Origin of the sequence: Streptomyces sp. NPDC048659, assembly GCF_040650575.1 — a bacterium.
Classification (GTDB): Bacteria; Actinomycetota; Actinomycetes; order Streptomycetales; family Streptomycetaceae; genus Streptomyces.
The window spans coordinates 55,394-155,097 of record NZ_JBEZHM010000013.1 but is presented as its reverse complement, the minus strand read 5'-3'; the positions used below and the strand labels follow the sequence as shown (position 1 = coordinate 155,097).

Annotated in this window: 94 protein-coding genes, 1 pseudogene and 3 riboswitches (1 of these 98 cut by a window edge); of the genes and pseudogenes, 55 read left to right on the top strand and 40 right to left on the bottom strand. The window is 73.2% G+C overall.

Annotation, left to right across the window (positions count from 1 at the left end; translation table 11 throughout):
* Positions 1 to 155 precede the first annotated feature (155 nt).
* The 4 genes from AB0C99_RS13470 (at position 156) to AB0C99_RS13455 (ending at position 6,387) form a co-directional block, all read left to right on the top strand.
* Positions 156 to 995, top strand: coding sequence for a sugar ABC transporter permease (locus tag AB0C99_RS13470; protein WP_362473965.1), 840 nt, complete (start codon positions 156 to 158; stop codon positions 993 to 995).
* The gene (locus AB0C99_RS13465) at positions 995 to 1,930 is read left to right on the top strand and encodes a carbohydrate ABC transporter permease (protein WP_362473954.1); all 936 of its coding nucleotides are present in this window, start codon (positions 995 to 997) and stop codon (positions 1,928 to 1,930) included. Before AB0C99_RS13470 ends, AB0C99_RS13465 begins: the two co-directional genes overlap by 1 nt.
* A 51-nt stretch (positions 1,931 to 1,981) precedes the next feature.
* The gene (locus tag AB0C99_RS13460) at positions 1,982 to 3,235 is read left to right on the top strand and encodes a glycosyl hydrolase (protein ID WP_362473952.1); all 1,254 of its coding nucleotides are present in this window, start codon (positions 1,982 to 1,984) and stop codon (positions 3,233 to 3,235) included.
* Positions 3,236 to 3,342: 107 nt separating this feature from the next.
* Entirely contained in the window at positions 3,343 to 6,387 is a 3,045-nt protein-coding gene (locus tag AB0C99_RS13455; protein ID WP_362473950.1) for a glycoside hydrolase family 38 C-terminal domain-containing protein, read from the top strand.
* A 147-nt stretch (positions 6,388 to 6,534) separates the two neighbouring features.
* Here the strand turns inward: AB0C99_RS13455 and AB0C99_RS13450 are convergent, their stop codons facing one another.
* The 3 genes from AB0C99_RS13450 to AB0C99_RS13440 are packed head-to-tail and all read right to left on the bottom strand — an operon-like array spanning position 6,535 to position 9,418.
* Positions 6,535 to 7,338, bottom strand: a complete 804-nt coding sequence (locus AB0C99_RS13450) for an ABC transporter ATP-binding protein (RefSeq protein ID WP_362473947.1) — start codon at positions 7,336 to 7,338, stop codon at positions 6,535 to 6,537.
* A complete protein-coding gene (locus tag AB0C99_RS13445; protein WP_362473945.1) occupies positions 7,335 to 8,336 on the bottom strand; it encodes an iron chelate uptake ABC transporter family permease subunit in 1,002 nt (333 codons plus the stop codon). The genes AB0C99_RS13450 and AB0C99_RS13445 overlap by 4 nt, the downstream gene beginning before the upstream one ends.
* A 26-nt stretch (positions 8,337 to 8,362) precedes the next feature.
* Positions 8,363 to 9,418 (bottom strand): ABC transporter substrate-binding protein, encoded by a 1,056-nt coding sequence (locus tag AB0C99_RS13440; RefSeq protein ID WP_362473942.1) that lies wholly within the window; start codon positions 9,416 to 9,418, stop codon positions 8,363 to 8,365.
* A 151-nt stretch (positions 9,419 to 9,569) separates the two neighbouring features.
* A riboswitch (cobalamin riboswitch) is annotated at positions 9,570 to 9,693 on the bottom strand.
* Between the two features lie 173 nt (positions 9,694 to 9,866).
* Between AB0C99_RS13440 and AB0C99_RS13435 the strand changes: the two genes are divergently transcribed.
* Positions 9,867 to 10,394, top strand: coding sequence for a GNAT family N-acetyltransferase (locus AB0C99_RS13435; RefSeq protein WP_362473940.1), 528 nt, complete (start codon positions 9,867 to 9,869; stop codon positions 10,392 to 10,394).
* Positions 10,395 to 10,403: 9 nt separating this feature from the next.
* Here the strand turns inward: AB0C99_RS13435 and AB0C99_RS13430 are convergent, their stop codons facing one another.
* From AB0C99_RS13430 to AB0C99_RS13410, 5 genes are all read right to left on the bottom strand, one after another.
* Entirely contained in the window at positions 10,404 to 11,198 is a 795-nt protein-coding gene (locus tag AB0C99_RS13430) for a response regulator transcription factor (RefSeq protein WP_362473937.1), read from the bottom strand.
* Positions 11,195 to 12,391 carry a histidine kinase gene (locus AB0C99_RS13425; RefSeq protein WP_362473934.1) on the bottom strand — a complete coding sequence of 399 codons (1,197 nt, stop codon included), beginning with the start codon at positions 12,389 to 12,391 and terminating at the stop codon, positions 11,195 to 11,197. The genes AB0C99_RS13430 and AB0C99_RS13425 overlap by 4 nt, the downstream gene beginning before the upstream one ends.
* A gap of 20 nt (positions 12,392 to 12,411) precedes the next feature.
* Positions 12,412 to 12,948, bottom strand: coding sequence for a hypothetical protein (locus AB0C99_RS13420; RefSeq protein ID WP_362473931.1), 537 nt, complete (start codon positions 12,946 to 12,948; stop codon positions 12,412 to 12,414).
* A 120-nt stretch (positions 12,949 to 13,068) separates the two neighbouring features.
* Positions 13,069 to 14,313, bottom strand: coding sequence for an ATP-binding protein (locus AB0C99_RS13415; protein WP_362473928.1), 1,245 nt, complete (start codon positions 14,311 to 14,313; stop codon positions 13,069 to 13,071).
* Entirely contained in the window at positions 14,310 to 14,969 is a 660-nt protein-coding gene (locus AB0C99_RS13410) for a response regulator transcription factor (protein WP_362473925.1), read from the bottom strand. Before AB0C99_RS13410 ends, AB0C99_RS13415 begins: the two co-directional genes overlap by 4 nt.
* An 89-nt stretch (positions 14,970 to 15,058) precedes the next feature.
* Between AB0C99_RS13410 and AB0C99_RS13405 the strand changes: the two genes are divergently transcribed.
* From AB0C99_RS13405 to AB0C99_RS13385, 5 genes are all read left to right on the top strand, one after another.
* On the top strand, positions 15,059 to 15,646 hold the full coding sequence (locus AB0C99_RS13405; RefSeq protein WP_362473922.1) for a hypothetical protein: 588 nt from the start codon (positions 15,059 to 15,061) through the stop codon (positions 15,644 to 15,646).
* Positions 15,643 to 16,932 carry a peptidoglycan-binding protein gene (locus tag AB0C99_RS13400; protein WP_362473919.1) on the top strand — a complete coding sequence of 430 codons (1,290 nt, stop codon included), beginning with the start codon at positions 15,643 to 15,645 and terminating at the stop codon, positions 16,930 to 16,932. The genes AB0C99_RS13405 and AB0C99_RS13400 overlap by 4 nt, the downstream gene beginning before the upstream one ends.
* A gap of 176 nt (positions 16,933 to 17,108) precedes the next feature.
* Positions 17,109 to 17,843: an ABC transporter ATP-binding protein gene (locus tag AB0C99_RS13395; RefSeq protein ID WP_362473917.1), complete on the top strand. Its 735-nt coding sequence runs from the start codon at positions 17,109 to 17,111 to the stop codon at positions 17,841 to 17,843.
* Positions 17,840 to 19,087, top strand: coding sequence for an ABC transporter permease (locus AB0C99_RS13390; protein ID WP_362473914.1), 1,248 nt, complete (start codon positions 17,840 to 17,842; stop codon positions 19,085 to 19,087). Before AB0C99_RS13395 ends, AB0C99_RS13390 begins: the two co-directional genes overlap by 4 nt.
* Positions 19,088 to 19,372: 285 nt before the next feature.
* On the top strand, positions 19,373 to 21,331 hold the full coding sequence (locus AB0C99_RS13385; RefSeq protein WP_362473911.1) for a S53 family peptidase: 1,959 nt from the start codon (positions 19,373 to 19,375) through the stop codon (positions 21,329 to 21,331).
* Between the two features lie 92 nt (positions 21,332 to 21,423).
* On the opposite strand, the gene AB0C99_RS13380 is transcribed toward AB0C99_RS13385, so the two are convergent.
* Together AB0C99_RS13380 and AB0C99_RS13375 are read right to left on the bottom strand one after the other, a co-directional pair.
* Positions 21,424 to 21,954 carry an AAA family ATPase gene (locus AB0C99_RS13380; protein WP_362473908.1) on the bottom strand — a complete coding sequence of 177 codons (531 nt, stop codon included), beginning with the start codon at positions 21,952 to 21,954 and terminating at the stop codon, positions 21,424 to 21,426.
* 24 nt (positions 21,955 to 21,978) lie between these two features.
* Positions 21,979 to 22,686, bottom strand: a complete 708-nt coding sequence (locus AB0C99_RS13375) for an AAA family ATPase (RefSeq protein WP_362473905.1) — start codon at positions 22,684 to 22,686, stop codon at positions 21,979 to 21,981.
* Positions 22,687 to 22,969: 283 nt separating this feature from the next.
* On the opposite strand from AB0C99_RS13375, the gene AB0C99_RS13370 reads away from it, so the two are divergent.
* Entirely contained in the window at positions 22,970 to 23,200 is a 231-nt protein-coding gene (locus tag AB0C99_RS13370) for a hypothetical protein (protein ID WP_362473902.1), read from the top strand.
* Between the two features lie 18 nt (positions 23,201 to 23,218).
* Here the strand turns inward: AB0C99_RS13370 and AB0C99_RS13365 are convergent, their stop codons facing one another.
* On the bottom strand, positions 23,219 to 24,115 hold the full coding sequence (locus AB0C99_RS13365; RefSeq protein WP_362473899.1) for a hypothetical protein: 897 nt from the start codon (positions 24,113 to 24,115) through the stop codon (positions 23,219 to 23,221).
* Positions 24,116 to 24,352: 237 nt separating this feature from the next.
* Between AB0C99_RS13365 and AB0C99_RS13360 the strand changes: the two genes are divergently transcribed.
* The gene (locus AB0C99_RS13360; RefSeq protein ID WP_362473896.1) at positions 24,353 to 25,255 is read left to right on the top strand and encodes an arginase family protein; all 903 of its coding nucleotides are present in this window, start codon (positions 24,353 to 24,355) and stop codon (positions 25,253 to 25,255) included.
* A 78-nt stretch (positions 25,256 to 25,333) separates the two neighbouring features.
* Here AB0C99_RS13360 and AB0C99_RS13355 read toward each other — a convergent pair whose 3' ends face one another.
* Complete coding sequence (locus tag AB0C99_RS13355) at positions 25,334 to 26,257, bottom strand: hypothetical protein (RefSeq protein WP_362473893.1); 924 nt, start codon at positions 26,255 to 26,257, stop codon at positions 25,334 to 25,336.
* A gap of 316 nt (positions 26,258 to 26,573) precedes the next feature.
* On the opposite strand from AB0C99_RS13355, the gene AB0C99_RS13350 reads away from it, so the two are divergent.
* Complete coding sequence (locus AB0C99_RS13350) at positions 26,574 to 26,744, top strand: hypothetical protein (protein ID WP_362473891.1); 171 nt, start codon at positions 26,574 to 26,576, stop codon at positions 26,742 to 26,744.
* A gap of 236 nt (positions 26,745 to 26,980) precedes the next feature.
* The gene (locus AB0C99_RS13345; protein WP_362473888.1) at positions 26,981 to 28,039 is read left to right on the top strand and encodes a DUF4073 domain-containing protein; all 1,059 of its coding nucleotides are present in this window, start codon (positions 26,981 to 26,983) and stop codon (positions 28,037 to 28,039) included.
* 252 nt (positions 28,040 to 28,291) lie between these two features.
* Here the strand turns inward: AB0C99_RS13345 and AB0C99_RS13340 are convergent, their stop codons facing one another.
* From AB0C99_RS13340 to AB0C99_RS13330, 3 genes are all read right to left on the bottom strand, one after another.
* Positions 28,292 to 28,573 (bottom strand): hypothetical protein, encoded by a 282-nt coding sequence (locus tag AB0C99_RS13340; protein ID WP_362473886.1) that lies wholly within the window; start codon positions 28,571 to 28,573, stop codon positions 28,292 to 28,294.
* A gap of 90 nt (positions 28,574 to 28,663) precedes the next feature.
* Positions 28,664 to 29,383, bottom strand: coding sequence for a hypothetical protein (locus AB0C99_RS13335; RefSeq protein ID WP_362473883.1), 720 nt, complete (start codon positions 29,381 to 29,383; stop codon positions 28,664 to 28,666).
* Positions 29,384 to 29,738: 355 nt separating this feature from the next.
* On the bottom strand, positions 29,739 to 30,599 hold the full coding sequence (locus tag AB0C99_RS13330; protein ID WP_362473881.1) for a hypothetical protein: 861 nt from the start codon (positions 30,597 to 30,599) through the stop codon (positions 29,739 to 29,741).
* A gap of 363 nt (positions 30,600 to 30,962) precedes the next feature.
* Positions 30,963 to 31,061: riboswitch (cobalamin riboswitch) on the top strand.
* 60 nt (positions 31,062 to 31,121) lie between these two features.
* On the opposite strand from AB0C99_RS13330, the gene AB0C99_RS13325 reads away from it, so the two are divergent.
* From AB0C99_RS13325 to AB0C99_RS13315, 3 genes are read left to right on the top strand one after another with little or no spacing between them, the layout of a single operon-like run.
* A complete protein-coding gene (locus AB0C99_RS13325) occupies positions 31,122 to 32,912 on the top strand; it encodes a ribonucleoside triphosphate reductase (protein ID WP_362473878.1) in 1,791 nt (596 codons plus the stop codon).
* Complete coding sequence (locus AB0C99_RS13320) at positions 32,909 to 33,514, top strand: anaerobic ribonucleoside-triphosphate reductase activating protein (RefSeq protein ID WP_362473875.1); 606 nt, start codon at positions 32,909 to 32,911, stop codon at positions 33,512 to 33,514. Before AB0C99_RS13325 ends, AB0C99_RS13320 begins: the two co-directional genes overlap by 4 nt.
* 28 nt (positions 33,515 to 33,542) lie before the next feature.
* Positions 33,543 to 34,700, top strand: a complete 1,158-nt coding sequence (locus AB0C99_RS13315) for a hypothetical protein (RefSeq protein WP_362473872.1) — start codon at positions 33,543 to 33,545, stop codon at positions 34,698 to 34,700.
* Between the two features lie 63 nt (positions 34,701 to 34,763).
* Here AB0C99_RS13315 and AB0C99_RS13310 read toward each other — a convergent pair whose 3' ends face one another.
* The 4 genes from AB0C99_RS13310 to AB0C99_RS13295 form a co-directional block, all read right to left on the bottom strand.
* Positions 34,764 to 35,174, bottom strand: a complete 411-nt coding sequence (locus AB0C99_RS13310; RefSeq protein WP_362473870.1) for a hypothetical protein — start codon at positions 35,172 to 35,174, stop codon at positions 34,764 to 34,766.
* Between the two features lie 538 nt (positions 35,175 to 35,712).
* Entirely contained in the window at positions 35,713 to 36,948 is a 1,236-nt protein-coding gene (locus AB0C99_RS13305) for an MFS transporter (RefSeq protein WP_362473867.1), read from the bottom strand.
* A 276-nt stretch (positions 36,949 to 37,224) separates the two neighbouring features.
* Positions 37,225 to 37,806 carry a hypothetical protein gene (locus tag AB0C99_RS13300; protein ID WP_362473864.1) on the bottom strand — a complete coding sequence of 194 codons (582 nt, stop codon included), beginning with the start codon at positions 37,804 to 37,806 and terminating at the stop codon, positions 37,225 to 37,227.
* Between the two features lie 254 nt (positions 37,807 to 38,060).
* Positions 38,061 to 39,188: an NADH:flavin oxidoreductase gene (locus AB0C99_RS13295; RefSeq protein WP_362473861.1), complete on the bottom strand. Its 1,128-nt coding sequence runs from the start codon at positions 39,186 to 39,188 to the stop codon at positions 38,061 to 38,063.
* Positions 39,189 to 39,311: 123 nt separating this feature from the next.
* Here AB0C99_RS13295 and AB0C99_RS13290 point away from each other — a divergent pair, with 123 nt between their 5' ends.
* Positions 39,312 to 39,764 (top strand): MarR family transcriptional regulator, encoded by a 453-nt coding sequence (locus tag AB0C99_RS13290; RefSeq protein WP_362473859.1) that lies wholly within the window; start codon positions 39,312 to 39,314, stop codon positions 39,762 to 39,764.
* Positions 39,765 to 39,825: 61 nt separating this feature from the next.
* Here AB0C99_RS13290 and AB0C99_RS13285 read toward each other — a convergent pair whose 3' ends face one another.
* Positions 39,826 to 40,674 carry a hypothetical protein gene (locus AB0C99_RS13285; protein ID WP_362473856.1) on the bottom strand — a complete coding sequence of 283 codons (849 nt, stop codon included), beginning with the start codon at positions 40,672 to 40,674 and terminating at the stop codon, positions 39,826 to 39,828.
* A 522-nt stretch (positions 40,675 to 41,196) separates the two neighbouring features.
* Complete coding sequence (locus AB0C99_RS13280) at positions 41,197 to 41,697, bottom strand: YfbM family protein (RefSeq protein WP_362473853.1); 501 nt, start codon at positions 41,695 to 41,697, stop codon at positions 41,197 to 41,199.
* Between AB0C99_RS13280 and AB0C99_RS13275 the strand changes: the two genes are divergently transcribed.
* From AB0C99_RS13275 to AB0C99_RS13240, 8 genes are all read left to right on the top strand, one after another.
* Positions 41,690 to 42,253: a DUF5958 family protein gene (locus tag AB0C99_RS13275; RefSeq protein ID WP_362473851.1), complete on the top strand. Its 564-nt coding sequence runs from the start codon at positions 41,690 to 41,692 to the stop codon at positions 42,251 to 42,253. The genes AB0C99_RS13280 and AB0C99_RS13275 overlap by 8 nt on opposite strands.
* A gap of 204 nt (positions 42,254 to 42,457) precedes the next feature.
* Positions 42,458 to 43,240 carry a hypothetical protein gene (locus AB0C99_RS13270; RefSeq protein WP_362473848.1) on the top strand — a complete coding sequence of 261 codons (783 nt, stop codon included), beginning with the start codon at positions 42,458 to 42,460 and terminating at the stop codon, positions 43,238 to 43,240.
* A 111-nt stretch (positions 43,241 to 43,351) separates the two neighbouring features.
* Positions 43,352 to 44,422 (top strand): helix-turn-helix domain-containing protein, encoded by a 1,071-nt coding sequence (locus AB0C99_RS13265; RefSeq protein ID WP_362473846.1) that lies wholly within the window; start codon positions 43,352 to 43,354, stop codon positions 44,420 to 44,422.
* 386 nt (positions 44,423 to 44,808) lie between these two features.
* Positions 44,809 to 45,507: a hypothetical protein gene (locus AB0C99_RS13260; RefSeq protein ID WP_362473843.1), complete on the top strand. Its 699-nt coding sequence runs from the start codon at positions 44,809 to 44,811 to the stop codon at positions 45,505 to 45,507.
* A gap of 32 nt (positions 45,508 to 45,539) precedes the next feature.
* On the top strand, positions 45,540 to 45,824 hold the full coding sequence (locus tag AB0C99_RS13255) for a hypothetical protein (RefSeq protein WP_362473840.1): 285 nt from the start codon (positions 45,540 to 45,542) through the stop codon (positions 45,822 to 45,824).
* Positions 45,825 to 45,905: 81 nt separating this feature from the next.
* Positions 45,906 to 46,775 (top strand): alpha/beta hydrolase, encoded by an 870-nt coding sequence (locus AB0C99_RS13250; RefSeq protein ID WP_362473837.1) that lies wholly within the window; start codon positions 45,906 to 45,908, stop codon positions 46,773 to 46,775.
* Positions 46,776 to 47,056: 281 nt separating this feature from the next.
* Positions 47,057 to 48,406 (top strand): anaerobic C4-dicarboxylate transporter family protein, encoded by a 1,350-nt coding sequence (locus tag AB0C99_RS13245; protein WP_362473835.1) that lies wholly within the window; start codon positions 47,057 to 47,059, stop codon positions 48,404 to 48,406.
* A gap of 111 nt (positions 48,407 to 48,517) precedes the next feature.
* The gene (locus AB0C99_RS13240) at positions 48,518 to 49,900 is read left to right on the top strand and encodes a M20/M25/M40 family metallo-hydrolase (RefSeq protein ID WP_362473833.1); all 1,383 of its coding nucleotides are present in this window, start codon (positions 48,518 to 48,520) and stop codon (positions 49,898 to 49,900) included.
* 128 nt (positions 49,901 to 50,028) lie between these two features.
* Here AB0C99_RS13240 and AB0C99_RS13235 read toward each other — a convergent pair whose 3' ends face one another.
* Entirely contained in the window at positions 50,029 to 50,598 is a 570-nt protein-coding gene (locus AB0C99_RS13235; protein ID WP_362473830.1) for an XRE family transcriptional regulator, read from the bottom strand.
* Positions 50,599 to 50,986: 388 nt separating this feature from the next.
* Here AB0C99_RS13235 and AB0C99_RS13230 point away from each other — a divergent pair, with 388 nt between their 5' ends.
* From AB0C99_RS13230 to AB0C99_RS13160, 15 genes and pseudogenes are all read left to right on the top strand, one after another.
* Positions 50,987 to 51,856 (top strand): aldolase, encoded by an 870-nt coding sequence (locus AB0C99_RS13230; protein ID WP_362473827.1) that lies wholly within the window; start codon positions 50,987 to 50,989, stop codon positions 51,854 to 51,856.
* Positions 51,857 to 51,859: 3 nt separating this feature from the next.
* Complete coding sequence (locus AB0C99_RS13225) at positions 51,860 to 52,768, top strand: dihydrodipicolinate synthase family protein (RefSeq protein ID WP_362473824.1); 909 nt, start codon at positions 51,860 to 51,862, stop codon at positions 52,766 to 52,768.
* 259 nt (positions 52,769 to 53,027) lie between these two features.
* Positions 53,028 to 53,579, top strand: coding sequence for a YetF domain-containing protein (locus AB0C99_RS13220; RefSeq protein WP_362473821.1), 552 nt, complete (start codon positions 53,028 to 53,030; stop codon positions 53,577 to 53,579).
* A gap of 146 nt (positions 53,580 to 53,725) precedes the next feature.
* Complete coding sequence (locus AB0C99_RS13215) at positions 53,726 to 54,238, top strand: methylated-DNA--[protein]-cysteine S-methyltransferase (protein ID WP_362473818.1); 513 nt, start codon at positions 53,726 to 53,728, stop codon at positions 54,236 to 54,238.
* Between the two features lie 67 nt (positions 54,239 to 54,305).
* Positions 54,306 to 54,797, top strand: coding sequence for a sigma-70 family RNA polymerase sigma factor (locus tag AB0C99_RS13210; protein ID WP_362473816.1), 492 nt, complete (start codon positions 54,306 to 54,308; stop codon positions 54,795 to 54,797).
* Entirely contained in the window at positions 54,794 to 55,534 is a 741-nt protein-coding gene (locus AB0C99_RS13205; RefSeq protein ID WP_362473813.1) for a methylated-DNA--[protein]-cysteine S-methyltransferase, read from the top strand. The genes AB0C99_RS13210 and AB0C99_RS13205 overlap by 4 nt, the downstream gene beginning before the upstream one ends.
* Positions 55,531 to 56,271 carry a 2OG-Fe(II) oxygenase gene (locus AB0C99_RS13200; RefSeq protein WP_362473811.1) on the top strand — a complete coding sequence of 247 codons (741 nt, stop codon included), beginning with the start codon at positions 55,531 to 55,533 and terminating at the stop codon, positions 56,269 to 56,271. The genes AB0C99_RS13205 and AB0C99_RS13200 overlap by 4 nt, the downstream gene beginning before the upstream one ends.
* Positions 56,268 to 56,552 carry a metal-binding protein gene (locus tag AB0C99_RS13195; protein ID WP_362473808.1) on the top strand — a complete coding sequence of 95 codons (285 nt, stop codon included), beginning with the start codon at positions 56,268 to 56,270 and terminating at the stop codon, positions 56,550 to 56,552. The genes AB0C99_RS13200 and AB0C99_RS13195 overlap by 4 nt, the downstream gene beginning before the upstream one ends.
* Before the next feature lie 98 nt (positions 56,553 to 56,650).
* On the top strand, positions 56,651 to 57,103 hold the full coding sequence (locus tag AB0C99_RS13190; protein ID WP_362473805.1) for a hypothetical protein: 453 nt from the start codon (positions 56,651 to 56,653) through the stop codon (positions 57,101 to 57,103).
* Complete coding sequence (locus AB0C99_RS13185) at positions 57,100 to 57,732, top strand: DNA-3-methyladenine glycosylase I (protein ID WP_362473803.1); 633 nt, start codon at positions 57,100 to 57,102, stop codon at positions 57,730 to 57,732. The genes AB0C99_RS13190 and AB0C99_RS13185 overlap by 4 nt, the downstream gene beginning before the upstream one ends.
* 82 nt (positions 57,733 to 57,814) lie before the next feature.
* On the top strand, positions 57,815 to 58,327 hold the full coding sequence (locus AB0C99_RS13180) for a methylated-DNA--[protein]-cysteine S-methyltransferase (protein WP_362473800.1): 513 nt from the start codon (positions 57,815 to 57,817) through the stop codon (positions 58,325 to 58,327).
* 68 nt (positions 58,328 to 58,395) lie between these two features.
* Positions 58,396 to 58,902, top strand: a complete 507-nt coding sequence (locus AB0C99_RS13175) for a GNAT family N-acetyltransferase (protein ID WP_362473797.1) — start codon at positions 58,396 to 58,398, stop codon at positions 58,900 to 58,902.
* A 126-nt stretch (positions 58,903 to 59,028) separates the two neighbouring features.
* Positions 59,029 to 59,891, top strand: a pseudogene (locus AB0C99_RS13170) (isocitrate lyase/phosphoenolpyruvate mutase family protein).
* Positions 59,892 to 59,982: 91 nt separating this feature from the next.
* Positions 59,983 to 60,159 (top strand): hypothetical protein, encoded by a 177-nt coding sequence (locus AB0C99_RS13165; protein WP_362473794.1) that lies wholly within the window; start codon positions 59,983 to 59,985, stop codon positions 60,157 to 60,159.
* Positions 60,160 to 60,419: 260 nt separating this feature from the next.
* Positions 60,420 to 60,845 carry a hypothetical protein gene (locus AB0C99_RS13160; protein WP_362473792.1) on the top strand — a complete coding sequence of 142 codons (426 nt, stop codon included), beginning with the start codon at positions 60,420 to 60,422 and terminating at the stop codon, positions 60,843 to 60,845.
* Between the two features lie 118 nt (positions 60,846 to 60,963).
* On the opposite strand, the gene AB0C99_RS13155 is transcribed toward AB0C99_RS13160, so the two are convergent.
* On the bottom strand, positions 60,964 to 61,308 hold the full coding sequence (locus AB0C99_RS13155; RefSeq protein ID WP_362473789.1) for a hypothetical protein: 345 nt from the start codon (positions 61,306 to 61,308) through the stop codon (positions 60,964 to 60,966).
* Between the two features lie 235 nt (positions 61,309 to 61,543).
* On the opposite strand from AB0C99_RS13155, the gene AB0C99_RS13150 reads away from it, so the two are divergent.
* Positions 61,544 to 62,278 carry a CDGSH iron-sulfur domain-containing protein gene (locus tag AB0C99_RS13150; RefSeq protein ID WP_362473787.1) on the top strand — a complete coding sequence of 245 codons (735 nt, stop codon included), beginning with the start codon at positions 61,544 to 61,546 and terminating at the stop codon, positions 62,276 to 62,278.
* A gap of 43 nt (positions 62,279 to 62,321) precedes the next feature.
* On the opposite strand, the gene AB0C99_RS13145 is transcribed toward AB0C99_RS13150, so the two are convergent.
* The 3 genes from AB0C99_RS13145 to AB0C99_RS13135 form a co-directional block, all read right to left on the bottom strand.
* Positions 62,322 to 63,767, bottom strand: a complete 1,446-nt coding sequence (locus AB0C99_RS13145; protein WP_362473784.1) for a tetratricopeptide repeat protein — start codon at positions 63,765 to 63,767, stop codon at positions 62,322 to 62,324.
* 163 nt (positions 63,768 to 63,930) lie between these two features.
* Entirely contained in the window at positions 63,931 to 64,353 is a 423-nt protein-coding gene (locus AB0C99_RS13140; protein WP_362473781.1) for a hypothetical protein, read from the bottom strand.
* Between the two features lie 130 nt (positions 64,354 to 64,483).
* Complete coding sequence (locus AB0C99_RS13135; RefSeq protein WP_362473778.1) at positions 64,484 to 65,017, bottom strand: AAA family ATPase; 534 nt, start codon at positions 65,015 to 65,017, stop codon at positions 64,484 to 64,486.
* Positions 65,018 to 65,175: 158 nt separating this feature from the next.
* Between AB0C99_RS13135 and AB0C99_RS13130 the strand changes: the two genes are divergently transcribed.
* The 5 genes from AB0C99_RS13130 to AB0C99_RS13110 all read left to right on the top strand — a co-directional run bounded on the left by AB0C99_RS13130 (position 65,176) and on the right by AB0C99_RS13110 (position 72,093).
* On the top strand, positions 65,176 to 66,903 hold the full coding sequence (locus AB0C99_RS13130) for a DUF11 domain-containing protein (RefSeq protein WP_362473775.1): 1,728 nt from the start codon (positions 65,176 to 65,178) through the stop codon (positions 66,901 to 66,903).
* 65 nt (positions 66,904 to 66,968) lie between these two features.
* Positions 66,969 to 67,886: a hypothetical protein gene (locus AB0C99_RS13125; RefSeq protein WP_362473772.1), complete on the top strand. Its 918-nt coding sequence runs from the start codon at positions 66,969 to 66,971 to the stop codon at positions 67,884 to 67,886.
* Positions 67,876 to 68,442 carry a hypothetical protein gene (locus AB0C99_RS13120; RefSeq protein WP_362473770.1) on the top strand — a complete coding sequence of 189 codons (567 nt, stop codon included), beginning with the start codon at positions 67,876 to 67,878 and terminating at the stop codon, positions 68,440 to 68,442. Before AB0C99_RS13125 ends, AB0C99_RS13120 begins: the two co-directional genes overlap by 11 nt.
* A 191-nt stretch (positions 68,443 to 68,633) precedes the next feature.
* Positions 68,634 to 71,474, top strand: a complete 2,841-nt coding sequence (locus AB0C99_RS13115; RefSeq protein WP_362473767.1) for a TIM-barrel domain-containing protein — start codon at positions 68,634 to 68,636, stop codon at positions 71,472 to 71,474.
* 127 nt (positions 71,475 to 71,601) lie between these two features.
* Positions 71,602 to 72,093, top strand: a complete 492-nt coding sequence (locus AB0C99_RS13110) for an RICIN domain-containing protein (RefSeq protein ID WP_362473765.1) — start codon at positions 71,602 to 71,604, stop codon at positions 72,091 to 72,093.
* 36 nt (positions 72,094 to 72,129) lie between these two features.
* On the opposite strand, the gene xdhC is transcribed toward AB0C99_RS13110, so the two are convergent.
* From xdhC to AB0C99_RS13070, 8 genes are all read right to left on the bottom strand, one after another.
* Positions 72,130 to 72,924, bottom strand: coding sequence for a xanthine dehydrogenase accessory protein XdhC (gene xdhC, locus AB0C99_RS13105; protein ID WP_362473762.1), 795 nt, complete (start codon positions 72,922 to 72,924; stop codon positions 72,130 to 72,132).
* 1 nt (position 72,925) lies between these two features.
* Complete coding sequence (gene xdhB / locus AB0C99_RS13100) at positions 72,926 to 75,313, bottom strand: xanthine dehydrogenase molybdopterin binding subunit (RefSeq protein WP_362473759.1); 2,388 nt, start codon at positions 75,311 to 75,313, stop codon at positions 72,926 to 72,928.
* Entirely contained in the window at positions 75,310 to 76,797 is a 1,488-nt protein-coding gene (locus AB0C99_RS13095) for an FAD binding domain-containing protein (protein ID WP_362473756.1), read from the bottom strand. Before AB0C99_RS13095 ends, xdhB begins: the two co-directional genes overlap by 4 nt.
* Positions 76,798 to 76,984: 187 nt before the next feature.
* On the bottom strand, positions 76,985 to 77,128 hold the full coding sequence (locus AB0C99_RS13090) for a hypothetical protein (RefSeq protein WP_362473753.1): 144 nt from the start codon (positions 77,126 to 77,128) through the stop codon (positions 76,985 to 76,987).
* 4 nt (positions 77,129 to 77,132) lie between these two features.
* Positions 77,133 to 79,991 (bottom strand): type 2 lanthipeptide synthetase LanM family protein, encoded by a 2,859-nt coding sequence (locus tag AB0C99_RS13085; protein WP_362473750.1) that lies wholly within the window; start codon positions 79,989 to 79,991, stop codon positions 77,133 to 77,135.
* 96 nt (positions 79,992 to 80,087) lie between these two features.
* Positions 80,088 to 80,282 (bottom strand): DUF6229 family protein, encoded by a 195-nt coding sequence (locus tag AB0C99_RS13080; RefSeq protein ID WP_362473747.1) that lies wholly within the window; start codon positions 80,280 to 80,282, stop codon positions 80,088 to 80,090.
* Between the two features lie 288 nt (positions 80,283 to 80,570).
* The gene (locus AB0C99_RS13075) at positions 80,571 to 81,386 is read right to left on the bottom strand and encodes a DUF817 domain-containing protein (protein WP_362473744.1); all 816 of its coding nucleotides are present in this window, start codon (positions 81,384 to 81,386) and stop codon (positions 80,571 to 80,573) included.
* Between the two features lie 97 nt (positions 81,387 to 81,483).
* Positions 81,484 to 83,286, bottom strand: coding sequence for a hypothetical protein (locus AB0C99_RS13070; protein ID WP_362473742.1), 1,803 nt, complete (start codon positions 83,284 to 83,286; stop codon positions 81,484 to 81,486).
* Positions 83,287 to 83,475: 189 nt separating this feature from the next.
* Here AB0C99_RS13070 and AB0C99_RS13065 point away from each other — a divergent pair, with 189 nt between their 5' ends.
* On the top strand, positions 83,476 to 84,375 hold the full coding sequence (locus tag AB0C99_RS13065) for a hypothetical protein (RefSeq protein WP_362473739.1): 900 nt from the start codon (positions 83,476 to 83,478) through the stop codon (positions 84,373 to 84,375).
* Here AB0C99_RS13065 and AB0C99_RS13060 read toward each other — a convergent pair.
* Positions 84,344 to 85,729: a nucleobase:cation symporter-2 family protein gene (locus AB0C99_RS13060; protein ID WP_362473736.1), complete on the bottom strand. Its 1,386-nt coding sequence runs from the start codon at positions 85,727 to 85,729 to the stop codon at positions 84,344 to 84,346. The genes AB0C99_RS13065 and AB0C99_RS13060 overlap by 32 nt on opposite strands.
* Positions 85,730 to 86,115: 386 nt before the next feature.
* On the bottom strand, positions 86,116 to 86,832 hold the full coding sequence (locus AB0C99_RS13055; RefSeq protein WP_362473734.1) for a helix-turn-helix transcriptional regulator: 717 nt from the start codon (positions 86,830 to 86,832) through the stop codon (positions 86,116 to 86,118).
* 540 nt (positions 86,833 to 87,372) lie between these two features.
* On the opposite strand from AB0C99_RS13055, the gene AB0C99_RS13050 reads away from it, so the two are divergent.
* The 3 genes from AB0C99_RS13050 to AB0C99_RS13040 all read left to right on the top strand — a co-directional run bounded on the left by AB0C99_RS13050 (position 87,373) and on the right by AB0C99_RS13040 (position 89,844).
* Positions 87,373 to 88,338 carry a solute carrier family 23 protein gene (locus tag AB0C99_RS13050; protein ID WP_362473731.1) on the top strand — a complete coding sequence of 322 codons (966 nt, stop codon included), beginning with the start codon at positions 87,373 to 87,375 and terminating at the stop codon, positions 88,336 to 88,338.
* 73 nt (positions 88,339 to 88,411) lie between these two features.
* Complete coding sequence (locus AB0C99_RS13045) at positions 88,412 to 89,083, top strand: SAM-dependent methyltransferase (RefSeq protein ID WP_362473729.1); 672 nt, start codon at positions 88,412 to 88,414, stop codon at positions 89,081 to 89,083.
* 53 nt (positions 89,084 to 89,136) lie between these two features.
* The gene (locus tag AB0C99_RS13040; protein WP_362473726.1) at positions 89,137 to 89,844 is read left to right on the top strand and encodes a DUF2470 domain-containing protein; all 708 of its coding nucleotides are present in this window, start codon (positions 89,137 to 89,139) and stop codon (positions 89,842 to 89,844) included.
* Positions 89,845 to 89,892: 48 nt separating this feature from the next.
* Here AB0C99_RS13040 and AB0C99_RS13035 read toward each other — a convergent pair whose 3' ends face one another.
* Positions 89,893 to 90,477: a TetR/AcrR family transcriptional regulator gene (locus tag AB0C99_RS13035; RefSeq protein ID WP_362473723.1), complete on the bottom strand. Its 585-nt coding sequence runs from the start codon at positions 90,475 to 90,477 to the stop codon at positions 89,893 to 89,895.
* A gap of 105 nt (positions 90,478 to 90,582) precedes the next feature.
* On the opposite strand from AB0C99_RS13035, the gene AB0C99_RS13030 reads away from it, so the two are divergent.
* The 3 genes from AB0C99_RS13030 to AB0C99_RS13020 all read left to right on the top strand — a co-directional run bounded on the left by AB0C99_RS13030 (position 90,583) and on the right by AB0C99_RS13020 (position 93,297).
* Complete coding sequence (locus tag AB0C99_RS13030) at positions 90,583 to 91,044, top strand: VOC family protein (protein WP_362473720.1); 462 nt, start codon at positions 90,583 to 90,585, stop codon at positions 91,042 to 91,044.
* Positions 91,045 to 91,201: 157 nt separating this feature from the next.
* The gene (locus AB0C99_RS13025) at positions 91,202 to 92,722 is read left to right on the top strand and encodes an MFS transporter (RefSeq protein ID WP_362473717.1); all 1,521 of its coding nucleotides are present in this window, start codon (positions 91,202 to 91,204) and stop codon (positions 92,720 to 92,722) included.
* Positions 92,719 to 93,297, top strand: coding sequence for a TetR family transcriptional regulator (locus AB0C99_RS13020; protein WP_362473715.1), 579 nt, complete (start codon positions 92,719 to 92,721; stop codon positions 93,295 to 93,297). Before AB0C99_RS13025 ends, AB0C99_RS13020 begins: the two co-directional genes overlap by 4 nt.
* Positions 93,298 to 93,315: 18 nt before the next feature.
* Here AB0C99_RS13020 and arr read toward each other — a convergent pair whose 3' ends face one another.
* The gene (gene arr / locus AB0C99_RS13015; protein ID WP_362473712.1) at positions 93,316 to 93,744 is read right to left on the bottom strand and encodes an NAD(+)--rifampin ADP-ribosyltransferase; all 429 of its coding nucleotides are present in this window, start codon (positions 93,742 to 93,744) and stop codon (positions 93,316 to 93,318) included.
* Between the two features lie 36 nt (positions 93,745 to 93,780).
* Positions 93,781 to 96,084 carry an FUSC family protein gene (locus AB0C99_RS13010; protein WP_362473709.1) on the bottom strand — a complete coding sequence of 768 codons (2,304 nt, stop codon included), beginning with the start codon at positions 96,082 to 96,084 and terminating at the stop codon, positions 93,781 to 93,783.
* Positions 96,085 to 96,172: 88 nt separating this feature from the next.
* Between AB0C99_RS13010 and AB0C99_RS13005 the strand changes: the two genes are divergently transcribed.
* A complete protein-coding gene (locus AB0C99_RS13005; RefSeq protein WP_362473706.1) occupies positions 96,173 to 96,685 on the top strand; it encodes a GNAT family protein in 513 nt (170 codons plus the stop codon).
* A 511-nt stretch (positions 96,686 to 97,196) separates the two neighbouring features.
* Here AB0C99_RS13005 and metE read toward each other — a convergent pair.
* Entirely contained in the window at positions 97,197 to 99,521 is a 2,325-nt protein-coding gene (gene metE / locus AB0C99_RS13000) for a 5-methyltetrahydropteroyltriglutamate--homocysteine S-methyltransferase (protein ID WP_362473703.1), read from the bottom strand.
* Between the two features lie 170 nt (positions 99,522 to 99,691).
* Positions 99,692 to 99,704: riboswitch (cobalamin riboswitch) on the bottom strand (it continues 215 nt past the right edge of the window).

Genomic DNA, 99,704 nt, shown 5'->3' with positions numbered 1-99,704 from the left:
GCCGTGTCCACGCCCCACTGCCGGAAGTACGGATCCCGGGGAGGCGGCGGCGGGGGCCCAGTACTTCGGCATCTCGGAGCGGGACACCCTCAAGTCCTGGACGGTCCTCGAATCGGTGCTGTCCCTGGCCGGGTTCGTGGCCCCTCAGCCCCTGGCTGTTCCTGGCGCCCGGGCTGCTGATCACCCTGGCGTTCAACCTCTACCCCTTCTTCTCGACGGTGTGGAAGTCCCTCACCGACGCCCGCACCCTCACCGAGGGCCAGTTCGTCGGCTTCGACAACTTCACCGCCCTCTTCAGCGACGAGCAGTTCTGGATCGCGCTCCGCAACAGCGCCCTGTACGTCGTCGTCGTGGTCCCCCTGCTGGTCCTGCTGCCGCTGCTGCTGGCGCTGCTCGTGCAGAAGCAGATCCCCGGCATCGCGTTCTTCCGCTCGGCCTACTACACGCCCGTCGTGGCCTCCGTGGTGGTCGTCGCCCTGATGTGGGTGTGGATGCTGGACGACCGCGGCCTCATCAACGGGGTCCTGGAGATGCTCGGCGTCGACCCCGTGCCGTTCCTCTCCAACCAGTGGCTGCTGCTGCTGTGCTCGATGCTGCTGACGGTCTGGAAGGGCCTCGGCTACTACATGATCATCTACCTGGCGGCGCTGGCCAACGTGCCCCGGGAGCTCCACGAGGCCGCCGAGGTCGACGGAGCCGGCGCGATCCGCCGCTTCTGGTCCATCACCGTGCCCGCCGTCCGCTCGACCATGGTCCTCGTGGGCGCCCTCTCCGCCGTCTCCGCCTTCAAGGTCTTCTCCGAGGTCTTCATGATCGCCGGACCGACCGGCGGCCCCGGCGGCCAGGACACCACGCTCGTGATGCTGATCCAGCGCGTCGGCACCGGACTCCAGGGCCGCACCGGCTACGCGTCGGCGATCTCGATCACCCTGTTCGTCCTGACGCTGATCCTCATGCTCTTCGTGCTGCGGGCCGACCGGAAGGACAAGGACTGATGACCACCACCAGCGACATCCCGGCCCCGGCACCGTCCCCGGCCCCCGGGCCCGCCAGGGCCACCCGCTCCGCCCCGGCGCCCAAGCCCCGGCGCCGCCGCAAGGGGCGCCGCACCCCCCGCTGGCTCCTCGTGGTCCGGTACGCCGCGCTCCTCCTCGTACTGCTGATCATGATCGGCCCGTTCCTGTGGCAGCTCTCCACCTCGCTCAAGGGCGCCACCGAGGACATCTTCACCTCGCCGCCCCAGCTGCTGCCCGAGCACCCGACCTGGGACAACTACAAGGGCGTCGCCGACATCATCCCGGTGTGGGACTACATCCTGAACTCCCTCAAGGTCGCCGTCACCAACGTCCTCACCAACGTGATCGGCGCCGCCATGGCCGGTTACGCGCTCGCCCGGCTCCGCTTCAAGGGACGCGCCGCCGCCTCGCTCGTCTTCGTCCTGGCGCTGCTGGTCCCGATGGAAGCGATCATGATCGCCCAGTTCGCGACCATGCGCAGCCTCGACATCAACGACACCCTCGTCGCCGTGGTGCTGCCCGGCTGCATCGGCGCCATGAACGTGCTGCTGATGCGCAACGCCTTCAGCAACATCCCCTTCGAGGTCGAGGAAGCCGCCGTCGTCGACGGCGCCAACGTCTGGCAGCGCTTCGTCAAGGTCGCCCTCCCCGCCGTCAAGGGCACCCTCGCCGTCGTCGCGATCTTCGCCTTCATGGGCGCCTGGGACGACTTCCTCTGGCCGCTGATCGTCCTCTCCGACTCCGACAACTTCACGCTCACCGTCGGACTCAACTTCCTCAACGGCACCTTCGCCAACAACCAGAGGGTCATCGCCGCCGGCACCATCATCGCCGTCGCGCCGCTGATCGTGATGTTCGCCTGCCTCCAGCGCTTCTTCTTCAAGGGCGTCGGCGAAGGCGCCGTCAAGGGCTGAGCCGCCCGTCCCCGCCCGCCGGCCTCCGCATCCCCCTCCGGGAGACCCCCCATGACCACCCCCCGCTTCGGCGTCAACTACACCCCCAGCCAGGGCTGGTTCCACCACTGGCTCGACTACGACCCCGGCGCCGTCCGCGCCGACCTGGAGTCCATCGCCGCCCTCGGCCTCGACCACATCCGGGTCTTCCCGCTCTGGCCGTACTTCCAGCCCAACCGCTCCCTGATCCGCCCCAGCGCCGTCGACCAGCTCCTCGACCTCGTCGACACGGCCGGCGAACTCGGGCTCGACGTCAACGTGGACGGCCTCCAGGGCCACCTGTCCAGCTTCGACTTCCTGCCCGCCTGGACCCGGACCTGGCACCGCCGCAACCTCTTCACCGACCCGGACGTCGTCGACGGCCAGGCCGACTACCTGCGCACCCTCGCCCGGGAGCTGGCCGGCCGGCCGCACTTCCTCGGGATGACCGTCGGCAACGAGATCAACCAGTTCTCCGCCGACCCCCACCCCGACCCGGACCGCGCCACCCCCGAGCAGATCGACACCTGGCTCACCCGGATGCTCGCCGCCTGCGAGGAGGGCGCCCCCGGCCGCACCCACCTGCACGCCGAGTACGACGCCACCTGGTACCAGGACGACATGCCGTTCACCCCCGAGCACGCCGCCCGGCACGGCGCCATGACCGCCGTCCACTCCTGGGTCTTCAACGGCACCGCCCAGCTCCACGGCCGCGTCTCGGCCCCCACCGAGCACCACGCCGCCTACCTAGTCGAACTCTCCAAGGCATGGGCCCGCGACCCGCGCCGCCCGGTCTGGCTCCAGGAGGTCGGCGCCCCCGCCCCCCTCGTACCCGCCGAACACGCCGCCGACTTCACCGAGGCCACCCTGCGCAACGCGCTGGACTGCCCCGACCTGTGGGGCGTCACCTGGTGGTGCTCCCACGACGTCTCCCGCGAGCTCGCCGACTTCCCCGAGCTGGAGTACGGGCTGGGGCTGCTCACCAACGACCGGGAGCCCAAGGACACCGCGCGCGTCCTGGAGCGCTGGGCCCGCCGGTACGCGGCGGGCGAGGGCCTGCCCGCCCCCGCGCCCCGCACCACCGCCCTCGTCGTGGACGCCGGGGAGGGGCCGAACATGCCCGCCCGGTCCGTCTGCGCCCCCGGCGGCGCCTTCTACGAGGCGTACTTCCGGCTCGTCGCCGACGGCGTCCGCCCCACGGCCGTCCTCGCCCCGCTCGCGGACGACCCCGCCCACCTGGCCGCCCGGGGCATCACGGAGGTGGTCGGCGTCGAGCAGGTCCACTGACGGGCGGGCCCCGGACACCGCCCGGCGGCCCACCGCCCCCACCCCGCACCCGTACCTCCCTCGCACCCACCGCCCCTCCCGCACCACCCGTTTTGAAGGAGACCCTCATGCACGACGACCGCGGACTCGTCGAGGCCCGCCTCAAGCGCGTCCTGGACGAGCGCATCCGGCCCGCCGTCCACCCCGTATCGGTGCCCATGGAGATAGGCGTCTGGGAGGCTCCCGGCGAGCCCGTCCCCGTCGCCGAGGGCCTCGCCGCCGAGCCGCGGCCCATCGCGGCGGGCGACCCGTGGGGCAAGCCGTGGGGCACCAGCTGGTTCACCGTCACCGGCACCGTCCCCGCCGAGTGGGCCGGCCGGACCGTCGAGGCGATCATGGACATCGGCTTCGACGAGAACATGACCGGCTTCCAGTGCGAGGGCCTCGTCTACAACCCCGACGGCACCCCCGTGAAGGGCCTCAACCCCCGCAACCAGTGGGTCCGCGTCGCCGCCCCCGCAGCCGGCGGCGAGCGCGTCGAGTACCGCGTCGAGGCCGCGTCCAACCCCGTCCTGCTCGACTACCACCCCTTTCTGCCCACGCAGCTCGGTGACATCGAGACCTCCCACACCGACCCGCTGTACCGGATCGCCCGCATGGACCTCGCCGTCTTCGACGAGACCGTCTGGCAGCTCGTCATGGACCTGGAGGTGCTCGGCGAGCTGATGGCCGAGCTCCCCGTGGACTCCACCCGCCGCTACGAGATCGTCCGGGCGGTCGACCGGGCCCTGGACGCCGTCGACCTCCAGGACGTGGGCGGCACGGCGGGCGCGGCCCGCGAGCGCCTCGAAGCGGTGCTGGCCTCCCCGGCGGAGCCCTCCGCCCACCGCGTCTCGGCCGTCGGCCACGCGCACATCGACTCCGCGTGGCTCTGGCCGCTGCGCGAGACCGTCCGCAAGGTCGCCCGTACCACCTCCAACATGACGGCGCTCCTGGAGGAGCAGCCGGACTTCGTCTTCGCCATGTCGCAGGCGCAGCAGTGGGCGTGGATCAAGGAGCACCGGCCCGAGGTCTGGGTGAAGGTCGTCGCCGCCGTCGAGGAGGGCCGCTTCGTGCCCACCGGCGGCATGTGGGTCGAGGCCGACACCAACATGCCCGGCTCCGAGGCGATGGCCCGTCAGTTCGTCCACGGCAAGCGCTTCTTCATGGACGAGTTCGGCGTCGAGAACGACGAGGCGTGGCTGCCGGACACCTTCGGCTTCGCCGCCGGTCTCCCGCAGATCATCAAGGCCGCGGGCGCCAAGTGGCTGCTGACCCAGAAGATCTCGTGGTCGCAGGTGAACAAGTTCCCGCACCACACCTTCAACTGGGAGGGCATCGACGGCACCCGGATCTTCACCCACTTCCCGCCCGTCGACACGTACAACTGCGCGATGAAGGGCAGCGAGATCGCGCACGCGGCCAAGAACTTCAAGGACAAGGGCGTCGCCCGGCACTCCCTCGCCCCGACCGGCTGGGGCGACGGCGGCGGCGGCACCACCCGAGAGATGGTCGCCAAGGCCGCCCGCCTGCGCGACCTGGAGGGCTCGCCCCGGGTCGCCTGGGAGACGCCCGCCGAGTTCTTCGAGAAGGCCGAGGCCGAGTACCCGGAACCGCCGGTGTGGGTCGGCGAGCTCTACCTGGAGCTGCACCGCGCGACCCTCACCAGCCAGGCCGGCACCAAGCAGGGCAACCGGCGCAGCGAGCACCTGCTGCGCGAGGCCGAGCTGTGGGCCGCCACGGCCGCCGTCCGGGCCGGGGCCCCTTACCCGTACGAGGAACTGGACCGGATCTGGAAGACGGTGCTGCTGCACCAGTTCCACGACATCCTGCCCGGCTCCTCCATCGCCTGGGTGCACCGCGAGGCCGAGGCTACCTACCGGCGGATCGCCGGCGAGCTCACCGCCCTGATCGAGACGGCCCAGCGGGCGCTCGCGGGCGAGGGCGGCACCCCGCTGCTCTTCAACGCGAACCCGCACGCCTGGGACGGCGTCCCCGCCGGCGGCGCGGCGGTCCCCGCCGCCCCCGCCGACGAGGCCCGCCTCACCGAGTCCGGCGACGGCACGTACATCCTCGACAACGGGCTGCTGCGCATCACCGTCGACCCCCGCGGCCTCGTCGTCTCCGCGTACGACCTGGCGGCCGGCCGCGAGACCGTGCCGCCCGGCGCCGCCGCCAACCTCCTCCAGATCCACCCCGACTTCCCCAACATGTGGGACGCCTGGGATGTCGACGCCTTCTACCGCAACACCGTCACCGACCTCACCGACGCCGACGAGGTCGGCCCGGACACCGAGGTCGGCAAGGACGGCACCGCCGCGCTGCGGATCTCCCGCTCCTTCGGCGCCTCGACCGTCGTGCAGGTCCTGTCGCTGCGCCCCGGTGCCCGGCGGCTCGACATCTTCACCGAGGTGGACTGGCACGAGACGGAGAAGTTCCTCAAGCTGGCCTTCCCGCTGGACGTGCACGCTGAGCGGTACGCCTCGGAGACCCAGTTCGGGCACTTCTACCGCGCCACCCACACCAACACCTCGTGGGAGGCCGCCAAGTTCGAGGCGTGCAACCACCGCTTCGTGCACATGGAGGAGCCCGGCTGGGGCGTCGCCCTCGTCACCGACTCCACGTACGGCCACGACGTGACCCGCCAGGTCCGCGCGGCGTCCGACGGCGGCGACGGCGGTACGACCACGACCCTGCGCGCCTCGCTGCTGCGGGCGCCCCGCTTCCCCGACCCGGAGACCGACCAGGGCGTCCACCGCTTCCGGCACGCGCTGGTGCCGGGCGCCACGATCGAGGACGCGGTGCGCGAGGGCTACCGCATCAACCTCCCGGCGCGCGGCCTCACCGGCGCCGGAGAGGTCGCCCCGCTGGTCACCGTGGCCGACGACGCGGTCGTCGTGACGGCGGTCAAGCTGGCCGACGACGGCAGCGGCGACGTCGTGGTGCGCTTCCACGAGGCGCGCGGCGGCCGGGCGGCCACGACGCTGACGGCCGGCTTCGAGGCGGCGGACGTCGTCGAGACCGACCTGCTCGAACGCCCGCTGGAGGGCGCGGTCCCGCGCCCGGAGGCCGGCGAACTGCCCGTGGTGCTCCGCCCGTTCGAGCTGCGCACGCTGCGCTTCCGCCGCGCCTGACGGGGGAGCGGGACAGGAGCGAGGGGGCCGCCCCGACGCCGTGCGCGTCGGGGCGGCCCCCTTTCGGCGGTGCGGTGCGGTCGCGCGTCGCATGTGCCGCATGTGCTGCACGCGCCGCATGCGCCGTCTGCCGTCTGCCGTCTGCCGTCAGCCGCGTCCGCCCCTCGTGCCGAGGAAGCGGATGTACGGGCGGCCCTCCGGGCCCGGCCGGGTGACGGCGGCGCGGACGCCGTAGACCTCCGCGATCAGGCCCTCGGTCAGCACCTCCGCCGCCGGTCCCGCGACCACCACCCGCCCCTCGCGCAGCACCACCAGGTGGTCGCAGTACATCGCCGCGAGGTTCAGGTCGTGCAGGGCCATCACGCAGGTGAGCCGCAGGTCCGCGACGAGCGCCAGGAGGTCGAGCTGGTGCTGGATGTCGAGGTGGTTCGTCGGCTCGTCCAGCAGCAGCTCGCGCGGCTCCTGGGCCAGCGCGCGGGCGATCTGCACGCGCTGCCGCTCGCCGCCGGACAGCGTGCGCCAGGCCCGGTGGGCCCGGTCGGCCAGCCCGGTGCGGGCGAGCGCGGAGCGGACGGCCGCCTCGTCCGCCGCCGTCGACAGGGCCCAGGCCCTGCGGTGCGGGACGCGGCCCAGGCGTACGGCGTCGGCCACCGTCAGGTCCACCTGCGTGGCGGCGTGCTGCTCGACGACGGCGACCCGGCGGGCCAGCGCCCGGCGGGGCACCGCGGCCAGCGGCTCGCCGTCCAGGGTCACCACCCCGGCCTCCGGCCCGAGCACCCCGGCCAGGACCCGCAACAGGGTCGACTTCCCCGAGCCGTTCGGCCCGATCAGCCCCGTGAGGACGCCGGGCCGCGGCGCGAGCGTCACGCCGTCGAGCACCAGGGCGCCGCCCGCCGTGCGCGAGACCCCCTCGGCCCGCAGGCCCGTGCCCCGGGCCGGGCCGCCGGTCATCGCGCGCTCCTGGTGCGGTAGAGGACGAGGACGAAGGCGGGGACGCCGATGAGCGAGGTGACCACGCCGACCGGCACCTCCTGCGGGTCGAGGACCGTGCGGGCCAGCGTGTCGGCCCACACCAGGAACACCGCCCCGGCCAGCGCGCTCAGCGGCAGCAGCCGGGCGTGCCCCGGGCCGGCCAGGGCGCGCACGGCATGCGGCAGGACCAGGCCGACGAAGCCGATGGCGCCCGCTGAGGAGACCAGGACGGCGGTCAGCAGCGCGGTCGCCGAGAGCAGCACCAGGCGCGTCCGCGCCACGGAGACGCCGAGGGTCGCCGCCGCCTCCTCGCCGAACGCGAAGGCGTCCAGCGTCCGCGCGTACCCGCCGCACACCACGAGCACCACGGCCAGGACCGCCGCGCACACCCCCACGTCCGCCCAGCCCGCGCCGGAGAGCGAGCCCAGCAGCCAGAACAGCACGCCCCGGGTCGTCTCCGCGTCGGCGGCGGTCATCACGACGAACGAGGTCAGCGCCGAGAACAGCTGCATCGCGGCGACCCCCGACAGGACCACCCGGTCCGTCGAACCGCCCAGCGTGTGGCTCAGCACCAGGACCAGCGCGAAGGAGCAGAGCGCGCCCAGGAACGCGCCCCCGGCGACGGACAGCAGCCCGCCGCCCACCCCGAGGACGACGACCGCGACCGCGCCCGCCGACGCGCCGGAGGAGACGCCCAACACGAACGGATCGGCCAGCGGATTGCGCAGCAGCGACTGCAGCACCGCGCCGCAGACGGCGAGCCCCGCCCCGCACACGGCCGCCAGGAGGGTACGGGGCAGCCGCAGCTCCCAGACGATGCCGTCCCGGATCGCGCTGACGCCGCTGGGGGCGCCGCCGAGGTGCGAGACGAGCACGGACCAGGTGTCCGAGACCCGTATGTCGGCCGGGCCGATCGTCACGGCGAGCGCGAGGGACACGAGCAGCAGCACGCCGCCGGCCGCCGTGGCCGCGGGCACCAACAGGGGTGACGCAACCGGCCGGTTCACTTGGCGAGCCCGTACGCGCGCAGGGCGGCGGCCAGCTTCTCGATGCCCTCGACGGTGCGGATGGTCGGGTTCATCGCCTGCCCGCTGAGGACCACGTACCGCTTCTTCCGCACCGCCGTCATGTTCCGCGTGACCGGGTGGGACTCCAGGAACTCGATCTTCTTCGCGGCGCTCTCGGCCGACTGCGCCCTGCGGGTCAGGTCGGCGATCACCAGCACGTCGGGGTCGCGTTCGGCGACGGTCTCCCAGTTGATCTGCGGCCACTCCTCCTTGGTGTCGTCGAAGACGTTCCGCACGCCGAGCGTCCCGCTGACGACGCCGGGCGCGCCGCAGCACCCGGCCATGTACGGGCCCCGCGCGTCGGAGAACCAGTACAGCACCGAGGCGTCCCCGAAGCCCGGCCCGGCGGTGGCCTTCGCGACCCGGGTGCGGAGCTCGCCCACCAGCTTCTCGCCGCGCTCCGGGACCCCGAACACCCGGGCCAGGTCGCGGATCTCGCCGTACACCGTGTCCATGGTCAGCGGCCGGGTGCGTATCCCGTCGCCGTCGCCGCTGTTGTCCTTGTCCACGCAGTCGGTGGGGGAGAGGTACGTCGGCACGCCGAGCCCGGCGAAGCGCTCCCGGGGCGCCACCCCGCCCTTGCCGAGGGTGTAGAGGAAGGAGGCGCTGACGAAGTCGGGCTCGGCGGCCAGGACCTTCTCGAACGACGGGTAGCGGTCCGCCAGCCGTGGCACCTTCGCGTTCTCGTCCTCCAGCCCCTTCAGGACCGGGTCCGTCCACGTGGCGGTGCCCACCATGCGGTCGGCGAGACCGAGCGAGAGCAGGATCTCGGCCGAACCCTGGTCCAGGGCGACGGCACGGCGGGGCGGGCGCTCGACCTCGACGCGCAGGCCGCAGTTGTCGAGCACGACGGCGCGCGCCGCGTCCGTGGCCTTCGCGCCGGGCGCGGCGGCCGGAGCGCCGGGGCCGCAGCCGGTGACGAGTGCGGCGCCGGTGAAGGCGCCGACGGCGAGCAGCGCGGCGGAACGGGGGATGTGGGGCGCGCGGGGCACGCGGGAAACACGGGGAACGCGCGGCGCGCGGGAAACGCGGAGAAGGCGGGGCAGGGGCACGTGGGGGTCCTCTGGCGTCACGGCTCGGGCGCGGAGCCTGTCGTACGGAGCTCCCCGGACGCGGCCGTACGCCGCCGCCGGGGCCGCCAGCAGGTCTTCGGACTCGGGGTCACCCGGACGGAACGCCTTCCCGGGCCCCTCGGGACCCAGTGGCCGATGTTCCGCCCGTCACCCTCACCGCTGCGCGTCAGCTCCGGATTCCCACCGGATTCCCTGCCCCCATGCGTATCGGCCGGCTGCCGGATACGTACAGGGGTGCGACTGGCTCGGGCAAATTACCACAGGGCGATCTTGATCCAGGGAGTCGGGCATTTCGCCCGGACAGTGTGAGATGCCGCCATACCTCCATGCCGGGATGATCCGGGTGATCCCTGGCATGATCGCCGATATGAACGAAAGCGCAGTCGAGATCGTCCCGTTGGAGCTCGTCCACCTGCACGCCGTGCTCGACCTCGGCCACCGGGTCTACGACGTCAAGTCGATGCCCTACACCTCCTGGTCGCTGTCCTCCGTGGCCGCGCACTGGGACGCCCAGCCCGACGCCTGCTGGGTCGCCCGGGACGAGGAGGGCCTGCTCGGCTTCGTCCTCGGCTCCCTCTCGTACGACGAACGCGAGGACTGGGGCTACCTCGAATGGATCGCCCTGGAGGAGCGGGCCCGAGGCCGCGGCGTCGCCAGCGCGCTCGTCGAGCACTGCTGCGACGCCCTCTTCGCGGCGGGCGCCTCGCGGATCATCACCGACGTGGAGAGCAGCAACGAGGCATCCGCCGCGATGATGCGGCGCAACGGCTTCACCGAGGGCGTCTCCGTCACCCTCTTCGTCCGCCGCGCCCCGCAGGACCAGCCGCCCCCGCCGCACCGCCCCGCCCAGGACCCGGCGCGCGCCCGGCTGCGCCGCGCCGCCCGGACGAGCTGAGGCCCCCGCTCAGGCCAGACCGGCGGCGATGGCCCGCCGCACGGCGTCGGCGCGGTCCCGGATCCGGGCCTTGGCGAACAGGTTGTTGATGTGCGTCTTGACCGTGGCCTCGCTGATGAACAGCCGCTCGGCGATCGCCCGGTTCGGGAGCCCCTGCCCGATCAGACCCAGCACTTCGCGCTCCCGAGGGGTCAGGTCCTCGGGCAGGTCGTCACCCGGGGCCGAGGCGGCCTTGGAGCCCGCCTCGGAGTCCACACCGGAACCAGTCCCGGAGTCCGCTCCGGGCCGGGCCTCCGCGCGGGGCGTCGCCATCACGGCGGCCAGCAGCCGGTCCCGTACCTCCTGGTCCATCACCGACTGCCCGGCCGCGGCGGCGCGGATCGCGCGGGCGATGTCCTCGCGGCCCGCGTTCTTCGTCAGATAGCCGCGGGCGCCCGCCGACAGCGCTGCCATGATCGACTCGTCGTCGGCGAAGGTCGTCAGGACCACGACGGCCACCTCCGGATGGGCCTCGCTCAGCAGCCGGGTCGCCTCGGTGCCGTCCATCACGGGCATCCGCAGGTCCATAAGCACGACGTCGACGGGTTCGGCGGCGACGGCGTCCAGCACCTCGCGCCCGTTCGCGGCGGTCGCGACCACGCCGATGTCCCCGGCGAGCGCGAGCACCATGGCGAGCGGCTCGCGCACGGCGGCCTGGTCGTCGGCGATGACGACCCTGATGGGGCCGGAGGGGCGGGAAGGGCTGGAGGGGCTGGAGGGGCCGGAGGAGGGCGGCGGGAGGGCGGGCTCCGAGGTCTCGCTCATGCCGGAATCACCACTTCGACCTTCCAGCCGCCGCGCTCGGGCCCGGCTGTCTCGGGCCCGCCCGTGACGGGACCGGCGGTGACCGTCCCGTTCAGCAGGGCCACACGCTCGCGGATCCCGATCAGCCCCATCCCGCTCCCCGTACCCGGGGAGACGGGCAGGGTCCCCGGCCCGTTCACGATGCTCAAGACGGTCGCCTTCTCCTCGTACGCCATGGTCACCCGCACCACGCCCCCGGGCGCGTGGCGCGTCGCGTTGGTCAGCGCCTCCTGCGCGATCCGCAGGAGGTCGTGCGCGGTCCGCGTGGGCAGCTCGCGCACGGTACCGGTCACCGTGAGGGCGTCGTGGTGACCGGACGATTCGAGCATGGCGGCGAGGCTCTCCAACAGGGGCAGGGCCTCCTCGCGCAGCGCGCGGACCGTCCACTGGGCCTGCTTCAGGCTCTCCCGGACCAGGCTCTGCGCCCGGCCGGTCGCCTCCCGCGCCTTCTCCGCCTCGCCGACCTCCAGCAGCGCGTCCGCGAGCTCCAGCTGCATGTTGATCCCGGCCAGCGAGTGCGCGAGGACGTCGTGGACGTCCCGGGCGACCTTGGCGCGCTCCGTCAGCACCAGGGTCCGGGCCTCCGCGCGGGCCGCCCGCTCCGCCGAGGCGGCGGCCTCGATCGCGGCCTCCACGGCCTGGGCCCGGCTCCGCGCCGACATCCCGGCCAGCACCAGCGCGCCGGTCGACAGCCCCGTCATGAGCAGCAGCGCCCGGTCGCCGGGATCGGCCCGGAAGGCCAGCGCCGCGCCGCACAGCAGGCTCAGCAGCACGGCGAGGACGGTGGCAGGCCGGGCGCTCAGGCGGTGGCCGAGGTAGGCGGCGAGGAAGTACGCGAAGATCACCGAGGTCCCGGTGTCCGCGACGGCCGCGAGGGCCGCCGCCGCGAGGACGGCCGCCGTCATCGCGGGCAGGAGCACGCGCTCGGGGAGCGGCCGGCCGGGGACGAGCCGCAGGGCGAAGAAGCCGAAGTTGACGCCGAACAGCAGCGTGACCGCCAGCCCGCGCCCGCTCAGGCCCATGGGCCGCAGGCTGAGGGCCTGGGCGACGAACAGGACCGTCGCCCACCCCCACGCGGAGAACCGGCCGCGGTCCGGGAGCCCGGTTCCGGGCTCCCGGCCGCGGCCGGGAGAGCTCGCGTCGCTCGGTGACATGCGGCGACGATACGTCATGATCAGCGCAGCCGGCCGGTGAGGGACGGGCTCGCCGCCACGGGCCGCGTCGTCCTGGTCACCGTACGGCTCCGCAGGTAGATCGTGCCGAGCCGCGAGACGACCTCGGCGACCGCCATCAGGAGCAGCGCGGTCACCCAGACCTGGGCGCCGGTGATCTGGTGCTCGACGCTGAACCGTCCGACGTCCGCCGCGCCGCCGTGGTCGACCCACAGCTGGAACGCCAGCCGAGCGCCCATGCCGAGCACCCACAGGATCGCCGAGACGGCCCCGGCCTTGATCAGCAGCTCGCCGTCGAGCGCCCGGATCCGCGTGTACACGCCGCCGGCCACGCCGAGGGCCGTGCCGATGGCGACGGTGGTGCCGATGAGCACCAGGTCGTTGCCGCCGGTGGGGATGCCGTCCAGGTACTGGAAGGCGAAGAACGACACGATCCCGAGCGGGATCAGATAGGACTTGGGCCCCAGCCGTCCTTCCCGCAGCTGCCGGAAGACGACGAGGATGAGTGCGATGTCTACGAGCCAGTCGGTGAGAGTCATGGCTTCAGCATCGGGAAAACGCCCCCAGGACACCTGCACCCACGGGTGGAGGTCCGGGTGGAGAAGCGGCTGACGGGGGTCTTCCACCCCTTTCCCATGCCTCCGTCGCCCGGCGCGTCGTCACCCTAGGCCGGGGAACCGTACGCGGACCGTCAGGCCGCCCCCTCGGGGGTTCGCCGTCACCGTCGCCTTCGCGCCGTGGGCGCGGGCGATCGCGTCGACGATGGACAGGCCGAGGCCGGCGCCCTCGCCCGGTGCGTGGGTGCGGGCCGTCGAGCGGCGGAAGGGTTCGAAGAGGAGGGGGACCGTTTCCGGGGGGACGACGGGGCCCGTGTTCGTGACCGTGACGCCGTCCGGACCCGTGCGGACCTCCACCCGCCCGGCCTCGGGGACGTTGTGCCGGATGCCGTTCGCGACCAGGTTGTGCAGCAGGCGCTCCAGCAGGACCGGATCGCCCTCCACGGTCAGCGGACCGGGCCGTACGACGAGCTCCACGCCCCGCTCGGCCGCCTCGCCCGCCAGGGCCGCGGCCGTCTCCCGCGCGACCTCGTCCACCGCGACCCGCCGCCGCTCCCGCAGCCCCTCCTCCGAGGCGGCGAGCAGCAGCAGGCCCTCGATGATCCGCTCGCTGTCGTCGGCGACCTCGACGAGCTTGGCGCGGATCCGCGCCACCCGCTCCGGCGACGGCTCCCCGGCGAGACCGATCTCCGCCGCCGCGCGCTGCACGGCGAGCGGGGTGCGCAGCTCGTGGGCCGCGTTCGCCGCGAACCGTTGCTGCGCCGACACCAGCTGCTCCATCCGCCCCAGCATCCCGTCGAAGGTGTCGGCCAGCCGCTTCAGCTCCCCGGGCGGCGCGTCGAGCGCGATCCGCTCGTGGAGGTTGGCGCCCGAGAGGCGGCGGGCCGTGTCCGTGATGACGGCGATCGGCCGCAGCACCCGCCCGGCCGCCCACCAGGCCACCGCCACCGACAGGATCGCGTAACAGGCCAGGACCGACACCGAGACCGTGAGCAGCCGGTCCAGGGCCGCGGACTCGGCCGCGTCGCTCACCGTCCGGGTGATCGCCAGGCTCTGCCCCGGGACCGGGCCCGAGCTCGGCAACGGCAGCGGGCTCGCCAGGGCCGCGCTCGGCGGCGGGGTGACGGGCAGCGCGCTCTGCCACGAGTCCGGCAGGTGTTCCAGCCGCTGGGCCGGTACGGCGGTGGTGACGGCCATGCTGATCGACGAGTACAGGCCCTCCTGTACGAGCACGTACACCACCCCGGTCAGCACCGCGCCCGCGAGGACGAGCAGCCCCGCGTACAGGGCGGTGAGCCGGGTTCGTTCCCCTCCGAGCGGAATACGCCTCGACAGCGGGCGCCTCATGAGGCGATCCGGTAACCGGCGCCGGGCACCGTCTCCACCACCGGCGGCTCGCCCAGCTTGGCCCGCAGCTTGCTCAGCGTCACCCGCACGGCGTTCGTGCGGTAGCTCGTGTGCTCCTCCCAGACCTGCTCGATCAGGTCCTCGCCGCTCACCACCGCGCCCTCCGCCCGCAGCAGCGACTCCAGCACGCCGAACTCCTTGCGCGACAGGTGCAGGTGCCGGCCGTCCCGGCTGGCCTGCCGGCGGGCGGTGTCGAGGACGATCCCGCGTCGTTCGAGGACCGGCGGCAGCGCGGGCCGGGCGCGCCGGCCCAGGGCCAGGACGCGGGCCAGCAGCTCGTCGTACGCGAACGGCTTGGTCAGGTAGTCGTCGGCGCCGAGCCCCAGGCCCTCGACCCGGTCCCGTACCGTTCCGGACGCGGTGAGCATCAGCACCCGGGTCATCAGGCGCTGCTCGACCACGCGACGGCACACGTCGTCCCCGTGCAGCCCCGGCAGGTCCCGGTCCAGGACCAGGACGTCGTACTCCCCGAGCTGGAGCTTCCGCAGCGCTTCGAGGCCGTCGGCCGCGACGTCCACGGCGAGCGCGTCACGGCGCAGCCCTTCGGCGATCATCTCGGCGAGGAATGCCTCGTCCTCCACCAGCAGTACACGCATGACCCCTGTGTATCCGACGGCGACCTTTCGCCGGTGTAAACGAAACCGCTGAGAGAAGCGAAACACCCCCGCGCGGCAGTCTCCCCGGCATGACGACCATGACGAAGAGCACGACCATGACGAAGAGCACGGCGATGGCGAAGAACGCGACGGGCACGTCGAGCACGACGGGCACGACGCGGCGTATGACCCGGGTGGCCGTCGCCGGTTCCCTGGCCGCCGCCTTCGCCCTGCTCACCGCCGCCTGCTCGGGTTCCGCTCCGAGCGGAAAGAACGACAGCGGCGGCGGCGCGGTCACCGACGAGGGCAAGAAGGCCGACCGGGCGTTCGAGCACCGGAAGTGTCTTCGCGAACAGGGCCTCGACGTGCCCGAGCCCAAGCCGGGCGAGAACGGCGTCGGCCTCACCATCGGCGGCGACGGCATGTCGAAGGAGAAGATGGAGAAGGCGTTCAAGGCGTGCAAGGACAAGGCGGGCGGCGCCGGATTCGGCAAGGAGCCGACCCAGGCCGACAAGGACAAGGCGCTCGCCTACGCGCGCTGCATGCGCGAGAACGGCTTCAACATGCCGGACCCGAAGTTCGACGGCGGCGCCCAGGCGGCCAGGCCGGTCCCGCAGGGCGCGGAGAAGCAGAAGTTCGAGAAGGCCGCCAAGGCGTGCGAGGGCACGGCCCGATGAGCGACCTCAGTGACCAGAGTGACGCCGGCCGCCACAGCGATGCCAGCGACCACAGCGACGACGGCTACCGCAGTGACGCCACCGACCGCAGCGAGGTCCGCCCCCAGGCCCACGAGGGCGAGCGCCCCCTCGGTCGGCGTCGGCTGCTCGTCGCCCTCGTGACGATCGTGGCCGTCGCCGGAGCGGGAGCCGCCGCCACCGCCCTCACCGCGGACCGCGGCGACGCCGACCCGCGGGCCGGCGCCGCCGATTCCCGGGGCCTGCCGCCCGGCACCGCCCCCGTCACCCGGGGCGATCTCAGCGACAGCTCCCAGAAGGACGGCACCCTCGGCCACCTCGGCGAGCGGCGGATCAACGCGGGCGGCTCGGGTGGCGCGGGCGATGCGGGTGGGGTCCTCACCTGGATCGCGCCGACCGGGTCCGTCGTCTCGCGCGACGGACGGCTCTACGAGGTGGACGGCGAGGCGGTCCGCCTGATGTACGGGGCCGAGCCCATGTACCGGACGCTCAAGACCGGCGACAAGGGCAAGGACGTGCGGCAACTGGAGGAGAACCTGGCCGCCCTCGGCTACACCGGCTTCGACGTCGACGAGGAGTTCACCGCCAAGACCGCCGCCGCCGTCAAACGCTGGCAGAAGTCCCACGGCCTGAAGGAGACCGGGACCGTGGGCCCGGACCGTATCGCCTTCGCGGGCAGCGCGGTACGGGTCAAGGGCGCGGGGGGCGGCTCCGGGTCCGGTTCGGGTTCCGGCTCGGGCTCGGGCTCCGGCTCCGGGGAAGGTGGGCTCGCGCCCGGCGACCGGATCACCCCCGGGGCCCCGGTGCTCACGGTCACCGGCTCTGAGCGGGTCGTCCACTTCGAGATCCCCGTCGCCGAGGCCGACTCGGCGAAGACCGGCACCCGCGTCAAGTTGCTCCTCCCCGACGGCACCGAACAGCCGGGCAAGGTCTCCGCCGTCGGCAGGAGCGCGTCCCCCGGGCAGGACCCGCAGGACAAGACCCCGAAGATCGAGATCACCGTCTCCTTCGACGAACCGGCCGCCGTCAAGGGCGTCGACCAGTCGCCCGTCACGGTCGAACTCACCGGCCGCACCCGCCAGAACGTCCTCTCCGTCCCCGTCAGCGCACTGCTCGCCCTGCCCGACGGCGGCTTCGGCGTCCAGGTCGTGGAAGGGGACCGGAGCCGCGACGTCCGGGTCGAGCTCGGCATGTTCGGGCAGGGCCGGGTGGAGGTCACGGGGGAGGGGCTGAGGGAAGGGATGAAGGTCGGGGTGCCGAAGGGATGAGCGAGGAAGGGATGAACCCGGAAGGGGCGGGCCCGGACGGGGCGAGCACGGAAGGGATGAACCCGGAAGGGGCGGGCCCGGACGGGGCGAGCACGGAAGGGACGAACCCGGAAGGGGCGAGCCCGGACGGGATGAACCCGGAACGGATGAACCCGGAACGGATGAACCCGGAAGGGATGACAAGGCCGAGGACCGATGTGGGTCCCGGCCCCCGCGCCCCCCGCCGCGTCGTCGAGCTCAAGGACGTGGTCAAGGAGTACGCGGGCGGGGTGCGCGCCCTCGACGGCGTCGACCTCGGTGTGGACGAGGGGGAACTGCTCGGCATCGTCGGCCCCTCGGGCTCCGGCAAGTCGACGCTCCTGCACATCGTCGGGACCCTCGACCGGCCGACCGCCGGGACCGTGGCGATCGCCGGACACGAGGTCGCCGCGCTGACCGACCGCAGGCTCTCCGCGCTCCGGGCCCGGCACATCGGCTTCGTCTTCCAGGCGTTCCACCTGGTGCCCGGTGTCGCCGCCGTGGAGAACGTCGCCGAAGGGCTGCTCTACTCGGGGCTGCCCCGCGCCCGCCGCCGCCGGATGGCGGCGGACGCGCTGGCCCGGGTGGGCCTCGCCGACCGGCTCCGGCACCGCCCGCACGAGCTGTCCGGCGGACAGAAGCAGCGCGTGGCCATCGCCCGGGCCGTCGTCGGCGAGCCCGCGCTGCTGCTGGCCGACGAGCCGACGGGGGCGCTCGACTCCGCCTCCGGCGAGGCGGTGATGGACCTGCTGCACACGCTGAACGCGGAGGGCGCCACCATCGCCGTCATCACGCACGACACCGAGATCGCGGCACGCCTGCCGCGCCAGGTACGGATCCGCGACGGCCGCGTCGTCGCGGACACCGCGCGCGGAAAGGTGATGGCCCGATGAACCGCACGCCACCCCCGCCCACACCCCCGGCCGGCCCGCGTTCGGCCCGCCGTACGGCCCTCAAGGCGGCCCGGCTCGGACCGCGTGACGTCCTGCACGTCGGCTCGGCAGGGCTGCGCAGCCGCCCCGTACGCGTGGTGCTGTCCGCGCTCGGCATCGCCATCGGCATCGCGACCATGATCGCGGTCGTCGGCATCTCGGCCTCCAGCCAGGCCCAGCTCCTGCGCCAGCTCGACGCGCTCGGCACGAACATGCTGGTCGCCAAGGCGGGCGAGGGGATGTTCAGCGGACAGGAGGTCAAACTGCCCAAGGACGCGGTGGGCACCGTGTCCCGCATCGAGGGCGTGGAGAAGGCGGGCGCGACCGGCGACCTCACGCGCTCGGTGCGCCGCTCCGAGAAGATCCCGGCGGCGGAGACCGGAGGCATCGCGGTCAAGGCCGCCACCGAGGGCCTGCTCGACGTGCTGCGCGGCACGACGGGCGCCGGGACCTGGCTCAACGCCGCGAACGGGCGCTACCCGGCCGTCGTCCTCGGCCACGTCGCCGCCGAACGCCTCGGCATCGACCGGCTCGGCCGGCAGGTCTGGATCGACGACCGGTACTTCACCGTCGTCGGCATCCTCGACCCGCTGCCGCTCGCCCCGGAGATCGAGCGCTCGGCCCTGGTCGGCTGGGACGCCGCCCAGCGGCTGCTCGGCTTCGACGGACATCCGACGACGGTGTACGAGCGGTCCACGGACGCCTCGGTACGGGAGGTCCAGCGACTGCTCGCCCCGACGATCGACCCGGGCAACCCGCAGAACGTGTCGGTGAGCGACCCGTCCTCGGCCCTCAAGGCGAAGGCCGCCACAGAAGGCGCCTTCTCCACGCTGCTGCTCGGCCTGGGCGGCATCGCGCTGCTGGTGGGCGGCGTCGGCGTCGCCAACACCATGATCATCTCGGTCCTGGAACGGCGCCACGAGATCGGGCTGCGCCGCTCGCTGGGCGCGACCCGGGGCCAGATCCGGATCCAGTTCGTCACCGAGTCCCTGATGCTCTCGGGCCTCGGCGGACTGGCCGGGGTCGCCCTCGGCGCCGCGGCCGTCGCCGCGTACGCCACCGCGGGCGGACTGCCCTGGGTCGTCCCGCCCTGGTCCGCGGCGGGCGGCTTCGCGGCGACACTAGCGATCGGCACGGTCGCGGGCCTCTACCCGGCGGTACGGGCGTCCCGACTGTCCCCGACGCTGGCGCTGGCGGCGGGGTAAGGGGCGGGGAGGGTTCGGGAGGCGGGGCGGGACGACATCAGTCACCCGTCCTCGTCCCCGACTTCGCCCCCGCCCCTGACCCCGGCTTCGCCCCCGCCCCTGACCCCGACCTCGACCCACCCCCTTTCCCGACCGATGAGATCCGAGCAATTCCGTTTCATTGAAAGCTCTTTGGTCTCTTTTGATCACTCCCTTCCCCCTACGTGAACTGATCCTGACAAGAGTGGCGCCGTACCCGCCGCGCGCTCTGCCGCGGCCCGCGAACGCCTCACCACAGGGGACGACATGGGAAGCAGCCGTACGGTACGGCGCACATCGATGGGCATCGCCGCGGTCCTGCCGCTGCTCGCAGGGGCGCTCGCCCTCGGGATACCGGCCGCGGACGCCGCGGCACCGGTGCCCGGCGGCCGGACCGCCCTGGCGGGTGCCAGGCCCGCCTGGGCCACGGCCTCGGCCGACAAGGGCGGCACCGCCCGGACCGCCCGGGTCGACGCCCGCGTCTACCTCGCCGGACGCGATCCGCAGGGCCTCACCGCGTACGCCGCCGCGGTATCCGACCCGAAGTCCCCCCGATACGGCGCCTATCTGACACCTGCTCAGGTACGTGAGCGCTTCGGCGCCACCCCGGCGCAGGTCCGGGCCGTCACCCGCTGGCTCACGGACGCCGGGCTCACGGTCACCCACGCCGACGACCACTACCTCGCGGTGACGGGCGATGTGGCCGCCGCGCAGCGGGCGTTCGCGACCCAGCTGCACGACTACCGCAAGGGCGGAGCCACTTACCGTGCCCCCACCACCGCCCCCTCCGCGCCGGGCGCCCTCGCGGACGCGGTGCTGACCGTGACCGGCCTGGACACCGCCCCGCACCGGGCGACCCACCAGGACACCCTGCCCGGCCCCGGTGCGGGCTTCCGCAACGCGGGCCCCTTCTCCACGTACTACGGCTCGAACACGGCGAGCTCCCTCCCGGACGCGTACGGCGGGAAGGTCCCGTACGCGATCAAGGGCTACACCGGCCGCCAGCTGCGTGCCGCGTACGGCGCCGGCGGCTACACGGGTCGCGGCGTCACCGTCGCCATCACGGACGCGTACGCGAGCCCCACCATCGCCGCCGACGCCCGGACGTACGCCGGCCGCAACGGCGACAAGGGCTACCGCCCCGGCCAGCTCCGGCAGGTCACCCCGGCCGAGTACACCCACACCGAGGACTGCGACGCCTCCGGCTGGTACGGCGAGGAGACCCTCGACGTCGAGGCGGTGCACGCCGTCGCCCCGGACGCGAACGTCGTCTACGTCGCGGGCGCCTCCTGCAACGACCCCGACCTCCTCGACGCCCTCAACAAGATCGTCGACAAGCGGCTGGCCGACATCGTCTCCAACTCCTGGGGCGACATCGAGGCCAACGAGACCCCGGAGATCGCCGCCGCGTACGACCACACCTTCAAGCTCGGCGCGGTCGAGGGCATCGGCTTCTACTTCTCCTCCGGCGACAACGGCGACGAGGTCGCCAACACCGGCACGAAGCAGGTCGACACCCCCGCCAACTCGGCCTGGGTGACCGCCGTCGGCGGCACCTCGCTCGCCGTCGGCAAGGGCGACCGCTACCGCTTCGAGACCGGCTGGGGCACCCTCAAGGCGCCGCTCGCCGCGGACGGCACCGGCTGGACCGGCTTCCCCGGCGCGTACACCAGCGGGGCGGGCGGCGGCACCAGCGCCACCGTCCGGCAGCCCGCGTACCAGCGCGGCGTCGTGCCCGACGCGCTCGCCAAGGCGACCGGTCCGGCCCCCATGCGCACGGTCCCGGACATCGCGGCCGTCGGCGACCCGAACACCGGCTTCCTCGTGGGGCAGACCCAGACCTGGGCGGACGGCTCGGTCGCGTACGACGAGTACCGCATCGGCGGCACGTCGCTGGCCGCCCCGGTGGTCGCGGGCCTCCAGGCCCTGGCCCAGCAGGCCCGCCACCTCCCGATCGGCTTCGCGAACCCGAGCATCTACGCCCGTTACGGCTCCCCGCTCCTGCACGACGTGACGGACCACCCGCTGGGCGCGGGCCGCGAACTGGCCGTCGCCCGCAACGACTTTGCCAACGGCACGGACGCGTCCGACGGCCTGGTCACCTCGGTCCGCAGCCTCGGCAAGGACAGCTCCCTGGCCGCGGTGCCCGGCTACGACCCCGTCACGGGCGTCGGGACCCCGGCCCCCGGCTACGTGGACTCGTACCGGCTGCCGTTCCGGCGCTGACGGAAGATCGCGGCAGGGTGGGCGGCGGGCTCGCGCGAGGCGCCCGCCGCCCACCCGTCCGTCCGGCCATGTGACGGCGGCGGTATGGGGGGTCAGCCCGCCGGCCGGACCGCCTCCGCGATCCGCGCGGCGGCCTGGGGCGGGGTGAGGCGGGTCGTGTCGACGACCTCCGCCTCCGCGTGCAGCCAGGTGCGGGCGGCTTCGGCGTACGGCTCCAGGTACCGGAGACGGAACGGCGAGTCGGGGCCGATGACGGTGTCGCCCGCGATGCGGGCGCGGAGCGTGGCCTGGTCGGCGTGGAGGACGAAGTGCCGTACAGGAATGCCGTGTTGGGCGAGACCGGCGCTGATCTCCCGCCAGTACTCCTCGACCAGGACGGTCATGGGCATCACGAGTGTGCCGCCGGTGTAGTCGAGGACGCGGCGGGCGGTCTCGACGACGAGGGGGCGCCAGGGCGCCCAGTGCTGGAAGTTGTTCGTCGTGGGCAGCCCGGGCTTGATGTCCATGAGCGTCTCGCCGACCTTCTCGGCGTCGAGCACCCGTGAGTCGGGGATCAGTTGCTGCACGAGCCCGCTCGTCGTGGTCTTGCCGACGCCATGGGTGCCGTTCAGCCATACGATCATGGGCCCAGGCTAGCCGCTCGGCGCTCAGTCCAGGATGTGCCGGAGATACGCGCGCGGGTCGGCCAGGTAGCGGCGCCAGTGGTCGACCAGTTCGAGGTCCGCCCAGGTGGTCCGGCGCAGCCCGTGCTCGCCGACCTCGATGATGTCCGCGCCGGGCAGCGCGGTCAGCAGGGGGGAGTGGGTGGCGCAGATGACCTGGCCGCCGTTCTTCACGAGCTGGTCGATGTGCCCGATCAGCTCCAGGCAGGAGGTGAACGACAGCGCCGCCTCCGGCTCGTCCATCACGTACAGCCCGGCCTGGAGGAACTTGCCGCGGAAGGCCGCGAGGAACCCCTCGCCATGGCTGACCGCGTCCGGCGTGAACCCTTCCCTGTCCAGCGCGTCCAGGGCCGTCTCGGCCCGCAGGAAGAACCCCTTCCGGGCGGCCCAGCTCCCGAGCATGGCCCGGCCGCGCGGCGCGGCGTCGAACCGGACCCGCTCGCCGAGCACCGACTTGGGCCGGTGGCTCGCGTACCGCCAGTCGTGCGAGCCGCCCCAGGAATCCAGCCCGAAGCCCTCGGCCAGGGCCTCGACCAGCGTCGACTTGCCCGAACCGTTCTCCCCGACGAGAAAGGTCACGGGGGCCGTGAAGCGCACCCCGTGGGCCACGAGATCCCGCACGCCGGGGACGGACCACGGCCACTCGGTGGGGTCGTGCGTACCTCCGTGTGCGTACGCACGTTCGATAATCATGTCGACAAGTCTCTCATAGCGGAGAGCGGAGAGCGGAGAGCGGAGAGCGGAGGGCGGAGGGCGGCGCCTGGACCGCATCGCAGATCACCGGCATCGACGCCGAGGGACGGACGGCCGAGGTCCTCGCCTTGGACTGGTCGAGGCCCGAGCCCCCACCATGGCCGACCTGGGGGACGTGCTCGACTGCGCCCGCCTCGTCGCCACCTTCCCGGACCTCACCCGCCTGTCCCTGACGGCGTTCCGGCCGTCTACGCGTCGGCCATGCGCAGGACCTGGCGTCCCCATGCGCGCCACGGCGTGGCGCTCGACGTCCGTGGGGCGCGCCTTCGGCAGCGCCCTCGACGCGCTGGACGACCGCTGGTCCTTCATCGAGACCGTGGAACGGGAGGAGCTGTTCGACGCCCTCGCCTTCCTGGCCGACGAGGCGCGGACATCCGCCGGACGCGACCTCTCCACGGTACGGGCGGCACGGGCGGCGCTGATCGAGGGCGCCGAATCCGTCCGCGACTGGTGACCGGGCCCCGGGCGAACGTCAGTGCCCGGCCGCGCCGGCCTTGGCGAGGATCGCGTCGACGAGCCGCTTCAGGCCATCCGGCCGGTCGCCGAGGAAGAGGTTCGGCTCGATCAGCTCCAGCTCCATGACCGTGGGCCGCCTCGACTCGTCCAGGACGAGGTCCACGCGGGCGAACAGCGGGGCCTCCGCCGCCGGTATGGCCGCCAGCGCGGCCAGCGCAGCCGTCAGCTCCTCCTCGGACGGCTGGTAGGGGGCGACGCCGGGGTGCGGCACCCGGGCGTTGTCGATCACGCCCGACTCCGTCAGCACGGGCCCCTTCCGGATCGCGTGACTGAACGCGCCCGCCACGAACACCAGCGCCCGCTCCCCCTCCTCCACCAGTCGCAGGTACGGCTGGACCATGACCACGCGGCCCCGGTCCAGCAGCGAGCGGACGTGGCGGGCGGCATCGGCGTGCTGCTCGGGCTCGTAACGGGCCGTGTCGAACGCTCCGGCGGAGACCGCGGGCTTGACCACGACGGCGCCGGCGTCGAGGAGGGCGGCCATGCCCTCCTCGTCGTACGCCGCACCCGGCTCGACGAACCGGGTCGGCACGACGGGCACCCCGCGCCCGGCGAGATCCCGCAGGTACCGCTTGTCGCTGCTCCACCGCACCACCGACGCCGGATTCCACAGACGGGTCAGGCCGCCCGCCCGCTCCGCCCAGGCCACGAACTCGCCGACGCGCTCCGCGTAGTCCCAGGTCGAGCGGATGACCGCCAGGTCGAAGCCGCCCCACTCCACGTCCCGCGCGTCCCAGGCGACTGCGGTCGCCGCCGCGCCCTCCGCGCGCAAGGACTCCAGGATCAAGGGGAGATCGGTGTCCCACTCCATGCCCGCCTGGCTGGTCACGATCGCGATCCTGGCTGCGCTCACGTCGCTTCTCCCTGTCGTCTCATCGGTTCAACCGTTCATCCGTACGCGGTCGACCACCGCAGCGTAGACATGATCGTTCCGCAGTGTCGCCGCCACCCCGTCACCGACCGCCCGGACCCAGGCAGGGGCAAGGACAGGGGCAAGGACAGGGGCAGGGGAAGGGCACCGGAATCACCACGGCACGGCCCCGCCGGAAGTCCATTGCGCCCGCCCGGCGGCGCGGTGAGGATGACGTTTATGCGGAACACGGTGATCGTCGACGCCCCCTCCAACCTCGGCCTGCGCCCGCCCGCCCCGGGCACAGTGCCCGGCTGCTACAAACTGGCCGGGGCGCTGCGCGAGAACGGCATCGTGAGACGGCTCAAGGCCCTGGAGGGCGGCGTCGTCGTGCCGCCCCGGTACGACCGGGGGGACTGGCAGGAGGGCGACGGGGTCTTCAACGCGGCCGCCCTGGCCGCGTACACGGTCCGCCTGGCCGACCGGATCGAACACCATGTGTCCGCCGGGGACTTCACGCTCGTCCTGGGCGGCGACTGCTCCATCCAACTGGGCGCCGCGCTCGCCCTGCGCCGCCTCGGCCGCTACGGGCTCGCCGCCGTCGACGCATCTCCCGACTTCCGCAACACCGGCAACTCGGACCGGATCGGAGCGGCGGGCGGCGAGGAACTGGCGCTCGCGACCGGGCGCGGCCAGCGCGACCTGACCGATCTGGAGGGGCTGCGGCCGTACCTCCGCGACGAGGACGTACGTGCCCTCGGCACCCGGGACGCGTACGCGGACGACCTCGAGGTCGTCCAGCTCCGCGACCTGAAGGTCCCCGTCGTGACCGTCTCGGAGCTCCGCGCCTGGGGCCCGGCCGAGCTCGGCGCGGCGACCGCCGTCAGCTTGGAGAACGACGCCCTGGACGGCTTCTGGGTCCACCTGGACGCCGACGTGCTCGACCCCGCCGTGATGCCGGCCGTCGACAGCCCGGACCCGGACGGCCTCCACCCCGACGAACTGACCGCCCTCCTGCGCCCCCTCGTCCGCTCACCGCGCTGCGTCGGCCTGAACGTCACGATCTACGACCCCGACCTGGACCCCGACGGCACGGCGGGCGCGCTGCTGACGGACCTGGTGGTGGGGGCGTTCGCGCGCTGACGGATGGACGGATGAATGGGTGGATGGGCGGACGGACGGGTGAACGGACGGCTGGATGGGCGGCGACCGGGGCCCGGATCAGGGCCGCTCGAAGAGCTGCAGGACGCCGCCGAGTGAGAAGCAGAGGGCGCCGGTCAGGGTCCCCCAGTTGGAGATGTCGGCGTTGACCAGGCTGCCGGTGGCGGGGCGGGTGTAGGCGGCGAGCGCCGAGACCATGAAGAGGACGGAGCCGAGCTGGTTCACGGCGACGATCCACCACCCGAGGCCGTGCTGCCCGGGCAGGAGCTGGGGCAGGCGCCGGGGCCGGGGGCGGTGCCGACGGCCGTGGGAGATCTCCAGGAAGGCGAGCCGGCCCGATACGAGGAAGAGCACGCAGCCGATCACGTCGGGTGCCCAGACCAGCCGGTTGACCTGCCGGACGGTCAGGCCCTGGAGGAAGGAGCCGAACAGGTCGACCCCGAACACCAGGGTCCCGGCGAACAGCACGAACGTGCTCAGCCAGTCGACCCGCATCGGCTCGTAACTCCACCAGCGCCATCGCCCGGCGACGAGCGCGCCCTCCCCACCCGGCACATGGCGCGGGGCGTTGACGACCTGGAGCAGGGACACGTAGCCGCCGGTGGTGAAGAACAACCCGCCGACGAAGTAGACCGACGCGCAGGTCGTCGCGTCGCCGGAGCCGAACTGGGCGATGGCCGCGCCGACGGCGAAGAGCGCGCCGCCGACGACGAAGGCACCGGCCGCGACGGCGTTCAGCCTCCGAAGCCGCACGAGCACACCCGGCTCGGCACCCGCCTGCCGCCCACCGCCCACCCCGGCCGGACGCACGACGAGGCGCCCCCGCCGCCGCGCGAGCCGGGACTCCCAGACGACGGTGCCACCGCTCGGCGGACGCCAGGTCTCACGGGTGGTGAACGGCCCGGGGCCTTCGGCGCGCGGGGTGGGGCGGTGAGGCTCGCGGGGCTGGTGGGGGGAGCGGTCGTGCTCGTCGGGTCGGGCCACGGGGCGACAGTAGGCGGCCCGTCGGCCGCGGGCGGTGCGCGACGCGTAAAGCCGCTGCGGCGAGGGCTCGTCCTGGGGGAGGATGCGGTCCATGACGACGACGTGGACGTGAAGAGCGGAGAGCGCGGGCGGGCGCAGCGGGTGGCGCAAGGCCGCTTCCTGGGGGACGGTTCTCGCGGGGGAGCGGCGGATCTGCGTCACGTGCGGGACGCCCGTGTGCGCGTACCGGTACCGGTTCCATCCTCCCGAGTCCTCTCTCTACGAGAGGTGCATCGGTCTCGCGTGGTGCTCGGGCTGCCGGATCTATTCGAGTGCGATGGTCCAGGTCCCGAGGCGACGCCGGCTGGTGGACGCGCTGGCGTCGCTGCCCGACCATGAACGGGAGCGGATCGAGGGGAGCGAGACCCGACTGGTCGCCTACCTGGACAGGTATCTGGACAGATACCTGGACAGACAGAGCGGTACGGAGGGCACGGCGCCGCACTGAGGGTCCGCCCCGCGACCTGCCCGCCCACCTGCCCGCTCACCCCGGTTCGCCCTCCCTCCCTCCCTCCCTCCCTCCCTCCCTCCCGTCGAGAGCCATTCATGTCGCATACACCCACTCCTAGGGAGCGAGCCGCCATGATCACGTACCCATAACGGGTCTGGTTCGAAGCGCGGGGACCGGGTGGGCGCGCGAGCTCCCGGGCCCTCCGATCCCGCAGCCCCCGAGAGGATTCCCCCATGGACCGCAGATCCCTGCTCACCGTCGCCACCGGAGCGGTCGGCGCCGTCGCCGCCTCCCAGATAGCCGCGGGCGCCGCGCCCCTCCAGCAGCCCGGCCAGGGACCCGCTCCGCTCACCGGCGCGCACATCGGCTCCGGGCGGCGGCCCTTCACCGCGTTCAACGTCATCAGCGACATCCAGGGCGACCTCCGCGACCTCGGCGTCGCCCTGGAGGACATGCGCCGCACCAACCCGAACAGCTCGGGCCTCGCCGTCGCCGGGGACATCACGCCGCGCGGTTACGACGCGGAGTACGCGGCCGTCACCGCCGAACTCGCACGCCACACCCGTGCGCGGACGACCGCGTGGGCCATCGGCAACCACGAGTTCTACGTCCCCAAGTGGCGCGACCCCGCGACCCTCGCGCAGGACACCTGGCCCAACGGCACGACCGAGGACTCGCTGTTCCGCAGCTTCTTCCGTTTCTCGGGCCGGAACACGGTGTACGCGGAGCACTCGTTCGGCGGCATCCCCGTCCTGAGCCTCGGCACCGAGAAGTACATGCACTTCCACGACCCGAAGCTCTGGGACGAAGTCTGGCTCAGCGAGGCCCAGTTCACGTGGCTGGAGGAGCGCCTCGCGTACTGGGCCCGCCGCCGCAGGCCCGTCATGGTGGTCACCCACCACCCGCTGCCCAACACGGTCTCTGGCAGCCACAACCGCCTCTACTCCCGCGACTACCTCCAGGCGGACCGGCTCCTCGGCATCCTCGGCCGCCACCGCGACGTGTTCCTGTTCTGCGGGCACACGCACTGGGACCTCGGTCTCTCCGACTGGTACGTCCGCCGGGTCGTCCCGGGCACGGCCAACCTGGACGGGTTCTCGGTCATCAACACGGGCGCCGTGCAGACGGGTTACACGGACGACGGCCAGGGCGGCGAGGTGTCCGTACCCGGCACCTTCAACCAGGGGCTCCAGGTAGAGGTCTTCCGCGACCGGGTCGTCATCAAGGCCCGCGACTTCGCCGCCGGAAGCTGGCTGAAGCAGATCACAGTGCCGCTGTCGACGAACGCCTGATCACTGTCCCACCGTCCCAGCGGACCGCGCGCCCGCTCGTTCAGCGGTCCGCGAGACACTGCGACCACATGGCACCGGCCAGTACGTCCCGACACCCCAAACGGCGAGGCGCCGGTGGGAGGGGCGGGCCGGTGCCCGCTGAGGTACGTCAGCGTTCAACCCGTCGCCGGGAACGGCAGCCGCACGGAGTGGTCTTCGACCAGCCCGGTGCTGTCGTTCTCGGGGATTCTTGGAATCTCGGCGCCTGCCGGCTCACAGGCACCTGATGGCCTCTCCCAGGCCAGACCCGTAGGACGCCCAGCAGATCACCGATCCCTCCGTCTCCATCCGGCCCATGAACCACTCGCCGTCGGCTTGTACGAGGCACAGGTCGTGGAAGGAGAGGATGTGATGGGGCTGGAGCACCTCATAGTCGCCGGAGTCGGACTGCTCGACGACGACGAGGCGATCAAGGGAGATCGGCGCAGCCTCGGGGTCGCCCGATGCCTTGCGGACCCGGGCAATGGTCCATCCGTCGGGGAGATTGGAGTTCATTGCCGAATGGTCGCAACACAGGTGGCCTCACGGCCAATCCCGGGGAGGGAAGCGGCGATCGGTCGCACAGCTCGCCAACATGTCTCCCCCTCAATGCAGCCTCTCGCCGCACTCCGCCGCGAACAAGACCGCACCCGGGGGCAACGCGGACGGACGCTGCCCTCTCACTCGTAGGCACGCGTCGCGTGCGCCCGCCATGGGTGCGTACTCAAGGGTGACCTCGTCGAGGATCACGATCTCACCACCGACGGGGAGTTCCGCCGCAGGCGCGGCGCCGCTGGCCGGGAAGCGGCCGGCCAGCGTGCCGAAGGCCGCCGCGTCGGCGCCGTCGGCGACGGGCTCCTGGATGTCGAAGCGCCAGTGCACGGAGGCGTCGGCAAGAAGGTCCTTACCGCGCTTCCCCAGTGCAGCGAGGAGATCTGCGCGGGCGCGCAGTTCGTTGGCGAGCGCGCAGCAGATCGGGACCGCCGTGTCGTAGGACGTCGACACCCGAGCGAACCCGGCGTGGGGAAAGAACGACAGGGCCTCGTCGAGCAGCCCCAACGCGACCTCCCGCGCCGCCGGATGCCCGTCCTCGGCGACGCTCAGTAGCAGGGGAGCCGCGGCCACGGCCGCAGGGAAGACAGCGGCACTGTGGCCGTGCACGATCCCGCCACCCCCGAGCCGCGACCCGGCCCGCGCCGCGTCCACGAGGTTCGCCGCGTTCGCCAGCGCACGCAGCCCGTGCCGAGCGCGCGCCGGGTCGTACCAGCCGGGCGGGCCCGGTATCGCCGCCCAGTCAACCGCCGTGCCGAACGCCTCCGCGAACACCGCCCCCGCCTACTTCCTCATCTGCCCCGCCACCCTCGCGTCAAGGCCGCTGCCCGTCCGCCAGGTGGCCGATGGACCTTTCCCGGTCGCTAAGGTCTCCATCCCCCAGCAATCGTGCCTCACCGCGACAGACGAGGTGGCCTCATGGCCGTCAGGCGTCGTCACGTTCGGCGGCCTACCGGCGACCTTCCGGAGCCTCGTACGGGTAGTAGCCCTGTTCGCGTCCTTCGCGTCCTTCGCGTCCCCCTCCGCTCGCTCCACGCCGCCCTGTGCCACTCCGAGCCGCCCGGCATGCGGCACGTCGCCCCTGGCGCGCGCGTACCGCAGCCGAGGCGTGGCCCGGTGGCCCAGACGCTCAGCGGCGCCAGCGTGCCTGTCCCGGGCCCTTGCACGTGTAGACGACGCCCTTCTTGCTGACGCCCACGGCGCCGGCCGGGGAGCAGAAGGCGCCGGGGGTGACGGTGCCGTTCGAGCTGTTCCCGCTGGTGTCGCGCGAGGGGGTGGGTCGTTGCGTGGGCTTCCGGGACGGAGTGGTCGTCGGCTTCGGGTGGGGACTCGGCTTCGTGGCCGCCGGGGTCGGGGTCGGCTTCGGGTGGAGGGTGGTGTGGAGCCTGCCGGGGCAGCGGGTCGCGGGTGCGACCAGGTGGACGTTCGGGGCGGCCTTGCCCGGGTCGAGGGGCTCCCCGACGGCGGGGGTCTGGAAGCAGACGGTCCAGTTCGCGTGGTCCGCCGGCAGCTTCACATCGGCGTACGCGCTCGCCGCCGCCAGTTCCTGGACGGTACGGTCCTCCACCGCGCCCTCCGCCGCGGCGAACCGCTGGCCGACGACGGCCGGCATGACGGACGTCGGGGTTCCGGCCGGTTCCGGTGAGCGGGTCGCGTCGGAGGGCGAGGGCGTCGCCGGGGAAGCGGTGGCCGTCGACGAAGGCGCCGGGCGCGGTGCGGCGTCCGTCTTCGGGTCCTTCGGCGGGTCGGCCAGGAGCGGCGTGACGAACCAGAGGCTCGCCAGCACCGTCGCGGTGATCCTCTTGCCCTGCCCCCAGCGGCTCAGCCACGCCAGCGCGATGCCGCCGGGCGGGAACAGCACCAGCGCCGTGATGACGGTCGCCGGGTGCTGCCACCACCGACGGCGCGGGGGCGGCGGCGCCGACGGGGTGTCCGGCGAGGGGTGCCCGAAGGGGACGTAGCCGGGGATGGGGGGTGGCGGCTGAGCCATGAGGGGATCTCTCCAAGAGAGGGGCGCGAGCCGTCCACCCGGGCATCCGCCCTTGAGGGGGCGGGGGGAAGGGAAGGGCGGATGCCGCGCGACCAGATGTTCGATGATTCGCGCACCCATCCTGTGCCCGGCCGTGCGGCCGGTTGCCCAGCGAAGGCCCCGAGCGGGGGAGGCGAAGGTCCTGAAGGGAGCGGAGCCTCGGCAGAGCGCCGCGCCGCGAGCTCCGAAGGGCTGAAGTCCCCGGCCCTGGGACCTTCGGCACCCCTATATCTAGTGCGGGCGTGTCGCATGAATCCCGGATGTAGTGTTCTGGCTGTCGGTTCGGCGTCTGAGTGCGTTGTTCTGCTCCGCCTTGCTTCGCGGCGGCGCGCACACGGCCGAGGCAACAGGGAATCCGGTGAGAGTCCGGAGCTGCCCCGCAACGGTAAGGGCCCCTCGGGGGCCCCAGCCCGATACCTGCCGGCCCCGCCCGCGCGCCCGCGCGGCCGGGCACACTTCCGGACGCCTCGTGGGAGGGCTGACGTGACTCACATCAACGCCGTGGATTCCGTGACCGAATACCTGGACCGAAGCGACTGGCGGGTCAACGCCAACGCGAACCAGGGCTACTCGCTCGGCGGCCTCATCCTCAACACCGCCGGCAAGGTGGTCGCCAACTACTGGCTCGACCAGGTCTACCCCGACGCGATCGGGCGCGCCCACCGCGACGGCGACCTGCACATCCACGACCTCGACATGCTCTCCGGCTACTGCGCGGGCTGGTCCCTGCGCACGCTGCTGACGGAGGGCTTCAACGGGGTGCCGGGCCAGATCGACTCGGCGCCGCCCCGGCACCTGTCCTCGGCGGTCGGCCAGATCGTCAACTTCCTCGGCACGCTCCAGAACGAGTGGGCCGGCGCGCAGGCGTTCAGCTCCTTCGACACGTATCTCGCGCCGTTCGTCCGCAAGGACGCGATGACGTACGCCGAGGTCCACCAGTGCGTGCAGGAGATGGTCCACAACCTGAACGTGCCGTCCCGGTGGGGCGCCCAGACGCCGTTCACCAACCTCACCTTCGACTGGACCTGCCCCGACGACCTGCGCGAGCAGGTGCCCGTGATCGGCGGCGAGGAGATGCCGTTCACGTACGGCGAGCTCCAGGCCGAGATGGACCTGATCAACCGCGCGTACATCGACGTCATGGCGGCGGGGGACGCGACGGGCCGGGTGTTCACCTTCCCCATCCCCACCTACAACATCACCGAGGACTTCCCCTGGGAGAGCGAGAACGCCACCGCGCTCTTCGCCATGACGGCGACCTACGGCCTGCCGTACTTCCAGAACTTCATCAACTCCACGATGAACCCCGGCATGATCCGCTCGATGTGCTGCCGCCTCCAGCTCGACCTCACCGAGCTCCTCAAGCGCGGCAACGGCCTGTTCGGCAGCGCGGAGCAGACGGGTTCGCTCGGCGTCGTCACGCTCAACTGCGCGCGCCTCGGGCACCTCCACGCGCACGACGAGGCGGGCCTGTTCGAGGCGCTGGACCGGCTGCTCGACCTGGCGAAGGAGAGCCTGGAGATCAAGCGCGTCACCGTCCAGGACCTCATCGACAACGGTCTCTACCCGTACACCAAGCGCTACCTCGGCACCCTGCGCAACCACTTCTCCACCATCGGCGTGAACGGGATCAACGAGATGATCCGCAACTTCACCCACGACGCGCACGACATCACCACGCCCGAGGGCCACGCCCTCGCCGTGCGCCTGCTCGACCACGTACGGACGCGGATGGTCGAGTTCCAGGAGCGGACCGGCCACCTCTACAACCTGGAGGCGACCCCGGCCGAGGGCGCCACGTACCGCTTCGCGAAGGAGGACCGGCGGCGCTTCCCGGACATCCTCCAGGCAGGCACGGAGACCAACCCGTACTACACGAATTCCAGCCAGCTTCCGGCCGGCTGGACCGACGACCCCTTCGAGGCGCTGGAGCGGCAGGACGAGCTCCAGACGAAGTACACCGGCGGAACGGTTCTCCACCTCTACATGTCCGAACGCGTCTCCTCCGCCGACGCCTGCCGCAACCTCGTCCGCCGCTCCCTCGAACGCTTCTCCCTGCCCTACCTGACGGTCACGCCGACCTTCTCCATCTGCCCGCAGCATGGCTACCTCGCCGGTGAGCAGGCCACCTGCCCGACCTGCGCGAGCGACTGCGAGGTGTGGACGCGGGTGATGGGCTACCACCGGCCCGTGAGCTCGTTCAACATCGGCAAGAAGGGCGAACACGCGGAGCGCACGCACTTCACCGAGCGGGCGGCGGGCAGCACCGCATGATCCGCATCGGAGGCTGGTCCCGGCTGTCCACCTGCGACTGGCCGGGCCGCCTCGTCACCACCGTCTTCTGCCAGGGCTGCCCTTGGCGCTGCGGCTACTGCCACAACCCCGCCCTCCTCGATCCGCACGCCACCCCGCCGACGCCCACGACCTGGCCGGAAGTCGTCGGACACCTCGCCCGCCGCCGGGGCCTGCTCGACGGCGTCGTCTTCTCCGGCGGCGAACCGCTCCTCCAGCCCGACCTCGCCGCCGCCGCCCGCGAGGCCCGCGACCTCGGCTTCGCCGTCGGCCTCCACACGGGCGGCGCCTACCCGCGCCGCCTCTCGGAACTCCTCTCGGCGGGCCTGCTCGACTGGGTGGGCTTCGACATCAAGGCCGTACCGGACGCGTACGAGAGGATCACGGGCACCCGCAACAGCGCCACCCCCGCCGTCCGCAGCCTCGACCTCCTCCTCGCCTCGGGCATCCCGTACCAGCTCCGCACCACCGTCGACCCGGCCCTGATGGGTGAGTCCGACGTCGACGCGCTGAAGGACTGGCTGGCCGCGCGGGGGCTGCGGGAGCATGTGTGGCAGGAGGCGCGGAGGGGCGGACATCGGTGAAGTGAGCCAGCGGGGGATGGATATGACGATGGGTGAGGCGCCGGAAGGCGAGGGCGTGGCGGCGGCGGACGGAAGACCGGCGACGGCCTCGGCAGCGACCGCGGGGCGCCGGGGACTGCCGAAGCGCGAGCGCGTCGGTGCCCTCGCGGCCTGTGTGACGGGGGCCGTGGCCATGCTGGTCGCCGGATGGCTGGTGGCGGTTCCGGTGTCGGGCGCCGAGCGCGCCGAGGCGGCGTTCCGGCGGGCACCCGGCTGCGAGGCCGGCCCCGGCGTCGCGCCCGGTCCGGAGTGCGTCGGGCGCCGTGACAGCGTGATCGACGGGATCAGGACCGAGGGCAACAAGGTCCGGGAGTACGTCATCGGGGTCAAGGGCCGTGACGGGGCGACCGACTGGATCCCGCTCAAGCACGAGTACGGCTTCGGGTCCGGGGCACGCGAGGGCGACGCGATCGCCCTGTACTCCTGGCGGGGCGAGGTCCGCACGGTGGTCGTCCGCGATCACGCCTACGCCACCACGGCCACGCCGGTGCGGAGTTGGGACACGGCGCTGGGCTGGGCCGTCGGGATCTTTCCGATCGGCCTCGCGGTGCTGTGCAGCGGGGCCTGGTGGCTGGCCCGTGGCGCCGCGCACCAGGCGGTCGGCCCTTGGCAGCCCGGCCTGATCGGCATGGCCGGCATACTTCCCGGTGTCTTCCTCGGCGTATGGACCCTGTCGGGTCCGGAGACGGTCGGGGGAGCTCTGCGGACCGCCGGTGCCGGGTACGCGGCGGCCGGGGTGACCGTGCTGCTCTGCTGGCCGTTCCTGGCCCGCCGGGAACGCCGCCGGGGCGTCGAGATCCCCTTCACCCCCCGCCCCGTCGCCGACGGGCAGGTGCTTCCGGTGTACCTCCCGTACGAGCCGGAGTACGCGGGTTTCACGTACCTGGTGGTCGGCCCCGGGCGCCTCGCGATGAGCCCCGATCCGACCGGGCGGGTCGCCCGCAGGCCCCTCCCGGAGGGCCTCCGCGTGCTTCGGGTGCGACGGCAACTCCGTACGGACCCCGGTCCCGCCATCAGCGCGGGGCGGTCCTTCAGCCAGTACCACATCGCGGAGTGCCGGGCGGGGGAGCGGACGCTGCTGTTCGCCGGGAAGCTTCCCGAGTTGGAGCGGCTGGCGGGGGCGATCGGGCCGGAGGCGTCTGAATGACCGCAGCCCCGGCGGAGGGCATCCGTCCGGGGCTGCGGGGCGTTCGAGGGGGTCGCGTCGGGGTCAGGGGGTGGTGGTGCGGGGGCGGTTGAAGTAGTCGTTGGCCGGCTTGCGGAGGCAGTTGACGAGCACCACGCAGCCGAGGGCGATGCTGGGGCCCGCGAAACCGCCTCCGGTGAAGAGGTTCACCAGGCCGTTGACGGCGACGAGCGTGCCGATCGCGATCGCACCCGCGCGGACGCCGCCCCGGCCGCTGCGGAACCGTGCCGCGATGACGATGGCCGCCGCTGCGAGGACGAGTCCGGAGGTGGCGATGAGGAACAGCACGGGCGCGGACAGGTCTTCGATATCGGCGGCGTCGACGCTGCCCGACTGCACGGCGAGCCCGGCGAAGAACAGAGCCAGGGCGGCGAGTATTTGCAGACCGGCGATGATGAACAGCAGGACCCGAGCGGCCTTCAGGATGCCCGGCATCGGCATTTCGGAAAACGGCTGCGGGTGAGGGTACGGGGCCGGGTGCGGGAGCGGGGTCGGGTACGGGTCCGTGCTCGGGGGAAGGGGCCGGGGGCGTCCTGGCGGGGAGAGTTGTCCATGACTGGCTGTTCCTTGGGGGGTTGGGGGAGGGGAGTGAGGAATCCGCGCATGAGACACCGCGATTTCGGCGGAAGTGAATACCGGCGCGAGGCCGTATTCAACGGCGTTTGGGCGACGAACAGGTCGTCAGCAAGGCGTAAGCCGAATAGGTCGTTCGCTCGCCCGTGTCGAGTGGCCGACGGAGAAGGCAATCTGACGCTGTCATCGATAAACGATCCTGCCGGACGACGACTACCCGCCTCAACTCGATGCCCAGTGTAGCCGAGCCGGAATTTCTCCCGACCCGGCCGAGCGTCACCGAGGCAACGGAACAGTCACGATGTCAATGCCTGTTGATTCGATGCCGAGGAATTCTAAAGACTCGCGCGAAATGCCTGACGTGCCAATGCGGATCGTTCGCGGCGGCAGCGCCGGTCGTTCAAGAGCGCCCCGCCAGCACGGCGCGCGCGGGGAGTGCGATCAGCAGCGCGGCGGCCACGAGCAGGGTGCTCGCCCACAGGGGACCGAGTTCCGCGGCCCGGCTGTGGAGGGTGGTCGCGGCCAGGAGGGGGCCCGCTGTGGCGCCGAGGTTGAGGGCGGCGGTCGCGTACGACCCGGACATGGCGGGCGCGTCGGCCGCCTCGTACAGGACGCGGGTGATCAGGGTGCCGCCCAGCGCGAACGACAGCGTGGCCTGGACGCATACGAGGGTGAGGAGTGCGACCGGCCGATCGGCGAGCAGCGCCAGGGCCGGCCAGCCCGCCAGCAGCAGCGGGCCGCCGACCGCGACGACGAGCCCCGGACGCCGGTCGGCGAGGCGCCCCGCGACGGTGACCCCCACGAAGGACCCGGCGCCGAAGAGCACGAGGGCGACGGGCACCCACAGCGCGTCCAGTCCCGCCGTACCGGTGACGACGGGGGCGAGGAAGGTCAGGCTCGCGAAGGTGGCGGCGTTCACCAGCGCGCCGAGCAGCATGACCAGCAGCAGCCGTGGCCGCTTGAGCTGCGCGAGCTCGGCGCGCAGGGGCGGATGTCCGGTGACCGGGCGTCCGATGACCGGGTGGCCGGAGCCCGAGTGGCCGGAGCCCGGGTGTTCGGAGACCGTCTGAGGGTGCCCGATCGGGAGCCGCGCCGGGACTCCGATGAGGATGAGGATGCCGAGGGCGGCGGGCAGACACAGCACGGCGACCGCCCAGAACGTGGCCCGCCACCCGAGCAGCGCGCCGAGCGCCGATCCCCCGGGGACCCCGGCGATCGTGGCCACCGTGGTGCCCGACAGCAGTACGGCGAGTGCGCGGCCCTTCCTGTCGGCGGGGACCAGCGTGGTGGCCGTGGCCAGCGCGACCGCGAGGAACCCGGCGTTCGCGAACGCCGCGACCACCCGGGTCGCGCACAGGACGGTGAAGCTCTCCGTGACGGCGCCCAACGCGTGGGCCGCCGCGAAGACGAGGACACAGCCGAGCAGGCTAGAACGCGCGGGCCAACGGCGGGCGAGCGCGGCCATCAGCGGTGCGCCGACGACCATTCCGATCGCGTAGGCCGACGTGAGGGCCCCCGCGACCCCGACCCCGACGCCGAGGCCGGAGGCGATGTCGGGGAGGAGTCCGGCAAGCATGAACTCCGAGGTGCCCATGGCGAAAACGGCCAGAGCGAGCACGTACAGCGGAAAAGGCATGGAGTGGCTCCGAGGTGAGGAGAAGCACGAGAGGAGGTCATCTCGTCACCGCGGTCAGCACCCCTCATGCTCCCTCAAACACCCTCGGGCAAGGCCGACAGGGCAGGCAGGGCCTGGAGGAGCGCAGCGATCAGGGCGCTCAGCGCTCGGCGCTCAGTGCTCAGGGAAAGTCAGGCCCTGCAGATGAGGTGAAGGGAAAGGGAGGGGAGAAGGGGGCTGACGGCGTGACCGAAAGCCCCCACCCTGTCTGACTCAGGACTCGGCATGGCCCGCACGCTATCCGACCGACGGCCGGGCCGGCACGTCATTTTCCGCGACCTGTCGGGCGGTCAGGGACCCGGCGAAGTCCGCGAGCGCGCGGAAGTCGTCGTCCCGCAGCCCGAGGCGCGGATTGACGTGGTGCACGAGCCCGGGAGCTCGATGGTGCGCGGCCACATGTGCCCGGTCCAGCTCGCTCGTTTCGTCGTCCACCCAGACGAAGGGCCGGCCTTGGGCGTAGGCCACGAGCGGCTCGGTCTTCCAGTGGAGACCGTCGGGGCGCTCCTTGAGGAGGACGTCACCGAAGTCGACGTAGGGGAGGTCGGGCAGGCCGAGTACGGGCGCGATCCAGCGGTTGGCCTCGTCCATCCACGTCGTGGCCCAGCACAGTTCGAAGCCGAGCCCCAGCAAAGCGGGGCCGTGCGCCGGGTTGAGCCAGACCCGCAGCGGGCGGCGCCGACGCGCGAAGCCGGTGTCGTCGGGGTGGGCGTCGCTCCGGGGCACCCTGAGCGTGGTGTAGCCGACGGGGCGCCGCTCCGGCTGGGCCGCGTACGGGTTGAGCGGCCCGTCCACATCGAGGAACAGCAGCGGTCGGTCCACGATGTCCGGCCCCCCCGGGTGTCGCCTGGCGTCGGTCGGCGCAGGTCACGGTCGCACCGTTGCCCGCATGGCGAGCGTAACCGCTGGAGCGGCGGGGGAGAGACGGACGAACGCGGCACCGGGGTCGGCACGGACGCGGAACGCGCCGTCACGGCGTCCGGGAAGATCCGACTCCCGCCACCGTGACGGCGCGTTCCGTGTCCGCGTCCGAGTTTGCGTCCGTGCCCGCGTCCGAATCCGAATCCGCGTCCGAGTCAGCTCAGAGTACGGACGGCCGCCGCGTCGTACGGCCGGAGCTCCGAGGTGCGCCCGGCGAGGACCTTGGCGGCCCACTCCGGGTCCTGGAGCAGCGCGCGGCCGACGGCGACCATGTCGAACTCGTCGCGCTCCAGCCGGTCGAGCAGCTCGTCGATGCCCTGGACCGGTGCGCCCTCGCCCGCGAACGCGCCGATGAAGTCGCCGTCCAGGCCGACCGAGCCGACGGTGATGGTGGGGCGGCCGGTGAGCTTCTTGGTCCAGCCCGCGAGGTTGAGGTCCGAGCCCTCGAACTCGGGGATCCAGTGACGGCGGGTGGAGGCGTGGAACGCGTCGACACCGGCGGCGGCGAGCGGCGTCAGGATCGCCTCCAGCTCCTCCGGGGTCTCGGCGAGCCGCGCGTCGTACGCGTCCTGCTTCCACTGGGAGTAGCGGAAGATCACCGGGAACCCGGGCGACACGGCGGCGCGGACCGCCGCCACGATCTCGGCCGCGAACGTCGTACGGGCCACGGCGTCGCCGCCGTACGCGTCGGTGCGCCGGTTCGTGCCCGCCCACAGGAACTGGTCGATCAGGTACCCGTGGGCGCCGTGCAGCTCGACCCCGTCGAAGCCGATGCGCTCGGCGGCGGCGGCAGCCTCGGCGAAGGCCCCGATGACGTCGTCGAGGTCGCTCTGGCTCATCGCCTTGCCCGTGCCCTCGGTGCCGTCCGTGCGGATGCCGGAGGGGCCCATCGCCGGGGCCTCAGGGTACGGCGCCTGCCCCTGCTGGCGCACCATGCCGATGTGCCACAGCTGCGGCACGATCGTGCCGCCCGCCGCGTGCACGTCCTCGGCGACCTTCGCCCACCCCGCGAGCTGCTCCTCGCCGTGGAAGCGCGGCACGCGGTCGCTCTGCCCGGCCGAGTCGTGGCCGACGTACGTGCCCTCGGTGACGATCAGGCCGACACCGGCGGCGGCACGGCGGGCGTAGTACGAGCGGACGTCCTCGCCGGGCACGCCGCCCGGGGAGAACATGCGGGTCATCGGCGCCATGGCGATGCGGTTCGGGACGGTAAGGCCGTTCAGGGCCACGGGCCGGGAGAGGATCTCGGCCGCGCGGGAGGCGGGGGACGCGGTGGCGGTCACAGGGGCGCTCCTTGGGGTTTTACTTGACGACCTTGAAGCTTGAGAACTTCATGTAATAGGACGACGGTAGGGCGAGATGCTTGAGATAGTCAAGCTTTTCGGGAGAGGGGATAGGGTGGCCCCATGACAGAAGCTCCTCGTACGAAAGCGCCGGTCGCCGTCGACACCGACCGGCTCATGGAGCAGCTCTCGATGTCCTGGGGCGTCTACCTCGGCGACTTCACCCTCGCCGCGGCGAGCGAGAACCTCACCGCGAGCCAGGCCAAAGCGCTCAACGCGCTCCGCCGAGGCCCCGCCGCGATGCGGGCCCTCGCCGAGACCATGACCTGCGACGCCTCCAACATCACCGGCATCATCGACCGGCTGGAGAAGCGCGAGCTGGTGCGCCGCGAGGCCGACGCGTCGGACCGGCGGGTCAAGAACGTCATCCTCACTGCCGAAGGCGAGCGCGTCGCGGACGCCATCCGCGCGCGGATGCACAGCACTCAGAACGGCCTGGACGGCCTGAGCGCCGAGGACCGCGAAGCGCTCTCGCTCCTCCTGGAACGCGTCTTCGGCTGCCGCCCGACCTGCTGACCGGACGGGCGGGGCGGATCCGTCGACGACACCCCCACACCACCCGCACCCCTACACCACGCTACGAGAAGTCGCCGACGACCCCGCGCAGCCACGGGGCACGGGACGCGACCGGCAGCCGGGCCAGGGCACGGCGGAAGACACGCCAGTCGACCTCGAACGCGTCATGGACGCTCGGCGTGGGCGGCTCGTCGCGAAGGACGCCGTCGGGCAACGCGCCCGACGCGGGAACGGGCATCTGCGGCTCGGGGGACACCAGCCAGAACCACACCCCGAACGGCAAGGGCACCAGCCGCCCGGGAGCGCCCGAGGAACGCGAAGGGGGCGGGCTCCACACCTCACCGGTCCGAGGATGGAGCGGTACGAGGAGGATGTCGGCGTCCGTGTACGCGCCGGGCTGTCCCGGCCCGCCCAGGACGGCACGCCGCGTCGGCGGCCCGGCCGGCAGCAAGGCGTCGAGGGCGCTCCGGAACATCGTCGAGACCAGCCCGTCCCCGAGGTCCACCGCCTCGCCCTCCGAGGCCACCAGCAGAGGGACGAGCGCCTCCCCGGCCGCCGCCGTCCACTGAGGGCTCCAGTGCCACCGGTCGCCCGCCCGGAAGGGCTCTCCCCAGGGAGCGATCGGCTCCGCCGGAGGGACGCCCACTCCCTCGGCGAGAAGTTCCGCCCAGGACGCCAGCTCCGTGTCGGCGCCTTCGACGGGAACGCGGCGCACGGCGTCCCGTTCCAGCCACACGGCCTGCCAGAGCGAACAGTCGTCGATCCGGCTCGCCACGGGAAGCCCGCACTCGACGCAGCCCATGTTGGGCCCGCCGCTGCCGTCGAAACCGCAGCAGGCACTGCCACGCCGCTCCGGAAGCAGAACGGCGTTGCGCACGTCCCCAGGCGCGATGACGACCGAACCGCCCACGTCGCCCTCCATCCCCGGCCGAGACGGCCACAACGGCCCAGGCGCCACGGCGAACGTCCCAGGCCCCATGAGCACCGGAAGCTGAAGCCCGTTCCCGTACTTCTGAAGAGCGTGCGGCGGCAGGACTAACTGAGCCAGCGGGGCGGTGACCTCGGAGCCACACCGCACACACAAGAAGACGAACAAACACCCTCCATCTGAAAACCAGATCCATCGTCCCAGCCCCGCGTCCCACCGACCACCACGTTTACGCGCTCGCCGACGCAGAAGGCACGGACACTCGTTCAACTCCGCGGACCTCCTTCGACCTGTGCCGGAACTCCTCGTCGGGATCCCGGAAACGGTTGGCGGGGAACGTCACCGGCCGCAACGGTGAGGTGGCGTTCTTCGACCGGCTCTTGGAGGTCTTCGAGGAAAAGGGCGTGACCGTCCTCCTCGACGACTGACGTCTGATCTGGACCTGAGGGCCTGCGCGCCCCAGCCACCGACTGAGACGGGGAGGAGCGGGCGGGGGCGGGTGCCTCAGTCGAGCCAGATCAGCATGGCGTGGCCGTCGTCGGCAGCGGCCCGGAAGAACTCGGTCCAGGGGGTGAACAGATCGCGAGCCCATTCGAGCGACGCCGGCGAGTCCCATATCCGGGGGTAGACGTCGGCCGCGGCGAGCTCGGAGTGATCGACGCCGTGGATGAGGTGGTCGTAGGTCGTCCGCGCCAGTGTGTCGGCGGCCAGGCGTACACGGTCGGCGGTCAAGTACCGGGGCGGTCCGTATCCCCAGTCGTCGGCATCGCCGAGAGTCGCCTCGCCGTGGACGATGTCCACCGGGAACGCCGAACGCGTCAATAGGTAGTCCAGCAGGTGCCAGGTCTGGTGCGTGGTGAAGTACAGCGCCTCGGCGGCCGCCGTGCTGTCGTCGTCCTGCGTGTCCTGGATCTCCTCGGCGAAGTCCAGAGCCCACTCGGGGTCCTTGAGGGCTCGGGCCAGTTGCTTGGGAGTGACACGCAGGTATTCGCCGTTCATGCTCATGAGCGGGAGCCTAGGGAGCGGGTCTGACACCGGACGGTCGGCGGCAGTCGAAGCAGGCGGTGGGTGCTCGGTCCTCAACGTCGCCTTCGTGGAGCTGTGGAAGTATCGGGCGATGATCGAAAAGAGGCATGCTGACGGAGACGGGCGGGACATTCGGAGAGAGACCGAGCGGGTGGTGAACGAGGTCGCTCAGGGGCTTCGGACCTTGGACTCTGGGGTGGGCTGGTTCTCGGGTTTCGACGTGGCCTGGCAGGCGGAGATCCTGTGTGAAGTGGGCGGTTACGCGATGCAGGCGCACATCACGGCCGAGGACGGGCGTGCGGGAGTCGCGCGGTCCGGTGTGAAGATCACGGCGAACCCCTCGGTCATGATCTGCATGGACCCGCCCCGCTACGCCTTCTCGAACCTGCCTGCCGCGGAGTACGTGACGGCCTTCCGCGTCCTCGTCTCCACCTTCGCCGTCGCCGACACCCTCCGCCGCGAGAAGTACTGCAAAGGCGCCTGCTCGCATGTGTGGCACAACCTGTCGGCTGGGACCGAGCGAGGATGCCTGTAGCCACGGAGGTGGCCGTTCCGGGGCTGTACGGGACGCTGTTCCGCCAGGATGGGACGTACGGCGGGCTGGAGCCGAATCCAGTGGCGTCGGGCCCGCCTCGGCGCGAGACTGCGTCGAGTGAACCCCCCTTCGGTGCCGTCCGAATCGCCCCGCACCTCGGCGCGGGACCCGCGTACGCGCGATCTCGTGCCGGACCACGCGGACATGCGTGACCTGGTCGCGGACCTCGTGCTGCCCGCCGGAGCGTCCATGTACGTCATGAGCGCCTTGGAGACCTCTCGGGAGCTGATCCGGCACTCCTCCTACCGGTACGAGTTCGCCACCGTCGCCGTCCCGCACGCTCTGTTCGCGGTGGAGCAGGTTCTTGCCGAGCGCCTGGCCCCCGCGGAGCCGCTGCCGCTTCGCGTTCTCATCGAGCGGGCCGTCGGCGCCGGGCTCGTCACGCCCCGACTCGCCGCCGAGCTCGACCATGGGCGGCTGCTGCGCGACCGTCTCGCCCAGGGCGCCGCGTCCAGTGCCGCCCTGCACCCGCTTCGGGCCGTCGAGCTGGTGCGTGCCGTCTTCGATGCCGTGGCGCTGCTGCTGCTGCCCCCGGCCGGGTCCGGTGGCGGGCTGGATCGGCTGTGGGCGGCGCACCTGGACGCGCCGTTTCCCGGCGGCTTCCGGGGCGTGGACATCGGCGGCGTAGACCTCGTGCTTCTGGACGCCGACGTCGCCGGACTCGTACAGACGGCGATGAGCGGCGGGTTCGACGGGGATGGGGATGGGGAGGGGGAGGGGGATGAGGGCGCGGACAGGGACGGGTACGGGTATGGGTGTGGGTATGGGTGTGGGTACGGGGGTGGTGTCGCGCGGCTCTGGGGGCGCATCGCCGATCTCGACCGGGTCCTCCCGCTGCTCAACGAGGAGTACTGCGTCTCCTACTTCACCCGGCTCCGGGCCATGGCACAGATCGCGGCGGCACCCCACGTGCCCTCCGCGACCTGACCGGCGGGGCTGCCGTACGGGAGCGAGCGGGCGAGCGATCGCCGCGCCCACTCGCGGGCTTGACCGGAAAGATCCTGGTCCAGCGATACGCGCGTTCCCCACCATGTGCGGATGTCCGTTGACCGCCCTGACGAGCCGTCCGGCTCGTCCCCAGACCCCGACCAGGGGCCCGCCGGAGTCGCCGGGCCGCTGGTGACCCTGTCCAGCGACGCCGTCGCGGCGAAGGACCGGTTCGCCTGGTACTCCGACCAGGTCCAGGAGTACATCTTCCCCATCACCCTCTCCAGCCCGCACACCGAGGACTTCCGGTCCGAGGTCACCGCCCTCCAACTGGGCACGGTGCAGGTGGCCCACTTCACGTTCCCGCCGCTGCGGGCGGCCCGGACGGCGCGGCACATCCGGCTGGCCGACCCGGAGACGTACCAGTTGGGCTGGGTACGGCGCGGCTCCCTGGGCTGCACCCAGGTGCGTAACGAGGGGTTCCTGTCCGCAGGCGACATGGTCCTCTTCGACACCTCCCATCCCCTGGAGGCCGACATCCGGGGACAGGCCGCCACGGCGGAGGTCACGGTGCTCCGCATCCCGCGAAGATCCCTCGCCCTCCCCGCCGCGCAGACCGACCGGCTGCTCGCCCGGCGCCTGCCGCACGACCGGGTGAGCGGCGTCCTGCTCCGGCAGCATCTGGACACCATGGTCGCCCATGCCCTCCGGCTCGGCCCCGCCGAGGCCCACCGGCTCGGCAACGTCACCGCCGACCTCGTCACCTGCTTCGCCGCCGACGTCCTCGACAGGAGCGGACTCGCGCCGCCCGAATCGCGTACGGCCGAACTGCGCGCCCGGATCGTCGCCTTCATCGGCCTCCACCTCGGGGACCCCGACCTGGAGCCGGCCGCCATCGCGGCCCACCACCACATCTCGCTCCGGACCCTCCACACCCTCTTCCGGCACGAGCCCACGACGGTCGCGGCGACCATCCGGCGCCTGCGGCTGGAACGGTGCCGCGCCGATCTCGCCGACCCCCGACTCGGTCACCTGTCGATCGCCGCCCTCGCGGCGCGGTGGGGGCTGGTGCTGCCCGCGGGGTTCAGCCGGTCGTTCCGGGCCGCGTACGGGATGACGCCGGGCGAGTTCCGCGCGGAGGCGGATCGGGCCCGTGGGGGTCGGCCTCGACGGGATGTGTGAGGGGCGCCGCAGTGCGCGAAGCCGATGCCGGAGGTCTACGGGGCGGCTCCGGCTCCTGGAACTCGACGATGTCGTGCGGGGGATCCCGAGCCGGAGTACCTCCGAGTACCTCCGACCTTGGGACATGGGCCTTACGGTCCCCTTATGTGGGTCTTATGTCGTTCCTTTCGCGCCTGGAGGTGGGAGAGGGCGAGAGGGTCCCCCGAGTCGATCTTGGATGCGAGGAAATCCCTTGCTGAATCGGACGTTCCTACGTGATCGTGATCGTGATCGTGATCTCCGCCGCCACACGTGCGCCGAACGGCCCCGGCCGGCCGGAAGTCTTTGTCCGGAATGATCGAAGAACGAAGAACGAAGAACGAAGAACGAAGAACGAAGAACGAGTCATGAAGCCCTTCGCTCCGACGAGCTCCCTCGCTCTCCTTCCCGTGCTCCCGGACCCGGCCGCAATGTGGCTGGGCGCGGGCATCCGGCCGATGGTCGACGGCCGTGACGTCCTGAAGGAGATCCATCCTGAGGGCGATGCGAGCTGCCACCGCCACAGGTGGTTCGGGCCGCCGGAGACCTGGCCGTTGTGGGCGGGGGAGGAGCCCCGCGTCGTCGAACTGTCGAACAACGACTGCGACAGCGGCTGTTGCGGCGGGGTGTTCGTCACGATCCGGCGCCGTGGCGATGTCGTGGAGTGGTCCGACTGGCAGAACACCAGCGACATGCGTGTCCCGGTCCCGCCCCGTGTCCGGTTCGACGCCGCGGAGTACGACGCCGAACTGGCCCGGCTCGTCGCGGACGACAGCTGGGAGGAGCCCGTGGACACGGCGGCCCGTCTGCTGGCCCAGTGGGTCGCCGAGTTCGGTTGGTACGAGAGATGGGCCTGCGAGCCCTTCGCCAACAGCATCTCCATCGGCTCGCGGGGCGACGCCCCGGCGGTGGGGTGGGGCTTCATGATGGGCGGCTTCGGTCCGGGCGGGGCGTACGGCCGGTACACGATGCCCGTGTCGGACCAGGAGGACGTGCCGGCCCAGGTCCGGCGGTTCACCGACCAGATCGCCGACAGCGACCCTCGCCAGACCGCCAAGCGGCTTTGACCCGCTAGGCCAAGGAGAAGCAGAGTACGGATATGAGCACGGACTCCCCGACACGTTCCTATCCCGACGGGGAATCCGTCTGCCGGGTCTGCGGCTACGACGACGGCAGCGTCTTCTGGGAGGGCGGCTGGCCGACCCAGATGATCTGCCCGTGCTGCGCCAACGAGTCCGACGTGGCCGACACGAGCGTCAGGGGCGTCAGGAACTACCGAGGCTGGTGGGCCGGCAAGGGTGCTCCCTGGTGGCAGCCGAAGGAGCGGCCAGAGGGCTGGGACATCTTCCGGCAGCTCGCCCGGATCCCTGAGGAGTGGCGTTAGCGGGCGGCGCGCCAGTTGCGGGAGGGGTACGAGTTTCTGCCGCGCCGATGAGTTTTCGGAACGGGGCCGGTCTATAGGGGTATGAAGACACTCACTCTTGAAGTTGCCGGCGCCGAACTCGTCTACGACGTCCGCGGGCCCCTGCCGTCGGCTGACGGCCGTCCGGTGCTGTTCATGATCGGCATGCCGATGGACGCCTCCGGCTTCGCCGCGCTGGCGGAGCGGTTCCCCGAGCGTACGGTCGTCACGTACGACCCGCGCGGGCTGGGGCGCAGCAAGCGTACGGACGGGCGCGTGGAGTACGTGCCGGAGGTCCTGGCCGGTGACGTGCACGCGGTGATCGAGGCCCTGGGCGCCGGGCCGGTGGAGGCGTTCGCGAGCAGCGGGGGCGCGGTGGTCGCGCTGGCGCTGGTGACGGCGTATCCGGAGGACGTGACGACGCTGGTGGCGCACGAGCCGCCGCTGGTGACCCTGACACCGGACGGTGAGGCGGCGGTGCGGGCCCGGGCGGGCGTCCGGGAGGCGTACGAGGCGCGCGGGTGGGGCGCCGGGATGGCCGCGTTCGTGGCCATGACGTCGTGGCAGGGGGAGTTCACCGACGCGTACTTCGCCCAGCCGGCCGCCGACCCGGCGATGTTCGGGTTCCCCGCTGGGGACGACGGCTCGCGCGAGGACCCGTTGCTCTCGGACCGCTCGTGGGCGGTCAGTGGCTACGCGCCCGACGTCCACGCGATCGCCGCCGCGCCGACCCGCGTCGTCATCGGCGTGGGGGAGGAGTCCGACGGCGTGATGACCGGGCGCACGTCCGTCGCGGCCGCCGAACTCCTCGGGCTGCCGGTGACGGTGTTCCCCAGCCACCACGGCGGCTTCTGCGGCGAGGAGACCGGATACCCGGGGAAGCCGGACGAGTTCGCGGCGCGGCTGCGGGAGGTCCTCGACGGGGCGGAGTGAGCCGGGGGTTGGCCGTTGCCCCCGTGCCGCCCCCGCTTTTCGGCCGCCGTCTCGTCCCGCCTTCGGGCGGGCGGGGCGGCGGCCCGTCTCCGTGCGTCGCCCCGCCGGTCCCGTTCGCCCGGCTCCGCCGTCAGCTTTCGGGGCTTTAGTCACAGGGCTACCAGACCTTTGTCGGATCTTCCCTTTCCGGTCAAATCATAAAATCTGTTCAATATTTCTTGTACGTCCGGCCCGGCTTGCCTGGCGCGTGTGAGGGCGTACGACTGTGAACGGATTCCCGCATGGAGTTGTGGAAGATCATCCTCGAAGCCGCGATCGTCCTGGTGGCGATCGGTCTGGGCGTCCGAACCGGGGGCATGGGCCTCGGACTCTGGGGCGTATTCGGCACCGGGCTGCTGGTATTCGGATTCGGTCTCGCTCCCGGCTCACCGCCGGTCTCGGCCTTCTTCATCATCATCGCGGTGATCTCCGCGTCGGCGGCCATGCAATCGGCGCGCGGCATCGACTATCTGGTCGGCATCGCGTCGAAAATCATCCGGAGAAATCCCGAACGCATCACGTACGTCGCCCCCTTCGTCACCTTCGTGTTCACGATGGGCTCGGGTACCTCGAACATCTTCTTCGCGCTGATGCCCGTCATCTACGAGACGTCCCACCGCAGCGGCGTACGCCCCGAGCGCCCGCTGACCGCCTCGACCGTCGCTTCCGGCCTCGGCATCACGGCCTCTCCCGTCTCCGCCGCCATGGCCGCCTACCTCACGCTGCTCCCGGCCGACTTCACCCTCGCCAAGATCCTCGCGATCACCGTGCCCGCCGCGATCGTCTCCATCGTCGCCGTCGCGCTCATCCAGTCGCGTGTCGGCAAGGACCTCAAGGACGACCCCGAGTTCCTGCGCCGCGTCGAGGCCGGCATCGTCGAGCCGATCCCCGCCCGCGCGGACGCCGACGCCCAGCAGCGTGACGGCCAGGGCCAGGCGCTCCCGGCCGGTGCGGCGCGCAGCGCGTGGCTGTTCCTCGCCGGTGTCGCCGTCGTCGTGCTCCTGGGCCTCTTCGACGGGCTGCGGCCGGTCGTCACCATCGGCGAGAAGACCGGACCGCTGGACATGTCCACGGTCATCCAGCTCGTGATGTTCACCGTCGCGCTGCTCATCATCCTGCTCAACAAGCTCGACCCGGCCGACGTCATCAAGCAGCCCCTGATGACCGCGGGACTCGTGGCGGCGATCGCGCTCTTCGGCATCGCGTGGATGGCCGACACCTTCATCTCCGGCAACCAGACCACGATCATCGACCCGCTCACCGAGATGATCAAGGACCACCCGTACCTGGTGGCCGTCGGCTTCTTCCTCGTCGTGGGTCTCACCACCAGCCAGTCGACCGCCACCCGCACCATCGCCCCGATCGGCCTCAGCGCGCTCAGCCCCGCCGTCGTCACCGCGATGTGGACCTCGCTGACCGGCGTATGGCTGTTCCCCGCGAACGGCTCCCAGATCGCCGCCGTCGAGCTCGACAAGACCGGCTCCACCCGGCTCTCCAAGTTCCCGCTGTACCACTCCTTCACCTTGCCGATGCTCGTGTCGTGGGTGGTCTCGGTCGGAGTCGGTCTGCTGATGGCGACGCTCGTGTCCTGATTTCTGGTCGGCGCCGCCGCTGCCCCTCCTGCCCCCCTGCGCTCCCTTCCCGTCCCTTTCATTTCCTCCCGCCTTCCCCCCGCCGTTCCCGATCCCGCAAAGGTGCGTCTCGTGAACCACGCCGATCTCTCCCTCCCCGCCGCGACCCGCGCGGCCGTCGAGCGCCTGGAGCCGATGCTCCCGGAGCTCGCCGAGGACCTCGCCACGCTGGTGGCCCTCCCGTCGGTCGCCTTCCCCGGCTTCCCCCAGGACCCGGTGCTCCGCGCCGCCACCGCCACCGTCGACCTGCTCCAGCGCAGCGGCGCGACGGACGCCCGCCTGCTGGACATCCCGGGCGGCTACCCCGCCGTCTACGCCGAGGTGCCCGGCCCTCCGGGGGCGCCGACGGTGCTGCTCTACGCCCACTACGACGTGCAGCCGGCCCCGGACGACCAGAAGTGGAGCACCGATCCCTGGACGGCGACGACCGGAGCCGACGGACGGCTGTACGGGCGGGGCGCGGCGGACGACAAGAGCGGCGTCGTCGCCCACGCGGCCACCCTGCGCGCCTTCGAGGGCCGCCCGCCCGTCAACCTCAAGATCCTCGTCGAGGGCGAGGAGGAGACGGTGAGCCACCTGGGGCCGTACGTCACCGCGAACCCGGAGCGGTTCGCGTGCGACGCCTTCGTCATCGCCGACCTCGGCAACGTACGTACCGGGGAACCCGCCCTCACCACCGCGCTGCGCGGCACGGCGGTCTGCGACCTGACCGTGACGACGCTCGCCGCGCCCGTGCACTCGGGCGTGTTCGGCGGGCCCGTCCCCGACGCGTTCCTGGCGCTGAGCCGCATCGTCGCCTCCCTCCACGACGACGCCGGCGACGTCGTCGTGGAGGGGCTCACCCAGGCCGAGTGGCCCGGCGCGGACATGGCGGCCGACGAACTGCGCGCCGCGGCCGGTCTGGCCGAGGGTGTCGAGGTGATCGGCTCGGGGTCGGTGGCCTCGCACCTGTGGGCGCGGCCGTCCGTGAGCGTCCTCGGCGTCGACGTGCCGCCCCGTGACGGCGCCCCCAACGTGCTGCACGCCTCCGCCGCCGCCCGCATCTCGATGCGGGTCCCGCCGGGCGCCGACCCGGCGCGCGAGCTCGACCTCCTGATGGACCACCTGCGGGCCCAGGCCCCCTGGGGCGTGCGGGTGGAGGTCGAGCCGGTGAAGGTCGGCCACCCGTTCCGGGCCGACACCGACCACCCCGCGTTCGCCGCCGCGCGCGAGGCGATGACGGCCGCCTTCGGCCGACCGGCCGGGACGATCGGCGGCGGAGGCGCGATCGGCCTCGTCGCCACGCTCCAGTCGGTCGCCCCCGAGGCCGGTGTCGTGCTCTGGGGCGCGGAGGACATGGCGGGCGCGCGCATCCACGCGGGCGACGAGAGCGTGGACCTGGCCGAGCTGGCCCGGATCGTGAAGGCGCAGACGCTGTTCCTGGGGCTGTTGGGGGAGGGGGCGTCGTCCGCCTGATCGGCTGACCGACTGGCCAGCAAGTAGTCCCAGTCGCAGCCCCAGTCCCAGCCCTACGACGTGGTCCCCATCCCCTTGCCGGGGGGTGGGGACCACGTCGCGTTCTTCGTGTCTCCGTTTCCTTCCGCTCAGGGAAGGTGCGGATGAGGGTGCGGGCCCGGGGCGCTGATGAGGAGGAGGACCGAGGCCCGGGGACCCGGGGACAGGGTGCGCATCTTGTGCGGCGTCGTCGCGTCGAAGTAGACCGAGTCGCCCGGTCCCAGCTCCACCCCGCCGGACGGCAGGAGCAGTTCGGCCCTGCCCTCGTGGACGAAGAGGAACTCCTCGCCGGGATGATCGCGGAAGGGGCTGCGGTCCGCGTCGTGCGCGGGGTGCAGCATGAACGGCGTCATCCGCTTGCCGGCGGCCTCCAGCGCGATCCCCTCGTACCGGCTGCCCGCCTCGTCGCCCGGCGTGAGCGCGCGCCGCTCGGCGGCCCGGGTCACGGTGACACCGGCCCCCAGACCCTCCGCGTCGACGAAAACGGTGTCCAGGGGTACGCCCAGCGCGCGGGCGAGCGCGGCCGTGACCGCGATCGACGGCGTGCTCTGGCCGCGCTCCACCTTGGAGAGGTAGCTCTTGGTGACGCCCGCGCGCGCCGCGAGCGTCTCCAGGCTCATCAGGCGCTCCTTGCGCAGCTGTCGTACCCGGTTGATCACTGGTCGTTCCTCCTGCTCCCGCGCCGGTTCGGCGTGCGGCGATGGATCGTTCCGCCGGGTCGGCGACCAGGGTAGCCCGCACCGTTTCCGGCCCCTTCGCTCGCCCCGCGTACCTTGTGTAGCCCGCGTGCCTCGTGCACCCCACGTACCCCGCGTACTCCGTCCACCCGACGTACTCCGTGCATCTCGGCTGCTTGGCGCGCCGCGCCCGGAGCCGTGGGTCTTCCGTGATGACACAAGGTGTCCTATGGTGAACATCGTATCCAGCCGGACGGGGGCACGCCACCGCCGTGGTCCTTGCCCAGCCCTGCCCGTCCCACCCCACCCCAACCCGCCCTGCCACGCCCCGCGCCACCCCACCCCGCTCACACCAAGGAGATGCGTCCGCATGGCCACCACGCTGAACGACGCCAAAGACGTCTTGATAGACCGGGCCCATCGCCGCATGGCCGGCGAGTTCACCGCGTCGACCCTGACCGTCCGCCAGAAGACCGCCCTGACCTGCCGGATCCTCTCCGACGCCGGCCACGACTCCGGCCTCGCCGGCCAGATCACCGCCCGCGGCGAGGAGCCCGGCACCTACTGGACCCAGCGGCTGGGCCTGGGCTTCGACGAGATCACCGAGGACAACCTGCTCCTCGTCGACGAGGACCTGAACGTCCTCAGCGGCTCCGGAATGCCCAACCCGGCCAACCGCTTCCACTCCTGGATCTACCGGGCGCGTCCCGACGTCAACTGCATCGTGCACACGCACCCCTTGCACGTCGCCGCGCTCTCGATGCTCGAAGTCCCGCTGGAAGTGAGCCAGATGGATCTCACTCCGCTCTACGACGACTGCGCCTTCCTCGCCGAGTGGCCGGGCGTCCCGGTCGGCAACGAGGAGGGCGAGATCATCTCCGCCGCGCTCGGCGACAAGCGGGCGATCCTCCTCGCCCACCACGGCCAGCTCGTCGCGGGCGGCACCGTCGAGGAGGCGTGCCACCTCGCGGTCCTCATCGAACGGGCCGCCCGGCTCCAGCTCCTCGCCATGTCCGCGGGCACCATCAAGCCGCTCCCGCCGGGCCTCGCCGCCGAGGCCCACGACTGGACTTCCTCCGACGCCCGCAACCGCGCCAACTTCGCGTACCACGCCCGCCGGGCCCTGGTCCGGCACCCCGACTGCCTGACCGCGCAGCCGTCGCCGCCGACGAGCGCCGCTGCGACTTCCACCGCGACCACCGCCACCACCACCGCCGAAGCAACACAGCAGGGAGCCTGAACCATGACCGAGACCCCGCTGCACGGGATCATCGCCTACCCCGTCACCCCCTTCCACGACCCCTCCGGCCCCCAGGCAGGAGCCCCCGACCTGCCGGCCCTGCGGCGCGTCGTCGACGGTCTCGTCGACTCCGGGGCGCAGGCCGTCGCCCCCCTCGGCAGCACCGGTGAGGCCGCCTACCTCACCGACGCCGAATGGGACTCCGTCTGCGAGACCGCGTTGGACGCGGTCGACGGCAGGGTCCCCACGCTCGTCGGCGTCGGCCACGTCACCACGGCCGAGACCGCCCGCCGCGCCCGCGTCGCGGTCCGGCACGGCGCCACGGCCGTCATGGTGCTGCCGGCCGCGTACTGGAAGCTGACCCGCCAGGAGACCGAACGCCACTTCGCGACCGTGGCCGACGCCGCCGGCGTACCCGTCATGCTCTACAACAACCCGGGGACCTCCGGTACGGACCTCACACCCGCCGAGATCGTCGAGCTCGGCGCCCGGATCGAGAACCTGACCATGGTGAAGGAGAGCTCCGGCCGCGTCGAACGCTTCCGCGAGATCCTCGACCTCTCCGACGGCGAGCTGTCCGTCTACAACGGCAGCAACCCCATCGCTCTCGACGCCCTCCGCGCGGGGGCCGCGGGCTGGTGCACCGCCGCCCCCGGACTCGTCCCCGGCGGGCCGCGCGCCCTCTACGACGCCCACGTCGCGGGCGCCACCGCGCGGGCCGACACAGTCCTCGCCGAGCTCCTGCCCCTGCTGCGGTTCATCGTCGACCGGGGCCTGCCGCGCGCCGTCAAGACCGGCCTGGAACTCCGCGGACTCCCGGCGGGCGCCCCCAGGCCCCCGCTCGCCCCCCTCACCCGCGAGGACACCGACCACCTCGCGACCCTCCTGAAGGACCTCGCGCCGTACGCCTGACCACGGCACACGAGTAGCCCACGCGCACCTCGCACATAGCTCACGTGCACCTCACGCGTACCGACCAAATAGCGCCCACGTAGTCGCACGGCCCGCCGGGACTCCCTCCCGGCGGGCCGTCCGATGTACGGGGACACGGCGGATGCGGCCATTGGAAGGATGGTCCGGCGAGGGGTGGGCCGCCGGTGATGGGGTTCCCCGGGCGCGCCCACGGATCGGGCGGTGTCCGTACAAGACCCAGCAGAGGAGCACGACGGCTGTGTGGCACGACATGATGACCTCGGGGATCTCCCTCACGGAGAAGGCCCTGCGCACGATCCTGGTCTACCTCGCACTGGTGGTGCTGCTGCGCCTCGTCGGGAAACGCGGACTCGCGCAGCTCAACGAGTTCGACCTCGTCGTCATGCTGCTGCTCTCCAACGTCGTCCAGAACGCCATCATCGGCCCGGACAACTCCCTGATCGGCGGGCTCTTCGGCGCCGCCGTGCTGATGGCCGCCAACGCGTTCCTGGTGCGGTACGCCACCAAGTACGCGTGGATCTCCTGGCTCTTCGAGGGCCGCCCCAGCGTCCTGGCCCGGTCCGGCCGCTACGACGAGCACGAGCTGCGGCGCCAGGGACTTCGGCGCGCCGACGTGGACCAGGCCATCCACCAGCAGGGCGGCGACAGCGTCACGGAGACCGACATCGTCGTCCTCACCCCTGGCGGCGCCCTGCTCGTGCGGCTCAACGACATGGACCACGCGGCGGACAAGGCGGACGTGAAGTACCTGGTGCAGGCCCTGCGGCGGATCGAGCAGCGACTCGGCTGAGCCCGCCCCGCCCCGCCCCCGCCGACCGCCGGCCGTGCCCCTTACACGTATCCGAATCGCATCCGCGATCTCACGTTCCGCGCTCGGCGACCGTCTACCGGATGAGAGCAACGAGAGACACGAGATACACGAGAGGGGAGACGGGGATGAACACCCGGCACACCGTCGTCGACACCCACCTGGGCCCGGTCACGATCGTCGCCAAGGATGAGACGATCACCGGCCTCTACTTCAGGCACCACGTCCGCCGGCCGCCGCAGGAGACCTTCGGCCCCGAGGTCGGTGCCCCGGCGGACCCGCTGCTGGACGAGGCGGTGCGCCAGCTGTGCGACTACCTGGCGGGGCGCCGCCGCTGGTTCGAGCTGCCGCTCGCGGCCGAGGGCGACGCGTTCCAGCACGCCGTGTGGGACCTCGTGAAGCTGATCCAGTGCGGCGAGACGACGACCTACGGCCGTATCGCCGAGCAGCTGGGAGACCGCGCGCTCGCCCAGAAGGTCGGGCAGGCCGTCGGTGCGAACCCGCTGTGCGTCTTCGTCCCCTGCCACCGGGTCGTCGGCTCCACCGGGGCTCTGACCGGGTACGCGGGCGGGCTGAAGCGGAAGCAGGCCCTGCTGACGCTGGAGGAGCCGCCCGCGGCCGACAGGGGAAGGCTCTTCTGAGCCCGGCGGTCTCCCCGATCGGGCATCTCACGTTTGCCACCGCACGTACGTCTTCCCTGGGATGAACATGAAACAACCCTTCGAGAGCGTGGTCGCGCAGCACGGCGCGACCGTGCTCCGCGTGTGCCGGGTCGTCCTCGGCCCGCACGACGCGGACGACGCGTGGTCGGAGACCTTCCTCTCCGCCATGCGCGCCTACCCCGATCTGCCCGAGACGGCGAACGTGGAGGCATGGCTGGTGACGATCGCGCACCGCAAGGCGATCGACGTGCTGCGCGCCGCCAAGCGGAACCCCCTGCCGGTCGACGAGGTACCGGAGACGCCGGCGGGTCACGATGTCGTGGACATCGAGGCCGCCGGACTGTGGGCCGTGGTGAAGGAGCTGCCCGCCAAGCAGCGCCAGGCCATCGCCTATCGGTACGTGGCCGGGCTGGCCTACGCCGAGATCGCGGAGATCCTCGGCGGGACCGTCGAGGCGGCCCGCAGAGCCGCGGCGGACGGGCTCAAGACCCTCAGAAAGCACTATCCGGGCGCGACCACGAAAGGAGCATCGACGTGAGAAAGCCGACCGACAGCGACCTGCCCACCGCCGACCTGCCCAGCGCCGACGACATCGCGAGCGGTGACGAGATGACCGACAGCGACATGACCGACAGCGACATCACCGACGACGAGATGAACGACGACGGTGTGGCCGCCCTCCTGTCCGCCGCCTCGGCCTCGGCGGCCGAGGACGCCGACACGCTGAGCCGCCTGCACCGCCGCCTGGAGCGGGCCGCGGAACGGGCCGACCTGATCGACGTCGCCTACACCACCGTCGACTCGCCCCTCGGCGAGCTGCTGCTCGCCGCCACCCCCCGGGGCCTGGTCCGCGTCGCGTACGCCGACGAGGGCCACGACCGGGTCCTGGACACCCTCGGCCAGAAGCTCAGCCCCCGGATCCTGCGCGCCCCCAAGCGGCTGGAGGAGACGGCCCGCGAGATCGAGGAGTACTTCTCCGGCAGCCGCAGGGCCTTCGACGTGACGCTGGACCTGTCCCTGTCGCACGGGTTCCGGCATCTGGTGCAGACGCACCTCCCCGAGATCGGATACGGCGAGACCCGCAGCTACCGCGACATGGCCGAGCTCGTCGGGAACCCCAAGGCCGTACGGGCGGTGGGCACCGCCTGCGCGACCAACCCGCTGCCGATCGTCGTCCCCTGCCACCGCGTGGTGCGCACGGACGGCACCCTCGGCGGGTACGTCGGCGGGCTCGCGGCCAAGACCGCGCTGCTGGACCTGGAGGCCAGGGCATGAACACCACGACAGCGACCGGGAGGAGGACCGACCCCTGGCACCGCCGCGTCGAGTCCGGCGACTGGGACGCGATCGGCGCTGAGCTCGACGAGTACGGCGGCGCGCTGCTGCCGAGGCTCCTGAGCGACGAGGAGACGGTGGAGCTCAGGGAGCTGTACGCGCGGGACGACCTGTTCCGCAGCACCGTCGACATGGGCCGCCACCGCTTCGGCGAAGGCCAGTACCGGTACTTCGACACCCCGTACCCGGAACCGGTCGAACGCCTCAAGCAGGCCCTCTACCCGCGCCTCCTGCCCATCGCCCGCGACTGGTGGGCCAGGCTCCGCAGGCCCGCCCCATGGCCGGACTCGTTCGACGAGTGGCTGCGCATGTGCCACGACGCCGGACAGACCCGGTCCACGGCGATCCTGCTCCGCTACCAGGAGAAGGACTGGAACGCCCTCCACCGCGACCTGTACGGCGACCTGGTCTTCCCCCTCCAGGTCGTGATCAACCTCAACGACCCCGGGGTCGACCACACGGGCGGCGAGTTCCTGCTCCTGGAACAGCGCCCGCGCGCCCAGTCCCGGGGCACGTCCACGCTGCTGCCGCGCGGACACGGCTACGTGTTCACCACCCGCGACCGGCCCGTCAGGTCCGCCCGCGGCTGGTCGGCGGCCCCGGTCCGCCACGGCGTGTCCGCCATCCGCTCCGGCGAACGGCACACCCTGGCCCTCGTCTTCCACGACGCCGCGTGAACGCCCACCCCTACACCCTCCTCGGCGCCGACGGCCGGCCGTACCGCTCGCCGACCAAGGGCGAGTGGGGCGGCCACCGGGGCTCGAAGATCTACGGACGCCTCGACTGCTCCTCCGCGCTGCGCGCCGTCGCCCGCGGCGGCTACGTGCGGGACCGGGTCTTCTTCGCGGACGAGACCACGGCCGCCGGTGCCGGGTACCGCCCGTGCGCCATCTGCTGCAAGGACCGCTATCGGCGGTGGAAGGCCACTAGAGAGAGCGAGCAACCATGGAACCCCTGAACAGCCCTTTGCTGAAAACGAATCCGAACCTGAAACCGAACCCGAATCCGAATCGTGCGGAGGCCTCCACCCCGACCGCGACCGCCGCCACGGCTGCCGTGGTCGCGGCCCTCGTCCGCCTGGCCCGCGAGCGGCGCGCCCGCACCCTCGCGATCGGCTCAGGTCGGGCCCCGTACGCCCTGGAGACCGCACGCCGGCTGGAGGCGGCCTGGCAGCAGGCGGGAGGCACGATCCTGGCCAACGTCACCTGGCCCGAGACGGGCGCCTCCTGGCTGCGCCAGGCGACCCGGTTCGCCGCCGCCGCCCCCGACCTCTGGGTGATGACGGGCCCGGCGCTCGGCTGGGCGCAGATGACCCGCAGGCTGCTGTGGTCGACCCCGTGGAGCCCCGAACGCACCCTGGCGATGGCCGAGATAGGCGAGCCGGGCACCCTCGCGCTCGTCGGCCTGGTCAACCTGAACGGCCTGACCGGTACGACCACGGACGGCAGGCCCTGGCGGGTGGAGGACGACATGCTCCGGCATCCCGCCCCGACGGGAAGCGTCCGATGACGACACCGCCGGCCCTCGCCCCGGCCCCTGCCCCTGCCCCTGGTGCCGTCGTCGGAGAGGACGGCCTCGCCCGCCCCGCGTGGGCGGCCGTCGACCCCCTGCTCCGTGCGTACTACGACCATGAGTGGGGCATGCCGGTCACCGACGAGCAGGGCGTCTACGAGCGCGTCAGCCTGGAGGCGTTCCAGGCGGGCCTGTCCTGGGCGACGATCCTGCGCAAACGGCCCGCGTTCCGGGCGGCGTTCGACGGCTTCGATCCGGACGTGGTCGCCGCGTACACCGAGAGCGACGTCGAACGCCTCATGGCCGACGCCGGCATCGTACGCAACCGGCGCAAGATCGAGGCCGCCGTCACCAACGCCCGCGCGACCGTGCGGCTGCGCCAGGACATGGGACTGGGACGGCTCGTGCGGTCCTTCCGGCCCGCGACGACTCCTCGCCCCCGGACGTTCGCGGAGATCCCGACACGGTCCGCAGAATCCGAGGCGCTGTCGAAGGAACTGCGCCGCCGAGGCTTCGCCTTCGTCGGCCCGACCACGATGTACGCGCTGATGGAGGCGATCGGGATCGTCGACACTCACCTGCTGGACTCGCACCGACGCGGCAGCTCCGGCATCTGGCCGTCGTGACCAGCCGTGACCAGCGCCGCCGCCGGGAAACGATGGAAAGAGATGGAATGCGATGGGAAGCGATGGGAGACGATAGGACCCTATGGACATCCGACACGCTCACGTGAACAGCCCGGTGGGCCCCCTTCTCGTCGTCGCGGGCGATGACGCGCTGGTGGGCCTGTACTTCCAGGGCTACCGCCATACACCCCCGCCCTCGGCCTGGGGCCGCCGCACCGACCCCTCGGCGGACGCGCTCCTGGCGAGGACGCGGGACGAGCTCGACGAGTACTTCGACGGGCAGCGGCAGACGTTCGACGTGCCGGCCGTGACGAACGGCGACGCGTTCCAGGAGCAGGTCTGGGCGCGGCTGCGGGAGATCCCGTACGGGGAGCGGATCACGTACGGCGACATCGCGGACGTACTGGGAGGCAAGGGCCTGTCGCAGTCCGTCGGCCAGGCCGTCGGGCGCAACCCCGTGAGCATCGTCATCCCCTGCCACCGGGTGGTCGGCGCGGGCGGCAAGCTCACCGGATTCGGTGGCGGTCTCGAACGCAAGCAGCTCCTCCTGGACCTGGAGGAGCCTGCAGAGGTGCGGGAAGGACGGCTCTTCTAGAGCCCTCGGCCTCGGGGCCTCTCGACCCCTCGGTCCGGCGGCCGGGCTGCACGTGCGATGCTCCCGCCATGACTGATCAGCGTGAGGTGACCGTCGTCCGCTGGGGGTTGCCCGGACAGAGTGCTTCCGTCCAGGCGGGGCTGGCGCCGTTGCTCGCGGCCTACCACTTGCGGACGCAGGCCGAGAAGGACGAGGCCGTCGCCGGGGTGGAAGCGCTGCCGGAGCGCTACCGCGTCGAAGTCGTCGACCCCCAGGCCGTGTTCGCGGAGGACACCGTGCTGCTCGCGCTGAGCGGGGACACCGCGGTGGGCTGCCTGGTGGTGACCGCCCCCGCCGACGGGCGGTCCGAGGTCAAGCGGCTGTGGACGGACCCGGCGTACCGCGGACAGGGCATCGCCTTCCGCCTCGTCGGTGCCGCACTCGCCCACGCCGCGGAGAACGGAGCCGGGGCGGTTCGCCTGTCGGTGTGGAAGTGGCGCACGGGCGCGATCGCCCTGTACGAACGACTCGGGTTCGCGGTCACGGAGTCGTGGGACGGGCGGGACCAACTCGTCTGCATGGAGCACGTGTTGTGAGCTTGCGGGTACGGGTACGGGTACGGGCACGGCTATGGCTACGGCTCCGGCTCGGGATGCCGTGCTCACCCCGCCGGTTCTCCTGAACCGGCATCTCACGCTCGCGGCCCGGGGCGCGTCTCCTAGGTGAGACCGAGATCTGGTCCGGAAGGAGCGACGAACCATGTCCGACATCCGAATCCAGCAGCAGCGCACGGAGCGGTTCCGGAGCCTGCACGACGACTTCCTGGTCCTGCCCAAGCCTGGGACGCGGGAAGCGCCCGCCTGGTGGCGGAGGCCGGTGCCTCGGCCATCGCGACCTCCTCGGGCGCGCAGTCCTGGTCGCAGGGCGCCGCCGACGGGCGCTCGCTGGCGCAGGCGGATGTCCTGGCCAACCTGGAGCGGATCGTGGCCGCCACGGACCTCCCGGTCAGCGCCGACATCGAGAACGCCTACGCCGACAGCGCGGACGCCCTGCGGGTGACGGTCGCACGGTTCCTGCCACCGGCATCGTGGGCATCAACCTGGAGGACTCCGGCGCCGCCGACACGCCGCTGTACGAGGCGCCGATCGCCGCCGGACGCATCGAGGCCGCCCGGGTGGCGGCCGAGGACGCGAACGTCGACCTGTTCGTCAACGCCCGCACCGACGTCTTCCTCCTCGGCGTCGGTGACGAGAACGGGCGGCTGGCCGAGGCCATCACCCGGGGCAACGCCTACCGTGAGGCGGGCGCCGACGGGCTGTTCGTCCCCGGCCTGCTCGACCTCGACGCCCTGGGCACCATCGCCCGCGACACCGGCCTGAAGGTCAACGCCATGTGGCTGCCCGGTGCCCCGGCCCCCGAGGAACTGCGGGCGGCCGGCGTCTCCCGCTACTCCGCAGGCACCGCGATCGCGCAGGTGGCCTACACCGCCGCCGCCGCCGCGGCCCGCTCGTTCCTCGTGGGCCGGGACACGGCGATGGAGGGCAGCATCGACTACTTCGCGTTCAACGAGAAGTTCGCGAAGTAGCCGAGGGGCACAGGGGCGGAACCATCCACGCGGCAGGGGCGTTTCGAACAGTGCTCGTCTCGTTGCGGATCGCCGAGGGGGAGGCCGGATCGTGGCTGGTTTGAGCAGGAATCAGTGGATAGCGGTGCTGTCTGTGGTGGGCACGATCGTCGCCGCGTTGATCACCGCGGCCGCGATGTTGCTCACGAGCTCCGACAAGGCCGAGGTCAAGAACGACTGCAGCAACTCGTCTCAGTGCGCGGGCCACGACATCAACCAGAAGGGATGACAGGCGGCCGGATGCCGGCGGCACTCAGAGGCGCCGTGCTGGCGGTGACCGCTGTCCTGACGTTGTCCGCGTGCGGGGGGACGGAGATCGGCACGCAGAACAACTGCAGCAGTGGCGCGGAGTGCGCCGGTCACGACCACAACGAGTCCGGCCAAGGCGGGGTTGGCGGCGGGGGTGCCGGTGGCGATGTCACGGGGCCCCCGTCCACCCCGTCGACGGGGCAGTCACCGCCCGCCGATCCGCCGCCTTCCGTCTCCCACGTGCCGACGGCGCCGCCGGACCTTCCCGTCCCGCCGGCGCAGCCGCAGCCGTCGAAGCAGGCCCAGGCGCCGAAGGTGCGGTGGAAGGGCGACCTGGTGCTCTACAGCGGGGGATGGCCAGCGGGCTTGTGGCTGGACGACGTGCCGCCTTCGAAGGCCGCGGTGGGTGATCTCAACCTGGTGTGCGACTGCCACCCCGGAGAGATCGACGGCCGTTCGGTCGTGGTGTGGGAGGAGGCGCACCCTCCGAGCTTCCAGGACTGCTCCGTCAAGAAAGGGCTGATGGCGTCGCGCTCGCTCGCGGTCCGGCCGGGGTACATGGCCTGCCTGCAAACGGGGAGCGGCCGCCTCGGCTACCTCACGGTCACCGCCGTGCGCGGACCCGCCGATTTCGAACTGGCGGTGACCGTCTGGGACGCGGGCTGACACCGCGGCGAGGGTGAGCCCCTCTGCCCCGCCCTCCTGCCGCCCCGGGCCGACCCGGTCCCACCCGAGCCGACCCAGTCTGACCCGGGCCGAACTGGTCCCAGCCCGGCCCCCCCACTCACCCCTCTTCGGGCGCGTCGACGATCTTGCCGTCCTTGTCGACCGTGTGCGTGCGCCAGTACACGTCCCAAGTGTCGTCGACCTCCTGCGGCACCTTGCCCTCCGGGTACCGCACGTACCCGGCCGGAGGCTGCTCGCCGTCCGGTACGCACGCGGAGCCCGTACCCCCGACGGTCAGCACCGGATACTCTCCGTCGCTGCAGGTCTTCTCCGTGTACGAGAACCCGGCGCACCCCGTGAGGACGACGGTCGCGGCGGCGCCGGCGAGGGCCACGCCGAAGGCGCGCCCCGCGCGGGTGGTGCGGCGGGCGGACCGGCGGCTTGTGCCGGAGGACGTACGCATGAGGATCTCCCGTCGTTCGGTGTGCCCCCACCCTCACCGCGGGACGCCTGCCGGGGCGTGAGTGTCCGTACTCAGAAGCACGCGATGGGATGCTCAACAGCGGGCGCCCGTCGCTTAGCCCATCCGAATGCCGTGCGCGGCGCTGCGCCGCCGCCTCACGGCAGCCGCGGCTCCGCCCCGCCTACCCTCGCGCTGGGCATGGCCGTGACGCGGCCCCGGAGCAAGGAGCTGAGGCATGGCGGGAGAGACGGCACCCCAGGTCACCATCACGGTGATGAAGGATGGCCCGTACGCGGTCAGGGGCGAGGTGCCCGTGGCCCAGCAGACGATCGTGGCGGACGCCGAGGGCACTTCCCGCTCGTGGGCGAAGGGGCGGGACTTCGCTCCGCCCGCCTCCGGCGAGGTCCCCGAGGGGGAGTTCCACCTCTGCCGCTGCGGGCACTCGGCGAACAAACCGTTCTGCGACGGCAGCCATACGCGGGTCGGCTTCGTGGGCACCGAGGCGCCGACCGCCCGCGTGCCGTACCTGGAGCAGGCCCAGGAGCAGGACGGCCCCGAACTCGTCCTGACCGACGCCCAGCGGCTGTGCGCGTTCGCCCGGTTCTGCGACGCGGACGGGCAGATCTGGAACCAGGTGGAGCAGCAGGGCAAGGCCGACCTCGTCGAGCAGGAGGCCAAGGCGTGCGTCGGCGGGCGCCTGGTCGCCTGGCAGGTCGAGGACCGCCGGGCGACCGCGCTGGAGACCGACACGGGCCCGGAGATCGGCGTGGTGCAGGACCCCCAGCAGGGCGTCTCCGGCGGCTACCGCGTCTGGGGCGGCATCACCCTCCGCAGCGACGAAGACGGCTTCACGTACGAGACCCGCGAACGCATCGCCTTGTGCCGCTGCGGCCGGTCCCGCAACAAGCCCTTCTGCGACGGGTCACACGCGCAGATCGGCTTCAAGGACCCGTATCTGTCCGAGTCCTGATCCTGAACCCACCCGTCTCTCGTCTCCCGTCTCCCGTCCTCGGTCAGGGCGACGGGCGGTGCAGGGCCTCGGCCGCGCTCGCCGCCGTGGTCCGGGCGCGGATGCGGGCCTCCTCGGCCCGGGGCGTGTCGCCCAGGGCGTCGGCCAGGCGGGCGCGGGCGGACCAGTTGTAGGTGCTGTCGGGGCGGAGCCCGGTGCGCTCGCTGATGAGGACGCGTGCGAGGTCGTGCCGGCCGGAGCCGAGGGCGGAGTCGAGCAGCGTCCGCTGGAGGGCGTCGCGCTGCGCGTGGCTGCCGCCGAACTCGTGCAACCGGCGGCGCAGCGGCCACAGCAGCTCCACCACGGCGCCGTGGTCGCCCCGGGCGTGCGCCAGCAGCGCCTCGCACGCGGGCAGTCCGATCTCGGCCGTCATCCGCTGGTTGGTGAGGGTGACGGCGGTGTCGGCGTCCGTCCGCTGACCGCTCAGCCAGCGGCGCCGGTCCGCGACGAGCCGCTCCGCCGCCGCGAGCCGTCCGGCTCCCGCGTAGGACATGACGGCGTGGACGTCGTTGAAGGCGTAGAACGGCGGGTCGGCCCGCGCCTCCCACGCGTCCGCCAGGGCCTCCCAACGGGCCTGGGGCCGCGTCCCCGCGAGGTGTACGCGCCACAGCAGCGCCGCCGCGTCGAGGAGCTGCATCGCCAGGCCCGGGGAGCCGTCGTGGTGGATCGACGCGTCGTAGACGGCCAGCGCCGCGTCGGTGTCCCCGGCCTCCAGGGCGTACAGCGCGTAGTGCCACCAGTTGTGGACGTCGAGATAGTTGTCGTGCGCCCACTGGGGGCGCCTGGTGTCGAGGTAGGCGATGCCCTGGGGCACGCGCCCCTGCATCTCGTACGTGTGGACCACGGCGTGGATCGCCCACACGTCGCGCGGGTCGCGCTCGACCGCCGCGAGCCCGGCCTCCTCGGCCTGCCGGTAGTGCCCCGACTCCTCCAGGCCGAACGCGTACATGCCCAGCAGCAGCCCCCCGTTCGGCTCCGCCGTGTCCCAGGCGGAGAGGGCGCCGCCGATCCGGTCGCGGAGGCGCACCGCGTCGCCCGTGAAGAAGTCCAGCTGGTGCCCGACGGCCAGGGCCAGCGCGTCCCTGGGGTACGCGGCGGACAGCTCCTCCAGCAGACCCGCGGCCCGCCCCAGGTCTCCGGCCAGCCAGGCGCCGGCCGCCATGACGTGCAGGCGCTCGCGCACCGGCAGGGCCGTGACGTCCGCACCGCTCACGTACCGCCGGAACCGCCGACGGGACGCCGCGGCCTCGCCCGGCTCCGTGCCGAGGAGTCCCAGATACGCGGCGAAGGCATGCGCGAGCGGAGCGTCGGGCCCGCTCTCCAGCGCGTCGCCGACGGCCCGTTCGACCTCGGGGCTGAAGTGGAGCAGCGCGTCGACGGCGCGGTCCAGATGACCGGTCGTCTCCGACGAGCAGGCGTGCATGGGGTTGCCGTACCGGTCCGTCACCATCGGGAATCACCTCGGCGCACTCGGGGGAGCGGGGTCGGGATGGCCGGTCCGGCGCCGGAACACCACCGCGCTCATCCTGCTCCGCGCGGGGCCGCGCCACACCACCGGCCGCCGAAGGCCGCCCGGCCGGGGGACGGCCTCATGGCCTGGCCCAGGCGGGAGGTCAGGTCCCGTCGGGCGAGGGGGCTTCGGCGGCGGCGATGATGTCCCGCGCGTACTGGTTGTCGGGGTCGAGCTCGCGCAGGGTCCGGCGGGCCTGTTCGGTACCCGCCGTCCGGCAGAGCAGCCGGAGCAGGCAGTAGAGCGCGTCGCGGTCGCCGCCCCGGGCGCGCTCGGAGAGGCGTGTCGTGTCGCCGCGGTCGCGGAGCGCCCGGTTGAGCCGCCTGCGGGCGTGGACATCGGTGCGGGCGAGCTCCGTCAGCTCGTCGTCGCGTTCCGCGCGGACGAGCAGATCCATGTGCCAGAGGTGGTAGCCGTGGGCGTATCCGTCGCCGGTGAAGCACTCGGCGTGCGCGCTCACCAGGGCTATCGCCGTGTCCCAGTCACCCGACTGCTCCGCTCGTTCCGCCTGTTCGAACCACGTCATGGGGTGAGTATCTCCGAGTGCCTCCGAGTGCCTCCGAATGGCGACCGACCGAGGCCGGTGGGAGCCGGTGGGGGCAGGTTGGATCCGGTCGGATCCGGTGTAGGCCGAGGGTCTGGCCGCTCCCGCCCGTTCAGGAAGGGGAGTCCGCGAAGGACGCCAGCCACGCCGTGGCCGCCCCGGGCTCGGCGAAGTGCAGGACCCGCAGGGGCGCGAAGCGCTCGTCGTGGGTGCGGCGGCCGATCTCGCGGCGGCGTTCGGCGTGCTGCGACCACGCCCACCGGACCGGGTGCTCCGGGCTCAGCCACCCCGCCCACGTCTCCCGGTTGCCGCCGAACAGCACCTCGCGCGTGGCGCTGCGCCGCAGGGACCGGCGCAGGACGCGCGGCACGACGACGCGCCGGGGGTAGTCCAGCCAGACCACGGTGTCGGCCCGGTCCCACAGCAGGTCCCGGACCTCCGGGTAGCCGAGGGAGTCCACGACCCAGTGGGAGCCGGCGGTGAGCCGTGCCACGTCCTCGGCGAAGGCGGCGTTGGCGGTCCAGTCCGGGCCGGTGAAGTACAGCGCGTCCATCTCGACGTACGGCAGGCCCAGACGTTTGTTCAAGGCCCGCGCGAGCGTGGACTTGCCCGCGCCGGTCACGCCCACCACCAGGACTCGCTTCACCGGCGCAGCCTATCCCGCACCCGCACCCGCACCCGTACACGTACACGTACCCGTATCCGTATCGCGGGGGCGGAGGCGGAGACGCGTCGGCCCGCGACATGCCCACCGTCAGGTCATTCGAGGCCGTGCCCCTCGGCACCTGCCTAGGCTCAGCCACCATGCACCCGCGCTTCGGCACCGGCAGTTCGTGGCGCAGGCGGCCACTGGCCGTCGCGGTCGCCCCGCTCGCTCTCACCGCCGCCCTCACGACCACGCCCGCGGCGGACGGGCGCGCCCTGCCGAGGGATCTCGTGTGCGCGCCCCCACAGGCGCTGGTGAACGGCGGGTTCGAGGAGCCGCGGATCAAGGACGCGGACTGGTCGATCCTGGACCAGAGCCGGGTCCCGGGCTGGGCCACCACCGCCTCCGACAGGCGCATCGAGCTGTGGGCCGGCGGGCTGAACGGGATTCCGGCCGCTGAAGGGCGCCAGTTCGCCGAGCTCAACGCCAACGAACCCGCCTCCCTGTACCAGGACATCGCCACCACCCCCGGCTCGCGGCTCCGCTGGCGTCTCTCGCACCGGGGGCGCAAGGGCGTCGACACGATGGACGTGCTGATCGGGCCGCCCGGCGGACCCCTGCGCAACCAGGGCGAGCTCTCCGACGGGAATACGGCGTGGGGCACGCACACCGGAAGTTACGTCGTCCCGTACGGGCAGCGGCGCACCCGCTTCGCCTTCCGGGCGGTCCGGACCGCCGGCGGCGGCCTGAGCACCGGGAACTTCCTGGACGGGATCACCTTCGGCAGCCCGCCCTGCCTCGCCGTCGACAAGAAGGTCACCAACCTGTCCGGGCATACGTGGGCGGAGCCCGGCGACATCCTCCGGTACACGGTGACGGTACGCGGCGACGGCGGCGACCGGGCCGACGGCGTCGTCCTCGACGATCCGCTGCCCGCCGTGGTCGGCTACGTCGCCGGTTCGCTCGCCGTCGAAGGGCCGGGCGCCAGCGGCCCGTTGACCGACGCCGAGGACGACGACACCGGGGCCCTGCTCGACGGCGGCCGCCTCCGGGTCCACCTGGGGGAGGGGGCCACGCGGGCGGCGGGCGGGACCCTGATGCCCGGCGCCCGTGCCACCGTCTCCTTCCGGGTGAGGGTCCTTCCGGCGGGCCGGGGGACCCTCACCCGCAACACCGTCACCGTCGGCTACACCGACCGGATCACCGCGACCCGCCACACCTCGCACAGCACCGTCTACACGGCGATCGGATCCGCCGCCGACCTCGCGGTCACCGGGACCGTCCGCCCGTCCGGCCCCCTCGCGCCCTCCGCCCGCGCCGCCTACGCCTTCACCGTCACCAACAAGGGCCCCGCCGCCGCGACCCACCCCGTCGTCACCGTCGCGCTGCCCCCCGGGCTTGCGGGCGTCCGCGTCGCCACGGCGGACGGCACGCCCTGCGCGGTCGAGGGTGGCCGGGCCCGCTGCCCGCTCGGCACCCTCGGCGTCGGCGAGTCGGCCCGGCTGACCGTGACCGGCACCGTCCGACCCGGCACCCCGCCCGGGACCGAACTCGCGGTCACCGCGGCCGTCCGCGCCGATCAGCCCGACCCCGAACCGGGCAACGACACCGCGACCGTACGCGTCACCGTCACCGCCCGGCCGACGCCGACCACCCCCGGCCCGACCCCCACCCGGCCGCCGCGCCCGACCACGAGCCCCACGTCCCGCCCGACGCCCAGCGCACCGTCGACCTCCACCCGGCCGGGCGGCCCCGGCGGCACCGGAGGGTCCGGCTCCCTGGCGGAGAGCGGGACCGGCACCCTCCCCCTCGCCCTCCTGGGCGCGGTGCCCGTGGGCGCGCTCCTGCTGCTTCTCGCGCGCCGCCGTCGTCCGCGCCGGCCGTGAGGCCGGGCTCACCGGCGGGCATCCCCGCAGGTCCGTTGTCAGAGGGGTGTGCCACAGTCTGAACCATGCTGGAGATCACGGTGCAGACGGAGAGCGAGGAGCGGCACGTCCGCGTGTCCGCCGAGGAGTTGGCCGGGCTGGTCCGGCGGATCGGGGGCGACGATGATCACTTCCTGGTCGTCCAGCGCATACCGGACCTGCCCGACGTCTTCACCCAGGTCTGGCACGAGGCCGGCGGCGACTACACGCTGGAGTACCGCGACGGATCGGCCGACCGGCACTTCCAGGCGATGGCCGACGGCCCCGAGGACGTGATCGCGGCGATGACCGGCTGGGCGCGCCACGAGGCCGGATGGGACGACGGCCTGCGGTGGGAGCCGCTGGACCTGGGCCCCGTGCCCGAGGTGCCGCCGCTCGACCTCGGCGACGACGAGCGCGCGGTGCTGGAGCGGCGGGTGCGGGAGGTGCTGGCCGGCGGCTACGCCACCCGAGCGGAACTGGCCGAGCTGGCCGAGGAGTTCCTGGTCACCGAGGACCGCAGGCCCGTCTCCGGTGGGCAGGCGGAGGCGCTGGCCGACCGGCTGTGGCTGGAGCGGGTCGCCGAGCAGGCCGCGTGGCGGGGCGAGACCGACCCCGAGCGGCTCACCCGCGCCTTCGCCGCCCTGGAGGAGGCGGGAGTCACCGCCCGGGAGAACTTCACCTGCTGCCGAAGGTGCGGCGAGGCCGAGATCGGGGACGACGGGGAGCCCGACGCGCGCGGCTTCGTCTACTTCCACTCCCAGTGCACGGACTCCGCCGTGGCCGGGCACGGACTGACGCTGCTCTACGGCGGCTTCGACGGCTCGGCCGACACCAGCGCCGCCATCGGCCGCGAGGTCGTGGCCGCGCTGGAGGCCGTCGGCCTCCGGGCCGAGTGGGACGGCGAACCCGGCCGGGCCGTCACCGTCACACCCCTGGACTGGAGGCGTCGCCTTGTCGGATAGCGCGGACGGGACGGAGAGGACGGGCTCGCCTGCCGCGACCGACGTGCCCGACGGGCGTACGGCGCCGGTGACGGCCCCCGCCCCTCCGCCCCTGGTCGAGGCCGCGTGGCTCTACCGTGCGGGCGAGGTCTGCCTGGAAGAGCTGCCGATGGGCGCCGCGCACGCACTCGCCGCGGGGTGGGACACGCCCTCGTTGCGGGAGCTCGCCGGGCTGCCGCGGCGGGCGGTCGCCGCGGACATCCGGGACGCCTTCGTGGCGGCGCTCGAAGAGCTCGGCATTCCGCTGCCCGATCGGCCCCTGTCCCTGCGGTACGCGCTGCGCAGGCTGGCCGTGCGGTTCGCGGCGGGAGAGGTCGGGCTCGCCGGGACGGCCTCGGACGAGTGGGCGGAGGTCGAGGCCGAGACCGCCGAGGAGCGGGCGTTCCTCGCGCTGCTCCCGTCCTGCGCGTGCTGCGTCGCGTACACCCTCGGGCTCGACGATAAGGAGTGGGAGGTCCAACTGCGCGCCGCCGCGCAGGACTTGATCGCACGGCCCGCCGTCGGGCCGGGTCTCTGACGGGACGGCCCCGCACGCACCCTCCCGCGACCAGTGATGATTGAAGTTGATTGCAACCATGCCTGTTTGAGCACTTGACGCCATTCGTGCGTCACTGCTGCCATGTCTCACGCCCCCACGCGCGGGGGAGCTCCAACGACCACTGCCCGGCGCTCCCCGCGCCGGGGATCTCGTGAGGAGAACCAGCCGCCATGACAGCCGCAGCCCTCTACGCCCCGCCACGCCCCCACCCGCGCCGCCACCGGGGCCCGCGCCCCGGTGTCCGACGTACCGCCCTCCTGATCGCCGCCGTCCTCATCGGCGCCCTGCTCTCCGTCGTCCTCCCCGCGACGGACGCCCGCGCCGCCACCGCCGGGAACGTCACCGGCGTCACCCGGTCCGGCGACACCTTCACCGTCGCCACGTCCAGCGGCGCCGCCGCCCGCGTCGTGATGGCGCGGGCCGACATCTTCCGGATCTGGCTCTCGCCCAACGGCGCCTTCACCGACGACCCGGCCGGCGCGGACCTCGCCATCAACACCGCCTTCGGCTCCGTCGGCGCGACCCTCACCGACGCCGGCGCGTACTACAGGATCGGCACCTCCGCCGTCAGCCTGCGGATCAACAAGTCGCCGCTCACCTTCGCCCTCTACCGCGCGGACGACACCACCCTGCTCTGGTCCGAGGCCCAGCCCACCAACTGGACCGGCTCCCAGACCACCCAGTACCTCAACCGCGCCGCCGACGAGCAGTTCTACGGCACCGGCCTGCGGCTCGGCGAATGGGCCCTGCGCGACAAGACCGTGCCCGTCGCCGTCTCCAACCAGTGGACCGAGAACACCAACGCCAGCCCCGCGCCCTTCTACATGTCCACCAACGGCTACGGCGTCATGCGCAACACCTGGTCCCCGGGCTCGTACGCCTTCACCGCCCCGACCGCGCTGCGCCACAACGAGAACCGCTTCGACGCCTGGTACTTCGCCGGAAACTCCCTCAAGGACGTCCTGGGCGGCTACACCGACGTCACCGGCAAGCCGTTCCTCGCCCCCATCTGGGGCCTCGAACTCGGCAACGCCGACTGCTTCAACGCCTCCAACCCCGACTACCAGGGCGCCCACGACCGGCTCCGTCACCAGACCACCCCGGACGTCGTCGGCTACGCCACGGACGCCCGCGCCGCCGACATGCCCTCCGGCTGGTTCCTCCCCAACGACGGCTACGGCTGCGGCTACACCAGCCTCCCCGAGACGGTCGCCCAGCTGAAGAGCAAGGGCTTCCAGACCGGGCTGTGGACCTCCACCGGGCTCTCCGGCATCAACTGGGAGGTCGGCACGGCCGGTTCGCGGGCCGTCAAGACCGACGTCGCCTGGATCGGCGGCGGCTACAAGACCGCCTTCAACGGCGTCAAGCAGGCCGTGGACGGCATCGAGAACAACTCAGACGCCCGCCGCTTCGTCTGGACCGTCGACGGCTGGGCCGGCACCCAGCGCAACGCCGTCGTCTGGACCGGCGACACCTCCGGCACCTGGGACGCCATGCGCTGGCACGTGCCGGCCATCGCGGGCGCCGGGCTGTCCGGCCTCAACTACGCGAGCGGCGACATCGACGGCATCTTCGGCGGCAGCCCCAAGACGTACGTCCGCGACCTCCAGTGGAAGGCGTTCACCCCCGCCTTCATGACGATGTCCGGCTGGGGCCCCACCAGCCCCTCCGCCGGCTACCAGGACAAGCAGCCCTGGCGCTTCGCCGAGCCCTACCAGTCGATCAACCGGACGTACCTCCGGCTCAAGATGCGGCTCATGCCGTACATGTACACGATGAGCCGCAACGCCACCGACACCGGCGTCCCGGCCACCCGCGCCATGGTCCTGGAGTACCCGAACGACCCCGTCGCGCGCGGCAACCAGACCAGCGGCCAGTTCATGGCCGGCGACTCCTTCCTCGTCGCCCCCGTCGTCACCGACACCACCACCCGCGACGGCATCTACCTCCCGGCCGGCGACTGGACCGACTACTGGACCGGCAAGGTCTACACCGGCCCCGGCTGGCTCAACGGCTACGCCGCCCCGCTCGACACCCTGCCGCTCTTCGTGAAGGCGGGCGCCATCGTCCCCATGTGGCCGAAGATGAACTACACCGGCGAGAAGCCCGTCTCCACCCTCACGTACGACATCCAGCCCCGCGGCAACTCCACCTTCACCCTCTACGAGGACGACGGCCTCACCCGCGCCTACAAGACGGGCGCCTCCGCCCGCCAGCGCGTCGACGTCACCGCGCCCGCCTCCGGCACGGGCACCGTCACCGTCTCCGTCGGGGCGAGCACCGGCACGTACACCGGCAAGCCCGCCACCCGCGGCTACGAGTTCACCCTGCGCAGCGCGAGCGCGCCCGGCACCGTCACCGTCGGCACGACCACCCTGCCCGCCCTCGCGAGCAGGGCCGCGTACGACGCCGCCACCACCGGCTGGTTCCACGACCCGGCCGACCGCTCGGGCACCCTCCGGGTGAAGACCGGCACCCTCGGCACCGGCACCGCCTCCACGGTCACCGCCACCGCCCTGACCGTCCCCGCCGGCACCCCCGTCGGCGGCACCGCCCCGTCGAGCCCGATCAGCCAGAGCGGCTGGAGCGTCGTCCAGGCCGACAGCCAGGAGACCGCGTCCGAGAACGGCGCCGCCGCCAACGCCATCGACGGCAACCCCGCCACCCTCTGGCACAGCAAGTGGTCCAGCGGCGCCCCGGCCCTCCCGCACGAGATCCAGATCGACCTCGGCGCCCGCTACGACGTCGACTCCGTCACCCACCTGCCCCGCCAGGACGGCGGCGTCAACGGCCGCATCGGCTCCTACGAGCTGTACGTCTCCGACAGCAAGACCTCCTGGGGCACCCCCGTCGCCACCGGCACCTTCGCGGACACCGCGGCGGCCACCCGGGTCACGTTCACCGCCAAGCCGGGCCGCTACCTGCGGCTGCGGGCCCTGACCGAGGCCGGCAACCGGGGCCCCTGGACCAGCCTCGCCGAACTCACCGCCACGGGCCGCCCCTCGGGCTGACCGTTCCCGGCCCACCAGGACAGACCCGTACCGGCCGTGATCACGAACGGCCGGTACGGGTCTGGGAACGGACACGGGCCCGGCCCTACCGTCGGGAACCCCAGCAGCCCGACACCGGAGGCCCCGCATGACCGTCCTCGCCCGACTCGGCTCGATCCTCGGAGCCGCTGCCGCCGCCCTGCTGCTGTGCGCCGCACCCGCCGCCGCCCAAGGGCAGCCCTCGACGATCACCAGCCTCAGCCCCGAAGCGGCCGGAAAGTGTCTGGACGCCTACGACTTCGGCCGGGGGCCCTGGGTCCAGATGTGGAACTGCCACGGCGGCGCCAACCAGTCCTGGAGCGTCACCTGGAACAGCGTCAGCGGAGGCTGGAACATCCGCAACGCGGCCAGCCAGTACTGCGCCGACGGCTCCCGGGGCCGCGGCGAACAGCTCATGCAGAACGTCTGCGGCAACGGCCTGGGAATGGCCTGGAAGATCGACGACCCCGCCGGCCCGACCCGGCTGGAGAGCATCGCCCACCCCGGCCTCTGCGCGGACATCTACAACTGGGGACGCAGCCCCGTCGTCATGCTGTGGGACTGCGGAGGCCAGGCCAATCAGTACTGGTTCCTCAACTGACCGGCACCGGCCCCGCAGCGCCCGGACCCCGCCGCCTCAGAACGAGCGCAGCAGGTCCGCCGCGACGCTGACCGCGATCGTCGCGGGCTCCTTGCCCGCGATGTCCGGCAGGCCGATCGGGGTCTTGATCCGGTCGATGTCGGCGTCGGCGTGACCGCCCTCGGTGGCGAGCCGCTTGCGGAAGCGGGACCACTTCGCCGCCGAGCCGATCAGCCCGATGGAGCCGAGGTGCGCCGTCCGCAGGGCGGCGTCGCACAGGGCGGCGTCCTCGGCGTGGTCGTGGGTCATGATCAGGACGTGCGTGCCGGGCGGCAGCGACTCCAGGACCTCCTCCGGCAGCAGCGGCGTGTGGTGCACCCGCACCTGCGCCACCGCGTCGTCGAGCACGGCCAGCCGCTGCGGGGTGAGCGTGTCGGCCCGGCTGTCGATCAGGTGCAGGTCCAGGTCGTGCCGGGCCAGGATCCTGGCCAGCTCCAGGCCCACGTGCCCGACCCCGAAGACCGCCACCGCCCGGACCACCGGGAGGGGTTCGAGCAGCACCGACACCGTGCCGCCGCAGCACTGCACGCCATGGCGGTTGTGCACCTTGTCGTTGAGGGCGAAGTCGACGAGCTCAGGACCCGGCGCGCCCTCGGCGATCATCTCCCGGGCCCGGTCGATCGAGACGGCCTCCACGTTGCCGCCGCCGATCGAGCCCCAGGTCTCGTCCTGCCCGACCACCAGCTTCGCGCCGGCGTTGCGCGGGGCGTGGCCGCGCACGGTCGCGACGGTCACGAGCACGCCGGCCTCCCGGCGTGCCCGCAACCGCGCGACCGCGGCGAACCACGTCATGTCAGGCACCGCTCAGCGCTACCGCGCCCGCCCGCGCACCCCGCCCGGCGCCGCCGCCACCGGCCGCGCCCCGGGCGGCCTGGACCGCCCAGTACACCGCCTCCGGCGTCGCGGGCGAGGCGAGCTCGACAGCGGTCCCGTCCGGCCCGAACGCCGCCGCGGCCTGCCGCAGCGCCTCCCGCACGGAGAAGGCCAGCATCAGCGGCGGCTCGCCGACCGCCTTGGAGCCGTAGACCGCGCCCGCCTCCGACGCGTTCCGCAGCAGCTCGACGCGGAACTCCTCGGGCATCTCGGAGAAGCTCGGCAGCTTGTACGTGCTCGCCGCCTGCGTCAGCAGCCGCCCCCGGCTGGGGCCGTCGCCGGTGTCCCAGCGCAGGTCCTCCAGGGTCAGCCAGCCCGCGCCCTGCACGAAACCGCCCTCGATCTGGCCGATGTCGATCATCGGGGAGAGGCTGTCGCCCACGTCGTGCACGATGTCCACCCGCCGGATCCGGTACGCGCCGGTGAAGCCGTCCACCTCGACCTCGGCCGCGGCGGCGCCGTGGGCGAAGTACTTGAACGGCGAGCCGTGGAACGACTTCGCGTCCCAGTGCAGCCCCTCGGTGCGGTAGAAGCCGGCCGCCGACAGCTGCACGCGCTGCATGTACGCGGTCCGCACCAGCTCGTCCCAGCCGAGCTCCCCGTCGACGCCGAGCCCGCGCGCGACCCCGTCGACGACCCGCACGTCCGAGGCGTTCACCCCGAGCCGGGTCGCCGCCACCCGCAGCAGCCGTTCGAGCAGCTGCTCGCAGGCGTTCTTCACCGCCGCGCCGTTGAGGTCGGTGCCCGCGCTGGCGGCGGTCGCCGAGGTGTTGGGCACCTTGTCCGTACGGGTCGGGGCGAGGCGCACCTTGTGCAGCGGGATGCCGAGCGTCGTCGCCGCCACCTGGAGCATCTTGGTGTGCAGGCCCTGGCCCATCTCGGTGCCGCCGTGGTTGATCAGGACGGAGCCGTCCTTGTAGATCAGCACCAGCGCGCCGCCCTGGTTGAAGGCGGTGAGGTTGAACGAGATGCCGAATTTGAGGGCGGTCAGTGCGAGGGCCCGCTTGGTGTGCGGGTGCGCGGCGTTGAAGGCGGCGATCTCCCGCCGCCGGTCCGCGACCCCGCCGTTCTCCTTGACCTGCTCCCAGACGGCGCCGATGCGCTCCGGCTGGACGACCGGCTGCCCGTACGGGGTGGACTGGCCTTCCCGGTAGAAGTTGCGCTCCCGCAGCTCCGTCGGGTCGAGGCCGAGGAGCGGCGCGCACCGGCCCATGATGTCCTCGATCACCAGCATCCCCTGGGGGCCGCCGAAGCCGCGGAAGGCCGTGTTGGAGACCTTGTTGGTCCGGGCGATCCGGCCGGTCACGCGGGCGTGGGGCAGCCAGTACGTGTTGTCGATGTGGCACAGCGCGCGGGCCACCACCGGCTCGGACAGGTCCAGGCTCCAGCCGCCGTCGGCGGTGAGCGTCGCGTCGAGGGCCTGGATACGGCCCTCGGCGTCGAAGCCGATCCGCCAGGAGGCGTGGAAGCCGTGCCGCTTGCCCGACATCGTCAGGTCCTGGGTGCGGTTGAGCCGGACCCGTACGGGGCGCCCGGTCAGGAGCGCGCCGAGCGCGGCGACGGCGGCGAAGCCGTGCGGCTGCATCTCCTTGCCGCCGAAGCCGCCGCCCATCCGCAGGCACTGCACGGTCACCTCGTGGCTGTGCAGGCCGAGGACGTGCGCGACGATCTCCTGGGTCTCGGACGGGTGCTGGGTACTGCTCTGCACGAAGACCTGGCCGGCCTCGTCGATCAGGGCGAGCGCCGCGTGCGTCTCCAGATAGAAGTGCTCCTGGTCGGAGAAGGTCAGCTCGCCCGTGAAGACGTGCGCCGAGTCGGCGAACCCGGCGGCCACGTCGCCGGTCTCCATGACGGGCCGGGCGCCGTGGAAGCTGTCGCCCGCGATGGCCTCCGCGAGGGTGATCACGGACGGCAGCTCGTCGAGCTCCACCTCCACCGCGGCGGCGCCGAGCCGGGCCGCCTCCAGCGTCTCGCCGAGCACCCAGGCGACCGCGTGCCCGTGGAACATGACCACGTCGGGGAAGAGGGGCTCGTCGTGCTTCATCCCGGCGTCGTTGACGCCCGGCACGTCGGCGCCGGTCAGCACCCGCACCACCCCGGGCACGGCGAGCGCGGGCGCGGTGCGCAGCGCGGTGATCCGGCCGTGCGCCTTCATGACCTGCACCGGGTAGGCGTGCAGGACGTCCTTGGTGCGGTGGACCAGGTCGTCGGTGTAGAGCGCGGTCCCGGTGACGTGCTGGGACGCGCTCTCGTGCGGCAGCGACAGGCCGACGACGGGGTTCTCGGGACGTTCGGACAACCGGCTCATGACGGCACCGCCTCGGTGGTTCGCGCGTACAGCTTCAGCAGGCTCTGGCCCAGCATCGCGGAGCGGTAGGCGGCACTGGCCCGGTGGTCGTCCATCGGCGTGCCCTCCTCCCGCAGCAGCGGGGCGACGGCCTCGACGGTCTCCGCCGACCACGGCCGGCCCACCAAGGCCGCCTCGGCGGCCAGGGCCCGGATCGGGGTGGCGGCGACGCCGCCGAGCCCGATGCGCGCCGTGCGGACGGTCCCGTCCTCGATGTCGAGGGCGAAGGCGACCGCCACGCTGGAGATGTCGTCGAAACGCCGCTTGGCGATCTTGTGGAAGGCGGTGACCGACGCCAGGGGCAACGGTACGCGGACGGCGCGGATCAGCTCGCCGGGGCGCCGCACGCTCTGCCGGTAGCCGGTGAAGTACGAGGCCAGAGGCACCTCGCGCTCCCCGTCCGCGTCGGCGAGCACCAGCGAGGCGCCGAGCGCGAGCAGCACCGGGGCGCTGTCGCCGATGGGGGAGCCGGTGCCCAGGTTGCCGCCGAGGGTGGCCCCGTTGCGGATGAGCCGCGAGGCGAACTGCGGGAACAGTTCGGCGAGCAGCGGCACCCGGCCGTCCAGCCGCCGCTCGATCTCGGTGAGCGTCAGCGCCGCCCCGATCTCGATGGCGTCGTCCCCGACCCGCAGCGCGCGCAGCTCCGGCAGGCGGTCGACGGCGATCACGCAACCGGCGCGCCGGGAGCGGATGTTGACCTCCACGCCCCAGTCCGTCGAGCCGGCCACGACCACCGCGTCGGGCCGCTCGCGCAGCAGCCGCAGCGTCTCGGCCAGGCTCTCCCGGCGGAGGAACTCGCCGTTTCCTCGGGCGTACGAGGTGGCCACCGGCGCGGGCGGGGCCTGCTCGCGCCGCCGGGCCAGCGGGTCCGCCTCCTCGGGCGCGCCGACGGCGAACGCGGCGTCGCGGATGGGGCGGTAGCCCGTACAGCGGCACAGGTTGCCGCTCAGCGCGTGCAGGTCGAAGCCGTTCGGCCCGTGTTCGGCGTCGCAGGCGGCACCGTCGCCGCTCCCGCCCTCGCTCTCGTCGTGGGTCCGCGTGTCGCGGCCCGGCCGGTAGTACTCGGCGGCCATGCTGCACACGAACCCCGGGGTGCAGTAGCCGCACTGGGAGCCGCCCCGCACCGCCATCTCCCGCTGCACCGGGTGCAGGGCGGGCGCCGCGCCGGGCGCGCCCGGGGTGGCGAGGCCCTCGGAGGTCACGAGCTCCTGCCCGTCCAGCGCCGCCGCCGGGACCAGGCAGGCGTTGACCGCCACCCAGTCGGTCGGCTTGTCCACGCCGGGCCGGGCGACCAGCACCGAACAGGCCCCGCACTCGCCCTCGGCGCAGCCCTCCTTGGTGCCGGTCAGCCCGCGCTCGCGGAGGAAGTCCAGCACCGTGGTGTGCGGCGGGTCCGGCGCGAGGGGAGTCTCCGCCCCGTTGACGGTGATGCGCGCCTCTACCATGACGGTCCCCCGATGAGGTGCGAGTTGGGTCGATGGATCATGTTCGCCAATGTCGGCAGCTTTCTGTGCTCGGACGCGCCGCGGGACAGGACAGGGCGCGGAACGGCACGCGGCGGAGGCGTGCCGGGAAGGCTGAAGGGGGCCACCGGATGCGGTGGCCCCAGGGCAGGAGCGGTGGACGGCGCCGTCAGCAGCCGTGGGCGATGCGCCCGTGGACCCAGGCCGAGGTGTGGGCGAGGCGGCCGAGGTCGGAGCAGGTGTTCATCCGCGGGTCGCCTCCTCGCGCTCGGTACGGGTCGATGATGACCGCAAGGTAGTTGCCGAAGATCACAGCGTCAAGAGCCGGCGGGCGCGGCGGGCGGCTCCGGAAGGGCGAGCAGCAGCGGCGTGCCCAGCCGGGCGTCCGGGTGCATGGCGAGCAGCTGGTGCACCACGCCGGAAAGACCCGGGAGCAGACCGGGCGCGAACGCCTCCTTGGCGAGCCCGCCGACCGGGCCCCGCTCCTCGATGCCGGTGAGCAGCTCGCCGTCGGCCCACGCCGCCGACGGGCCCTCGTGGCCGTCCAGGTCGCGCAATCGGCGCAGCAGCTCCGCGAGGCCCAGGTCGCCGTGGCACAGGGTGTGGCTCCACCCGAAGCCCTCGCGGAGCCCGGCCGGCCCGGAGCGCAGCGCCGTGCGCAGGTGGCGGGGGTCGCCCGTACGCGCGTGGAGGTCGACCGCGGCCAGCCCGATGCCCGTGCTGCCGTGGCACCAGGCGGTGGGGTGCTCCACGTCCCCGGCGATCCGCGCGTCCGCCCAGCCGGGCGCCTCCGGCACGTACAGCGACTCTTCGAAGTCATGGGCCAGGCAGCCCAGTTCGTACCAGCGGCGCCGGTCGGCCGGGGTCCCGGCCGCCGAGAGGCTCAGCCGCGTCAGCGCCCACCCGGCCCCGGTGGAACCGTGCGCGAACCCGCCGATGCCCTCCGGGAACATGACGGTGGACCAGCGCGCCCCGCGCTCGTTGACCACCGCGGTCCGCTCCAGCCGCCGCCCGGCCTCCGCCGCCACGTCCAACCACCGCGCCTCGCCAGTGAGTTCGGCGAGACCGAGGAGCGGTACGGGCACCCCGGCCGCGCCGCCGAGCACGTCCAGCGCCCGGTCCTCGGCCAGCGTCTCCGGGGTCAGCAGCGCGGCCCGGGCCCGCGCCCGGTCCAGCGCCCCGGGCGTCCCTAGCAGCCGGTGCAGCGCGGCCCACGTCCACACCTGGGAGGCGACCCCCGTGAACCCGCCGAGCTGACGGGTCTGTGTCGCGTCCTCGGTCGCGGCCAGCACCTCCAGGGCCCCCGACAGGACCGGCTCCACCTCGGGGACCGGGTCCGCCCGGCCCGCGCGCTGCTCCCGCCGGTACGCGGCGAGCGCGAGGGCGACGCCGCCCTGCCCGGTGTAGAGGTCCGCGCCGAGCGGGCGGATCGCCCAGCCGTAGTCGGTGAGCACGGGGCTGATCCAGGTCGCGGTCCCGTCGTCGCCGCGCACCGCGGCCGCGCAGACCGTCCGCACCGCCTCTGCGGCCAGCGCCCGGCGGCGCCGGTCCAGGTCGTCGGCGTGCGGGGCGCGGGCGGGGGTCCGCACCCGCCCCGGAAGGCGGCGCTCGTTGAGGTACGCGCCGACCAGCGCGCTGCGGATGGTGTCCCGCTCGCGGGCCAGGTCGGCGCCCCGCCACCCCGTCAGGAACGCGGACACCGCCCCCGTGTCCACCAGGGTGTCGAAGACGGGCACGTCCCCCGCCAGCAGGTCCGCGACCTCCAGGTCGATCACCTCGGGCTCGCGCGGCGCGCCCGGGGCGGCGAGGGCGTTGCGGCGCAGGATGTCCCGGGCCCGCGCCCGGGCCGCGTCGGGGTCGTGCAGCGAGGCGGGGTGCCAGAGCATCCGGCCGATGTCCGTGTACGTCTGGGTGGGCCGCCGGATCCGCCGCACCCGGCAGCCGGTGAACCCCGCGACCAGCGGGGCCAGTCCGCCGCGCGCGTCGAGCCGGGCCAGGGCGCCGGTGGCCTCGTCGAAGCCCGCCAGCACCCGGTCCCAGTGGCGGATCAGTACGGGTTCGGGGCTGGGGTGGTTGCGGGCGGGCGGCAGCTCCACCTCCGCCGTCTCCAGGCGCGCGGTGTCCCGCCCGCCGTCCGCGATGACGGGGACGCGGATGCGCGGCTGCTGCCCGGGCAGCCCGCCGGCCGCCGAGAGGTCCACCCCGGCCAGGGCGTAGCCGTCGGTGCGCAGCGGCAGGATGCCGGTGCGCAGCACGGTCGTGCGGATCGTCCGGGCGGCCCGGTCGACGGCGTCGCCGCGCCCGCTCGGCTCGACGTCCACGTCCGGAGTGAACAGGGCCTCGGCGTCGACCACGAAGGGGACGGGACCCACGGCCACCAGGTTCTCGGCGTGCAGGTCGGTCCCGCCGAGCAGCCGCATCACCGCGAGCCAGCCGCCGAGCCCCCGGTAGAAGCGGGCCAGCTCCGTCTCGTCGGCGCAGTGGCGGTGCTCGACGTACTCGGCCCAGCCGTACCCCTCGCGGACCGCGACGCGCGGCACGCCCAGGTCGGCGGCGCCGGGCACGGCCTCGACGAAGGCGCGGAGGGCGGCGTCCACCGCCACCGGGCGCGGCTTGTACATGACGGCGGTGTCCGCGAACGTCAGCCGCGCCACGGCCCGCCCGCCGTGGTGGGTGTCGCCGCGGGCGAGCTCCAGGCCGCGCAGCGGCCCCGGGTCGGCGCCCAGCAGCGCGCCGACCGCCCGGCGGTCTCCGGCGAACCGTTCCCCCAGCTCCACGGCCCCGTCGATGAGCAGCCGTCCGGAGGCCAGCGCCCGGGGGTGGAGCGCCGGGTACCTCCGGCGCAGGGAGTCGCCGTAGCCGGGGGCGCGGGCGAGGTCGAGGAAGGCGTCCCAGCGGGCGGCCGGGTCGGCGCCGGGCAGCTCGCCGGCCAGGGAGGCGGCCCGCAGCTCCAGCAGCAGGACGCGGTTGAGCCGGAGGCCCAGCGTCCGGTGGACCGCCTCGCGCGTCTCCGCCCGCAGCACCGCGCGCTCCTCGGCGGCCAGCCCGGCGATCCGGGCGACCCGCCGCTCCAGCTCGCGGAACAGGGGCTCCGCGAAGGCGTCCACCGGGCCCGCGAACCACCCGCCGGGGGGCGGCCCTTCGGCCGCCCGGTCCGCTGCCACGGATTCCACCATGCTGAGTCCTCTCCTGACGGCCGGCTCGGGCCCGGACCCGGGGCGCCCCGCGAAGGGCGCCCCGGGCGGGTGCGTGCGGTGTGGTGCGGGGAGCCGTCAGCAGCAGTAGCTGTGCAGCGAACCGGTACAGCTGCTGCACCCGGTCAGCAGGGCCTCGGTGGCGTCGGTGAGCGCGGCTTCGCCGGCGGCGCCGCCGACGTACAGCGGGCCGGCCGGGTTGTCGGCGCCGAAGGCCGTCTCGGCGCCCTGGAGCCAGGCGTTGACGACGTCGTCCGTGCGTGTCGTGGGCATGGCGATCATGGTTGCCTCCTGTGAGGGGGACGGGATGGGGCGGAGCTCCAGAATCCACCGGAGGCACCCCATCCGGGATCCACCAGAACAGGCCAATCGCGCGGGGTCCGGTCCTCACCGGGCCGGCCCCCGGGGCCCGCCGGGCGCCGCCGCGTGTCCGGGCGCCGCCTCGCGGACCGGCCGCTGGCCAGGACCGGTACGGGCCGTCACCACGCCGTCCCCGGCGGCCTGCCGGAGTCAGCCGGGACCCGCCCCGTCAAGGGCCGCGGTCCAGGCACATCAGGCCATTCACCGTCCGTCATGCGAACGCGGCGCACCGTCCGGCGGGCGCCGGGAGGCGGCCACGAGCACGACCGTGATGCTGATCAGCAGCGACCAGGCGCCGAACTTCTCGGGCCCCACGGGCTGCCACCCGTCCAGCTGGTACGGGTAGCGCCAGGCCCCCACGTAGGTGGCCAGGTTCTCGGCGAGCCACAGGAAGAAGCCGATCAGGACGAACGACAGCGCCAGCGGCATCCGCACCCGGGCGCCGCGCACCGTGAACCGCGCGGAGGTGCCCGCCGTGACCACCAGCAGCACCGCGGCGAGCGGCCAGCGGAGGTCGGGCAGCCAGTGGTGGGTGAAGAAGTTGACGTAGATCGCGGCGGCCACCAGCGCCGTCGACCGGGCCCGGTAGCGGACCAGTTCCAGGTCGAAGAGGTGCCAGGCCCGGCAGACGTAGCTGCCCACGGCCGCGTACAGGAACCCGCCGTACAGGGGCACCCCGGCGAACTTCAGGACCGCGGGCTCCGGATAGCTCCACGAGCCGAGCGAGACCTTCACCAGCTCGAAGGCGAGACCGATCAGATGGCAGACGCCGATGACCGCCAGGTCCCGCCCGCTCTCCCAGCCGCACGCCCAGAACAGCAGCGTCAGCAGCACGCCGTACCCGACGAGCAGGTCGTAGCGGGCCACCGGCAGACCGGGCAGCAGACCGGACGCCGCCACCCCGGAGAGCAGCGCGATCGCGAAGGCGCAGGCCCGGGTCTGCCCCCAGGCGAAGGCGAAGAGATGGCGGAGGGACGTCGTCAGGGCGTCGGCCGGCGACGCGGGGAAGGTCGGCATAGTGCGCTGTAGGACGACGCCGACGGCGGGCCCGGTTGCGGTGGGACGCGCGGCGCGGCGGGCGCGCCGGGCCCTGGGGGGGAGCGGCCGGGCGCCCTCAGTGGCGGCGCCAGACCGTCCACCGCCGCTGGGGGTCGACGCGCTCGATGAACCAGGGGGGCGAGGGGCGCGGCCAGGCCGACTCGGGCGGCGGGTACCTGCCGGCGCGGGGCAGCGGCAGCGGCAGCACGAGGGCCGTGGCCGCCGGGGGGACGGGGTGGTAGCGGGGGTTGAGGTACCAGACGCGGCCCAGGTAGATCTGGTACGCCTGGACGCGGCGGACCGGCCGGTCGATGCCCCAGCCGAAGACGACGTTGTCGTCGAGGCGCAGACCGGTCCGCTCGGCGAAGCGGACAGCGTCGATCCTGGCCCCTTCGGAGTACGGGTCGCTGATCCGTGCCGTGATGGTGACGGTGGCGACCCCGGCGAACAGGGTGAGCGCGAGGCCGGACCAGAGCGCCTGCCGTGAGGTGAGCGCCCGCACCAGGACGACGGCACAGAGGACGGCGAAGGCGGCCGCCGTCGTGCGCAGGATGTGGAGCGCATGCCAGTCGCCGGCGAGGAACAACGCGTCGGGCATGCCCCAGGGCGTGAACGTCTGGGTCCGCAGCAGCGGACCGGCGGACAGCAGCACCGCGCCGCCGAACAGCAGCGTGAGCCCCACCGCACCGGCGAGGACCGCGCCGAGCGCCCGCCCCCGCAGCCGGACCAGGGCGGCGCAGCCGACGAGGAACAGCGTCGGCACCAGACAGGCCGCGTAACGGGCGTACACCCAGTCGTCGATCCGCTTGTCGTCCGGCAGCGCGGCGGCCGCGGCCAGCGCGATGCCGGCCAGCAGGGCGAGCAGCGCCCCGCCCACGATCCGGAACGCCCGGGGCACCCGCTGCCCGGCCACGGCGAGCAGGCACACCACGATCCCCACCGCGCCCACCGTCCAGGTGGAGACGGCGACGTACCAGATCTGGCCCGCCGTACGGGTCAGCGTGCGCCCGGCCGCCTGCGGGTCGGTGAGCCCCTGCCACAGGAAGTCGCCGACGCTGCTGGCCGGCGCCGTGAACCGGGACCGCAGCCAGCCGTTCAGCGCCTGGGCGCCGAAGACGCCGGCCGCGAGGGCACCGAGGCCCGCGAGCAGGGTGCGCCACGGCGCCCAGCGCAGCAGCGCCGCCCCGGCGAGCAGCCCGGCGGTCAGGGCGACGACCACGCCCCCGCGGTCGTGCGTGGCCATCGCGTACGCGGCGGTCAGCCCGGCACCGGCGGCGTGCCCGGCGCGGCGGGCGGTCGAGCCGTCCGCGAACCAGCCGTGCAGGCAGAGCGCCCAGGCCAGGACCAGCACCGGCATGACGGTGTCCGTCATCGCGTACTGCGCGTAGAAGACCACCGGCGGCAGCAGCGCGGTCGCCGTGGCGCACACGTACGCCTGCGCGCGGCCGAGTCCCAGGCGCCGCAGGGCGACCCAGGCCAGCGGGAAGACCAGGGCGTTGAGCAGCGAGTTGACGCCCATGACGAGGTGGTAGGCGGTGGCCGGGTCGTCGGCGAGGCGCAGGGCCGGGGAGATGAGCAGCGGATAGCCGCCGGGGATGACGACGCCCACCGGCATCTCGGTGCTCGGCCGCCCGGCCAGGACACGGGCGAGGACGAGGTACGACTCCTCGTCCGGATGGATGGAGGGATAGGCGAAGTGGCGTACGAGGAAGAGCCGGAAGAGGACCTGCGCCAGGTATCCGGCGACCAGCGCGCCCGCTCCCGGCCGTATCGCCGTCAGGGTCCGCCGCCACGGCCGGGCCCGCTCCGGCGCGTGCTGCCACCCCGCGCGTCCCGCCTGCCGGTCCTGCTCCGGGACTGCTTCGGACGCCAGATGCATACGCCGGCCTCGATCTCTTCGTGCTCTGCTCGTGCTCTGCGCGTTCGTGTCTTCGGCTTGCGCATGAATTGTGCAGTGAGGAGCCGGTACGGCCCGGTATTCACCCCGCGCGCGTCGGCGGGCGCGCGGGAGCCGCGCGCCCGCCGAAAAGGGTGGCCGGCAGCCCCTCCGCCCGGCCATCCTGTCCGGATGGGAGACCGAGCCGACATCGTCGTGGTCCGCGAAGACGGGGCACATGAGCTGTACCGGACCGGCTGGGCGGTGGGGCTCGACCTCGACCTGCTGGACGGGCCGGCCCGGTTCCTCGCCCTGCTCCCCGGGCTCCGCCGGGACGGGGGGTGGCTGGACGAGACCAGGGCGCAGGGCGGGATCCTGGTCGACCTCGGCCGGAAGGCGCTCCGGTACTTCGTCTGGGAGGGCCCCAGTGCCGAACTCCGCCACCGTGCGGCCGCGTACGACCTGATCCGCGCCGCGTGGCCGGGCTGGGAGGTCAGCCGGTTGTACGACGGCCAGGCGGAACTGCGCGCGTACGTCGGCCTGGACCCGGAACACGTCCGCCGCCGCGACGAGGCCCCCGACCCGGCGCCCTTCCTGGCCCCCGACGACGAGGACGTGACCGGGCCCGACCCGGGCGGCGTGGTCGTCACGGTCGGCACCGGCCGCTGTTACGTCGCCTCGGACGCCTTCGACCACCCCGTACACGAAGGTGTCGGTCTGCTCGACCGCCTGGCCGTCGCCCCCGGCCACGGGGTCTGCCGCCTGCACGCCGGCTCCGGCATCCACATCGACCCGGAGCGTCGCCGCCTGGGCTGGTGGTCCCTCTCCTTCACCCCGGGGGCGTACCGCGTGGCGGAGCGGTGGCCGGGCTGGACGGTGCGCTTCTGGCAGGACGCCTGGCCCCGGCACACGGCCGCCGCCCCGCTCTTCGCCCCGGAGCCGTTCGACCCCGGGGAGGAGGCCCGGGCGCGGGTGCTCGCCCAGGCGGCGGAGCGGCGGGCGGTCCGGGCCCGCCACCGCGTCCTGGTCGCGGAGGCGGGGCCGGGCCGGAACGGGAGCGTCAGTGGTGACCGGACGGTGCGGGGAGGCTGACGGGTGCGGGGTCGGCCTGTCGGCCGAGGTGGTTGAAGGCCAGGTTGAGCAGGACGGCGACGACGCAGCCCGTGCTGATGCCGGAGTCGAGGACGATGCGGAAGCCCTCGGGGAAGGCGTGGTAGAAGTCCGGCGCGGCGATGGGGATGATCCCGGCGCCGAGGGAGATGGCGACGATCAGCACGTTGTCGCCGCGTTCGAGCGCGGCTCCGGCGAGGGTCTGGATGCCGCTGGCGGCGACGGTGCTGAAGAGCGCGATGCCGACCCCGCCGAGCACGGGCTGCGGGATGAGGGCGACGACGGAGGCGAGGAGCGGGCACAGGCCGAGCAGCAGGAGGATGCCGCCCGCCGCGGCGACGACGAACCGGCTGCGGACCTTGGTGATCGCGACCAGCCCGACGTTCTGTGCGAAGGCGCTCGCGGCGAAGCCGTTGAACAGCGGGCTGAGGGCGGTGCCGAGGCCGTCGGCGCGGAGCGCGGCGGCCAGGGTCTTCTCGTCCGCGGGCCGCTCGACGATCTCGCCGAGGGCGAGCACGTCCGCGGTCGACTCGGTCATCGACACCAGCATCACGATGCACATCGAGACGATCGCCGCCGCCGCGAACTGCGGCGCCCCGAAGTGGAACGGCGTGGGGAACCCGATGATGTCGGCGTCGCCGACCGCGCTGAAGTCGGCGACACCCAGCGGCAGGGAGATGAGCGTGCCCGCGACGAGCCCCAGCAGGATCGAGATCTGCTTGAGGAACCCGGTCAGGACCCTGCGCAGCACCACGGTGATCAGCAGGGTCGCGGTGGCGAGACCGATGTACGTGAGGCTGCCGTAGTCCGGCGCCTGGGAGTTCCCGCCCTGGGACCAGTTGAAGGCGACGGGCAGCAGGGAGACCCCGATGAGGGTGATGACCGTGCCGGTGACGACGGGCGGGAAGAACCGGATCAGCTTGCAGAAGAAGGGGGCGAGGAGGAAGCCGAAGACACCGGCGACGATGACGGCCCCGTAGATCACGGGGAGCGCGTCCTCGGGCCCCTCTGCCTTCGCGATCGCCAGCATCGGCGCGACACCGGCGAAGGAGACGCCGTTGACGAACGGCATCCGCGCCCCGACCTTCCAGAAGCCCAGCGTCTGGAGGAGGGTGGCGATGCCCGAGGTGAAGAGGCTCGCGCTCATCAGGAACGCGATGTCGGCGGTCGAGAGGCCGACGCCGATGCCGACGACCAGCGGCGGCGCGACCACGCCGGCGTACATGGCGGCGACGTGCTGCAGACCGGCACCGAAGAGCTTCAGCGGGGGCAGCATCTGGTCGACCGGGTGGGTGTCGTCCGGTCTCGCGGCGGTGTCGGGGCGGGAATCCTGCATGGTGAGTCTCCTGGCGGCGCCGGTCCGGAGGGGACGCGGGCAGCCCTAAGGGAGAGCCGGCGCGCGGACGCACGGCTCTGCGGATGCGGATGCGGATGGGAATACGGATGGGAATGCGGATGAAGACGCGGAAGCGAAGAGGAAGAGAAAGAGGCCGCGGAAGCGGGAGCTGATCCGGGTGGTCCCAGGAGCTGGGTCGCCGGTTCCGCCGAGCGATGCCGGAGAGCGGGGAGTGGGGCCTGTGGCCCGGGGAACGGGCGGGAGAGGGATTCGTGTCCCGGCGTTCCCGCGGTTCCCCGGCCGGCCTTCGCGCATCTGTCCTGGATGCGCGCCGTGCCACTCCGTCCGGCGAAGTCGGAACAGTTCCTCACGGTGCGGCGTGGGTGTCAAGAGGCCGGACGGGGCGGGTTCACGGCCTCTCTGATCTCGTGCCAGAGGTACAGGTCGACGCGCTCCAGGAAGTCGGCGGCGCGCGCCTCCGCCAGGGCGGCCTCACGGGGCGAGCCGCCTGCCGCGCCCTCCCAGCGCTGGTACGTGAGGTGGAGCCGTTCGAGCGCGTGGCGCAGCAGGGCCGGGTCGAGCGGCACGATCCGCGCGAGCGCCTCCGCGTAGGGCGGCCACCAGGTCGTGGCGGCCTCCCGCAGCAGGACGCGCAGCCGGGCGGAGTTCCCGCAGGCGGCCACGTAACAGGCGGGCGGCGGGCAGAGGACCCGCAGCAGGGCGTCCGTCTGCGCGGGCGTGCCCTGCCAGCGGTCCCGGCGCTCGGCGTCCTCCCACTGCCCGCGGGTGAGGCCGAGCGCGGTCGCGGTCTCGCTCACGGTGAGCCCGGCGACCGTACGGCACTGGGCGAGGGTGGCGGCCTCCCCGACGAGGTCGGCGGGGGAGCACCAGAGGGCCGCCGCGAGGGCCTTGACGTGTCCGCTCTCGGGCGTGGCGGTGCCGTTCTCCCAGGCTTCGACGAGGCCGGGGTGCACGGGGGAGCCGCAGTAGGCGGCGACGGCCCAGGCGACCTGTCCGAGCGTCAGGCCGAGCCGGCCGCGCAGGGCCGCGGCGCGGGCGGGGGCGAAGGGAGGCAGGACGTAGTGATCATCTGCGGGTGGCATAGCGGCACACCGTAGGGATCGCGCCGTTCACGGCCAAGAGCCGCGACGTCCCGACGACACCCCGACGAAGCCCCGACGACGCTCCGATACGGAACGTACGATCCCGGATCCGGCGGCTTCGTCGGATTGCCTGAGCCCGTCCCGCCCCCGCTGACCTGCTGCTTTACGGGACCGGGAGGCGAGGGTGCGAGGGGAGGGAGGGCGGGGAGGCTGTCGGTTCCTCCAGAATCCACGGGGAACTCGCACGCTTTCTTGGGGGAGTTGACGAGGTTCCGGGCTGGCCATAAAGTCCCCCGTCCAGGGCGGAAAATTGTTTCCGTCATGCGAAACTGTAGGGAGTCGCTGCCCACCCCACGCAGCGCGCCCGTCGGCGACGCTCCCGGTTCGGGCCGTCCCCCGGCACCGGTCACTTTGCCCGCACGCCCCCGGCAGCCCCCTGCCCGCGGGCGGTGTCCCGAGGACCTGCCTTGCTGCCCCGCGCCCACGTCCGCACACCGCGGACCTCGCCCCACCCGGTCGACGAGATCCTTCACCCTGGCCGTGCACCGGGTGCTCTCCGGCCGCTTCCTGGGCCGGGTCGCCATCCTGATCGGGATGCTCGCGGGCACCTTGATCGCCGTGCCCCTCGGCAAGGTCGACCTCGAACCCCTCGCCCAGGCACCGCTGTTCGCTCTTCCCGCCCCCTTCGGGTTCGGCGCGCCGGAGTTCGTCCCCACCGTGATCGCCACCGCCGTCGTGGTGATGGTCGTGTCGATGATGGAGTCCACCGCCGCGCTGCTGGCGCTGGGCGCGGTGACCGAACGCCCGACCCAGGACCGCACCATCGCCGGGAGCCTGCGCGCCCTCGGCCTCGCGACGGCGCTCGGCGGCGTCCTCGGGGCGTTCACCAGCACGTCGTACGCGCAGAACGTCGGCCTGGTCGCGCTCAGCCGCATCCGCAGCCGGTACGTCGTCACGCTCTGCGGCGCCATCCTGGTCCTGATGGGCTTCGTGCCGGTCCTCGGCTCGCTGGTCGCCCTCGTCCCGCTGCCCGTACTCGGCGGCGCGGGGGTGGTGTTCTTCGGCTCCGTCGCCGTCGCCGGCATCCGCACGCTGGCCAAGGCCGCCCTCGGCACCGGGCACAACGCGCTGATCGTCTCCGTCACCCTCGCCCTCGGCCTCTTCCCCGTCCTGGACCCGGAGTTCTACGACCAACTGCCCGCCCCGGCGGCGACCGTGCTCGGCTCGGGCATCACCGCGGGCTGCCTGGTCGCGATCGTCCTGAACTACCTCCTGAACCACCTGGGCCGCGGCACCGAGGCCGACCCCGACGCGATCTCGGCGGAACAGGTCGGGGCGCTGGACGGGACGGGTGCGGGTGCGGGGGGAGCTGGGGTTGGTGCCGGTGCTGGTGCCAGTGCCTCCGCCGACTGGGCCCCGGCCCCGTACCCGTCGCCGGCCCCGGCCTGGCCCTACCGGACGGGCCCGGCCGACGGGACGGTCCGCCAACCGCCGTACGGCGAGTAGACGCGCGTCCGCGGCCCCCGAGGCCGAGCGAGAACCCGATGCCGACAGGCCCGCGAAAGTCGAGGCAGCCCCGATGACCACCGTTCCCGCCGATCCCCATACTCCCTGCGCCCGCCCCGGCGCACCCTCCCGCTCCAGCCCCGACGAACGCATCGCCCGTCTCGTGGCGGAGGCCCTCGGGCCCGCCCGGACGGTGCTGGACGCGGGCTCGCTGCCCGATCCGGACGCCGCCCGACTCCCGTTCGGCGACGGGGACTTCGACGCGGCGATGATGCTCTGCAATGCCCCGTACGTCCCCGATCCCGTCCCCCGGCTCCGGGAGCTGCGCCGGGTGACGCGCGGGCCCGTCGTGCTCCTCGCGCCCGACCCCTCGCGGGTGCGGGGGTTCTGGCTCAACCGGTACGCGCCCGAGGTGCTGGCCGTCGAGTCGCGGCGCCATCCGCCGATCGCGCGGCTGGCCGCCACCCTGGGCGGCGTCTCGACGGTGCGGCGCGTCCCCATCCCCGCCGACTGCGCCGACACCTTCGACGAGGCGTACTACGCCCGCCCGGAACTGCTCCTCGACCCGGCGGCCCGCCGGGCGGGCTCGGCCTGGAGCTTCGTCGACGACCGGGTCCGCGAGCGGTTCGACACGTCCCTGCGCGGCGAACTCCGGTCGGGGGAGTGGGACGAGCGCTTCGGTCATCTCCGCGGCCGGCCCACGTACGAGGGATCGCTGGTCATCATCCGCGCGACGGCGCGCTGAATTAGGTTAGGCTTACCTAAGTTGAGTGTCTGTGACCTTCCCATGGAGACCCCATGCGCCTTCACGCCAGGCCCGCCGTCCAGCCGACCCCCGCCGAGCGGATGCGGTCGATCGTGCTGGCCGCCCACTCCATGACCGTGGTCTGCGACGGCCTCGAACACGAGATCCGCGACCTCGACGGGGCGGGCGCGCTGGGGCGCGTCCATCTCCACGACCCCGACGAGGAGTCCGGCCCCGACCAGCACGTGCCGCGGCTGCCGATGCGCCTCGAACTCACCGACATCGCGCCGGCGCCGGTACGGGACCGGGTGCGCGCCCGGGTCACCCTCACCGGGCTCGTCGCCGCGCCCTACCGGACCGACTCCGCCGAGAGCGTCTGCATGCGGCTCGACCAGGCGGTCCTGGAAGGCCCGGCGGGGCGCGACTACGTCACCTTCCGACAGCTGGAGGTGGCGCGGACGGATCCGCTGGCGGTCTCCGAGGCGTCGATGCTCCACCACCTCGCGGACGCCCACCCGGAGCTCGTCACCCTGCTGCTCCGGCTCGTCGAACCCGCCGCCACGCGCGGGCTGGTGCGGGCGCTGCCGCTCGCGCTCGACCGGTACGGCATCACCCTGCGGCTGGAGTCGGCCACCGGGTGGCGGGACGTGCGGCTGGCGTTCCCGACACCCGTCGACGACGCCGACCAGGTCGGCCTGCAGACCCACGCGCTCCTCGCCGCCGCCCGCCGCGCGTCCCACTCCCACCTGCCCCTGGTCTGAGGGCGCCCCGCCCCTCGCGCCTCACCCGCCCGCCGCCGGGCCCCGCCGTCAGCCCGCCGTGCGGAGCCCGGCCAGGAGCCGGTCGAGGGCCTGCTCCGCCGCGCGCGCGTCACCGCCGCCCGCGATCCAGAGCGCGGCTTCGTTCATCGCGCCCGACAGCAGCCGGGCCAGGGGCTCGACCGGCTGCTCGGCGATGACGCCCGCCGACACGAGCGCCGTCAGGGCCTCGGCGAGGTGCCGGGCGGAGGACCGGTCGTCGAGCGCCCGCCATTCGTCCCAGCCGAGCACGGTCGGCGCGTCGACCAGCAGGATCCGCCGCACGGCCGGGTCGGTCCCGGCGGCGAGGAAGGCGTGGGAACCGGCCCGCAGTTGCTCCCACAGGTCCTCGTGCCGCTCCGCCGTGGCCGCGACCCGCTCGCCCAGCTCCTCCTGGACCTCGGCGACGACGGCCCGGAAGAGGCCCGCCTTGCTGTCGAAGTGGTGGTACGCGGCCCCCTTCGTGACGCCGACCGCCCGCGCCACCTCGGCCAGCACCACTTGGTGGTAGCCGTCGGCGGCGAACCGCCGCCGCCCCTCGTCCAGTAGCGCCCGCCGTGTCGCCGCCCGCTGCTCGGCCCGGTTGACCGCCGTCATGGAGCACCGCCCTTCCTCTTTCGCGTACCCCGGGTATGCTAACTCCACGATTCACATACCCCAGGTATGTGAAATGGATCAGAGCCACGCAGAAGGTGAACCGCCGTGACGTCCACTCCCGCTCCCGCACCCGCCTCCACCCCTACACCCACCCTGACCGGCTTCTATCCGGTCCTGGCCACCCGGGACGTCGCGGCCTCACGCGACTTCTACACCCGCCACCTCGGGTTCGAGGTGACCTTCGAGGCGGACTGGTACGTCAGCCTGCGCCGCCCCGACGCCCCCCAGTACGAGCTGGCCCTCCTCGACCACGCCCACCCGACCGTCCCCGAGGGGCACCGCGCGGCGCTCCAGGGCGGCCTGCTGCTCAACTTCGAGGTGGCCGACGTGGACGCCGAGCACCACCGGCTCGTGACCGTGGCGGGACTGCCCGAGGCGCTGTCGCTGCGCACGGAGGAGTTCGGCCAGCGGCACTTCATCGTCGCCGCCCCCGACGGCGTACTGATCGACGTGATCACCGTCGTCCCGCCGAGCGGGGAGTACGCCGCCCACTACACCGAAGCCTGATCCGGCGCGGGGTCGGGTGTGGGGTCGGGTGCGGGGCTGACGGGGGGCTGGCAGGGGACTGGCGGGGGGTTGAAGGGGGGGCGGTCTTGGCGGGGGGTGTACGCCTGTTTACCCTGGGGGTGAACAGATGTGCACCCCTTCCCTGCCCTGGAGCACCATGCCTCCCGAGATACCCGCGATACCCGCGCCCGATCCGGCCTCCGGCCCCGCCTCCGCCCCCGCCCGTACCCGGCTGATCGTCCCCGTCCTGGCGTTCTGCGGCGTGGTCGTCGCCGTCATGCAGACGCTCGTCGTGCCGCTGCTGCCGCACGTCCCCGAGCTGACCGGGGCGAGCACCGGCGCCGCCGGCTGGCTCGTGACGGTCACCCTGCTCACCGGGGCGGTGTTCACGCCGGTGCTCGGCCGGGTCGGCGACATGTACGGCAAGCGCCGGGTGCTGCTCGCCTCGCTCGGCGTGCTGACCCTCGGCTCCGCGCTCTGCGCCGTCACCTCCGACATCGGGGTGCTGATCACCGGCCGGGCCCTCCAGGGCGCCGCCCTCGCCGTGATCCCGCTGGGCATCAGCATCATCCGCGATGAGCTCCCCGCCGAGCGGATCCTGCCCTCCATCGCCCTCATGAGCTCCACCCTCGGCATCGGCGCCGCCGTCGGACTGCCGCTCGCCGCCGTCGTCACGGAGAACTTCGACTGGCACACCATGTTCTGGGCGTCCGCCGGACTCGGCCTGCTCGATCTGCTGCTCGTGCTGTGGATCGTGCCCGAGTCGTCCGTGCGCGCCCCCGGACGCTTCGACGTCCCCGGCACCCTGGGCCTGGCCGCCGTGCTCGTCGGCGTGCTCCTGGCCATCACCCAGGGCACCTCCTGGGGCTGGACCTCGCCGCTGACGCTCGGACTGCTCGGCGGTTCCGTGGCCGTCGGCCTGCTGTGGGGCGTGTACGAGCTGCGCACGAGCTCCCCGATCCTGGACCTGAGGGTGTCCGGCCGGCCCGCCGTGCTGCTGACCAACCTCGCGGCCCTGTTCATCGGCTTCTCCTTCTACGCCAACTCCCTGGCCACCGCGCAGCTCGTCCAAGAGCCGACGAGCACCGGCTACGGGCTCGGCGCGTCCATCGTCGTCAGCGGCCTGTGCCTGCTGCCGGGCGGGCTCGCGATGGTGGCGCTGTCGCCGGTCTCGGCGCGGATCTCCGCCACGTACGGGCCCCGCACCGCCCTCGGGCTCGCCGCCGTCGTCATGGCCCTCGGCTACGGGGTGCGCGTCTTCACCACCCACAGCCTCTGGCTCATCGTCGCGGGCGCGACCGTCGTCGCCTGCGGCACCGCGATCGCGTACTCGGCGCTCCCGGCCCTCGTCATGCGGGCCGTCCCGGTCAGCGAGACGGCCTCCGCCAACGGGCTCAACACGCTGATGCGCTCGGTCGGCCAGGCATGTTGCAGCGCCGTCGTCACCGCCGTACTGGCCCACCTGACGTTCGCGACCGCCGCCGGCGGCACGGCGCCGACGCTCCACGCCTATCTGCTGATCTTCGTGATCGCCGGCGGCGCCGCGCTCGCGGCCCTCGTCGCCACGCTCCTGCTGCCCTCCGACCGGCCAGGCCGGGACGCCCCGCGCGCCGACGGCCGGGCGGGCGGTACGGTCGCGGTGTCACCGCCCGCCAGCGCCGCCCGAGGGACCGCATGAGCACCACCGACGAGACCGCCGCCCCGGCCCCCGGCCCCGAGACCGGGCGCGAGGCCATCATCCGCGCCGCGCGGCGGGCGTTCACGCTCAAGCCGTACGCCGAGGTGACCATGCGCGGGATCGCCGCCGCGGCGGGGGTCAGCCCCTCCCTGATCGTGAAGCGCTTCGGCAGCAAGGAGGCCCTGTTCAACACGGTCGTCGACTTCCGCCCCGCCGCCGCCGAACTCTTCGACGCCCCGCTGCCCGGCCTCGGCCGCCACCTCGTCCTCACGATGCTCGACCTGCGCGACCGGCTGCGCGGCGACCCGCTCCTGCGAGTCGTCTTCTCGCTCGGCATCGAGGACGAACGCACCCTGCTGCGGGCCCGCTTCCGCGCTGAGGTCACCGACCGGCTCGCCGCCCTCCTCACCGGACCCGACGCCCGCCTGCGCGCCGAACTCGTCGCCGGTCAGCTCCTGGGCCTGGGCGCCACCCTCAGCCTCCACCGCCCCGACGGCGCCACCGCCCACGCCGACGCCGCCCGGCTCGCGGAGCTCTACGCCCCCGGCATCCAGCACCTCGTCGACGGGGCGTGACGGACCCGCCCGGCCCGGTCAGTCGTAGATGACGGCCGCGCCCCGGCTCCGCAGGTCGTCCAGCCCCTTCCGCATCGCCCGGACCTTCTCCTCGGAGTGCCCACGCCACCCCTCCAGCTCGGACACCACCCGCACCGGCTCGCGCGTGCGGAACGAACGGGTCGGATTGCCGGGGAACTTCTTGTCGGTGACGTTGGGGTCGTCCTCCGGCTCGCCGGTCGGCTCCACCACGTAGATCCGCCCCGGACCGTCGCCCGCCGCGAGCTCGGCGCCCCACACGGCGGCGTCCAGCGTCTCGGAGAAGTAGACGTGCCGGGACACCCGCCCCGCCTCGTAGTTCGACTCGTAGCCCGCGCTCAGCAGGTCGCCGGGGGCGAGATCGGCCTTCGTCCCGTGGAGGAAGACACCGGCCTCGTAGACCTCGAAGGGGACGGGTTCGCTGTTCATGGACGCTCCGTGGGCCTCGGTGGGTATTGGAGGGGATCATGTCACCCGCCCCGCCCGTCCTCCCAGCCGCTCCAGGTCCGTCGTCAGGGAGGCCAGCCACGACACGGCCGCGTAGTACGCGCGGGGCGCGCCCGGCGGCTCGGCGGACAGGACGGCGCCGGGCACGGGGGCGTACGGCGGGACCGAGTCGGCTTTTCCGGCCTCGGCGGCTTCCTCAGCCTCTGCAGCCTCTGCCGCGTTTCCGGCGTCCCCAGCCTCCCCGGTGTCCCCGGCCGCCCTGGCCTCCCCGGCGTCCCCGGCGTCCCCGGCGTCCCCGGCCTCCCCGGCGTCTCCGGCGTCTCCGGCGTCTCCGGCGTCCCCGGCCGGGTCGACGTGGGCCGAGGCCAGCAGCATCCCCGCCGCGACCCGGTCACCGGCGCGGACGACGGACTCCGAGGCCGCCGGGCCCAGCGGCGGGACCTCGACAGGCCCGGCGGCCGGTACGAGCAGCCGGTCGGCGCCCCACAGGGTGTGGTGCGCGGCGATCAGCGCCGCCTGCCAGTCCCGGCGCTCCGACGGCGGATCCGGGCCCTCGGGCTCGGTCCGGTACTGCGCGTACGCCGACTCCGCCAGGCCCAGGGCGTGCCGCAGCGAGCGGTGCCCGGGCGCCGTAGCGACCGGGACGCGCCGCCCGCCCGCCGCGACCCGCGCCGTCGTGGCCACCACGACCTCCGCCGAGGCCCGCAGCAGCACCGCGACCGACCGGCGCAACTCGTCCTGGGCGCCCCGCGGCCAGGCCAGCAGCCCGAACACGGCGCCGATCGCGCTGCCGGCCAGCACGTCGAGCAGCCGGAACTCGGCGAGCCGCCACGTCGCCGGCGCCAACTGCGCGAAGACCAGGGCGACCACCACGGTGAACAGCGCCTGCGCCCAGCCGACGCCCTTGACCGGGCCCACCGTGAACGTGACCAGCATCAGCGGCGGCAGGGCCACCGCGTACACCGCGATGTCCGTGCCCACGAACGCCAGCAGCGCCGCCGCGACGAGCGCGCCGACGACCGTGCCGGTCAGTGCCCGCCGGACCGTCGCCCGGGTCTCCCGTACCGTCGTGCGGGTCAGGGTCAGCGTCGCCAGCAGCACCCAGAAGCCGTGCGGGAGGGTGCCGACACCGGCGACGAGCCGGGCCGCCGCCAGGGCCAGGCCGATGCGGACGGCGTTTTGGAAGAACACCGACCGTCCGCCCGCGTGGCCCGACACCCGCCGCCACCACAGCTGCGGCGCCCGCTGCCGCGCGTACCAGAACCGGCCCGGCGCCGGGACACCCGCCGCCCGGCCCCGGACGGCGAGGTCCGAGGCCGTGGACAGGGCGAGGGCCGCGTCCGCGACCTCCAGGAGGGCCGCGTTGCGGCGCAGCACGGCGGGAGCGCCGTACTCGGGCGCCGCGGCCAGCTCCCGCCGGGCCCGCAGCAGACCGGCGTGGGCCCGCCCGCCGGACCCCGGCCCCGGCTCCTGCCCCGGCCCGCCTCCCCGCAGCCGCTCGCCCGCCTCCCGCGCCGCCTCGGCGACGGCCCGCAGCGGACCGGCGCCCAGGGCCGCCGTCCCCGGCGGGGGCGGCGGCAGCACGACGAGGCGGCCGAGCAGCGTGCGCGTCGCGAGCCCGGTATGGGCCAGCGCCCGCTGCCGCAGCCCCGCGCCGGCGGGCCGCTCGGCCTCCGGGACGCGCGAGGAGCGCAACCCCGAGCTCAGCTCCAGGGCGGTGCGGGACACGGCCCCGGGCAGGACGTACGGGGCCGTCCGCAGCCGGTCCGCGCACTCCGCCGCCGCGAAGGCGGCACGGGCGGCCCGCTCCCGGTAGGAGGGCGCGGCGGGCTCGGGCAGGACCGCCGACTCCACCACGACCAGCAGTACCAGCCCCAGCGTGGCGCCCGCGAGACGCTCGCCCAGCGAACCGGGATCGTACGGCGGGAACGACGGCAGGATGTACATGAGCTGGAGCCCCGTCGCCGCGCCCGCGAAACGCGGCCCGCCGACGGCCGCGAACGCCAGCGCGAACCCTACGACCAGCATCCCGAGCACCGCGCTCCACGTGCGCACCGACAGATAGGTGCCCAGCGTGATCAGCGCCCAGCACACCGGCACTACGCCCGCCAGCACCGCCGCCCGCTGCCGCCCGGAGCCGGGCAGGCGGGAGAGCCCCGCCATCGCGACGGCCCCGAACAGCGCGTACGTCGCGCCGACGACGAGCCCGAAGCCGTACAGCAGCACGTAGAAGCCGACCCCGGCGGCGAGCGTGACGCGCAGCGCCCCGCGTGCCGCCGCCCGATAGCCGGGCGCCGGCCGTCGCGGGAACGGCCCACCCATGCCCCCAGGATCACCCGGGGACGGCCACCGGGCACGACGGAACACAACCGGGTGGCCCGCCCGGCCTCCCGCGAGGCAGGCTGGCCCCATGAACGAACTGCGCGGCCCCCGCCTCACCCTGCGCCCCGCCGTCCCCGCCGACGTCCCCGCCCTGGCCGCGATCCGCGCCACCCCCGAAGTCCGCGCGCACTGGCGCGGCGAGGACGACCTGGCGGCGGAGGTGGCCTCCGACCTGGCGGACGAGGCCACCCACTGCCTGACGGTGCTCCACGAGGGCCGGATCGTCGGCATGATCCAGTGGTACGCGGAGGAGGAGCCGGACTACCGCCACGCGGGCATCGACCTCTTCCTCGACCCGACCGTGCACGGCCAGGGCCTCGGCACCGAAGCCGTCCGCACCCTCGCCCGGCACCTGATCGACGACCTGGGCCACCACCGCCTCGTCATCGACCCGGCGGCCGGCAACCGGGCCGCGATCCGCTGCTACGAGAAGGCGGGCTTCCGCCCGGTGGGCGTGATGCGCCAGTACGAACGCGGCGCCGACGGTACCTGGCACGACGGCCTCCTCATGGACCTCCTGGCCGCCGAACTGCCCCGGTGACCGCGAGGCGCGCACGAAGCGGAGCGGCGCCCGGCGCCGACGGCCGGGAGCCCCGCCCTCGGGCCGCGAGACCCGCCTCCGAGCCCCCGACCGGCCAGGTTGCCGCCCTCACGGCTCGGGAAACGGCGGGGTGGAATCCATGACCTCCAGCAGCCTTCGAGCGGGCACGGCCTCCTCCGGCCGTACGGAGGAGGCGACACCCTCGATGACGGACCGCCCCGCGAGCACGGCCGCCCTGGCGGCGGCTTCCCAGCCGAGTCGCTGTCCGTAGCCCGACCCGTACGAGCGGCCTTGTGCGGCGGCGGCAGCGGCGGAGTGCCACTGATCGGCCCGATCGTGGCCGGGGACGGCGGCTCGCCGCCGCCAGGCCCCGGACCACCGGCACGACCCGCCTCTTCGGCCCCGCGCCGCCCTGACGGCGTCGGGCCATCAGGGTGGCGTACTCCTGCGGGGCGCGACCGGCCGGGCCGAACGTCTGGGCGTCCGGCCCGGCCGTCGCGCCGCCGCCCCGTCAGCCGTTGTCGGCCGCCAGCTCCGTCCGTACCTCGCGGGCTGCCGCGACGAGGTTTTCCAGGGAGGCGCGGGTCTCGGGCCAGGCGCGGGTCTTCAGGCCGCAGTCGGGGTTGACCCACAGGCGCTCGGCGGGGATGGCCTCCAGGCCCTTGCGCAGCAGGGCGGCGGCCTCGGCGGTGCTGGGGACGCGGGGGGAGTGGATGTCCCAGACGCCGGGGCCGGCCTCGCGCGGGTAGCCGTGTGCGGCGAGTTCGCCGGCGACCTGCATGTGGGAGCGGGCGGCTTCGAGGCTGATGACGTCGGCGTCGAGGTCGTCGATGGCCTGGACGATGTCGCCGAACTCGGCGTAGCACATGTGGGTGTGGATCTGGGTGTCGGGGCGGACGCCGCTGGTGGAGAGGCGGAAGGATTCGGTGGCCCAGGCGAGGTAGGCGGCGTGGTCGGCGGCGCGCAGGGGCAGCGTCTCCCGGAGGGCCGGTTCGTCGACCTGGATGACGGAAGTGCCCGCCGCCTCCAGGTCGTTCACTTCGTCGCGCAGGGCGAGTGCCACCTGGCGGGCGGTGTCGCCGAGTGGCTGGTCGTCGCGTACGAACGACCAGGCGAGCATGGTCACGGGCCCGGTCAGCATGCCCTTGACGGGCTTGGAGGTCTGTGCCTGGGCGTACGTCGTCCAGCGGACCGTCATGGGTTCGGGGCGGGAGATGTCTCCGGCGAGGACCGGGGGCCGGACGTATCGGGTGCCGTAGGACTGGACCCAGCCGTGCTGGGTGGCGACGTAGCCGGTGAGCTGCTCGGCGAAGTACTGGACCATGTCGTTGCGTTCGGGCTCGCCGTGCACGAGGACGTCGATGCCGGTCTTCTCCTGGTACGAGACGACCTCGCGGATCTCGTCCTTGATCCGCTCCTCGTATCCGGCCGTGTCGATGCGGCCGGCCCGGAGGTCGGCGCGGGCGACGCGGAGCTCGTCGGTCTGCGGGAAGGAGCCGATCGTGGTGGTCGGGAGCACCGGCAGGCCGAGGTGGGCGCGCTGGGCGGCGGTGCGCTCGGTGTAGGGCTGGGAGCGGCGGCCGTCCGCGTCGGTGATCGCGGCGGTGCGGGCGCGGACGGCGGGGTCGCGGGTGAGGGCGGAGTCGGCGCGGGAGGCCAGGTCGGCCCGGTTGGCGGCGAGTTCGGTGGCGATCGCGTCGGTGCCGTGGGCGAGGCCGTGGGCGAGGGTGACGACCTCGGTGGTCTTCTGGCGGGCGAAGGCGAGCCAGCGCCGGACCTCGGGGTCGAGGTCGGCTTCGGCGTCCGCGTCGAGAGGGACGTGGAGCAGGGAGCAGGAGGTGGCCACGTCGACGCGGTCGGCGAGGCCGAGCAGGGTGGCGAGGGTGGCGAGGGACTTCTGGTGGTCGTTGATCCAGATGTTGCGGCCGTTGACGACGCCGGCGACGAGCCGCTTGCCGGGTAGTCCGCCGACGGTGGCGAGGTCGTCGAGGTTGGCGGCGGCGCGCTCGGTGAAGTCGAGGGCGAGACCGTCCACGGGGGCGGCGGCGAGTACGTGGAGGGCGTCGCCGAGGCGGTCGAAGTAGGAGGCGACGAGCAGCTTGGGCCGGTCGCCTGCCGCCCCGAGGTCGCGGTAGACGCGGGCGGCGGCGTTCAGCTCGGCGGGAGTGCGGTCCTGGACGAGTGCGGGCTCGTCCAACTGCACCCATTCCGCGCCGGCGGCCCGCAGGTCGGCGAGGACTTCGGCGTAGACGGGGAGGAGCCGGTCGAGAAGGGTGAGCGGGTCGAAGTCGGCGGCGACGCCGGGTGCGGGCTTGGCGAGCAGGAGGTAGGTGAGGGGGCCGACGAGGACCGGGCGGGCGGTCAGGCCGAGCGCGAGGGCTTCCGTCAGTTCGGCGACCTGCTTGGTGGAGTCGGCGGTGAAGACGGTGTCGGGGCCGAGTTCGGGGACGAGGTAGTGGTAGTTGGTGTCGAACCACTTGGTCATCTCCAGCGGCGCGATGTCCTGGGTGCCGCGGGCCATGGCGAAGTAGCCTTCGAGCGGGTCGGCGTCGACGGCGGCGCGGTGGCGGGCGGGGATGGCGCCGACCATGAGGCTGGTGTCGAGGACGTGGTCGTAGTACGAGAAGTCGCCGGTCGGCACTTCGTGGACGCCGGCGTCGGCCAGCTGGTGCCAGTTCGACCGGCGGAGGTCGGCGGCGGTGGCGCGGAGGGCGTCGGCGGTGACGCGGCCCTTCCAGTAGCCCTCGATGGCCTTCTTCAGTTCGCGGTTCTGCCCCTGGCGGGGGTAGCCGTACACGGTCGCTCGTACCGCAGCGGCGGTGGACTCGGTGGTCACGGAACTCTCCTTCGCGAGATGTGCCCGGATGGACGGCCCGATGAGGGGACGTGGGCGCGAAGGAGAAGGCGGAGCACGCTGACCGGAGCGCGGAGGGAGCCCGCGACGGGCCGTACGTCGTCCACGCCGACCCGCCCACGAGGTCATCGGTGAAACCGTGCGCGGAATACGTCCTCGCACGGG

Coding starts and splice junctions, on each gene's coding strand:
- AB0C99_RS13465 (WP_362473954.1), top strand. CDS start 995: ATGACCACCACCAGCGACATCCCGGCCCCGGCACCGTCCCCGGCCCCC.
- AB0C99_RS13460 (WP_362473952.1), top strand. CDS start 1,982: ATGACCACCCCCCGCTTCGGCGTCAACTACACCCCCAGCCAGGGCTGG.
- AB0C99_RS13455 (WP_362473950.1), top strand. CDS start 3,343: ATGCACGACGACCGCGGACTCGTCGAGGCCCGCCTCAAGCGCGTCCTG.
- AB0C99_RS13450 (WP_362473947.1), bottom strand. CDS start 7,338: ATGACCGGCGGCCCGGCCCGGGGCACGGGCCTGCGGGCCGAGGGGGTC.
- AB0C99_RS13435 (WP_362473940.1), top strand. CDS start 9,867: ATGAACGAAAGCGCAGTCGAGATCGTCCCGTTGGAGCTCGTCCACCTG.
- AB0C99_RS13430 (WP_362473937.1), bottom strand. CDS start 11,198: ATGAGCGAGACCTCGGAGCCCGCCCTCCCGCCGCCCTCCTCCGGCCCC.
- AB0C99_RS13425 (WP_362473934.1), bottom strand. CDS start 12,391: ATGTCACCGAGCGACGCGAGCTCTCCCGGCCGCGGCCGGGAGCCCGGA.
- AB0C99_RS13420 (WP_362473931.1), bottom strand. CDS start 12,948: ATGACTCTCACCGACTGGCTCGTAGACATCGCACTCATCCTCGTCGTC.
- AB0C99_RS13415 (WP_362473928.1), bottom strand. CDS start 14,313: ATGAGGCGCCCGCTGTCGAGGCGTATTCCGCTCGGAGGGGAACGAACC.
- AB0C99_RS13410 (WP_362473925.1), bottom strand. CDS start 14,969: ATGCGTGTACTGCTGGTGGAGGACGAGGCATTCCTCGCCGAGATGATC.
- AB0C99_RS13405 (WP_362473922.1), top strand. CDS start 15,059: ATGACGACCATGACGAAGAGCACGACCATGACGAAGAGCACGGCGATG.
- AB0C99_RS13400 (WP_362473919.1), top strand. CDS start 15,643: ATGAGCGACCTCAGTGACCAGAGTGACGCCGGCCGCCACAGCGATGCC.
- AB0C99_RS13395 (WP_362473917.1), top strand. CDS start 17,109: ATGACAAGGCCGAGGACCGATGTGGGTCCCGGCCCCCGCGCCCCCCGC.
- AB0C99_RS13390 (WP_362473914.1), top strand. CDS start 17,840: ATGAACCGCACGCCACCCCCGCCCACACCCCCGGCCGGCCCGCGTTCG.
- AB0C99_RS13385 (WP_362473911.1), top strand. CDS start 19,373: ATGGGAAGCAGCCGTACGGTACGGCGCACATCGATGGGCATCGCCGCG.
- AB0C99_RS13380 (WP_362473908.1), bottom strand. CDS start 21,954: ATGATCGTATGGCTGAACGGCACCCATGGCGTCGGCAAGACCACGACG.
- AB0C99_RS13375 (WP_362473905.1), bottom strand. CDS start 22,686: ATGATTATCGAACGTGCGTACGCACACGGAGGTACGCACGACCCCACC.
- AB0C99_RS13370 (WP_362473902.1), top strand. CDS start 22,970: ATGCGCGCCACGGCGTGGCGCTCGACGTCCGTGGGGCGCGCCTTCGGC.
- AB0C99_RS13360 (WP_362473896.1), top strand. CDS start 24,353: ATGCGGAACACGGTGATCGTCGACGCCCCCTCCAACCTCGGCCTGCGC.
- AB0C99_RS13350 (WP_362473891.1), top strand. CDS start 26,574: ATGGTCCAGGTCCCGAGGCGACGCCGGCTGGTGGACGCGCTGGCGTCG.
- AB0C99_RS13345 (WP_362473888.1), top strand. CDS start 26,981: ATGGACCGCAGATCCCTGCTCACCGTCGCCACCGGAGCGGTCGGCGCC.
- AB0C99_RS13340 (WP_362473886.1), bottom strand. CDS start 28,573: ATGAACTCCAATCTCCCCGACGGATGGACCATTGCCCGGGTCCGCAAG.
- AB0C99_RS13330 (WP_362473881.1), bottom strand. CDS start 30,599: ATGGCTCAGCCGCCACCCCCCATCCCCGGCTACGTCCCCTTCGGGCAC.
- AB0C99_RS13320 (WP_362473875.1), top strand. CDS start 32,909: ATGATCCGCATCGGAGGCTGGTCCCGGCTGTCCACCTGCGACTGGCCG.
- AB0C99_RS13315 (WP_362473872.1), top strand. CDS start 33,543: ATGGGTGAGGCGCCGGAAGGCGAGGGCGTGGCGGCGGCGGACGGAAGA.
- AB0C99_RS13310 (WP_362473870.1), bottom strand. CDS start 35,174: ATGCCGGGCATCCTGAAGGCCGCTCGGGTCCTGCTGTTCATCATCGCC.
- AB0C99_RS13305 (WP_362473867.1), bottom strand. CDS start 36,948: ATGCCTTTTCCGCTGTACGTGCTCGCTCTGGCCGTTTTCGCCATGGGC.
- AB0C99_RS13290 (WP_362473859.1), top strand. CDS start 39,312: ATGACAGAAGCTCCTCGTACGAAAGCGCCGGTCGCCGTCGACACCGAC.
- AB0C99_RS13275 (WP_362473851.1), top strand. CDS start 41,690: ATGCTCATGAGCGGGAGCCTAGGGAGCGGGTCTGACACCGGACGGTCG.
- AB0C99_RS13280 (WP_362473853.1), bottom strand. CDS start 41,697: ATGAGCATGAACGGCGAATACCTGCGTGTCACTCCCAAGCAACTGGCC.
- AB0C99_RS13270 (WP_362473848.1), top strand. CDS start 42,458: ATGCGTGACCTGGTCGCGGACCTCGTGCTGCCCGCCGGAGCGTCCATG.
- AB0C99_RS13265 (WP_362473846.1), top strand. CDS start 43,352: ATGTCCGTTGACCGCCCTGACGAGCCGTCCGGCTCGTCCCCAGACCCC.
- AB0C99_RS13260 (WP_362473843.1), top strand. CDS start 44,809: ATGAAGCCCTTCGCTCCGACGAGCTCCCTCGCTCTCCTTCCCGTGCTC.
- AB0C99_RS13255 (WP_362473840.1), top strand. CDS start 45,540: ATGAGCACGGACTCCCCGACACGTTCCTATCCCGACGGGGAATCCGTC.
- AB0C99_RS13250 (WP_362473837.1), top strand. CDS start 45,906: ATGAAGACACTCACTCTTGAAGTTGCCGGCGCCGAACTCGTCTACGAC.
- AB0C99_RS13245 (WP_362473835.1), top strand. CDS start 47,057: ATGGAGTTGTGGAAGATCATCCTCGAAGCCGCGATCGTCCTGGTGGCG.
- AB0C99_RS13230 (WP_362473827.1), top strand. CDS start 50,987: ATGGCCACCACGCTGAACGACGCCAAAGACGTCTTGATAGACCGGGCC.
- AB0C99_RS13225 (WP_362473824.1), top strand. CDS start 51,860: ATGACCGAGACCCCGCTGCACGGGATCATCGCCTACCCCGTCACCCCC.
- AB0C99_RS13215 (WP_362473818.1), top strand. CDS start 53,726: ATGAACACCCGGCACACCGTCGTCGACACCCACCTGGGCCCGGTCACG.
- AB0C99_RS13210 (WP_362473816.1), top strand. CDS start 54,306: ATGAAACAACCCTTCGAGAGCGTGGTCGCGCAGCACGGCGCGACCGTG.
- AB0C99_RS13200 (WP_362473811.1), top strand. CDS start 55,531: ATGAACACCACGACAGCGACCGGGAGGAGGACCGACCCCTGGCACCGC.
- AB0C99_RS13185 (WP_362473803.1), top strand. CDS start 57,100: ATGACGACACCGCCGGCCCTCGCCCCGGCCCCTGCCCCTGCCCCTGGT.
- AB0C99_RS13180 (WP_362473800.1), top strand. CDS start 57,815: ATGGACATCCGACACGCTCACGTGAACAGCCCGGTGGGCCCCCTTCTC.
- AB0C99_RS13175 (WP_362473797.1), top strand. CDS start 58,396: ATGACTGATCAGCGTGAGGTGACCGTCGTCCGCTGGGGGTTGCCCGGA.
- AB0C99_RS13155 (WP_362473789.1), bottom strand. CDS start 61,308: ATGCGTACGTCCTCCGGCACAAGCCGCCGGTCCGCCCGCCGCACCACC.
- AB0C99_RS13150 (WP_362473787.1), top strand. CDS start 61,544: ATGGCGGGAGAGACGGCACCCCAGGTCACCATCACGGTGATGAAGGAT.
- AB0C99_RS13145 (WP_362473784.1), bottom strand. CDS start 63,767: ATGGTGACGGACCGGTACGGCAACCCCATGCACGCCTGCTCGTCGGAG.
- AB0C99_RS13140 (WP_362473781.1), bottom strand. CDS start 64,353: ATGACGTGGTTCGAACAGGCGGAACGAGCGGAGCAGTCGGGTGACTGG.
- AB0C99_RS13130 (WP_362473775.1), top strand. CDS start 65,176: ATGCACCCGCGCTTCGGCACCGGCAGTTCGTGGCGCAGGCGGCCACTG.
- AB0C99_RS13125 (WP_362473772.1), top strand. CDS start 66,969: ATGCTGGAGATCACGGTGCAGACGGAGAGCGAGGAGCGGCACGTCCGC.
- AB0C99_RS13115 (WP_362473767.1), top strand. CDS start 68,634: ATGACAGCCGCAGCCCTCTACGCCCCGCCACGCCCCCACCCGCGCCGC.
- AB0C99_RS13110 (WP_362473765.1), top strand. CDS start 71,602: ATGACCGTCCTCGCCCGACTCGGCTCGATCCTCGGAGCCGCTGCCGCC.
- xdhC (WP_362473762.1), bottom strand. CDS start 72,924: ATGACGTGGTTCGCCGCGGTCGCGCGGTTGCGGGCACGCCGGGAGGCC.
- xdhB (WP_362473759.1), bottom strand. CDS start 75,313: ATGAGCCGGTTGTCCGAACGTCCCGAGAACCCCGTCGTCGGCCTGTCG.
- AB0C99_RS13095 (WP_362473756.1), bottom strand. CDS start 76,797: ATGGTAGAGGCGCGCATCACCGTCAACGGGGCGGAGACTCCCCTCGCG.
- AB0C99_RS13085 (WP_362473750.1), bottom strand. CDS start 79,991: ATGGTGGAATCCGTGGCAGCGGACCGGGCGGCCGAAGGGCCGCCCCCC.
- AB0C99_RS13080 (WP_362473747.1), bottom strand. CDS start 80,282: ATGCCCACGACACGCACGGACGACGTCGTCAACGCCTGGCTCCAGGGC.
- AB0C99_RS13075 (WP_362473744.1), bottom strand. CDS start 81,386: ATGCCGACCTTCCCCGCGTCGCCGGCCGACGCCCTGACGACGTCCCTC.
- AB0C99_RS13070 (WP_362473742.1), bottom strand. CDS start 83,286: ATGCATCTGGCGTCCGAAGCAGTCCCGGAGCAGGACCGGCAGGCGGGA.
- AB0C99_RS13065 (WP_362473739.1), top strand. CDS start 83,476: ATGGGAGACCGAGCCGACATCGTCGTGGTCCGCGAAGACGGGGCACAT.
- AB0C99_RS13060 (WP_362473736.1), bottom strand. CDS start 85,729: ATGCAGGATTCCCGCCCCGACACCGCCGCGAGACCGGACGACACCCAC.
- AB0C99_RS13055 (WP_362473734.1), bottom strand. CDS start 86,832: ATGCCACCCGCAGATGATCACTACGTCCTGCCTCCCTTCGCCCCCGCC.
- AB0C99_RS13045 (WP_362473729.1), top strand. CDS start 88,412: ATGACCACCGTTCCCGCCGATCCCCATACTCCCTGCGCCCGCCCCGGC.
- AB0C99_RS13040 (WP_362473726.1), top strand. CDS start 89,137: ATGCGCCTTCACGCCAGGCCCGCCGTCCAGCCGACCCCCGCCGAGCGG.
- AB0C99_RS13035 (WP_362473723.1), bottom strand. CDS start 90,477: ATGACGGCGGTCAACCGGGCCGAGCAGCGGGCGGCGACACGGCGGGCG.
- AB0C99_RS13025 (WP_362473717.1), top strand. CDS start 91,202: ATGCCTCCCGAGATACCCGCGATACCCGCGCCCGATCCGGCCTCCGGC.
- AB0C99_RS13020 (WP_362473715.1), top strand. CDS start 92,719: ATGAGCACCACCGACGAGACCGCCGCCCCGGCCCCCGGCCCCGAGACC.
- arr (WP_362473712.1), bottom strand. CDS start 93,744: ATGAACAGCGAACCCGTCCCCTTCGAGGTCTACGAGGCCGGTGTCTTC.
- AB0C99_RS13010 (WP_362473709.1), bottom strand. CDS start 96,084: ATGGGTGGGCCGTTCCCGCGACGGCCGGCGCCCGGCTATCGGGCGGCG.
- AB0C99_RS13005 (WP_362473706.1), top strand. CDS start 96,173: ATGAACGAACTGCGCGGCCCCCGCCTCACCCTGCGCCCCGCCGTCCCC.